General features: G+C 60.0%; 104 protein-coding genes and 1 pseudogene (1 of these 105 only partly in view). 60 read left to right on the top strand and 45 right to left on the bottom strand.

Translation table 11 applies throughout. From position 1 onward, the window contains the following. The first annotated feature begins 199 nt into the window (after positions 1-199). The 3 genes from chrA to LCH64_RS10165 all read left to right on the top strand — a co-directional run bounded on the left by chrA (position 200) and on the right by LCH64_RS10165 (position 4,871). A complete protein-coding gene (gene chrA / locus LCH64_RS10175; protein WP_226500150.1) occupies positions 200-1,543 on the top strand; it encodes a chromate efflux transporter in 1,344 nt (447 codons plus the stop codon). Positions 1,544-2,071: 528 nt separating this feature from the next. Continuing rightward, positions 2,072-3,436 (top strand): glutamine synthetase family protein, encoded by a 1,365-nt coding sequence (locus tag LCH64_RS10170; RefSeq protein WP_103486403.1) that lies wholly within the window; start codon positions 2,072-2,074, stop codon positions 3,434-3,436. 151 nt (positions 3,437-3,587) lie between these two features. Next, a complete protein-coding gene (locus LCH64_RS10165) occupies positions 3,588-4,871 on the top strand; it encodes an FAD-binding oxidoreductase (RefSeq protein ID WP_003226085.1) in 1,284 nt (427 codons plus the stop codon). 105 nt (positions 4,872-4,976) lie between these two features. Here LCH64_RS10165 and LCH64_RS10160 read toward each other — a convergent pair whose 3' ends face one another. After that, on the bottom strand, positions 4,977-5,762 hold the full coding sequence (locus tag LCH64_RS10160) for a DeoR/GlpR family DNA-binding transcription regulator (RefSeq protein ID WP_226500149.1): 786 nt from the start codon (positions 5,760-5,762) through the stop codon (positions 4,977-4,979). Between the two features lie 252 nt (positions 5,763-6,014). Next, the gene (locus tag LCH64_RS10155; protein ID WP_226500148.1) at positions 6,015-6,908 is read right to left on the bottom strand and encodes a LysR family transcriptional regulator; all 894 of its coding nucleotides are present in this window, start codon (positions 6,906-6,908) and stop codon (positions 6,015-6,017) included. An 84-nt stretch (positions 6,909-6,992) separates the two neighbouring features. Between LCH64_RS10155 and LCH64_RS10150 the strand changes: the two genes are divergently transcribed. Continuing rightward, positions 6,993-7,769 (top strand): NAD(P)H-dependent oxidoreductase, encoded by a 777-nt coding sequence (locus LCH64_RS10150; RefSeq protein WP_226500147.1) that lies wholly within the window; start codon positions 6,993-6,995, stop codon positions 7,767-7,769. Between the two features lie 57 nt (positions 7,770-7,826). Here the strand turns inward: LCH64_RS10150 and LCH64_RS10145 are convergent, their stop codons facing one another. The 5 genes from LCH64_RS10145 to LCH64_RS10125 form a co-directional block, all read right to left on the bottom strand. Continuing rightward, positions 7,827-8,846, bottom strand: coding sequence for an AbrB family transcriptional regulator (locus tag LCH64_RS10145; protein ID WP_226500146.1), 1,020 nt, complete (start codon positions 8,844-8,846; stop codon positions 7,827-7,829). A 143-nt stretch (positions 8,847-8,989) separates the two neighbouring features. Next, complete coding sequence (locus LCH64_RS10140; protein ID WP_003226088.1) at positions 8,990-9,412, bottom strand: HD domain-containing protein; 423 nt, start codon at positions 9,410-9,412, stop codon at positions 8,990-8,992. Between the two features lie 74 nt (positions 9,413-9,486). Continuing rightward, on the bottom strand, positions 9,487-9,807 hold the full coding sequence (locus LCH64_RS10135; RefSeq protein WP_226500145.1) for a hypothetical protein: 321 nt from the start codon (positions 9,805-9,807) through the stop codon (positions 9,487-9,489). A 202-nt stretch (positions 9,808-10,009) separates the two neighbouring features. Next, positions 10,010-10,423: an MSCRAMM family adhesin SdrC gene (locus LCH64_RS10130; RefSeq protein WP_226500144.1), complete on the bottom strand. Its 414-nt coding sequence runs from the start codon at positions 10,421-10,423 to the stop codon at positions 10,010-10,012. Positions 10,424-10,493: 70 nt separating this feature from the next. Continuing rightward, entirely contained in the window at positions 10,494-10,919 is a 426-nt protein-coding gene (locus LCH64_RS10125) for a hypothetical protein (RefSeq protein WP_003226094.1), read from the bottom strand. 605 nt (positions 10,920-11,524) lie between these two features. Between LCH64_RS10125 and LCH64_RS10120 the strand changes: the two genes are divergently transcribed. Then, positions 11,525-11,809, top strand: a complete 285-nt coding sequence (locus LCH64_RS10120) for a fructose-bisphosphate aldolase (RefSeq protein WP_226500143.1) — start codon at positions 11,525-11,527, stop codon at positions 11,807-11,809. Between the two features lie 70 nt (positions 11,810-11,879). On the opposite strand, the gene LCH64_RS10115 is transcribed toward LCH64_RS10120, so the two are convergent. From LCH64_RS10115 to LCH64_RS10085, 6 genes are all read right to left on the bottom strand, one after another. Further along, complete coding sequence (locus LCH64_RS10115) at positions 11,880-12,323, bottom strand: hypothetical protein (RefSeq protein WP_226500142.1); 444 nt, start codon at positions 12,321-12,323, stop codon at positions 11,880-11,882. 406 nt (positions 12,324-12,729) lie between these two features. Continuing rightward, positions 12,730-13,755 (bottom strand): hypothetical protein, encoded by a 1,026-nt coding sequence (locus LCH64_RS10110; RefSeq protein WP_226500141.1) that lies wholly within the window; start codon positions 13,753-13,755, stop codon positions 12,730-12,732. A gap of 148 nt (positions 13,756-13,903) precedes the next feature. Then, on the bottom strand, positions 13,904-14,452 hold the full coding sequence (locus tag LCH64_RS10105; protein ID WP_003226097.1) for a cupin domain-containing protein: 549 nt from the start codon (positions 14,450-14,452) through the stop codon (positions 13,904-13,906). A gap of 397 nt (positions 14,453-14,849) precedes the next feature. Further along, positions 14,850-16,133 (bottom strand): FAD-binding oxidoreductase, encoded by a 1,284-nt coding sequence (locus tag LCH64_RS10100; RefSeq protein ID WP_226500140.1) that lies wholly within the window; start codon positions 16,131-16,133, stop codon positions 14,850-14,852. A 51-nt stretch (positions 16,134-16,184) separates the two neighbouring features. Further along, positions 16,185-17,675 (bottom strand): aldehyde dehydrogenase, encoded by a 1,491-nt coding sequence (locus LCH64_RS10095; RefSeq protein WP_226500139.1) that lies wholly within the window; start codon positions 17,673-17,675, stop codon positions 16,185-16,187. A gap of 182 nt (positions 17,676-17,857) precedes the next feature. Beyond that, a complete protein-coding gene (locus tag LCH64_RS10085; protein WP_003226100.1) occupies positions 17,858-19,234 on the bottom strand; it encodes a glutamine synthetase family protein in 1,377 nt (458 codons plus the stop codon). Positions 19,235-19,516: 282 nt separating this feature from the next. On the opposite strand from LCH64_RS10085, the gene LCH64_RS10080 reads away from it, so the two are divergent. The 5 genes from LCH64_RS10080 to LCH64_RS10060 all read left to right on the top strand — a co-directional run bounded on the left by LCH64_RS10080 (position 19,517) and on the right by LCH64_RS10060 (position 24,838). Then, positions 19,517-20,278, top strand: coding sequence for a gamma-glutamyl-gamma-aminobutyrate hydrolase family protein (locus LCH64_RS10080; protein WP_226500138.1), 762 nt, complete (start codon positions 19,517-19,519; stop codon positions 20,276-20,278). A 369-nt stretch (positions 20,279-20,647) separates the two neighbouring features. After that, positions 20,648-21,790 carry a polyamine ABC transporter ATP-binding protein gene (potA, locus tag LCH64_RS10075; RefSeq protein ID WP_003226103.1) on the top strand — a complete coding sequence of 381 codons (1,143 nt, stop codon included), beginning with the start codon at positions 20,648-20,650 and terminating at the stop codon, positions 21,788-21,790. Further along, positions 21,787-22,701 carry an ABC transporter permease subunit gene (locus LCH64_RS10070; protein WP_003226104.1) on the top strand — a complete coding sequence of 305 codons (915 nt, stop codon included), beginning with the start codon at positions 21,787-21,789 and terminating at the stop codon, positions 22,699-22,701. The genes potA and LCH64_RS10070 overlap by 4 nt, the downstream gene beginning before the upstream one ends. After that, the gene (locus LCH64_RS10065; RefSeq protein WP_003226106.1) at positions 22,698-23,573 is read left to right on the top strand and encodes an ABC transporter permease subunit; all 876 of its coding nucleotides are present in this window, start codon (positions 22,698-22,700) and stop codon (positions 23,571-23,573) included. Before LCH64_RS10070 ends, LCH64_RS10065 begins: the two co-directional genes overlap by 4 nt. 167 nt (positions 23,574-23,740) lie before the next feature. After that, positions 23,741-24,838: a polyamine ABC transporter substrate-binding protein gene (locus LCH64_RS10060; protein ID WP_226500137.1), complete on the top strand. Its 1,098-nt coding sequence runs from the start codon at positions 23,741-23,743 to the stop codon at positions 24,836-24,838. Positions 24,839-25,081: 243 nt separating this feature from the next. On the opposite strand, the gene thpR is transcribed toward LCH64_RS10060, so the two are convergent. Then, positions 25,082-25,621, bottom strand: a complete 540-nt coding sequence (gene thpR, locus LCH64_RS10055; protein WP_003226111.1) for an RNA 2',3'-cyclic phosphodiesterase — start codon at positions 25,619-25,621, stop codon at positions 25,082-25,084. A 105-nt stretch (positions 25,622-25,726) separates the two neighbouring features. On the opposite strand from thpR, the gene LCH64_RS10050 reads away from it, so the two are divergent. Continuing rightward, a complete protein-coding gene (locus tag LCH64_RS10050; protein ID WP_226500136.1) occupies positions 25,727-25,921 on the top strand; it encodes a hypothetical protein in 195 nt (64 codons plus the stop codon). Positions 25,922-26,107: 186 nt separating this feature from the next. Here the strand turns inward: LCH64_RS10050 and LCH64_RS10045 are convergent, their stop codons facing one another. Together LCH64_RS10045 and LCH64_RS10040 are read right to left on the bottom strand one after the other, a co-directional pair. Then, on the bottom strand, positions 26,108-26,461 hold the full coding sequence (locus LCH64_RS10045) for a DUF1428 domain-containing protein (protein WP_226500135.1): 354 nt from the start codon (positions 26,459-26,461) through the stop codon (positions 26,108-26,110). Between the two features lie 2 nt (positions 26,462-26,463). Continuing rightward, on the bottom strand, positions 26,464-27,543 hold the full coding sequence (locus LCH64_RS10040) for a hypothetical protein (protein ID WP_226500134.1): 1,080 nt from the start codon (positions 27,541-27,543) through the stop codon (positions 26,464-26,466). 281 nt (positions 27,544-27,824) lie between these two features. Between LCH64_RS10040 and LCH64_RS10035 the strand changes: the two genes are divergently transcribed. After that, the gene (locus LCH64_RS10035; RefSeq protein WP_003226119.1) at positions 27,825-28,097 is read left to right on the top strand and encodes a hypothetical protein; all 273 of its coding nucleotides are present in this window, start codon (positions 27,825-27,827) and stop codon (positions 28,095-28,097) included. 96 nt (positions 28,098-28,193) lie between these two features. Here the strand turns inward: LCH64_RS10035 and LCH64_RS10030 are convergent, their stop codons facing one another. Further along, the gene (locus tag LCH64_RS10030; protein ID WP_226500133.1) at positions 28,194-29,258 is read right to left on the bottom strand and encodes a hypothetical protein; all 1,065 of its coding nucleotides are present in this window, start codon (positions 29,256-29,258) and stop codon (positions 28,194-28,196) included. 580 nt (positions 29,259-29,838) lie between these two features. Between LCH64_RS10030 and paoA the strand changes: the two genes are divergently transcribed. Genes paoA through paoC form a run of 3 tightly spaced genes read left to right on the top strand, consistent with a single transcriptional unit; the run spans position 29,839 to position 33,658 of the window. After that, positions 29,839-30,513: an aldehyde dehydrogenase iron-sulfur subunit PaoA gene (gene paoA, locus LCH64_RS10025; protein ID WP_260525037.1), complete on the top strand. Its 675-nt coding sequence runs from the start codon at positions 29,839-29,841 to the stop codon at positions 30,511-30,513. Next, positions 30,510-31,466, top strand: coding sequence for a xanthine dehydrogenase family protein subunit M (locus tag LCH64_RS10020; RefSeq protein ID WP_226500131.1), 957 nt, complete (start codon positions 30,510-30,512; stop codon positions 31,464-31,466). The genes paoA and LCH64_RS10020 overlap by 4 nt, the downstream gene beginning before the upstream one ends. After that, a complete protein-coding gene (paoC, locus tag LCH64_RS10015) occupies positions 31,463-33,658 on the top strand; it encodes an aldehyde oxidoreductase molybdenum-binding subunit PaoC (RefSeq protein ID WP_226500130.1) in 2,196 nt (731 codons plus the stop codon). The genes LCH64_RS10020 and paoC overlap by 4 nt, the downstream gene beginning before the upstream one ends. 105 nt (positions 33,659-33,763) lie before the next feature. On the opposite strand, the gene LCH64_RS10010 is transcribed toward paoC, so the two are convergent. After that, complete coding sequence (locus tag LCH64_RS10010; protein ID WP_226500129.1) at positions 33,764-34,195, bottom strand: cupin domain-containing protein; 432 nt, start codon at positions 34,193-34,195, stop codon at positions 33,764-33,766. A 147-nt stretch (positions 34,196-34,342) separates the two neighbouring features. On the opposite strand from LCH64_RS10010, the gene LCH64_RS10005 reads away from it, so the two are divergent. Then, positions 34,343-35,236, top strand: coding sequence for a LysR family transcriptional regulator (locus LCH64_RS10005; RefSeq protein ID WP_226500128.1), 894 nt, complete (start codon positions 34,343-34,345; stop codon positions 35,234-35,236). A gap of 4 nt (positions 35,237-35,240) precedes the next feature. Here LCH64_RS10005 and LCH64_RS10000 read toward each other — a convergent pair whose 3' ends face one another. Then, the gene (locus tag LCH64_RS10000) at positions 35,241-36,200 is read right to left on the bottom strand and encodes an aldo/keto reductase (RefSeq protein ID WP_226500127.1); all 960 of its coding nucleotides are present in this window, start codon (positions 36,198-36,200) and stop codon (positions 35,241-35,243) included. 112 nt (positions 36,201-36,312) lie between these two features. On the opposite strand from LCH64_RS10000, the gene LCH64_RS09995 reads away from it, so the two are divergent. After that, positions 36,313-37,086, top strand: coding sequence for an alpha/beta fold hydrolase (locus LCH64_RS09995; RefSeq protein ID WP_226500126.1), 774 nt, complete (start codon positions 36,313-36,315; stop codon positions 37,084-37,086). 150 nt (positions 37,087-37,236) lie between these two features. On the opposite strand, the pseudogene LCH64_RS09990 reads toward LCH64_RS09995, so the two are convergent. Next, positions 37,237-37,365: pseudogene (locus LCH64_RS09990) on the bottom strand (NUDIX hydrolase); the annotation flags it as partial. A 382-nt stretch (positions 37,366-37,747) separates the two neighbouring features. Here LCH64_RS09990 and LCH64_RS09985 point away from each other — a divergent pair. Continuing rightward, positions 37,748-38,179 (top strand): nuclear transport factor 2 family protein, encoded by a 432-nt coding sequence (locus LCH64_RS09985; RefSeq protein WP_103484849.1) that lies wholly within the window; start codon positions 37,748-37,750, stop codon positions 38,177-38,179. A gap of 82 nt (positions 38,180-38,261) precedes the next feature. Here LCH64_RS09985 and mqo read toward each other — a convergent pair whose 3' ends face one another. Continuing rightward, positions 38,262-39,908 carry a malate dehydrogenase (quinone) gene (mqo, locus tag LCH64_RS09980; RefSeq protein WP_226500125.1) on the bottom strand — a complete coding sequence of 549 codons (1,647 nt, stop codon included), beginning with the start codon at positions 39,906-39,908 and terminating at the stop codon, positions 38,262-38,264. Positions 39,909-40,470: 562 nt separating this feature from the next. On the opposite strand from mqo, the gene LCH64_RS09975 reads away from it, so the two are divergent. Both LCH64_RS09975 and LCH64_RS09970 read left to right on the top strand, forming a co-directional pair. Next, complete coding sequence (locus tag LCH64_RS09975) at positions 40,471-40,785, top strand: DUF2388 domain-containing protein (protein WP_003226153.1); 315 nt, start codon at positions 40,471-40,473, stop codon at positions 40,783-40,785. An 80-nt stretch (positions 40,786-40,865) separates the two neighbouring features. Beyond that, positions 40,866-41,267 carry a hypothetical protein gene (locus LCH64_RS09970; RefSeq protein ID WP_103520397.1) on the top strand — a complete coding sequence of 134 codons (402 nt, stop codon included), beginning with the start codon at positions 40,866-40,868 and terminating at the stop codon, positions 41,265-41,267. Here the strand turns inward: LCH64_RS09970 and ligD are convergent, their stop codons facing one another. From ligD to LCH64_RS09950, 4 genes are all read right to left on the bottom strand, one after another. After that, positions 41,268-43,886, bottom strand: a complete 2,619-nt coding sequence (gene ligD, locus LCH64_RS09965) for a DNA ligase D (protein WP_226500124.1) — start codon at positions 43,884-43,886, stop codon at positions 41,268-41,270. Positions 43,887-43,903: 17 nt separating this feature from the next. Then, positions 43,904-44,857 (bottom strand): class I SAM-dependent methyltransferase, encoded by a 954-nt coding sequence (locus LCH64_RS09960; RefSeq protein WP_226500123.1) that lies wholly within the window; start codon positions 44,855-44,857, stop codon positions 43,904-43,906. A gap of 10 nt (positions 44,858-44,867) precedes the next feature. Next, positions 44,868-46,247: an iron-containing redox enzyme family protein gene (locus tag LCH64_RS09955; RefSeq protein ID WP_226500122.1), complete on the bottom strand. Its 1,380-nt coding sequence runs from the start codon at positions 46,245-46,247 to the stop codon at positions 44,868-44,870. Positions 46,248-46,412: 165 nt separating this feature from the next. After that, on the bottom strand, positions 46,413-47,180 hold the full coding sequence (locus tag LCH64_RS09950; protein ID WP_226500121.1) for a tellurite resistance TerB family protein: 768 nt from the start codon (positions 47,178-47,180) through the stop codon (positions 46,413-46,415). Between the two features lie 259 nt (positions 47,181-47,439). Here LCH64_RS09950 and pcsA point away from each other — a divergent pair, with 259 nt between their 5' ends. Further along, positions 47,440-48,162: a phosphatidylcholine synthase gene (pcsA, locus tag LCH64_RS09945; RefSeq protein WP_003226166.1), complete on the top strand. Its 723-nt coding sequence runs from the start codon at positions 47,440-47,442 to the stop codon at positions 48,160-48,162. A gap of 133 nt (positions 48,163-48,295) precedes the next feature. Here the strand turns inward: pcsA and LCH64_RS09940 are convergent, their stop codons facing one another. Next, positions 48,296-49,108 carry a class I SAM-dependent methyltransferase gene (locus LCH64_RS09940; protein ID WP_201137221.1) on the bottom strand — a complete coding sequence of 271 codons (813 nt, stop codon included), beginning with the start codon at positions 49,106-49,108 and terminating at the stop codon, positions 48,296-48,298. A gap of 555 nt (positions 49,109-49,663) precedes the next feature. Here LCH64_RS09940 and LCH64_RS09935 point away from each other — a divergent pair. The 3 genes from LCH64_RS09935 (at position 49,664) to LCH64_RS09925 (ending at position 52,689) form a co-directional block, all read left to right on the top strand. After that, positions 49,664-50,710, top strand: coding sequence for a class I SAM-dependent methyltransferase (locus LCH64_RS09935; RefSeq protein WP_226500120.1), 1,047 nt, complete (start codon positions 49,664-49,666; stop codon positions 50,708-50,710). A gap of 201 nt (positions 50,711-50,911) precedes the next feature. Further along, positions 50,912-51,736, top strand: a complete 825-nt coding sequence (locus LCH64_RS09930) for a hypothetical protein (RefSeq protein ID WP_226500119.1) — start codon at positions 50,912-50,914, stop codon at positions 51,734-51,736. A gap of 110 nt (positions 51,737-51,846) precedes the next feature. Further along, positions 51,847-52,689: an NAD-dependent protein deacetylase gene (locus tag LCH64_RS09925; RefSeq protein WP_226500118.1), complete on the top strand. Its 843-nt coding sequence runs from the start codon at positions 51,847-51,849 to the stop codon at positions 52,687-52,689. A 107-nt stretch (positions 52,690-52,796) separates the two neighbouring features. Here LCH64_RS09925 and LCH64_RS09920 read toward each other — a convergent pair whose 3' ends face one another. After that, entirely contained in the window at positions 52,797-53,672 is an 876-nt protein-coding gene (locus LCH64_RS09920) for a LysR family transcriptional regulator (protein ID WP_045122537.1), read from the bottom strand. A 249-nt stretch (positions 53,673-53,921) separates the two neighbouring features. Here LCH64_RS09920 and LCH64_RS09915 point away from each other — a divergent pair, with 249 nt between their 5' ends. Genes LCH64_RS09915 through LCH64_RS09905 form a run of 3 tightly spaced genes read left to right on the top strand, consistent with a single transcriptional unit; the run spans position 53,922 to position 56,503 of the window. After that, complete coding sequence (locus tag LCH64_RS09915; RefSeq protein WP_003226174.1) at positions 53,922-54,620, top strand: CoA transferase subunit A; 699 nt, start codon at positions 53,922-53,924, stop codon at positions 54,618-54,620. 24 nt (positions 54,621-54,644) lie between these two features. Then, the gene (locus LCH64_RS09910; protein ID WP_125915925.1) at positions 54,645-55,310 is read left to right on the top strand and encodes a CoA transferase subunit B; all 666 of its coding nucleotides are present in this window, start codon (positions 54,645-54,647) and stop codon (positions 55,308-55,310) included. Positions 55,311-55,321: 11 nt separating this feature from the next. After that, positions 55,322-56,503, top strand: a complete 1,182-nt coding sequence (locus tag LCH64_RS09905; protein ID WP_226500117.1) for an acetyl-CoA C-acetyltransferase — start codon at positions 55,322-55,324, stop codon at positions 56,501-56,503. Positions 56,504-56,726: 223 nt separating this feature from the next. Here the strand turns inward: LCH64_RS09905 and LCH64_RS09900 are convergent, their stop codons facing one another. Then, positions 56,727-58,046 carry an Nramp family divalent metal transporter gene (locus tag LCH64_RS09900; protein WP_226500116.1) on the bottom strand — a complete coding sequence of 440 codons (1,320 nt, stop codon included), beginning with the start codon at positions 58,044-58,046 and terminating at the stop codon, positions 56,727-56,729. A gap of 144 nt (positions 58,047-58,190) precedes the next feature. Beyond that, positions 58,191-58,727 carry a chalcone isomerase family protein gene (locus LCH64_RS09895; RefSeq protein WP_226500115.1) on the bottom strand — a complete coding sequence of 179 codons (537 nt, stop codon included), beginning with the start codon at positions 58,725-58,727 and terminating at the stop codon, positions 58,191-58,193. A gap of 131 nt (positions 58,728-58,858) precedes the next feature. Here LCH64_RS09895 and LCH64_RS09890 point away from each other — a divergent pair, with 131 nt between their 5' ends. Beyond that, the gene (locus LCH64_RS09890; protein WP_226500114.1) at positions 58,859-59,653 is read left to right on the top strand and encodes a hypothetical protein; all 795 of its coding nucleotides are present in this window, start codon (positions 58,859-58,861) and stop codon (positions 59,651-59,653) included. Between the two features lie 75 nt (positions 59,654-59,728). Further along, a complete protein-coding gene (locus LCH64_RS09885) occupies positions 59,729-60,295 on the top strand; it encodes a hypothetical protein (protein WP_086792572.1) in 567 nt (188 codons plus the stop codon). Between the two features lie 3 nt (positions 60,296-60,298). Here the strand turns inward: LCH64_RS09885 and LCH64_RS09880 are convergent, their stop codons facing one another. From LCH64_RS09880 to LCH64_RS09865, 4 genes are all read right to left on the bottom strand, one after another. Further along, positions 60,299-61,015, bottom strand: coding sequence for a prolyl oligopeptidase family serine peptidase (locus LCH64_RS09880; protein ID WP_226500113.1), 717 nt, complete (start codon positions 61,013-61,015; stop codon positions 60,299-60,301). A gap of 170 nt (positions 61,016-61,185) precedes the next feature. After that, positions 61,186-62,298, bottom strand: coding sequence for a succinylglutamate desuccinylase/aspartoacylase family protein (locus LCH64_RS09875; RefSeq protein ID WP_226500112.1), 1,113 nt, complete (start codon positions 62,296-62,298; stop codon positions 61,186-61,188). A gap of 204 nt (positions 62,299-62,502) precedes the next feature. Beyond that, positions 62,503-63,282 carry an ABC transporter substrate-binding protein gene (locus LCH64_RS09870; protein WP_226500111.1) on the bottom strand — a complete coding sequence of 260 codons (780 nt, stop codon included), beginning with the start codon at positions 63,280-63,282 and terminating at the stop codon, positions 62,503-62,505. A 326-nt stretch (positions 63,283-63,608) separates the two neighbouring features. Next, positions 63,609-64,037, bottom strand: coding sequence for a rhodanese-like domain-containing protein (locus LCH64_RS09865; protein ID WP_226500110.1), 429 nt, complete (start codon positions 64,035-64,037; stop codon positions 63,609-63,611). A gap of 103 nt (positions 64,038-64,140) precedes the next feature. On the opposite strand from LCH64_RS09865, the gene ftrA reads away from it, so the two are divergent. Continuing rightward, complete coding sequence (gene ftrA / locus LCH64_RS09860; RefSeq protein WP_226500109.1) at positions 64,141-65,115, top strand: transcriptional regulator FtrA; 975 nt, start codon at positions 64,141-64,143, stop codon at positions 65,113-65,115. Positions 65,116-65,221: 106 nt separating this feature from the next. Here the strand turns inward: ftrA and cobF are convergent, their stop codons facing one another. Beyond that, positions 65,222-65,977: a precorrin-6A synthase (deacetylating) gene (gene cobF, locus LCH64_RS09855; protein ID WP_226500108.1), complete on the bottom strand. Its 756-nt coding sequence runs from the start codon at positions 65,975-65,977 to the stop codon at positions 65,222-65,224. After that, positions 65,977-66,567 carry a phosphoglycerate mutase family protein gene (locus tag LCH64_RS09850; RefSeq protein ID WP_226500280.1) on the bottom strand — a complete coding sequence of 197 codons (591 nt, stop codon included), beginning with the start codon at positions 66,565-66,567 and terminating at the stop codon, positions 65,977-65,979. Before LCH64_RS09850 ends, cobF begins: the two co-directional genes overlap by 1 nt. 314 nt (positions 66,568-66,881) lie before the next feature. Here LCH64_RS09850 and LCH64_RS09845 point away from each other — a divergent pair, with 314 nt between their 5' ends. The 12 genes from LCH64_RS09845 to LCH64_RS09790 all read left to right on the top strand — a co-directional run bounded on the left by LCH64_RS09845 (position 66,882) and on the right by LCH64_RS09790 (position 77,395). Beyond that, positions 66,882-67,736, top strand: coding sequence for a MurR/RpiR family transcriptional regulator (locus tag LCH64_RS09845; RefSeq protein ID WP_226500107.1), 855 nt, complete (start codon positions 66,882-66,884; stop codon positions 67,734-67,736). A gap of 2 nt (positions 67,737-67,738) precedes the next feature. Then, entirely contained in the window at positions 67,739-68,383 is a 645-nt protein-coding gene (locus LCH64_RS09840; RefSeq protein ID WP_226500106.1) for an isochorismatase family cysteine hydrolase, read from the top strand. Further along, positions 68,380-69,711, top strand: a complete 1,332-nt coding sequence (locus LCH64_RS09835) for a glutamine synthetase (RefSeq protein WP_103521477.1) — start codon at positions 68,380-68,382, stop codon at positions 69,709-69,711. The genes LCH64_RS09840 and LCH64_RS09835 overlap by 4 nt, the downstream gene beginning before the upstream one ends. Continuing rightward, positions 69,695-70,447, top strand: a complete 753-nt coding sequence (locus LCH64_RS09830; protein WP_003226206.1) for an N-formylglutamate amidohydrolase — start codon at positions 69,695-69,697, stop codon at positions 70,445-70,447. Before LCH64_RS09835 ends, LCH64_RS09830 begins: the two co-directional genes overlap by 17 nt. Positions 70,448-70,523: 76 nt before the next feature. Continuing rightward, positions 70,524-71,873, top strand: a complete 1,350-nt coding sequence (locus tag LCH64_RS09825) for an APC family permease (protein WP_003226208.1) — start codon at positions 70,524-70,526, stop codon at positions 71,871-71,873. A 119-nt stretch (positions 71,874-71,992) separates the two neighbouring features. Beyond that, positions 71,993-73,009 (top strand): arginine N-succinyltransferase, encoded by a 1,017-nt coding sequence (locus LCH64_RS09820; protein WP_226500105.1) that lies wholly within the window; start codon positions 71,993-71,995, stop codon positions 73,007-73,009. A gap of 61 nt (positions 73,010-73,070) precedes the next feature. After that, complete coding sequence (gene astA / locus LCH64_RS09815; protein ID WP_226500104.1) at positions 73,071-74,105, top strand: arginine N-succinyltransferase; 1,035 nt, start codon at positions 73,071-73,073, stop codon at positions 74,103-74,105. Between the two features lie 185 nt (positions 74,106-74,290). Further along, positions 74,291-75,160: an oxaloacetate decarboxylase gene (locus tag LCH64_RS09810; protein ID WP_003226214.1), complete on the top strand. Its 870-nt coding sequence runs from the start codon at positions 74,291-74,293 to the stop codon at positions 75,158-75,160. Between the two features lie 283 nt (positions 75,161-75,443). Continuing rightward, positions 75,444-75,623 carry a hypothetical protein gene (locus LCH64_RS09805; RefSeq protein ID WP_226500103.1) on the top strand — a complete coding sequence of 60 codons (180 nt, stop codon included), beginning with the start codon at positions 75,444-75,446 and terminating at the stop codon, positions 75,621-75,623. 148 nt (positions 75,624-75,771) lie between these two features. Continuing rightward, positions 75,772-76,545, top strand: coding sequence for a hypothetical protein (locus tag LCH64_RS09800; RefSeq protein ID WP_226500102.1), 774 nt, complete (start codon positions 75,772-75,774; stop codon positions 76,543-76,545). Beyond that, positions 76,542-77,222: a transposase gene (locus LCH64_RS09795; protein ID WP_226500101.1), complete on the top strand. Its 681-nt coding sequence runs from the start codon at positions 76,542-76,544 to the stop codon at positions 77,220-77,222. Before LCH64_RS09800 ends, LCH64_RS09795 begins: the two co-directional genes overlap by 4 nt. Then, positions 77,219-77,395 (top strand): hypothetical protein, encoded by a 177-nt coding sequence (locus tag LCH64_RS09790; RefSeq protein ID WP_003226222.1) that lies wholly within the window; start codon positions 77,219-77,221, stop codon positions 77,393-77,395. The genes LCH64_RS09795 and LCH64_RS09790 overlap by 4 nt, the downstream gene beginning before the upstream one ends. A gap of 167 nt (positions 77,396-77,562) precedes the next feature. On the opposite strand, the gene LCH64_RS09785 is transcribed toward LCH64_RS09790, so the two are convergent. Beyond that, on the bottom strand, positions 77,563-78,798 hold the full coding sequence (locus LCH64_RS09785) for a M20/M25/M40 family metallo-hydrolase (protein ID WP_226500100.1): 1,236 nt from the start codon (positions 78,796-78,798) through the stop codon (positions 77,563-77,565). A gap of 208 nt (positions 78,799-79,006) precedes the next feature. Then, positions 79,007-80,080 (bottom strand): diguanylate cyclase, encoded by a 1,074-nt coding sequence (locus tag LCH64_RS09780; RefSeq protein WP_226500099.1) that lies wholly within the window; start codon positions 80,078-80,080, stop codon positions 79,007-79,009. A gap of 169 nt (positions 80,081-80,249) precedes the next feature. Between LCH64_RS09780 and LCH64_RS09775 the strand changes: the two genes are divergently transcribed. From LCH64_RS09775 to LCH64_RS09750, 6 genes are all read left to right on the top strand, one after another. Further along, the gene (locus tag LCH64_RS09775) at positions 80,250-81,701 is read left to right on the top strand and encodes an NAD(P)/FAD-dependent oxidoreductase (RefSeq protein ID WP_226500098.1); all 1,452 of its coding nucleotides are present in this window, start codon (positions 80,250-80,252) and stop codon (positions 81,699-81,701) included. Positions 81,702-81,722: 21 nt separating this feature from the next. Then, complete coding sequence (locus LCH64_RS09770; protein WP_201137203.1) at positions 81,723-82,649, top strand: alpha/beta fold hydrolase; 927 nt, start codon at positions 81,723-81,725, stop codon at positions 82,647-82,649. Positions 82,650-82,833: 184 nt separating this feature from the next. Then, positions 82,834-84,333: a glycolate oxidase subunit GlcD gene (glcD, locus tag LCH64_RS09765; RefSeq protein WP_226500097.1), complete on the top strand. Its 1,500-nt coding sequence runs from the start codon at positions 82,834-82,836 to the stop codon at positions 84,331-84,333. Further along, the gene (gene glcE / locus LCH64_RS09760) at positions 84,333-85,382 is read left to right on the top strand and encodes a glycolate oxidase subunit GlcE (RefSeq protein WP_226500096.1); all 1,050 of its coding nucleotides are present in this window, start codon (positions 84,333-84,335) and stop codon (positions 85,380-85,382) included. The genes glcD and glcE overlap by 1 nt, the downstream gene beginning before the upstream one ends. 2 nt (positions 85,383-85,384) lie before the next feature. Further along, a complete protein-coding gene (gene glcF, locus LCH64_RS09755) occupies positions 85,385-86,605 on the top strand; it encodes a glycolate oxidase subunit GlcF (RefSeq protein ID WP_226500095.1) in 1,221 nt (406 codons plus the stop codon). A gap of 88 nt (positions 86,606-86,693) precedes the next feature. Next, positions 86,694-88,082: a VOC family protein gene (locus LCH64_RS09750; protein ID WP_226500094.1), complete on the top strand. Its 1,389-nt coding sequence runs from the start codon at positions 86,694-86,696 to the stop codon at positions 88,080-88,082. Between the two features lie 109 nt (positions 88,083-88,191). Here LCH64_RS09750 and LCH64_RS09745 read toward each other — a convergent pair whose 3' ends face one another. Continuing rightward, complete coding sequence (locus LCH64_RS09745; RefSeq protein ID WP_003226244.1) at positions 88,192-88,869, bottom strand: type 1 glutamine amidotransferase domain-containing protein; 678 nt, start codon at positions 88,867-88,869, stop codon at positions 88,192-88,194. A gap of 407 nt (positions 88,870-89,276) precedes the next feature. Between LCH64_RS09745 and LCH64_RS09740 the strand changes: the two genes are divergently transcribed. The 6 genes from LCH64_RS09740 to LCH64_RS09715 all read left to right on the top strand — a co-directional run bounded on the left by LCH64_RS09740 (position 89,277) and on the right by LCH64_RS09715 (position 99,381). Beyond that, a complete protein-coding gene (locus LCH64_RS09740) occupies positions 89,277-89,792 on the top strand; it encodes an Hcp family type VI secretion system effector (RefSeq protein ID WP_003226246.1) in 516 nt (171 codons plus the stop codon). 131 nt (positions 89,793-89,923) lie between these two features. Further along, entirely contained in the window at positions 89,924-91,966 is a 2,043-nt protein-coding gene (tssI, locus tag LCH64_RS09735; RefSeq protein ID WP_226500093.1) for a type VI secretion system tip protein TssI/VgrG, read from the top strand. Then, on the top strand, positions 91,956-92,699 hold the full coding sequence (locus LCH64_RS09730; RefSeq protein ID WP_226500092.1) for a DUF4123 domain-containing protein: 744 nt from the start codon (positions 91,956-91,958) through the stop codon (positions 92,697-92,699). The genes tssI and LCH64_RS09730 overlap by 11 nt, the downstream gene beginning before the upstream one ends. Next, positions 92,696-97,606, top strand: a complete 4,911-nt coding sequence (locus LCH64_RS09725) for an RHS repeat-associated core domain-containing protein (protein WP_226500091.1) — start codon at positions 92,696-92,698, stop codon at positions 97,604-97,606. Before LCH64_RS09730 ends, LCH64_RS09725 begins: the two co-directional genes overlap by 4 nt. Further along, positions 97,603-98,034, top strand: coding sequence for a HEAT repeat domain-containing protein (locus LCH64_RS09720; protein WP_226500090.1), 432 nt, complete (start codon positions 97,603-97,605; stop codon positions 98,032-98,034). The genes LCH64_RS09725 and LCH64_RS09720 overlap by 4 nt, the downstream gene beginning before the upstream one ends. 321 nt (positions 98,035-98,355) lie before the next feature. After that, positions 98,356-99,381: a hypothetical protein gene (locus tag LCH64_RS09715; protein WP_226500089.1), complete on the top strand. Its 1,026-nt coding sequence runs from the start codon at positions 98,356-98,358 to the stop codon at positions 99,379-99,381. Between the two features lie 50 nt (positions 99,382-99,431). On the opposite strand, the gene LCH64_RS09710 is transcribed toward LCH64_RS09715, so the two are convergent. Then, on the bottom strand, positions 99,432-100,406 hold the full coding sequence (locus tag LCH64_RS09710) for a tetratricopeptide repeat protein (protein WP_226500088.1): 975 nt from the start codon (positions 100,404-100,406) through the stop codon (positions 99,432-99,434). 469 nt (positions 100,407-100,875) lie between these two features. Here LCH64_RS09710 and LCH64_RS09705 point away from each other — a divergent pair, with 469 nt between their 5' ends. Next, positions 100,876-101,682: a glycosyltransferase gene (locus LCH64_RS09705; protein ID WP_103483572.1), complete on the top strand. Its 807-nt coding sequence runs from the start codon at positions 100,876-100,878 to the stop codon at positions 101,680-101,682. Between the two features lie 329 nt (positions 101,683-102,011). On the opposite strand, the gene LCH64_RS09700 is transcribed toward LCH64_RS09705, so the two are convergent. The 6 genes from LCH64_RS09700 to LCH64_RS09675 form a co-directional block, all read right to left on the bottom strand. Continuing rightward, entirely contained in the window at positions 102,012-102,596 is a 585-nt protein-coding gene (locus LCH64_RS09700) for a hypothetical protein (RefSeq protein ID WP_226500087.1), read from the bottom strand. Positions 102,597-102,712: 116 nt separating this feature from the next. After that, positions 102,713-102,958, bottom strand: a complete 246-nt coding sequence (locus LCH64_RS09695; protein ID WP_226500086.1) for a hypothetical protein — start codon at positions 102,956-102,958, stop codon at positions 102,713-102,715. A 149-nt stretch (positions 102,959-103,107) separates the two neighbouring features. Next, positions 103,108-104,178 (bottom strand): lipocalin-like domain-containing protein, encoded by a 1,071-nt coding sequence (locus LCH64_RS09690; protein ID WP_226500085.1) that lies wholly within the window; start codon positions 104,176-104,178, stop codon positions 103,108-103,110. Then, entirely contained in the window at positions 104,168-106,639 is a 2,472-nt protein-coding gene (locus LCH64_RS09685) for an ABC transporter permease (RefSeq protein WP_226500084.1), read from the bottom strand. Before LCH64_RS09685 ends, LCH64_RS09690 begins: the two co-directional genes overlap by 11 nt. Then, a complete protein-coding gene (locus tag LCH64_RS09680) occupies positions 106,636-107,289 on the bottom strand; it encodes an ABC transporter ATP-binding protein (protein WP_226500083.1) in 654 nt (217 codons plus the stop codon). The genes LCH64_RS09685 and LCH64_RS09680 overlap by 4 nt, the downstream gene beginning before the upstream one ends. A 195-nt stretch (positions 107,290-107,484) precedes the next feature. Beyond that, a complete protein-coding gene (locus LCH64_RS09675) occupies positions 107,485-109,182 on the bottom strand; it encodes a sulfatase-like hydrolase/transferase (protein ID WP_226500082.1) in 1,698 nt (565 codons plus the stop codon). Positions 109,183-109,571: 389 nt separating this feature from the next. Here LCH64_RS09675 and LCH64_RS09670 point away from each other — a divergent pair, with 389 nt between their 5' ends. The 5 genes in view from LCH64_RS09670 to LCH64_RS09650 are tightly spaced (at most 21 nt apart) and all read left to right on the top strand, a layout consistent with a single transcriptional unit that may run on beyond the window. Continuing rightward, positions 109,572-110,924: a UDP-glucose/GDP-mannose dehydrogenase family protein gene (locus LCH64_RS09670; RefSeq protein ID WP_003226282.1), complete on the top strand. Its 1,353-nt coding sequence runs from the start codon at positions 109,572-109,574 to the stop codon at positions 110,922-110,924. Then, complete coding sequence (locus LCH64_RS09665; RefSeq protein ID WP_003226284.1) at positions 110,921-111,958, top strand: NAD-dependent epimerase; 1,038 nt, start codon at positions 110,921-110,923, stop codon at positions 111,956-111,958. The genes LCH64_RS09670 and LCH64_RS09665 overlap by 4 nt, the downstream gene beginning before the upstream one ends. Positions 111,959-111,976: 18 nt before the next feature. Next, the gene (locus tag LCH64_RS09660) at positions 111,977-112,723 is read left to right on the top strand and encodes a sugar transferase (protein WP_201137187.1); all 747 of its coding nucleotides are present in this window, start codon (positions 111,977-111,979) and stop codon (positions 112,721-112,723) included. Next, positions 112,723-113,370 (top strand): CpsD/CapB family tyrosine-protein kinase, encoded by a 648-nt coding sequence (locus LCH64_RS09655; protein WP_003226287.1) that lies wholly within the window; start codon positions 112,723-112,725, stop codon positions 113,368-113,370. The genes LCH64_RS09660 and LCH64_RS09655 overlap by 1 nt, the downstream gene beginning before the upstream one ends. A gap of 21 nt (positions 113,371-113,391) precedes the next feature. Continuing rightward, positions 113,392-114,237 carry the 5' portion of a polysaccharide biosynthesis/export family protein gene (locus tag LCH64_RS09650; protein ID WP_226500081.1) on the top strand. It continues 180 nt past the right edge of the window, so 846 of the gene's 1,026 nt are visible here — the first part of the coding sequence; it begins with the start codon at positions 113,392-113,394; its stop codon lies beyond the right edge, outside the window.

The raw sequence follows: 114,237 nt of genomic DNA, 5'->3' as shown, positions 1-114,237 counted from the left end.
TGAATCAGACCCTGGCGAGGGAGCTTGGCGAATCGTCGCACCGTCCCGCTGGGGCGCTTAGCGGCCCCAAAAAAGCGGGACTGCTACGCAGCCCAGCGGGAGCAAGCTCCCTCGCCACAGGTTCAGCTTACCGATAGCACTTTTTCATAAAAGCCTGATTAGATAGCGGCTCCGCCAGCATCTATCTCAGGAGCCACGCTTGAGCATACCCGTTGAAGACCTGCCCAAACCCGCTCCCGTCACCCTGCGCCAGGCCTGGCGTTTCTGGCTCAAGCTCGGCTGCATCGGTTTCGGCGGCCCGGCCGGGCAGATCGCGATCATGCATCAGGAACTGGTCGAGCGCCGGCGCTGGATCTCCGAGCGACGGTTCCTGCATGCGCTCAACTACTGCATGTTGCTGCCCGGCCCTGAAGCCCAGCAACTGGCGACCTACATTGGCTGGCTGTTGCATCGCACCTGGGGCGGAGTGATTGCCGGGGCGCTGTTCGTATTGCCGTCGCTGTTCATCCTGATTGCGCTGTCGTGGCTGTACATCGCGTTCGGTGACGTGCCGGTGGTGGCCGGGATCTTTTACGGAATCAAACCGGCGGTGACTGCGATTGTGCTGCACGCGGCGCATCGCATCGGTTCGCGGGCGCTGAAAAACAGTTGGCTGTGGGCAATCGCCGGGGCGTCGTTCGTGGCGATCTTTGCCTTCAACCTGCCGTTCCCGCTGATCGTCCTCAGTGCGGCGTTGCTCGGCTATCTCGGCGGGCGACTGGCGCCACAACGGTTCGACAATGGCAGCCAGCGCGGCAGTGCCCAATCCTTCGGCCCGGCGTTGATCGATGACGACACGCCAACGCCCGAACATGCCCGATTCAGCCTGCCGAAGCTGTGGCGTCTGCTGTTGGTCGGCGCGGTGCTGTGGTGTTTGCCGATGGCGCTGCTGACCGCGCTGTTCGGCTGGGACGGCACCTTCACGCAAATGGGCTGGTTCTTTACCAAAGCCGCGCTGCTGACCTTTGGCGGCGCTTACGCGGTGTTGCCCTATGTCTATCAGGGCGCAGTCGGGCACTACGGCTGGCTGACGCCAACGCAGATGATCGACGGCCTCGCCCTTGGCGAAAGTACGCCCGGGCCACTGATCATGGTGGTGGCGTTTGTCGGCTTCATCGGCGGTTACGTGCAACCGGCGTTCGGCGCGGAACATGCGTTCGCCGCTGGCGCACTGGCGGCGACACTGGTGACCTGGTTCACCTTCCTGCCCTCGTTCCTGTTCATCCTCGCCGGCGGACCGCTGGTGGAATCGACCCACAATGAAGTGAAATTCACTGCACCGTTGACCGCTATCACCGCTGCGGTGGTCGGGGTGATTCTGAACCTGGCGTGTTTCTTCGCTTATCACGTGTTCTGGCCCAACGGTTTTGCCGGGCACACGGATCTGTTTTCCATCGGGCTGGCGTTGCTGGCCGCACTGGCGCTGTTCATTTTCAAGCGCGGTGTGATTGCAGTGTTGATCGTTTGCGCCCTCGCCGGGCTGGGCTTTCATCTGCTGAACTGAGCAGCGGCCAAAGAGGCAGGGGCACAATCATCGGTTTACAGGCCCGCGGATTGCCCCTTACTATCCGGGCACACCGGTCGGCGGGGCCATCCCGCCACCGACGTTTTCCGCCAACGGAAACACGCGTTATGAGTACGTCACCACAACAACCAGAAACGTTGAACGTCTCTCGCCTGCGCGCCCTCTCCCACTGGGGCGGCGTATGAATCGTATCGTCAATCTCCCCATGGCCCTGCGCCGTTCCAAGCTGCGTCACTCCGCACGCCCGCCGGATATCGCCTGCTGATTTCTGTCAGTCAGTAAGGATCCATTATGGCGAGGGAGCTTGCTCCCGCTGGACTGCGTAGCAGTCCCCTGCCTTTGAATCAAAAAGCGAGAGCCGCTTCGCGCCTCAGCGGGAGCAAGCTCCCTCGCCACAGGTTCTACGTCACGTCTGACTGATCTCCATTTGATATCCCTGCCGGGACGCCATAGCTGCGTCCGGCCCGATTCTGCGCGCCTGCCCGGCGCCATCGTGAGTGATTGACCATGAAATTCGCAGCCATCGAAGACGCACGCCTGTTCCTTGAACAGAACCCCGATATCGACATGATCGAGCTGTTCATCCTCGACGCCAACGGCGTACCGCGCGGCAAGTTGTTACACCGCGAGGAGTTGCTGGCGGTCTACGAAAGCGGTCGCCCGCTGCCCAGCACCATCCTCGGTTTGACCGTGCAGGGCGAAGACGTGGAAAACTCAGGTCTGGTGTGGGACGTCGGCGACATCGACTGCCGCGCCTACCCGCTCGAAGGCAGTCTGGTGCGCCTGCCATGGCGGCAGATTCCAACTGCGGCGGTGCAAGTCAGCATGCACCCGACCGAGGGCCTGCCGGCGAGCATCGCCGACCCGCGTCATCTACTGATCAAAGTGATCGACGGCCTCAAGGCCGAGGGTTTTCACCCGGTGATGGCGTGCGAGCTGGAGTTCTATCTGCTCGACGCCAAACGCGATCACAACGGTCGTCCGCAACCGGCGCTGGACGCCGACGGTGGCCGGCCGCGACACACCCAGGTCTACGGTTTGCGTGAACTGGAGCAGATCGAACCGTTCCTCGCCGACCTCTACAGCGCCTGCAAACTGCACGGCATTCCGGCGCGTACGGCGATCTCCGAATACGCCCCGGGCCAAGTGGAAATCACCCTCGAACATGGCGACGCCTTGCTCGCGATGGATCAGGCGGTGCGCTACAAACGCCTGGTCAAAGCGGTGGCGCACAAGCACGGCATGCGGGCGACGTTCATGGCCAAGCCGTTCGATGATCTGGCCGGTACTGGCATGCACATGCACGTCAGCCTCGCCGATGCCGAAGGGCGCAATCTGTTTGCTTCCGAGGACCCGGCCGGTACGCCACTGCTGCGCACCGCGATTGGCGGCATGCTCGCCTCGCTGCTCGATTCGCTGCTGCTGTTCTGCCCCAATGCCAACTCCTACCGGCGCTTCCAGGCCAACAGCTATGCGCCATTGGCGCCGACCTGGGGCGTCGACAACCGCACCGTCAGCCTGCGCGTGCCGGGCGGCCCGGCCAACACCCGGCACATCGAACACCGCATCTGCGGCGCCGACGCCAACCCGTATCTGGCGGCGGCCGCGATCCTCGCCGGGATCCATCGTGGCATTCGCGAAAGTCTTGATCCGGGGGCGCCGGTCGAGGGCAACGGCTATGCGCAAGCCAAGGAATTGCTGCCGACCGACTGGCTGACCTCGCTGCAAGCGCTGGAGAATTCCGCGTGGGCACGGGATGCCCTGGGCCAGGAATTTCTCGGGGTGTACCTGGCGGTGAAACGCGCCGAGTACCGGCAGTTCATGGCCGAGGTGGGTGAACAGGATTGGCGCTGGTACCTGACCGAAGCCTGAAGCACAGCATCAATCCCCCCTGTGGGAGCGGGCTTGCTCGCGAAGGCGTCGTCACATTCAATATTTCAGTGACTGACCCACCGCATTCGCGAGCAAGCCCGCTCCCACAGGGGATTGCACTCCGAATTCCGAATTTTGTGTGGACACTGACATGACCCAACGCTGCAATTCCTACTACACCGCCACCCTCAACCAGGACACCGACTACCCGACCCTGCAGGGCCGGCACCAGGTGGATGTGGTGATCATCGGCGGCGGTTTCACCGGCGTTGCCACCGCCGTCGAACTCGCCGAAAAAGGCCTGAAAGTCGCCATCGTCGAGAGCAATAAAATCGGCTGGGGCGCCACCGGACGCAATGGCGGGCAAGTCACCGGCAGCCTCTCCGGCGACGGTGCGATGCGTAAACAGATGCGCCCGAAACTCGGTGATGAAGTCGACGATTTCATCTGGCACCTGCGCTGGCGCGGGCATGAAATCATCCAGCAGCGCGTGGCGAAATATGGCATTCAGTGCGACCTCAAACACGGCCATTTACACGCTGCCTACAAGCCCAGTCACATGACTGATTTGCGCAACGACTACGAAGAAGCCGTGCGTCGCGGCCTGGGTGATCAAGTCAGCCTGCTCGACCGCAGCCAGGTGCGCGACCTGCTGCAAAGCGACCTCTACCACGGCGCGATCAAGAACACCCGCAACATGCATCTGCACCCGCTCAACCTGTGCATCGGCGAAGCGCGGGCGGCGGAGAGTCTTGGTGCATTGATCTTCGAGAACAGTGAAGTGTTGGAGATCATTCACGGCAAAACCCCAGGGGTGCGCACCGCCCATGGCCAGATCGACGCCAATCAGGTGATGCTCGCCGGTGACGTCTATCACAAGCTCGAACCGGGTCAGCTCAAGGGCAAGATTTTCCCGGCCATGGGCGGCATCGTCACCACCGCGCCGCTGGGTGATCTGGCGCGGCAGATCAACCCCGAAGACCTGGCGGTGTACGACTGCCGTTTCGTCCTCGACTACTACCGCCTCACGGCCGACGGGCGCCTGCTGTTCGGTGGCGGCGCCAATTACAGTGGCAAGGATTCACGGGACATCGCCGCCGAGCTGCGCCCGTGCATCGAGCAGACGTTCCCGGCGCTCAAAGGGGTGCAGATCGACTACCAGTGGAGCTGCGCGATGGGCATCGTAATCAACCGCATCCCGCAACTGGGCAAACTCTCGGACAATGTCTGGTATTGCCAGGGTTATTCCGGACACGGCATCGCGACGACGCACATCATGGGTGAAATCATGAGCCGCGCGATCACCGGGCAGATGGAACAGTTCGACACCTTTGCGCAGTGCCAGCACATTCGGGTGCCGATGGGGGATTTGCTGGGCAATCCGTTGCTGGCGGCGGGGATGTGGTATTACCAGATGCTTGAAAAACTGCGTTGATCGCACTGGCCCTTTCGCGAGCAGGCTCACTCCTACAAGGGGAACGCATTCCAACTGTAGGAGTGAGCCTGCTCGCGATGAGGCCATCAACCTCAGCACAAAATCTCAATCAGGCAACTGCTCCACCACAATCCCCAACCGCCGATAATCCTCGATACTCCCCGACGCCACATGCCGCTCGGTAATCAGCGTATGCAGGCGCGAACACGAAGCCACCACAAACGGCTCCACCGCGCCTAATTTATCCGCGGTGGTCACCGCAATCACCCGCGCCGCGCTGTCGAGCAGCGCCTGCTTCACCGGCACTTCATCAAAATGCAGCGAGGTGACGCCCACCTCCGGATGAATCGCGCAGACGCCGGTAAACGCCAGATCGGCCTTGATCCCGGCCAACAACCGCACCGCCTCATGCCCACCGGCCGACATCGTGCGCGGGTTCAGTTGCCCACCGGCCAGAATCACTTTCACGCCCTTGTATTCGGACAGCGCAATCGCCGTCATCGGCGCGGCGGTCACCGCGGTGATCTGGATATCCGCCCGCAGCGAGCGCGCCACCTGCAACGTGGTCGAGCCGGAATCGAACAGCACGATCTGCCCGTCCTCGACTTTCTGCGCCGCCCATTGCGCCAACCGCACTTTCACCTCGTCAGTCTCATCCAGTCGGGTGAAGAAATCCTTACCGGAGTCCTTGGGCCTTGGCAGCGCCCCGCCGTGCACGCGCTGCACTAGGCCGGCGTTGTCCAGTTCGGCGAGGTCACGGCGGATGGTGTCTTCGGACACGGCGAAGTGCTGGCTCAACTCGGACGCCATGACCTTGCCGTCGCGTTCGAGGATCAGGAGGATTTTCTGCCGGCGCAGGGACGGGAGTTCGGTGACCGAATGATCGTGCATGGTTATGCCTGTTTATGCTTGTAGTTGCAGGTTTTGCCGAGACTAGCGAAAGCCTCGGGCAAACACAAACCAGCCGCTATCAATTGTTTCGATCATTGGAATCAACATGCCGAATTTTTTCTTTGCCGTGCGTCTGTTCAGAATGGCCCCACTCGAAAAAGGCTCAGGATGAACAGCTGATGAATCTCAATTTTGCGTTTGCGTGCATGATCGTGGTGTCTTTTGCGATTGCCCTGGGCCACGCCTGACCCACTACACCGACGCCGCCAGGTGCTCTCGCAACCATTTGTGTGCCGGATCGCGGTGCGCGCGCTCGCCCCAGAACATCGCCATTTCGTAGCCCGGCACCTGCAGCGGTGCGTCGACAACTTGCAACGCCGGGTTGCCGCGCACCAGCCGTGACGGCAGCATCGCCACCAGATCGGTACTCGCCAGCACTGACATCACCATCAGAAAGTGCGGCACCGACAGCACCACTTTGCGCGCCAGACCGACCTCGGCCAGCGCCTTGTCGGTCACCCCGAAAAAGCCCCCGCCCTCACGCGACACCATTACGTGTTCCAGCGCGCAGAACTGTTCGCGGTTCGGTTTACGCGTCAACCCCGGATGCCCGACGCGACCGGCCAACACGTAATGCTCGGTGAACAGCACCCGCTGATGCAGATCCAGCGGCGCCTCTTCGGTGATGTGCAGCGCCAGGTCAAACACGCCCTGCTCCGCCTGCTTGACCAATTGCGCCGGCACCAGATCGAGCACCGCCAGCCGCGTGCCCGGCGCCTGAGTGCGCAAACCGCTGAGGGCCGGCAGCACCACCGTCGATTCGCCGTAATCGGTCGCCGCGACTGTCCAGATGTGGCGGGCCTGGGCCGGATCGAAGGCACTGGCCGGCGCCACCGCTCGCTCCAGTGCCTCCAGCGCTTCACGCAACGGCTCACGCAACTCATCGGCCCGCGCCGTCGGCCGCATCCCGCGTGGCCCGGGCAGCAACAGCGGGTCGCCGAAGATCTCGCGCAGCTTGGCCAGGTGCACGCTCACTGACGGCTGCGACAGGCTCAACCGCTCTGCGGCGCGGGTTACGTTGTGTTCTGCCAATAACACGTCTAGGGTCAACAGCAAGTTGATATCCAGACGTCGTAAATTATTCATGGCTATACCTGACATATCAGACATTCATTTCCAATATACCGATCAAGGATTGATCCTGCCTGCATTCAACCAAGGAGCTGCAACATGAATGTGCTACTGGTCTACGCCCACCCTGAACCCACCTCGCTCAATGGCTCGCTCAAGGACTTCACCGTCCAGCGCCTGCAAGCCGCCGGCCACACCGTGCAGGTCTCCGATCTCTACGCGATGAACTGGAAGACCACCCTCGACGCCGACGACGCCCCTGAACGCGACCGCAGCCGCCCGTTTGACGCCTCAGGCGATTCGAAACTGGCCTACGCCCAGGGCACCCAGGCCGCCGATATCGCCGCCGAGCAAGCAAAACTGCTCTGGGCCGACGCACTGATCCTGCAATTCCCACTGTGGTGGTTTTCCATGCCGGCGATTCTCAAGGGCTGGGTCGAGCGCGTGTACGCCTGCGGTTTTGCCTACGGCGTTGGCGAACACTCCGATTCGCGTTGGGGCGAGCGCTATGGCGAAGGGAAAATGAAAGGCAAGCGGGCGATGTTGATGGTCACCACCGGCGGCTGGGACTCGCACTACAGTCCGCGCGGGATCAACGGGCCGATTGATGACGTGCTGTTCCCGATCAATCACGGAATCCTCTACTACCCCGGTTTTGAGGTGGTGCCGCCGTTCGTGGCCTATCGAGTCGGTCGAATGGACGAGGCGACATTTGCCGCGACTTGCGAGGAACTGGGCACGCGGCTGGATGAATTGTGGAGCACGCGGCCGATTGCGTATCGACAGCAGAACGGCGGCGATTACGAGATTCCGGCGTTGACGCTGAAGGAAGGTATTGCACCAGGGCTTGAGGGCTTTGCCGCCCACATTCGGTAAAGATAACTGAACCTTTGTGGCGAGGGAGCTTGCTCCCTCCCCACAGGGGGGTGTGCTTCAGACTTCCTCCCGCGCCCGCCGCACCTGCACCAGCAACGCCGGCGCAAAGTGCAGCAGCACCATCCGCGCCAGGTGGTGCGTGAGGATAAACACCACATTCAACCCGCCGGCAAACGCGACAATCGCAATCGTCTCGATCGCCCCCGGCATGTACGCCAGCCACAGCGATAGCGGATCACTGCCCAGCCACCGCGCCGCCACTTCGGCGAAAAGCGCCGCCACCACGATCATCAGCCCCACCGACACCAACGCCGTCCGCCCGTGCCGCCCCAATTCCGCAAGGCCGAGCCCCTGAAAGCGCGAACCGATCCGCACGCCAAGAATCAGCGCCGCCAGATTCAGGCTCCAGTCCGGCATGTGGAAGCCGTGCAGCCATCCCGATTTCACAAACACCGCAGTGAGCAGAATCGCCGTCAACATGAACGGCGCCGGCACGCCGATCACCAACAGCAAGCGCCCGATGACGATGCTCAAGCCGATCAGCGCCAGCACCGTCAACGCCATGCCCGTGCTCAATGGAGCGCTTTCCATCACGGCCACCGAGGCCTGCCCGGGAATCAAGAAGCTCACCAACACCGTGATCAACAGCAAGCGCATCAGGTGGACGATGATGACTTTGCTCGAAGCCTTTTCCGATTCGAGCAAATCAAACACTGCCGCCAGTGCGCCGGGGTACACCGCCAACAGCGCATCGGTGCGATTCCATCCAGCGCCGCGGGTCAGCCACCATCCGGCGAGGGCAATCTGCACGGTCAGGCATATCAGCAGAACGCCGAGGCTCGGCAGCATCGCCGAAGCCGTCGCACTGTCCCACGCCTCGAACATCAGCCCGGTAGCGATGCCCAGCGTGACCTGGATGTAGCCCAAACCATAAGGCGTCGCGGGGGCAAACCCGAACCTGGTGGCGACCAATGCGGTGACAAGAATCGCCCCCAGCAACAAGCCATGAGGGACACCACTGACCTGCAACGCAGCGCCAACGGCAGCCGCGATCAACAAACACAGAATCGATTTCATATTTTCGCCTTCCTGGCTATTTCCCTGAGGTATTCCACTCCCCTGTAGGAGCTGCCGCAGGCTGCGATCTTTTGACTTTGATTTTTAGAAGCAAGATCAAAAGATCGCAGCCTTCGGCAGCTCCTACAGGGGGGTATCCCTTCTTACGCGCGCAACCGCCCAATCGCCCGCCGATACTTCTCGACCCGTTCCAGATCCTCCCAACTCGGCGAGGCGATCCGCGACAGGTCGCTGTTCTCTTCCAGATCCGCCAGTTTCACCACCCGGCCAATCGGGTTCTGCGCAGCACGCTCGACGAAATCCTCGTAGGATTCGCCGGGCACTTTGGTCACTGATTCAATCGCCGTCAGCACCTCTTCGCTGAAACCTTCCTTGCGCAAGTCATCGAGGCTGACGCCGCAATCCTCGACCACATCGTGCAACACGGCGACGATGCGTTCTTCCAGCGAGTTCATGCGCAACATGACTTTCAGCGGATGCAGAATGTACGGCGCACCGCCCTTGTCCACCTGCCCGGTGTGGGCGGTGGCGGCGATGGCGATAGCGCGTTCGAGGGTTTGAGTCATGCGAGTCTCCGTGGTTTAAACGCCGTAACGGCCGCCGACATGGATGTTGCGTTTGAGCCAGTTGCCGATAGTTTTCAAGCGCCCACTGGCTGGGAATGTTGTTCAAGAATCACGGAAACCAATATCGCCTGATCCGCCCCCGGATGCGCATCGATCACCTGCGCCACCCACGCACAATCGGCTTTCTGCAGATGCTCACGCCACTCGCCGGGCCACGCGTCCAGCTCATCCAGCGCCAGCCACCGCGCCCCGCCCTGATTGGCATGCCCGCCGCCAATCGATTGCTCGAAACAGAACGGCGTCGCCGGTCGGGACAAGTCGATGCTGAAGATGTAGATGTCTTGAGTGGGGTGCTGCGGCGTGGGGGCGTTGTTGCGGCTGCCGATTTCGATCATGCGCGGTTCCGTCCGTGGGTGAGGCGTTACAACTTGTTTCGCAGTCTACGACGTGGTGTCGATGGGGGGAACCTTTGGCGATGAACCGGGTTGTGACAAGTGAAAAGTTTGACTGGGCAGTCCGGGAATTGCGTTTCAGTCGCCCAGAAAAAAGGGACACCGTTGGGTGTCCCTTTTTTGCGTTTGGATTCAGGCCGACGGATCAGCGCTTCATGGCTTCGCACTGATTGCGCAGATCATGATCGCCGATTGACGAACAACTACTGCCTTTCTTCGCTTCACAAAAGGCACGTTGGTCATGATCACCAATGCTTGAACAAGAACTGCCTTTCTCCGCTTCGCAGGCCGAGCGCATGTCATGGTCGCCAATGGACGAACAACTACTACCCTTTTTGGCCTCGCAATAAGCACGCTGGTCATGATCGCCGATGCTTGAACACGAACTGCCTTTCTCCGCTTCGCAGGCCGAACGCATGTCGTGATCGCCGATGGAAGAACAGCTGCTGCCTTCCTGCCTGGCCTGGCAATAACTGCGTTTGTCGTGATCACTGATGCTGGAACAACTGGCGGAAACGTAGCCGCTGAACAGCAACAACATCGCAAGAATAAGTTTCATCTCACACTTCCCTGGATTGCCAGGAAACAGCCTGGCACTGCTTGATGCAATCACTGAGCGATTTATTGCTTCAACGTTTCATGGCTTCGCACCGGGTGCGCAGGTCATGGTCGCCAATATTTCCGCAACTGCCGCCGCCGGTCGTGGCATTGCAATAAGCTCGTTGATCATGGTCATCGATGTTCCCGCAAGAACTGCCGCCCTGCTCCGCGTTGCACCGCGCACGCAAGTCGTGATCATCGATATTGCCGCAACTGCTGCCGCTCTTTTTGGCGTTGCAGTAGGCGCGCTGGTCATGGTCGTCGATATTGCCGCAGGAACTGCCGCCCATCTCCGCGTTACACGCCGCCCGCATATCGTGATTGTCGATATTGCCGCAACTGCTGCCGCTCTCCCTGGCATTGCAATAGGCCCGCTGATCGTGGTCATCGATGTTGCCGCAACTGGCGAACGTGTAGCTGCTGAACATCAACAACATGGCGAGTAATAGTCTCATCACACACTTCCCTGGGTTGCCAGGAATCAGCCTGGCACTGCTTGATCCATTCTCAATGAGCGTCGCGACACGCCATCAAATTGACATCGGTTTTTAGGAAAGTTCAAACAGGCAAACAAGATCAGCGCAGATTTTTGAGTCTGAAAAATGGGTAGGAAAACACCACCTGTGGCGAGGGAGCTTGCTCCCGCTGGACTGCGAAGCAGACCCAAAACCGGCCAGTCCTTTTCTCCAGGTTCACCGCATGCGCCGGAATACGCCGACTGCGTCGCCGAGCGGGAGCAAGCTCCCTCGCCACAGGGTTGGGTTGGCGTCCTACAGGTCGGTTGTGGTGGCTGAAATGGATGACTAGAGTGGTGTTGTCGCTGACTTTTCAGAGACAGGGTTTCGCAGCCCCGACGATACGTGTAGTAACCTAGCGCCCCCAAAAAACGGTGGCGGTCGCATCAGCGTCCGAAAATCCGTTCAATGGTGGCTGTGTGTGGGAGACCTTCGGGTCTGCCGGGTTCCTCGTATCCTCGGTCTGCGAACCCGCACATAGCTACCACCCTTCGACTCGCAGCGAATGGCAGTAGCTTCTCTCCCGGATACGAGGAAGTTTACTTATGCCAAGTGATAAACCGCTTCACGACTACGCAAAAATGTCTCACCCCGCCACCGACCACCCCGTCCTATTCATAGACGCCAATGCCCCACTACGCGACCTCCACTCCTGCGTCGCCGAACGCCTCAACGCCGCCCTCAAATACCTCGACCTCATCGCTTGCGCACATTTTTCCGATCACGCCGAACAAGACATCAACACCGCGACCAATATCGCTAGGATTATGGTCCAGGATGTGAGCGATGTGTTTCGGGTGATTGAGCTGCGGGGGTTCGATAAAAGTTAAATTTTTGGTCAAGAAGGGGCTATCAGAAAACAGCCCCTTTTTACCGCCTACATTGAGCGACTCCCGACAACTACAACGAAGGCATTTTAGCCGCCAAATTCCCACCTACACTGACACCGTATTGCTCTTGTATCGACTTCAACACAATACCTACCTTCTTCCTCATAACTGCCAAATTCGCAGACATCTCGATTGGCGACGTCATTGCGGAAGTATTATTCATATAATCCCTACAAGCATCTCGAATCAATTTAATGCTGTCATAAAGCTTATCACCAACCGGGATCTTATCGAGTTTAGCTCCCAACTCAGCTCTTACTTCCTTTAAAGACTCAACGACGTACTTATGATCTTCAAACATAGCATGAACGTAAAAAACACCTTTTCCCTCCATAAAATCAACCATGCTTTGGGCAAGTTGAGCTTCGTCAGTATTTTTACGTGCAAACGCTAACGGAGATGCATTGGAACGCAACAATGCACGAATCATTTCTTCATGTTTCTTTTTCCACATCCGCAATTCGTCAGCGTGGAAATCGGCACCATTATTCTTATCTATCAAATCGCTACAGTTGGCACAAAGCCATAAGCCATTAGACTGGCTCTTTCGGTCATCAGGCGTCTGTTTATCATCATAACGAGGACCTCCCGGTGCAGCAGCGCAAATATGACAAGCGCGTCCTTTTTTTCAAAACCATATCTGGATTTTTTTCTGCAGGCCCAATAGTAATGCTATTGCATTCTGGATTACTGCACATATGACCTGCGCGCTCTGCTAACCTACGCGGCACCCCAGTGGAGAAGTTATCTCGGCCCACGATTAATCCTTTTCGAGTTTGAAAATCAACCCACCCAGTGAGTTGGAGTTATTAAGCGGCAAGTTGGAACTCACCCAGATTCACACTTCAGCTAAAAAATCATTACTTCTCGACAATTTTAATTTCACCTAGCAATCTTCTACTTCGACTGAACACCTCTAAAACCTTGGTAACCTCGAAGTCGGGATCATCATTGAACTGATTCAAAAACCAATTAATCGATCCACTATCCATTTGCTTATCCACTCGAAAATTCCAAAACCAGTTTTTATTAGCGGCATCCCTTCTTGCTAGCGCCATTCTTATTTGTTCATCAATGGACTTGAATTTTTCTAGAAAAACTCTAACTTTCCTCACTATTAGCTCGCAGGACTTATCATCAACACTACCCGCCAATATATACTCATAAACCAGACTAACCATATAACAGCTTATTGCCTGCCTACAAAAATAATAATCATTATGCAAAGAATTGAAGTCAATAGCGATCGAATTACCTAAATTATCAACACCTCCGATCAAGCCCGGCCACTGGCACATTTTTTTTATAAAATGATTATAGGACCGATAAATCTGCCGTCGAATGTCTACTAGATTTGTGATGTACGCTGCACTCCTAACTTCCGAAACCGAAATATGACCAAGCTCATCATTAATCTCACTAAAAAAGTCCTGGACAGAAATCAACCCCTCCACAAACTCCTGTTCTTTAAAATAAAAAGCCTGATTCAGCAAATCTGTTCGCATTGAATTTATCGATAGAAAAATCGCATTTGTAACAAGCTGGAACTCTGACATAACCTTACTTGCAAAATACTGATTCACCTCTGAAAAAATTGAATCAACAACTGCAACCATATTTACTGCTTCGAAACCCTCATGACTTTTAAATCCTGTTTCTCCTTTAATGATCGACGATATTTTTCCATTTTTGTACCTCATATAGCTTTCCGGAGAAATACCGAGCACAAGGATTTGCTCTCCAAACAACCCTTCCGTTTTGTCCAGTAGCTTTTGGTATAAATCAGAGTCCAGTTGAACTCCCTGCACCTCCGACACGCACTCGCTTCTGATCGGCGAAATAGAAATTCCAAAGTATTGGTTTATTTTTTCTAACATCTCAAACATGCTCCTTCACAAAAAACTGTAAAAATGATGGCACAAAGTCATCATTGAAGAGAGTACCTGAAAACGTTAAGGATCCAAATTTCAGATACAAAAAAACCGCAATCCTGCGGTTTTTAGGTCTGTTTGTAAGATCGGCCGAGGGGTTTCCTCAAAAATTCGCCGGCGTATTCGCACTAATAATCTCCGCCTCATCCGCCCCGATATTCCGAAACTTATGCGGCAGCGTCGTCGGAAAGTAATACCCATCCCCCGCATTCAACACGCTCACTTGCCCGTCCACGGTCAACTCCACCGTTCCACGCGTAACAAGCCCACACTCCTCGCCTTCCGCATGCACGATTGGCTCTTCGCCGGAGCTCGCGCCCGGGGCGTATTGCTCGCGCAGCAGGCGCATCTGGCGGCTTGGGACGGAGGCGCCGATCAGGAGCAGGCGCAGGCCGTGGCGGCCGAGGTCGGGTTGTTCGTTGGCGCGAAAGACGTATTGGTGTTCGCGCGGAGGCTGGTCGAAGGTGAAGAAGTCGGCCAGGGACATGGGGATGCCTTCGAGCAGCTTTTTCAGGGAGCTGACGGAGGGGCTGACGCGATTCTGTTCGATCAGGGAGATGGTGGCATTGGTCACGCCGCTACGCCGGGCCAGCTCGCGCTGGGAGAGTTTGTAGCTTTCGCGTACTAGTTTGAGTCGAGAACCCGTATCCATGACAGCCTTATGTGAGTAGTACTTAAGGGCAATGGGGGTGGGTGGCGGGTGCCGCGCAAGGCGCGCGGATCACGTTGCTCCCGTGTCCCGGAACCGTGAAAGGCGGCTATTAAATCACGTTTGCCGGTGTTGCTCAGCAGGTTCGATGGACGGTGGGATAAAAGTCCTTCTGGCCTTGGTAATACCGCCACTGTGGGAGCGGGCTTGCTCGCGAAAGCGCTGTGTCAGACGACATGTGCGTTGGCTGAACTGGCCCCTTCGCGAGCAAGCCCGCTCCCACAGTTGGATCTGTTTTGTGTCATTTGGCTTGTTAGCGGTTGTCAGGCCGCCATCGGCGGTGTTGCTACAGCATTAAAAAAACCGGCGGGGTCTTGGGGGCCGCCGCCGGGGAGGTAACTTAGATGCCGAAACGGTCGCGCAGCGAGTAGTAGACGGCGCCGAGGGCGGTCAACGGGGCGGAGAAGGTGCGGCCGCCGATCATGGGCATGTGCGGCAACGAGGCGAACGCGTCGAAGCGTTCGGCGTCGCCGCGGATCATCTCCGAGATCAGTTTGCCGGCCAGGTGCGAGCAAGTGACGCCGTGGCCGCTGTAGCCTTGCATGTAGTAGGCGTTTTTCTCGATGCGGCCGAATTGCGGCATGCGTGACATGGTCAGCAGGAAATTGCCGGTCCAGCGGTAATCGATTTTCACGTCCTTGAGCTGCGGGAAGGTCTTGAGGATCTTCGGGCGGATCAGCTGTTCGATGTCATCCGGTTCGCGCGCGCCGTAGACCACGCCGCCGCCGTACAGCAGACGGTTGTCGGCCGTGAGGCGGTAGTAATCCAGCAGGTAGTTGCAGTCTTCGACGCAGTAGTTGTTGGTGATCAGGCTGCGCGCCTGCTTCTCGGTCAGTGGCTCGGTGACGACGATCTGCGAGCCGCAGGGCATGCTTTTCGCGGTCACGCGGTTGTCCAGACCTTGCGGCAGGTAGGCGTTGCCGGCGATCAGCAGGTACTTGGCGCGCACCTGGCCTTTGGCGGTACGCACGACGTTCGGCTCGCCGTATTTGATCTCCACGGCAGCCGATTGCTCGTAGATCTTGCCGCCCAGGCGCACGATGGCCGCGGCTTCACCGAGGGCCAGGTTCAGCGGATGCACGTGACCGCCCTGCATGTCCAGCAGGCCGCCAACGTAGGCGTCGGAGCCGACTTCGCGACGGATGTCAGCGGCATCGAGCATCTGCAGATTCTTGTTGCCGTAACGTTCCCAACTGCGCTTCTGCTCGGCCAGACCGTTGAGTTGTTTTTTGTTCATCGCTGCAAAGATGCCGCCCGGGCGGTAGTCGCATTTGATGTCGTATTCCTTGATGCGCGAACGGATGATGTCGGCGCCTTCGAAGATCATGCTGCCGAGGATTTCCGCGGTCTTGTCGCCGTAGCGTTCTTCGATCACATCGACGTCGCGGCTGTAAGAGTTGACCAATTGCCCGCCGTTGCGACCGCTGGCGCCATAGCCGACTTTCGCCGCTTCCAGCACCGTCACTTTGTAGCCGGCCTCAGTGAGGAACAGCGCCGAGGACAGGCCGGTGTAGCCGGCGCCGATGATGCAGACATCGCACTCGACCGACTCTTCAAGGGTCGGGAAGTCGATGACTTCGTTGCGGGTGGCGGCGTAGTAGCTGTTGACGTGTTGTTGCTTCATTTTATTGTTCTCCGAGGGTCGCCCGTAGGAGCGACCACCGTTGTAAAAGAGTTAGAGCTTGATCCAGGTCGCTTTCAGCTCGGTGTACTTGTCGAACGCGTGCAGCGATTTGTCGCGACCGTTGCCCGACTGTTTGAAGCCACCGAACGGCGCAGTCATGTCGCCGCCGTCGTACTGATTGACCCAGACGCTGCCGGCGCGCAGGCCACGGGCGAAGGTATGCGCCTTGCTCAGGTTGCTGGTCCAGACACCAGCGGCGAGACCGAAGATGCTGTCGTTGGCGATCTGCAGCGCTTCTTCAACGGTGTCGAAGGTGATCAGCGACAGCACCGGGCCGAAGATTTCTTCGCGGGCGATGGTCATCGCATTGGTTACGCCATCGAAGATCGCCGGTTGCACATAGAGGCCACCGGTTTCTTCGAGGGTACGCTGGCCGCCGGCGATCAACTCGGCGCCCTGCTCGCGACCGATGCTGATGTAGCGCAGCACGTTGTCCAGTTGACGCTGATCAACCACCGCGCCGACGGTGGTCGCAGGATCCAGTGCGTGCCCCGGTTTCCACGCTTGCAGCGCTTCCACCAGCAGCGGAATGAATTGCTCGCGGATCGAACGTTCGACCAGCAGACGCGAACCGGCGGTGCACACTTCGCCCTGGTTGAAAGCGATGGCGCCAGCCGCAGCCTGGGCTGCCGCGCGCAAGTCCGGGGCGTCGGCGAACACCACGTTTGGGCTCTTGCCACCGGCTTCGAGCCAGACGCGTTTCATGTTGCTCTGGCCGGCATAAATCATCAGTTGCTTGGCAATCGCCGTGGAGCCGGTGAAGGCCAGCACGTCGACGTCCATGTGCAGCGCCAGCGCCTTGCCGACGGTGTGGCCGAAGCCCGGCAGGACGTTGAACACGCCTTTCGGGATGCCCGCCTCCAGCGCAAGTTGCGCGATGCGGATTGCGGTCAGTGGCGATTTTTCCGAAGGCTTGAGGATGAACGAGTTGCCGGCGGCCAGGGCCGGGGCGAATTTCCAGCTGGCCATGATCAGCGGGAAGTTCCACGGCACGATGGCGGCGACGACGCCGGACGGCTCGCGTGTCACCAGGCCAAGTTGATCGTGCGGCGTGGCGGCAACTTCATCGTAGATCTTGTCGATCGCTTCGGCGCTCCAGCGGATCGCGTTGGCGGTCGCCGGGATGTCGATGCTCATCGAGTCGCTGATCGGTTTGCCCATGTCGAGGGTTTCCAGCAGCGCCAGTTCTTCCTGGTGTTGCAGGATCAGATCGGCGAAGCGGATCAGGATGCGTTTGCGCTCGGCCGGAGCTTTGTTGGCCCACACGCCGGAGTTGAAAGATTGGCGCGCGACTTCGACGGCGAGGTTGGCGTCGGCTTCATCGGTGCTGGCCACGGAGGCGAGAAAACGGCCGTCGACGGGGCTCAGGCATTCGAAGGTGGCGCCGCTGATCGCCGGGCGATATTCACCGTTGATGAACGCGCGGGATTCGATGGTCAGGGACTGGAAGCGTTGTTCCCAGTCGTTGCGTGTGGTGGTCATGGTTGTGGCTCGACAAGGGGGTGGATGACGGGCGAACACCCGTCAATCGAATTGGGTAACCGAATCCCCTGTGGGAGCGGGCTTGCTCGCGAAGGCGTCGTTACATCCAGCGTCTTCATTGCGAGGCACACCGCTTTCGCGAGCAAGCCCGCTCCCACATTGGGTCGGTGTTGGTCTGCAAATCAGACCGTATGCAGATACCAGTTGTACTCAAGGTCAGAGATCGAGTTCTCGAACTCGGCCAGCTCGCTTTCCTTGCACGCGACGAACACGTCGATGTACATCGGGTCGATGTAGCGGGCCATGACTTCGCTGTCGTCCAGCTCGCGCAACGCGTCGCGCAGGTTGTTCGGCAGGCTCTGTTCGTTCTGCTCGTAGCTGTTGCCTTCAACGGGCGCGCCTGGCTCGATCTGGTTGGTCAGGCCGTGGTGAATACCGGCCAGCACCGAAGCCATCAGCAGGTACGGGTTGGCGTCGGCGCCGGCAACACGATGCTCGATGCGCACGGCGTCGGCCGAACCGGTTGGCACACGGACTGCTACGGTGCGGTTGTCGATGCCCCAGCTCGGCGAGTTCGGCACGTAGAACTGCGCACCAAAACGGCGGTACGAGTTGACGTTCGGGCAGAGGAAAGCCATTTGCGCAGGCAGGGTCTCCAGCACACCGCCGATCGCGTGTCGCAGTGCGGCGTTCTGCTCGGGATCCTCGCTGGCGAAGATGTTGTTGCCTTCTTTGTCCAGGATCGAAATGTGCACGTGCAGACCGTTGCCCGCCTGACCCGGATACGGCTTGGCCATGAAGGTGGTGTCCATCTCGTGGTCGTAGGCGATGTTCTTCACCAGACGCTTGAGCAGAACAGCGTAGTCGCAGGCCTTGATCGGGTCGGAGACGTGATGCAGGTTGACTTCGAATTGCGCCGGGGCGCTTTCCTTGACGATGGCGTCAGCCGGAATGCCCTGCTCTTTCGCGCCTTCGAGGATGTCTTGCAGGCAGTCGACGTATTCGTCGAGATCGTCGATCAGATACACCTGAGTCGACACCGGACGCTTGCCGGAGACCGGCGAACGTGGCGACTGCGGACGGCCGTTCACGTTGTCCTGGTCGATCAGGTAGAACTCCAATTCGAACGCGGCGCAAATGGTCAGGCCCAGTTCATCGAACTTGCGCACGACGTTGGCCAGCACTTCACGCGGATCGGCGAAGAACGGCTCGCCTTCGATCTCGTGCATGGTCATCAGCAGTTGTGCGGTTGGACGCTTCTGCCACGGCTCGATGCTCAGGGTGCCCGGGATCGGGTAGCAGATGCGGTCGGCGTCGCCGATGTCCAGACCCAGGCCGGTGCTTTCCACCGTGGAGCCATTGATATCCAGAGCAAAAAGAGAGGCCGGCAGGTTGATGCCTTTCTCGTAAACCTTATGGAGGCTGGTGCGTTCGATGCGCTTGCCGCGCACCACACCGTTCATATCCGCAATCAGAAGGTCGACGTACAAAACCTCAGGATATTTCTTAAGGAATGCGTTTGCTTCGTTGAGTTGAACGGTACGCAGAGGGACCGACATGATGCACCTATTTAGCTGTTAATTATTATGTTCACTGCTGTTTCGCCGAGCCAGTCAATCCGAAAGGCAAAGTGAAGTCAATAGCGAACAACTGGCCGCTCAGCGTTTATTTTTCGGGCTTTTTTTAACACCCACGTGCCAATGCAGGCGCCACAAGGCCGGGAATCATGAAGATTTGATGAACGGCGTTTAGAATTTTTTACATGGCAGTTGTTAATTAAAATCAACGAGGCTAAGCTCCGGAAAAGCTCGTTCAAGTGTCAAACTTCGAGGTGAATAAAAATGGCATTCAAGCCATTGATCGGCGTTACTGCGTGCGTCAAACAGATTGGCCTGCACCCCTATCACATCAGCGGCGACAAATACGTTCGCGCTGTCAGCGTTGCGGCGCTGGGGCTGCCGGTGGTCATTCCTTCCCTTGGCAAAATGACTGAAATCGAAGACCTGCTCGGTCAACTCGACGGTCTGTTGCTGACCGGCTCGCCCTCGAACGTGGAACCCTTCCACTATCAAGGCCCGGCCAGCGAACCCGGCACGGATCACGATCCGGCGCGGGACGCCACCACCCTTCCTCTATTGCGTGCAGCCATTGCGGCGGGCGTTCCGGTACTCGGCATCTGCCGTGGCTTCCAGGAAATGAACGTGGCCTTCGGCGGCAGCCTGCACCAGAAAGTGCATGAGCTGCCGGGCATGCTCGATCACCGCGAAGCCGACAGCCCGGACGTGGCCGTGCAGTACGCACCGGCGCATGCTGTGAGCGTGCTCGCTGGCGGTGTGTTCGAGGCGCTGGAGTTGCCGCGCGAGTTTCAGGTCAACTCGATTCACAGTCAGGGCATCGACCGCCTCGCGCCCGGCCTGCGTGCCGAAGCGGTGGCGCCGGATGGCCTGATCGAGGCGATCTCGGTCGAGCACAGCCCGACCTTCGCCCTCGGCGTGCAGTGGCACCCGGAATGGCAGGTGCTGGACAACCCGAACTACCTGCGGATTTTCCAGGCGTTCGGCGAGGCTTGCCGGCAACGGGCGGCGCGACGCAACCAGCGCTGACTCAACCCAGGATTTCAAAACTGTTTACTGCCCCCACGGGGTCGGCGGTTGCGCGTGTGCGCATCCGTCATCCGTGAAAACAACAAACCGTAATAACAACAAGTACGACCCAGGCAGCCAGGACGGCGGCGCCGACCAAGCCGGATCGTAGGAGCAGTGCCCGTCAGGACAACGCAAAACCCTGTGGGAGCGGGCTTGCTCGCGAAAGTGGTGTGTCAGGCACTAACGATGTCGACTGATACGACGCCTTCGCGAGCAAGCCCGCTCCCACAGGGGAATGTGATCCGACAGGAAATGCGCTTACAGGCTTGCAATCCACTTAAGCCCGGCCACGTTGGCCGAGCGAACGAAACCTGTTGGGAGTTTCACATGGCAAACGCCTCCAGCACTTACCGGAAGGCACTTGAAGGCCACCAGCAACCGAAAAAGGTTCTGGTGAAAGTCGATCGTGTCACCAAGAAGTTCGACGAAACCACGGCAGTGGACGATGTGTCCCTGGAGATCCATCAGGGCGAAATCTTTGCCCTGCTCGGTGGCTCCGGTTCGGGCAAATCGACCCTGCTGCGCATGCTCGCCGGTTTCGAGCGCCCAACCGAAGGGCGGATTCTGCTCGACGGTGTGGATATCACCGACATGCCGCCGTACGAGCGGCCGATCAACATGATGTTCCAGTCCTACGCGCTGTTTCCGCACATGACTGTGGCGCAGAACATCGCCTTCGGCCTCAAGCAGGACCGTTTGCCGGCCAGCGAAATCGATGCCCGTGTCGAAGAGATGCTGCGCCTGGTGCACATGACCCAATACGCCAAACGCAAACCCCATCAGCTGTCCGGCGGCCAGCGCCAGCGCGTTGCCCTCGCCCGCTCGTTGGCCAAGCGTCCGAAGCTGTTGCTGCTCGACGAGCCGATGGGTGCACTGGATAAAAAACTGCGTTCGCAGATGCAGCTGGAGCTGGTGCAAATCATCGAGCGCGTCGGCGTGACCTGCGTGATGGTGACCCACGACCAGGAAGAGGCCATGACCATGGCCGAGCGCATCGCGATCATGCACCTCGGCTGGATCGCCCAGATCGGCAGCCCGGTGGACATCTATGAAGCGCCGGTGAGCCGCATGGTCTGCGAATTCATCGGCAACGTGAACGCCTTCGACGGCACCGTGGTGGAGGACCTTGAAGGTCACGCGATCATCCACAGCCCGGACCTGCAACAGAAGATCTACGTCGGCCACGGCGTCAGCACGTCGGTGCAGGACAAGTCGATCACCTACGCGATCCGTCCGGAAAAAATGCTCGTCAGCACCATCAAACCCGAAGTCCGCTACAACTGGTCCGAAGGCAAGGTGCATGACATCGCCTACCTCGGCGGCCACTCGGTGTTCTACGTCGAGCTGCCGGGCGGCAAGATCGTCCAGTCGTTCATGGCCAACGCCGAACGCCGTGGCGCGCGTCCGACCTGGGACGACAAGGTCTACGTGTGGTGGGAAGACGACAGCGGCGTGGTATTGCGCTCATGAGAACCTTCAATCAGCAATTCCTGCGCCTGGTGCCCAGCGGGCGAAAGTTCGTCATCGGCATCCCGTTCATCTGGCTGTTCCTGTTCTTCATGTTGCCGTTTTTCCTGGTGATGAAGATCAGCTTCTCGGAAGCCGCGCTGTCGATCCCGCCGTACTCGGAGATCTACACCTACGCCGAACAGAAATTCCAGCTGATGCTGAACATCGGCAACTACACCATGCTCGGCGAAGACGAGCTGTACCTGTCGGCCTACCTCGGTTCGCTGAAAGTCGCGGCGCTGAGCACGATGATGTGCCTGGTGATCGGTTTCCCGATGGCCTATGCGATCACCAAGGCGAGCAAGGAAGCGCAAAACGTCCTGCTGCTGTTGATCATGATGCCGACCTGGACCGCGATCCTGATCCGTGTTTACGCGTGGATGGGCATCCTCAGCAACAACGGTCTGCTCAACGCGTTTCTGATGTGGACTGGGCTCACCGATCACCCGATCGAGATCCTCAACACCAACACCGCCGTGTATATCGGCGTGGTGTATGCGTACCTGCCATTCATGGTGCTGCCGCTGTACGCCAACCTGGTGAAGCACGATGGCAGTCTGTTGGAAGCCGCGTCGGATCTGGGTTCGAGCAACTTCAACAACTTCTGGAAAATCACCGTGCCGCTGGCCAAGAACGGGATTATTGCCGGCTGCATGCTGGTGTTCATTCCAGTGGTCGGCGAGTTCGTGATCCCGGAACTGCTGGGTGGCCCGGAGACGCTGATGATCGGTCGCGTGCTGTGGCAAGAGTTCTTCAATAACCGCGACTGGCCGGTGGCGTCTGCGCTGGCGGTGGTGATGCTGTTGATCCTGATTGTGCCGATTCTGCTGTTCAACCGCAGCCAGGCCAAAGAGATGGAGGCACGGGGATGAAACGCTTCGGTTTTTCCAAGTTCATGTTGATCTTCGGCCTGATGTTCATTTATCTGCCGATGCTGATTCTGGTGATCTACTCGTTCAACGCCTCGAAACTGGTGACGGTGTGGGGCGGCTGGTCGGTGAAGTGGTACGTCGGCCTGCTCGACAACACGCAGCTGATGGGCTCGGTGGTGCGCTCGCTGGAAATCGCCTGCTACACCGCCATCGCTGCAGTGGCGCTGGGCACCCTCGCCGCCTTCGTGCTGACGCGAGTGACGCGCTTCAAGGGTCGCACGCTGTTTGGCGGTCTGGTCACCGCGCCACTGGTGATGCCTGAGGTAATCACCGGTCTGTCGCTGTTGCTGCTGTTCGTGGCGATGGCGCAGTTGATCGGCTGGCCGCAGGAGCGTGGCATCGTCACGATCTGGATCGCTCACACCACGTTTTGTGCCGCCTATGTGGCGGTGGTAGTCTCCGCCCGCCTGCGTGAACTGGATCTGTCGATCGAAGAAGCCGCGATGGATCTGGGGGCCAAGCCGTTCAAGGTGTTTTTCCTGATCACCATTCCAATGATCGCGCCGTCGCTGGCAGCGGGCGGGATGATGTCGTTCGCCCTGTCGCTGGATGACCTGGTGCTGGCGAGCTTCGTCTCCGGCCCGGGCTCGACCACGCTGCCGATGGAAGTGTTCTCGGCGGTGCGCCTGGGCGTGAAGCCTGAGATCAACGCGGTGGCTAGCCTGATTCTGCTGGCGGTGTCGCTGGTGACCTTCCTGGTCTGGTACTTCGGCCGCAAGGCAGAAGCCAACCGCAAGAAGGCGATTCAGGAAGCGATGGATCAGACAGCGAATGAGTCGTGGCAGCAGCCGCAACGCGCCGCGACTGCCTAAGCAGCACCGATGAACAACTGTGGCGAGGGAGCTTGCTCCCGCTTGAGTGCGTAGCGCTCACAAGATTTTTGGGGCTGCTTCGCAGCCCAGCGGGAGCAAGCTCCCTCGCCACAGGCTTTATGTACACCCGATGTGTGTTTTTGAATAAAAAGAATGGAGTTGTACCGATGAAAATGTTTGGCAGGACTCTGCTGACACTGTCCTTAATGGGCGCAATCGCCACGGGCGTCCAGGCCAACGACAAGGTGCTGCGTGTTTACAACTGGTCCGATTACATCGCGCCGGACACCGTCAAGAAGTTCGAAGACGAGACCGGTATCCAGGTGACCTACGACGTGTTCGACAGCAACGAAACCCTTGAGGCGCGTTTGCTGGCGGGCAAATCCGGCTACGACATCGTCGTGCCGTCCAACAGTTTCCTGGCCAAGCAGATCAAGGCCGGGGTCTATCAGCCGCTCGACAAAACCAAGTTGTCGAACTGGAAAAATCTCAACCCGGTGCTGCTGAAAAACGCTGCCGCCAGTGATCCGGACAACGCCCACGCGTTCCCGTACATGTGGGGCTCTATCGGCATCGGTTTCAACCCGGCCAAGGTCAAGGAAGTGCTCGGCGCCAATGCCCCGACCAACTCCTGGGACTTGCTGTTCAAACCGGAAAATGCAGAGAAACTGAAGGCGTGCGGCATCAGCTTCCTCGACTCGCCGACCGAGATGATCCCGGCCGCCCTGCACTACCTGGGCTACCCGGTGAACGACAAGGACAAGGCGCACATCCTCGAAGCCGAAGCACTGTTCATGAAGATCCGCCCGTACATGGCGTACTTCCATTCTTCGAAGTACATCTCGGACCTGGCCAACGGCAACATCTGCGTGGCGGTCGGTTACTCCGGTGACGTGCTGCAGGCCAAGGCCCGTGCGGTGGAAGCCGGCAACAAGGTGCAGATCGACTACAGCATTCCGAAGGAAGGCGCCGGCAGTTTCTACGACATGGTCGCTATCCCGCGCGATGCAGCGAACGTCGACAATGCCTACCTGTTCATGAACTTCCTGATGCGCCCGGACATCATCGCCGAGATCACCAACAGCAACGGCTACAGCAACGCCAACTCGGCCGCCACGCCGCTGGTGGACGAAGCGATCCGCAACGACCCGGGTTCGTATCCGTCGCAGGCAGTGATGGCGACGTTGTATGCGGTGCCGGATCAGCCGATTGCCACCCAGCGAATCATGACTCGCGGCTGGACCCGGGTGAAGCTCGGTAAATAACCGAATAACCCTGTAGGAGTGAGCCTGCTCGCGATGGCGGTATGTCAGCCAGCAATGATGCTGAATGTGCCGACGTCATCGCGAGCAGGCTCACTCCTACAGTGGGTCTGTGTTGTGACACAAAGAACTGATGGTTTTCCGTTCCCGCAGCGCCTTACCACCGCTGCACTCGCATGAACGGCCTCACCTGGCTCCCTCGGCTCAGGTGAATTTCAGGCGCCCTCGGGCGCCTTTTTTTGTGGATCAGATCAGCGGCCAATCCTGCAGAATCCGGTAGCGGCCCTTGTGCGATTCGAACAGGGCAAATCGCTCGGCACGCAGGAAAAACTCGGGCGGCGTTGGGGATTCCGGCGCTGGCGCGCGAAAATCCCGAGCCAATGTCAGGTGGGGCCTATACTCGCGATTCGCCTCTTCAAAGCCGAACGGCAACATGGCCTGCTCCAGCGCATAGACCAACCGCAACAACGCTTGCGGAGCCTGTTCAGGCGCCAGCGACAACACCCCCGCCTTGTGCCAGACCTGCAGCCGATCCAGCGCAATCCGCAGCGCTTCGCCTGGAGTACGCACTTTGTCTGCGGCCTCACACACCTCACCTATCTGCGCCAACGGCACCGCCCCGAGAAACAGCAGCGTCAGGTGGAAGTTGTCCGCAGGCACCGCTTTGCCGGTGCGCAACCCCAGATCGGCGCGCCACTGAGCGATGGCCTTGCGTTGTGGCGGCGGGCAGTCGAGGGCGAAAAACAGTCGCTTGAACGGTTCATCCCTGCGCGCATCATCGGTCATGGCCCTGCTCCTTCGCTCGTCGATCGGCCGATTCTACACAGCCTTCTCTGACGACTGGCGACACCCGGCTATAGTTCAAGGATTGCCATCGAACCGGAGGTCGCCATGCGCGAGATCCTCAGCAAAGAACCGTGGTGGGCCAGGCCACCCTCCCCCGGGCAGGATGAAACCGAGCTGGAATGGGGCTGGCTGGTGCATTACAGCGAGGGTGAACCGCGTTTCGAATTCGTCCGCGAACGGCCAACGGAAGAGCAAATCCGCAACCGCAAAAGCTGCCGGATCACCCCCTCCCCAGAGTGATCACCCTCCTATGTGGGAGCGAGCCTTCTCCCACACTGGATTTGTGGCGTGCCCATGATCGTAGCCATCCGCAAAACCCTGTGGGAGCGTGGCTTGCCCGCGAAGAGGCCGGCACATTTTGCAAACCCGCTGACTGACACACCGCCATCGCGAGCAGGCTCACTCCTGCACGGAATCTGGTGAGTTTCAGGATTCAAGAATGTTCTTGAAGCCACCAAAGATCATGCGCTGGCCATCAAATCCCATCGGGTTGACGTCCGGTTGCATGCGCGGGTCTTCCATCATTTTTGCCATGCCGGCATCGCGGGTGGCCTTGTTGGGCCAGATCAGCCAGCCGGACGACACCGTCTCGCCCTCCTTGAGTTTTACCGCCATCGGGAATGACGTGACCTTGCCCTCCGGCACGTCATCGCCCCAGCACTGAACCACCTCCTTCGCTCCGTATTCCTTGAACAGTTTCGCGGCGATCTCACAGTGTTTTTTGTACTGTTCGCGATTGGCAGTCGGCACGGGTGCTACAAAAATATCGATGTAAGCCATGATCACTCTCCTCGCACGTCGGGTTCGATCTGCTGGGTAGTCGATTCCGGCGGCCGCCATTCGACACGGTTGACGCCCAGTCCGACCGACGGTTGCTCTGCCCCGCCGAGGCTGCCTTCGACCTGCCCGGCGATATGCAGCGTACCGGCCATGACCCCGGTGGTCGGGTTCTGCAGCAGTTTCAGCCAGGCCTTGTCGAATGTGCTGCCCAGGCTGCTGCGAATCAGCGCTTCGCTGTCGGGCCGGTCACTCGCCTGGATGATCGCGCGGATGCCCGCCACACCGATCGAGATCACCCCGCCGACCAACTTGCCCGCCGCAGCCGCCACGGCACTGGCCGCCCCGCGCGGGGCCATCTCCGCTTCCATCCGCTGGCTGGCGCGCTTGGCAACTGGCGCCATGCCGGCGTCGGTTCCAGCGATGCCCTTGCTGCCGCCCTCGGTGTGAATCTTGTCGATCAGTGCGGCATACGCCGGCAGCGTGTTCAGCGGTTCGGTGCTGACGATCTGATACAGCGAAGCATCCCGTGCGGGCGGCGGCCCCAGGGCGATGGCCGGGACTTTCTGCAGGTGCCCGTAGAGCTGGGCCACCGGCACACCGTAGCGCTGGGCGATGAGTGGCATTTGCTTGGCCATCAACTGCGCATAAAACGCCGTGGCCTGACCGAGGATCGCGTCCGGATCGATCTCTACCGCCACCGGCGCCAGCACTCTTTTCTGATATTGCTCAAGCAGATAGGTCGCCAGGCGCTTGGTCGACGCATCCTGTTCGCCGCTGGCGCTGATGGTGTACCAACTGACTTTCATCGACAGCCATTCCTGGGTCCAGTAGCTGCTGAACCACGGAATGAAATTTTCTTCAGTTTGCTCATAGACGCGAATACGCCAATGTTCCATCGAACCTTGGGCAAACACCCTGACCTGCTCGGTGGACTGCTGCGAGGCGCTGACGATGTCGCGGTCGATCTGTTGCCAGGTGGCGGGTGAAACCACCACGGCAGGCGGCGTCAACGGGGCCCGCGCCGAGGAGGCACAGCCTGCCAGCAGCAACAGTGCGGCGACGCTCAGCGCACGCAGGTTCACGGTGGTGGAGTCCTTGAATGGAGGAAAACAGATTTGAGTATAGGTGCGGGTATTGGGCCATTTGTCGGTTGTGGCCAGGCTGGCCCCAGCGAGCAGGCTCGCTCCCACTTTGAAATGCGCTCCCATGTGGGAGCGAGCCTGCTCGCGATGAGGCCATCAGTCCCGCTGAAAGAACCTGACCATCAACGCCATCGATATTCACCATCGCCACGATTGCCTTCCGCCCGCCGCCCGGCGAAGGCACGATTCACCCATCCGAGACGCAACGAGGAGTAACCATCATGATTCGCACCATCACCCTCTCCGTGAGCTTCCCGGTGTTCGGCAGCAACTACTACGACCAGCAGGTCGTCTCGCGCAAGACCCAGGCGCTGCTGTTCAACGAAGATTTCGACGATGTGCTGATGCCCGCCGCAAGCAATCACTTCAGCAATGAAGTGGTCGGCATCAACGATCAGTTCCGCTTTCTGAGCGACATACTCGCCACCCATTTGCTGGATCTCGAGGCCACCGCGCCTGCGCATTCCAGCGTCCGGGCGAGCGCTCATTTTTAATCGCTGCACCACACCGCGCCGTAGACCGCGACTGCGGACATGAAAAAGCCCACTGGCCATTACGGCGCAGTGGGCTTTTTTGCTCAAGGTCCCAGGTCAGTGTTTCCAGCACTTGGCGAAGCGCGAGCAGACGTCGTACTGCGCATCCATCTCGGCCATGCGCGCAAAGTGCTGATCGACGGCCTCGGCCAGCACTTCCTTCTTCGTCTGGAAAAAGAACGGGATCATCGCCTGCTCACGCTCGATCAGCACCGCAGTGCTGCGCTTGTCCGAGGCACCGTCGGTGCCGGCCCACGCTTGCAACTGCTTGTCGTCGACGCTGCGCAGGCGCTGGCGGTATTCGTCAGTAGCACGTTGCAACGCGCGCGCCGTGTGGCTGCCGACCGCTTGATCGAACGTGACCAGGTTCTGCCGATACAGCGCCCAGTAGTCGTCCGGCATGGCGAAGCCGAATTTGGCCTTGCGCTCGCTGATCAGCGAATCAAGCTTTTCCGGAGGGAAGATCACCGGGTTGTCGTTGATGGTTTTGGCCGTCATCAAGACAATCAGGCTGCGACTGACGATGCGCTCGATCAGCGCCGTGCGCTCGGGTGTGTCCGCGAGCGCCACCGGCGGTTGCGGGAATATCGGGTTACGCCCGTAACACGCCGGCAGACCGTCCGGCTTGATCAGCAGCGGGGTTCGCACGTCCTGGCCGTCGACCCGTTGCAGGCGCTGCAGCAAAATCGAGCACTGGCGCCCGACGAGACTGAAGCTCACCTCGTATTCGGCACCGCGTTCCGGCTTCAAGTTGAAGCCCGAGCCGCAAGTGGCGTAACCGGTCTGAGTATGGATCCGCAGGTGCACGTCCTGGTCGGGTGGCAATTTAATTTCGAGGTAGTCGCGCGCCTTGTCCGGCGCCGCGACACTCATGCCCACCCGGCGCTGGCTGCTGGCGATAAACAGATTGTTCAACACGCCGGTGGTCAGGCCGTCGCAATGCTCGGCGTCGAAGTAATCGACCGTGGCGTTGTCGGTGCTGGCGACGAAACGCAACTTGGCGGCGTCCGGCGCACTGGAATCCTGATAAGTGCCCCTCTGGGAGCAACCGACGAGCAGGATAGCGCTCAACACAACGCTGAGCAGCGCGGGCAAACAGCGCAGAAATGAAGCGGCAGGCATGATCATCCTTGAAGGAAGAGACGAAAGGGCGCCGATGCTACTGAATTGCCATCACTGCGTCCATCCCGCCCCGCCTGTCGGATCCGGCTTCAGCCGGACAACATTAGGTCAGTCGTCGTCGCGGTCGCGGCGGTGATAGCGGCGGCCGTCATCACCATCGTCCCAGCGGCTGTCACGCCGGTCGTGCTGGCCATCCTGGTGGGTGGCTGGTGACATTGCAGGCGTATGTGGCGCCCCTTACGCATAGGGTGGTTGGCGGGCATTGATGTCGTTTGTGAGGGCCTCTTCGCGAGCAAGCCCGCTCCCACAGGGAAATGCATTCCAGATGTGGAGGGGGTTTACTCCCACAGAAGTGCATTTCAATGTGGGAGCGGGCTTGCTCGCGAAAGCGGTCTGTCATTCAAGCAGTGGGCTGGCTGACACGCCCCCATCGCTGGCAAGCCAACAGTCACAAGGTTGACTGCCGCCCAGCTCATTGATGAATCCTGCGCATAACTCTATAGCGAAAATCCGCAAAAACCTTTTCCCCTCCGCGCAGGTCATTCCAAGAACGAGACCGGCAAGCATGCCGGCGCGCCACATGGGCCCTTCAATCCCTGCCGTCCTGATTAAGCCAGAGAGGAATCGAAGCATGACGATTTCCCGACGAAGATTCCTGATCCTCGGCGCGGTGACCGCCACCGCGTTTGCAATGCCCCCCTTCATTAGCCTCAAGGCCTACGCGGCCAGTCTGGAGCAACCCGCCATGGCCAAACTGACGATCAACGTCAATGGTAAATCCCAAGCCCTTGAGGTCGACAACCGCACCACCCTGCTCGACGCACTGCGCGAGCACCTGCATTTGACCGGCAGCAAAAAAGGCTGCGATCACGGCCAGTGTGGCGCCTGCACGGTGATCGCCGATGGGCGCCGAATCAATGCCTGCCTGACCCTGGCGGTGATGCAAGACGGCAGCGAGATCACCACCATCGAAGGCCTCGGCATGCCCGACGCACTGCACCCGATGCAGGCCGCGTTCATCAAGCACGACGGTTACCAGTGCGGCTATTGCACGCCGGGGCAGATCTGTTCGGCGGTGGCAGTGCTCAAGGAAATTCGCGATGGCATTCCCAGCCACGTCAGCCCGAGCCTGACCGAAGCTCCACAACTGATCGCCAGCGAATTCCAGGAGCGCATGAGCGGCAACATCTGCCGTTGCGGCGCCTACTCGAACATCATCGAAGCGATCACTGAAGTCGCGGAGGTGCCGGCATGAGAGCGTTCAATTACAGCCGCGCCGACTCCCCCGCCGCAGCCGCTGCACTGGCGGCACAGGTCGAAGGCGCGAGGTTCATCGCCGGCGGCACCAACCTGCTGGACCTGATGAAACTCGACATCGAAACTCCGCCGCACCTGATCGACATCAACCACTTGGGCCTCGACCAGATCGAAGCCACCGCCGAGGGCGGCTTGCGCATCGGCGCGCTGGTGCGCAACACCGATCTGGCCGCCGACACCCGCGTGCGCAAGGACTACGCCCTGCTCTCTCGCGCCTTGCTCGCCGGGGCCTCGGGCCAGTTACGCAACATGGCGAGCACCGCCGGCAACCTGCTGCAACGCACCCGTTGCCCGTACTTTTATGACGTCAATCAGGCCTGCAACAAACGCCAGCCCGGCAGTGGTTGCGCGGCGATTGGTGGGGTCAGTCGGCAACTGGGGCTGATCGGCGTCAGCGACGCCTGCATCGCCACCCACCCGAGCGACATGGCGATTGCGATGCGCGCTCTCGATGCACAGATTGAAACGGTCAAACCTGACGGCAGCACGCGCAGCATCGCCATCGCCGATTTTCATCAGTTGCCGGGCAACACGCCGAACATCGAAACCAGCCTCACGCCTGGCGAGTTCATCACTTCGGTAACCCTGCCCGCCCCGGTTGGCGGCACGCACATTTATCACAAGGTGCGTGATCGCTCCTCCTATGCCTTCGCGCTGGTGTCGGTCGGTCTGATCCTGCACAAGGACGGCAGCGGCCGTGTGGCGGTGGGTGGCATCGCGCCGAAACCGTGGCGGGTAGAGGCTGCCGAAGCCCTGCTGCCGCAAGGCGCAAAAGCCGTCAGCGAACGCCTGCTCGACGGCGCTACGCCGACCCACGACAACCAATTCAAACTGACCCTGGTCGAGCGCACGCTCGGTTCGGTGTTGGCGCAAGCGAGGGATCAAGCATGAAGTTCGACACGCCCGCCACTACCAACCCGATCGACCAGTTGAAGGTGATCGGCAAACCTACCGACCGCGTCGAAGGCCCGCTGAAGACCAGCGGCCAGGCACCTTATGCCTATGAGCAGCACGAGGCCGTGGCGAATCAAGCTTACGGTTTCATGGTCGGCTCGGCCATCGCCAAGGGCCGCATCAGCCATATCGACCTCGACGCTGCCGAAGCCGCGCCCGGCGTGCTGGCTATCGTCACCGCCGCCAATGCCGGCAAGCTCGGCAAAGGCCAATACAACTCGGCGCCGCTGCTCGCCGATTCCGAGGTGCAGCACTATCACCAGGCTGTGGCACTGGTGGTCGCCGAGACCTTCGAACAGGCCCGCGCCGCGGCGCAGTTGGTCAAGGTCGACTATGTCACGGCCAAAGGCGAATTCGAGCTGGCCAACGTGCGCGACCAAGGTGTCGAAGACGACGAGTTGCCCGACGTCACCCACGGCGATTTCGACTCGGCTTTCGCCGCTGCGCCGGTGCAGTTCGACCAGACCTACACCACACCCGACCAGTCCCACGCGATGATGGAACCGCACGCGACCCTTGCCGCGTGGAAAGGTGATCGTCTGACCTTGTGGACGTCCAACCAGATGATCGCCTGGAGCGTCGGCGACGTCGCCACCACCCTCGGCCTGCCCAAGGAAAACGTGCGCCTGATCTCGCCGTACATTGGCGGTGGCTTCGGCGGCAAACTGTTCATTCGTGCGGACGCGATTCTCGCCGCCCTCGGTGCGCGCCTGGCTAATCGCCCGGTGAAAGTTGCCCTCGCTCGCCCGCAAATGGCCAACAACACCACCCACCGCCCGGCCACGATCCAGCGCATTCGCCTGGGCGCGACGGCGGACGGCAAACTCAGGGCCATCGCCCACGAAGGCTGGTCGGGCAACCTCAAGGACGGCAAGGTTGAAGTCGCCGCGCAACCGAGCCAGTTACTTTATGCCGGAGAAAATCGCCGAGTGACCATGCGCCGGGCGCCACTGGATCTGCCCGAGGGCAATTCCATGCGCGCGCCGGGTGAAGCACCGGGGCTGATGGCGCTGGAAATCGCCATGGACGAGATGGCCGAGCAGCTCAAGCTCGACCCGATCCAGTTCCGCATCCTCAACGACACGCAGGTCGATCCAGTGAAAACCGAGCGCCCATTCTCCCAGCGGCGACTGATCGAATGCCTGCAGACCGGCGCGGAAAAATTCGGCTGGAACCAGCGCAACGCGACACCCGGCAGCCGTCGCGAAGGTCGCTGGCTGATCGGCATGGGCGTCGCGGCGGCAATCCGCAACAACCTGCTGCTCAAGTCCGGCGCGCGGGTGCGGCTGGAGCACGATGGCAAGGTCTCGGTGGAAACCGACATGACCGATATCGGCACCGGCAGCTACACCATCATCGCCCAGACGGTCGCCGAGATGATGGGCGTGCCTCTGGCGGATGTGACCGTGCGTCTGGGCGATTCAACCTTCCCGGTGTCGTCCGGCTCCGGCGGCCAGTTCGGCGCCAATTGCTCGACCGCCGGGGTCTATGCCGCGTGCATGAAACTGCGCGAAGCGGTGGCGACGAAGCTGGGCATGACCGGGGGTGACGTCGAGTTCGCCGACGGTCAGGTACGCGCCGCCGGCAAGACCCTGCCGCTGCGTGACGCCGCAAAAAATGGCGCCGTCGAGGCTGAGGACAGCATCGAGTTCGCCGACCTTGCCAAGCAGTATCAACAGTCGACTTTTGGTGCGCATTTCGTCGAAGTGGCGGTGGATGCTGCTACCGGTGAAGTCCGCGTGCGACGCATGCTTGCGGTTTGCGCGGCGGGACGGATTCTCAACCCGAAAGCCGCGCGCAGCCAGGTGATCGGCGCGATGACCATGGGCGTCGGCGCGGCGTTGATGGAAGAGCTGGCGGTGGACAAGCGCCTGGGCTTTTTCGTCAATCACGATCTGGCCGGATACGAGGTGCCGGTGCATGCCGACATCCCGCATCAAGAGGTGATTTTCCTCGACGAGACCGACCCGATCTCTTCACCGATGAAAGCCAAGGGCGTGGGGGAACTGGGGATTTGTGGTGTGAGCGCGGCGGTGGCGAATGCGATCTACAACGCCACCGGGGCGCGGGTGCGCGAGTATCCGATTACGCTGGACAAGATCCTCGATTCGTTACCGCCGATGACCTAATTGTCCAACCCCCCCCTGTAGGAGCTGCCGCAGGCTGCGATCTTTTGATCTTGATCTTCAACAACCAAGTCAAAAGATCGCAGCCTGCGGCAGCCCCTACAGAAATCAGTGTGGATATTGTGCAGCACTCACCTGCTCCATCCACTCCACCACTTCACCCTCCAGCACCTCGGCAATCGCGATGTGCGTCATCGCCGTGATCGGCGCGGCGCCATGCCAGTGCTTCACATTCGGCGCAATCCACACGGTATCGCCGGGACGGATCTCGCGAACCGGTTGCCCCCACTCCTGCACAAAACCTGAACCGGCGGTGACGATCAGCGTCTGACCCAACGGATGGCTGTGCCACGCGGTGCGTGCACCCGGCTCGAACGTCACCGTGGCGCCGCTGACGCGCGCGGCATCGCTGCCCTTGAATGGCGCGTCGACACGCACCGTGCCGGTGAACCAGTCTGCCGGGCCTTGGACGGATGGTTGCGAACCGTTAGGGGTAACGGTGACGCCTGAGATCTGCGCATTGGCAGCGACTGAATTCATCACAAGACTCCAAATATGTAAGAGACCTCCCTGTAGGAGCTGCCCCAGCCTGCGGCAGCTCCTACAGGGAACTTGCGTCACTTTACCGAGCCAGACTCTTCAGATAATCGACTAGAATTCGAAAAAACTTATGCAGGACACTCATCAATGCTTCGAGAAAACGCCAGTGACCTGCTCGCCTTCCTCGCCGTGGCCCGCGAGCGCAGTTTCACCAAAGCCGCGGCCAGACTCGGCGTCTCGCAATCGGCGCTCAGCCATACCATCCGCACCCTCGAAGCGCGCCTGGGCCTGCGCCTGCTGACCCGCACCACGCGCAGCGTCTCCCCGACCGAGGCCGGCGAACATCTGCTGCAGACCATCGGTCCGCGCTTCGAAGAGATCGAACTGGAACTGGCCGCCCTGAGCAACCTGCGCGAAACCCCGGCAGGCCGGATCCGTATCAGCGCCACCGACCATTCGCTGAACTGGTTGCTGCGTCCGGTGCTCAAGGAATTTCTGCCCAAGTACCCGGACATCTCCGTCGAGGTGTGCTGCGACTATGGCTTTGTCGACATCGCCGGGCAAGGCTTTGACGCCGGCGTGCGCCTGGGCGAAGACGTGGCACAAGGCATGATCGCCACCCGCATCGGCCCCGACATGCGCATGGCGGTGGTCGGCTCGCCGGCCTATTTCGCCAACCGTACACGCCCGCAAACGCCAAGAGATTTGACTGACCACGCCTGCAACAACCTGCGCCTGCCCACCAACGGCGGGCTGTACCCCTGGGAGTTCGAGAAGGGCGGCGAAAGCCTCAAGGTGCGTGTCTCCGGGCAAGTCACCCTCAACGGCGTCTACCCGCTGCTCGACGCCGCACTCGATGGCTTCGGTCTGAGCTACATCCCGGAAAACATTGTCGCGCCGTATCTGGCCGACGGCAGCCTGCTGCAAGTGCTGGAAGACTGGTGCCCGACCTTCGCCGGTCATCACCTGTACTACCCGAGCCGGCGTCAGGCGGCGCCGGCGTTTGCGTTATTGGTTGAAGCGTTGCGGTATCGCGGCTGATTGCCTACCCCAGCAACGCTATCAACTGATACCGCTGCGCATCGGTCAACATCGGCCCGAACCCGGCGCCGGCGTTGTCGGCCATGTAGCGCGGATTGCCGGTGCCGGGGATCACGCAAGTCACCGCCGGATGCGAAAGCAGATATTTCAGCGCCAGTTGCGGCCAACTGTTGACCTGCACATCCGATACCCAGCCCGGCAGCGGCTTGCCCTTGAGCCGTGTCAGCAAGCCGCCGCCACCGAACGGCCGGTTACAGATCACCGCCACCCCGCGCTCGCGGCACAACGGCAGAATGCGTTTCTCCACACCACGGTCGTCGAGGGCGTAGTTGATTTGCAGGAAATCCAGTTGTTCGGCCCCGAGCACTGCCTCGACTTCTTCATAGGCCGACGGCGTGTAATGAGTGATACCGATGTAGCGGATGCGCCCCTCGGCTTTCCACTCGCGCAGGATCGGCAGATGGCTTTGCCAGTCCAGCAGGTTGTGGATCTGCATCAGGTCGATGCGTTCGGTGCGCAACAGGCTGAAGGATTGCTCCATCTGCGCGATGCCCTCCTTGCGCCCGCGGGTCCACACCTTGGTCGCCAGAAATGCCGGCGAGCGCGGTTCGTGGATCGACAACAGCTCGCCAGTGATTTGCTCGGCGCGGCCATACATCGGCGAGCTGTCGATCAGCGTGCCGCCCTTTTTGAACAGTTCATCGAGCACCGCCGGCAGTTGTTTATAGGCGGGGTCGCCGGGCGCAACATCGAAGCCGCGGTACGTGCCCAGGCCCACCATTGGCAACAGCTCGGAGCTTGAAGGGATGGCGCGGGTCTGCATGGTCTGGTCTCCTGCCGTGCTGGGCGAAGTGGCCGGTGGCGGCGTGGCGGTGGCCAACGCCCGGTCAAAGGTGAAGACCGCCGAAACCCCGGCAGCCAGTGTGAGCAACCGGCGACGGGAGCAACCCTCAGTGTGGCTCATGCTGGTTCCCCTGCTGCGTGAAGCTGTTGCACGTTGTGTGCGACGGCTGGCCGTCTGCTGCGCTGGACTACACTGCGACAGCGAACACCCGCGCCCGGTTAAAGTTAGTCGAATGTCCAGAAAACTGATGTCACTCGTCGCCTTGCTCATCGCCCTCTACCTGCTGCTGTGCGGGGCGCTGTTCGTATTTCAGCGCTCGCTGATCTATTTCCCCCAGCCTGACAGCGCCGTCGCCACGACGGATTCGCGGTTGAAACTGACGATGCCGGATGCCGATGTGTGGGTAGCCACGCGCGCACACGTCGGGCCAAAGGCACTGATCTACTTTGGCGGCAATGCCGAGGACGTGTCGCGCAATCTGCCGTCGTTCAGCGAGGCCTTTCCCGACTACGCGCTGTTTTTGCTGAACTATCGGGGTTTCGGTGGCAGCGGCGGCTCGCCCTCGGAGGAAGCGATCGCCGAAGATGCGTTGGCACTGTTCGATCAGGTGTACGCCAGCCATCCGCAGATTGCCGTGATCGGCCGCAGCCTGGGTTCGGGGGTAGCGGTGCGCCTGGCGAGTCAGCGCCCGGCGAAACAACTGATTCTGGTGACGCCGTACAACAGCCTTGAAGACATCGCCGTCCGCCAATATCCGTGGATGCCGGTGAAGTGGCTGCTGAAGGATCGCTTCGAGTCGGGCCGCTATGCCGCGCACATTCGCGTACCGACCTTGCTGTTGGCGGCCAGCGATGACGAGGTGATACCACGGGACAGCACGCAGCGACTGCTACAGAGTTTCCCCAAAGGCGTGGCGACGCTGCGGGAGGTGCCGGATACGGGGCACAACTCGATTTCCGAGCGAGCGCAGTATCTGCAGTGGATGGAGGATGTGCTTGATCGCTGATAGCCGGTTATTGCGTTGTCTGGACAGGCGCCTTCGCGAGCAAGCCCGCTCCCACATTTTGTCCGGTTAACGCTGAGCCACTGTGGGAGCGGGCTTGCTCGCGAAGAGGCCAGCAGAGACGACATCGATTATTTGGGACGGCGCACTCAATGCACTGGTATCGCCGAATTCGATACCACCGCCAACAGGCCGAAAACAGATTGGCTGGCTGACCGGGTCACGAAATTGGTTAACCAGAATTTTGCCGTTATGGTGAAAAACACAGATTGCGCGCTGCACATCTGTGGACGTCTATTGCAACAGGCCACCTCAGACCGGAGAAATCGTCGCAAGCATTCCGATCAGAATGGTCAACGTCAGAAACCCACCCAGGAAAATCGCCATCTTGTTCATGCTGCTCTCCTCAATACTGAGCTGGCGGTGCACCGGGCGCTTCGGGATGAAGGACTGCCGCGAGTGACCGAACTGCCGGGCTATTCTGAGCGCCTGACTGAACCGGTTACAGAGGCAGATCCAACAGAAAAATGCGGATCAGATACCCATCTGATCCGGTCCGGCCATGGTCTGGTATTCAGATCGACGCACAACGGTCCGTGATCCGCCGCTTTGAACTAGAGTGAGTGCCGTCGCGCGAGAACAACAACAATCCCAGGAGTGGTCAATGTCCGAACTGAACCTGCACCCCAACGCCGCTGAATCCCTGAAGCACTGGCACGAGATGATCCGCACCGGCAACCTCAAGGCCTTGCCCGAACTGCTCGATGCCAATGCCGTGTTCCGTTCGCCCATGGCCCACTCGCCCTACCCCGGCGCGCCAGTGGTGACGATGATCCTCAACACCGTGTTCAACGTCTTTGAAGATTTCAAATACCACCGCGAACTGGCGACTGCCGATGGTTTGAATGTGGTTTTGGAGTTCAGCGCCAAAGTGGGGGCGAAAGAGCTGAAGGGCATCGACATGATTCGCTTTGATGAGAGCGGGAAGATTGTCGAGTTCGAGGTGATGGTGCGGCCGTTGAGCGGGTTGCAGGCGCTGGGGGAAGAAATGGGGCGGCGGCTTGGCGCCTATCTGGCAAAAGCGAAACCTGTGTAGGAGCTGCCGCAGGAGGTTTGTGGCATAAAAAAGCCCACTGACCGTTAACGGTTCAGTGGGCTTTTGCGTATCTGGCGTCTAGTTACAGAGCCATGTCACGTGCAGCATTTTCCTTCGGCGCCGCAGCTTTTTCAGCGGCAGGTGCAACTGGAGCAGCAGCCTGACCAATCACCGGAGGGGTTGGCAGTTCGAGGATTTTGGCGGTGTACGCCCACTCTTGTGCCACTTTGGCCGGATCGCTGTTCAGCTGGGTGCCGTAGCTTGGCACGATCTGGTGCAGCTTCGCTTGCCACTCAGGGGTGGCGACTTTGTCTTTGAAGACTTTCTGCAGCACGCTCAGCATGATCGGTGCAGCGGTCGACGCGCCTGGCGATGCGCCCAGCAGGCCGGCGATGGAGCCGTCTTGTGCAGCAACGATTTCGGTGCCCAGTTTCAGCACGCCGCCAGCGGCTTCATCACGCTTGATGATTTGCACGCGTTGGCCGGCCTGCCACAGGCGCCAGTCTTCGGCTTTGGCGTTCGGGAAGTATTCCTTCAGCGCGTTCATGCGGTCTTCATCCGACAGCATCAGTTGACCGGCCAGGTACTCGACCAGCGGGTATTCCTTGATGCCGACCTTGGTCATAGGCCAGATGTTGTGGGTGGTGGTGCTGGTCAGCAGGTCCAGGTACGAGCCTTCTTTGAGGAACTTGGTGCTGAAGGTCGCGAATGGGCCAAACAGGATGACGCGCTTGCCGTCCAAAACACGGGTGTCCAGGTGCGGAACCGACATCGGCGGTGCGCCAACCGAAGCTTTACCGTAGGCCTTGGCCAGGTGCTGCTCGGCGATGGCCGGGTTATCGGTCACCAGGAACGAGCCGCCGACCGGGAAGCCAGCGTATTCCTTGGCTTCAGGAATGCCCGACTTCTGCAGCAGATGCAGAGCGCCGCCACCGGCGCCGATGAACACGAACTTGGCGTCGGTTTCGGTCTTGGTGCCGTCTTTCAGGTTTTTGTAGCTGACGCGCCAGGTGCCGTCGGCGTTCTTGGTGATGTCTTCGACTTCACTCGACAGCTTCAGATCGAAGTTAGGCTTGGTCTGCAGGTAACCGGCGAACTGGCGGGTGATTTCGCCGAAGTTCATGTCGGTACCCAGCGGGCTCCAGGTGGCCGCGATTTTCTGGTTCGGGTCACGCCCTTCCATCATCAGCGGGACCCACTTCTTGATCACAGCCGGGTCTTCGGAGTACTGCATGCCGGCGAACAGCGGGCTCGCTTGCAGGGCTTCGTAGCGCTTTTTCAGGAACTTGATGTTGTCATCGCCCCACACGAAGCTCATGTGCGGAGTGGTGTTGATGAACGAGCGAGGGTTCTTCAGAACGCCTTGCTGAACCTGCCAGGCCCAGAACTGACGGGACACCTGGAACGCTTCGTTGATCTCGACGGCTTTCGGGATCGTCACGTTGCCTTTGTCGTCTTCCGGGGTGTAGTTCAGCTCAGCCAGGGCGGAGTGACCGGTACCGGCGTTGTTCCAGCCGTTGGAGCTTTCCAGGGCGACGCCATCCAGGCGCTCGACCATTTCCATCGACCAGCTTGGCTCCAGCTCATTGATCCACACACCCAGGGTGGTGCTCATGATGCCGCCGCCGATCAGCAGTACATCTACTTTCTTCGCTTCTGCAGCATTGGCGGAAGACATCCCCATCGCCAAAGCCAGCCCCAGCAAGGCCGTGTTCACTTTCTTAAACATCTGTTGCACCTATGATAAAACGCCTTCCGCCCGCCGCTGTTGTACGTGTGGGAGCCTTTTTCGCGACACTCAGGCCAGGGTCGCGAGCACCTTCACACTGCAATTTTGACGGGTGGGCACACAAGGCCGACGGACTGCATCGACCTCAGTTAATGTCCCTTCTGAACTGACTTCTTATCATTATTGGCTTCAGCTACTTGAGCGACAGGGATTCCGTCAGCCCGCCCCAAGGGCAGGCAGACTGAATTAGGTCAAACCAAGTTGGCGCGAAGAATATCACGTCAGGGCAAACCCGCGCGTCTGTTCCCGACTTGAGAGTCTTTTTCCGCTCTGGGCTTTATCGGCCGGCCTGGGCGGAACATGACCCTGCGGCCGCTCTGGCTGAAGTCTTTCAGCGATTCGCGCAGGGCTGGCAGGCAAATCGGGTCTACAGTTAATAGCAGGTGCCCTGCTCACCAGGCGCTCACTGAGTCCTGTGCTTCGATGGAACTCCCTCCTTTCGCACACCTCTCACGCTATGTAGTACTTCCCTTTTGCTTCGCGCTTGTGGAGGAATACCGTCATGCGCAAGTTATTGCTCGTTTCGTCGTTAATCTTATGCCTGCCATTCGGCTCGGCCATGGCCCGTGTGGATGCCAAGGACGTCGCCACCTCGGCCGGGGTATCCGCTTCGCTTTATTCAACCTTCAAGGACCACAAGATGGTCATCCCCGCCCGTGACGACCTGACGGCATTTGTCGCCAGCGACGGTGCGATCCGAGGGGTCTATCTGGAGTCTGTATTGCAACAGGTGCGGCAGGACAATCCCGGCATCAACGCCAGTGATGAAGAACTGGCCAACGCGATACTGGCGCATTACGAAGGCCTGAATCAGTAACAGCCCCGTACAGTACCGCCGATGGATGGGAACTGAGCGACCATGGGCAAACTGGCCGAACGGCCTCTATGATGGAGGCCATGACGACTCCTTTGCCCATTCGCTCGCCTTGCCCACCCGGCGCCTGCATTTGCGGGCGCGATCCGTTGCTGGAAACGCCCGGCGCGGATGTGCGCATCTTGCTGCTGACCCGGCAGGAAGAAAAGCGCCTGCTCGAACGTCTGGAAAACCTGCAGAGTCTGGCCGATCTCGAACGCCTGCAGCGCAAGATGTTCGAGCAGTTGGGCATTCGCGTGGACGTCGCACCGGGCTTCAATGAGGTGCGCACCATGCGCGGCATTGCAATCGTCATCGACGAACTGCCCGGCCTGTGCCGCAAAACCCGGCAAGCAATCCCGGCGGCGATCCGCCGAGGTCTGGAAAATCGACCGGAAATTGCTTTCGAGCTACTCAACGCTCATGACTTGCTGCGCGACGCCTGATTACTTTTTCAGGCCCAGCCGTTTGCGCATGTCTGCGGTGATGCTCTGGCGGGTTTTCTTCAGGTCTGCCCACGGCTCGTCACCGACCTCCGCCAGGCGCTGGTGGACGTTGCTCACGTTCCACTGATCGGCCCCCTTCAGCTCGGCCACCTCTTCGCGATAAATCGGCACCGATACCGGCAAGCCTTCACGGGTGCGCGCGGCGTAAGCGCAGATCGTCGTCGCGCCAAGACCGTTACGCAGATAGTCGATGAAGATCCGTCCAACCCGATTCTTCGGCCCCGAAACCGCAGAAAACCGTTCCGGCAACAGCTTGGCCATATGGCTGACGATCGCGTGGCTGAAATCCTTGACCTCATCCCAGCCAAGTTTGCGCGTCAACGGCACCACCAAGTGGATGCCCTTGCCGCCGCTGGTCTTGAGGAACGCCTTGAGTCCCAGTTCATCGAGTACGGTCAGGGTCAGTGCCGTGGCTTCCACCATGCTTTTCCATGGCAATGCCGGGTCGGGGTCGAGATCGAGGACAAACCGGTCAGGCTTGTCCAGATCGACCGTGGTGGCGTTCCAGGTGTGCAACTCGACCGTGCTCATCTGCACCGCGCCGATCAACGCTTCGGCGTTGTTGATCAGCATCACCGGCTGACCAGTGACGTCCTTGTCCAGCGTGGTGATGCCGGGAATCGCCAGATGCTCGGCGTTTTTCTGGAAGAACAGCTCGCCGGCGATGCCGTCCGGCGCCCGTACCAGCGCAACCGGGCGATCCTTGAGCTGCGGCAGAATCCACTCGGCGACGCTGGCGTAATACTCGGCCAGTTGCATCTTGGTGGTGCCGCTGACCGCATCGATCACCCGATCCGGGTGAGTGATACGCACCTTGCCGCTGGCCAGCCCCAGCTGTGACGGCGCCGGTTCGGCTTTCTTTGACTCAGCCGCTTTATTTGATTCGGCAGCTTTCTTCGACGCGGCCGCTTTTTTCGCAGGGGTGGCTTTCGCTGAAGTTTTCACGGGTTTCGCTCGCTCCTCGGTAATCGCCTTGGCCGGTTTGTCATTGCGCAGACCATGGAACACGGCGTGGCGTACCGAGCCGTCCTTGGTCATTTCAGCGAACGCCACTTCTGCCAACAGATTCGGTTTGAGCCAATGCACGCCTTTGGCTTCGAAGCCGCTCGGCGGATTGACCACCGCCGCCTTCTTCACCTGCAACGGCTTGAGCTGGGCGAGGATGCTTTTCAGTGTGGTTTCGTTGAACCCGGTGCCGACCTTGCCGGCATAGCGCAACTCGCCGCTGTCGCGATCATGCAGGCCCAGCAGCAACGCGCCGAACGCACTGCGCGAGCCTTTCGGATCGGTATAGCCGACGACCACGAATTCCTGCCGATGCTTGCACTTGAGCTTGATCCAGTCGCTACTGCGCCGCGACACGTAAGGCGAGCCGAGGCGTTTGCCGATCAACCCTTCCATCTGCATCTGGCAGGCGCTGTTGAGCAGTGCATCCGCCGTTTCGTCGAAGGCTTCGGAGAAGCGCAGCAACGGCTGCTCATGCCCACCGAGCACCGTGGACAACGCCGCGCGGCGCTCCTCGACCGGCACTTCGCGCAGGTCGACACCGTTGAGGTACGGCATGTCGAACAGGTAGTACATGATGCTGGCGCTGCGCCCGGCTTCGAAGGCGTTTTGCAGCGCCTGAAAGTCCGGTACACCGCGCTCGTTGGTGACCACCACTTCGCCGTCCAGCCACGCCGATTCAAGGCCCAGCTCAGCGAGGGCTTGCGCCTGTTGCGGCAGTTTGTGCGTCCAGTCGTGACCGTTGCGGGTGAAGAGTTGTACCTGATCGTGATCGATGCGCGCCATGATCCGATAGCCATCGAACTTGATCTCGTAGCTCCACTGCCCTTCGGGTGCGCTGTCGACCAGGGTCGCCAGTTCCGGCTTGAGTTGCGCCGGCAGTTTGGCCTTGCGTGCTCCGGTGAGTGTTCCGGACGCCGCTTTGCGAGGTTTGGCCGCAGACTTTTTCACAGGTTTGGCTTGCTCGGCGGCGAGCCTCGGTTTGCTGATCAGGGTGCGTTCGCTGAGCACGCTGTCCGGCTCTGCGCTCAGCACGTCGTAGTCGTCTTGTGGGCGGGCGGCGCTGTCCTGATGTTTGATCAGAAACCAGTTTTCCTTCTTGCCCGGCATGTGCGTGCGCACCAGATTCCAGATGCCGGAGAGCTTTTCGCCTTGCAGCTCGAACTTGAGTTTGCCTTTGGCGTAAGCCTTGGCCGGATCCTCCAGCGGAATCCACACGCCGCGATCCCAGACGATCACATCGCCCGCGCCATAATGGCCTTCGGGAATGCTGCCCTCGAACGTGGCGTAATCCAGCGGATGGTCTTCGACGTGCACCGCCAGGCGCTTGACCTTTGGATCGAGCGACGGCCCCTTCGGCACCGCCCAGCTCTTCAGCGTGCCATCGAGCTCCAGGCGGAAGTCGTAATGCAGGTGCGAAGCGTCGTGCTTCTGAATGCAGAACTGCAGCGCATGGTCACTGGCCTTGCTGCGGCCACGGCGTTTGACGGCGGCGGGCTCAGACGTCGCCGAAAAATCGCGCATGCGGTTGTAGTCGTCGAGGTTCCTGGTCATGGCGCACCTGCCTTGTGTCAGCCAATGCGGGTCACGGTCAGCGCGACCACGGCGATCCGGTCCACTCGCTGGTAACCGGGGCTCAACAACTCTTCACCGAACACGTCCGGGTCCAGTTCGCGATAGGTCCAGGCGAATCGCGTCGAATCCAGACGCGGCACCACGGTGTCGAAAAACGGATCGCGGCCATCGACCATCGCCACGCCGGTGTACAGCAGCAACGAACCACCGGGGGCCAGCCGATTGAGCGCCTGCTCGACGATACGCAGCGACAATCCGGCGCCGAGCGAGCCACCGCCATGCCGATAGGCACGCCCGGCCGGATCGGCCATGTACGGCGGGTTGGCGACAATCAGGTCGAAGCTGCCTTCGGTGCCCTGCAACACATCGCTGGCCTGCACCTCGACATTGGCGACCTCGGCCAGTGCCGCGTTGATCGCGGTCAGGCGCAGCGCGGCGGGGTTGATGTCCACCGCCAGCACTTGCGCTTCACGCCGGGCGCGGGCGATCAGAATCGCCCCGACACCGGCACCGCAGCCGATGTCCACGGCACGCTGGATCGGCGCAAAGCTCTGCTGCAGATGCGCGTGAATCAATTGCGCAAAACGGTAGGTGTCGGGGCCGAAAAACACCGAGTCGGCGGCGTCGGTGGGAAAGCCCGAATGCACGAACAGCAAGTCATCCAGACTCGACCAGCGCACCCGGCTCTTCAAGCGGCCGTCGTAGACGTCAATCACTTGCGCATCCTGCAATTGCCGTTGTTCGTCGGCAGACAACAGCCCCGGCTCGAACGGGCGCGACCAGCCGAAGACGTCGCGCAGGGTGTCGGCGACCTGCCCTTCGTCACGCTGGTTGACGCGCTGATGAGTCAAGGGCGTCGGCGTGACGAAACGGTAGCCGTCAGCCTGCAAGCGCCGGCCGAGTTGCAGCAGTGTCAGGTCGTTGGCGGACAGTTGTTCTTCCTGATTCATGGAGATTTCCTTAGCGCAGACTGGATTTGAGTTCGATGAAGCGACGTGTCGCCAGCAGACCCGCCGGGTGCGCGTGCCGGGCCGGTGACAACCATGGGATCAGCGTCGCCATTTGCGCGTGTCCGTCCTGACCTTGCAGCGCGGCCGTCAGGCGCTGCACATCGGGATCGTGCTCGGGCACGGCGGCGTCCGGGGTGGCGACCTGACGAGTGCGTCTTGGCGCCTGGGCTTTCTCGGACGGCGTCCAGTCGCCGGCAATCCAGTCGTGCAGCAGCTGCTTTTCATAAGGGCTGAACACGCCGAACATCGCCGCACCGTCACCATCGATCAACTGCCAGAAACGGCTGGCCTGCGGATCTTGATTGCGTTTGATCCAGCCTTTGTCCTGCATCGCCTGCAGGAAACCCGGTAGTTGCTCGGGGGTGGCCAGCCACTGATTGACAGTTTTGCCTTCAAAGCGGCAGTAGTCGGAATGCATGTGCTGACCGAACGGACGCTTGCGTTCGAGCATCGCCAGCACTTCCTGCTCCAGGTCAAAACCCTCGATGATCGCGCGACTGCCCAGCCCCAGGTCGTTGAGTCGATAGCCCAGCGACACCCGGCGCAGGAATTCGCCGCGATCAGCCTCCAGCGGCAGCAGATCGAGCACCGACTGCACGGCTTTTTGCGCATGACCGGTGCTGGCGTTGTCGATGGTCACATGCAGGGTGAAGTAGTACGGATCGATGCCCAGCTCGCTGAGTTCATAGGCGCTGATCAACAAGTGCAGCGGCAGTTGTTCGTAGCCGAGGTTGTAGCCGATCACCTCGGGCAGAAAGCTTTCGCCACAGGCACCGAGTGCCAGTTGCAGCGCGCCTTGCAGGTAGCGTTCGTCGTCGATGGCGCTGGCGTCCTGCAAGCCGTGCTCAGCGAGCAGTTTGCGATAGATCACCACATGGTTTTGCGCAGGATTGCCGTCGCCGAGTTCTTCCAGATAGGTACACAACAACCCGTCGAAACGCGGGTCGCGCCATTGCGGCAACAAACCATACAACCACGCACCATCCACCAGTTTGGTCGGCGCCACGGCTTGCAGAAAATACAGCGCATGGGACTTGTTGCTGAAGAACTGGCGCGGCCCACCGGCCTTGCGTTGTTGCAGGTAGTCGGCGTATTGCCGGGCAACGTCGGTGCAATGTCCGGCGACCCAGTCCTGCCAGGCAGACGGATCCTGCGGTAGCGCTTCGGGTAACAGCGCGGCACGTTGCAACTGCTCGGCGAGAAAATCCTGCGCAAGATTTCCAGGCTGATCCTCGAGCAGCAGTGCCTCATAAATACGCCGCAATTCACCGTTGGCAGTGATGGGCTGGTGCTGCGCACTCGGCGCATGCAGAGGGGTCAGGGCAGTCATGTCAGTGTTCTCGCTCGGTTGGCCGGTCAGGGCGTTGTTTCACGCCTCTACAGCAGCAGAGCAACCGCTACGGAGAAAAATTCAATCAACATGAAAATCGCCCTGACGGACGGAGCATCGCGGCCCCGGCACGGGCTGCCCGAGACCGCGATTTTTGACGGTATTTCAGACCTGACCTTTGGCCTGAGCCTCCAGATGCACCTGCAATTGCGGATCGATCTGCAGCGCCGCAGCCAGTTCATCCAGGTAGTTGCGTTCGGCGTCTTGCTGATCGTCCACCAGGATCACGCTGACCAGGTACATTTCGGCGGCCGTCGCCGGGTCGCCGTTGGCGGCCCCAGCTACTTCGTTCGCATCCAGCGGTTTGGCAACTTCAGCGTTAAACCATTGCTGCAATTCTGGATCGTCGGTGTGTTTGCCAATCTCTTCATCGATCATTTGCCGTTCCCGGTCATCGATCTCACCGTCAGCCTTGGCTGCCGCGATCAGCGCCCGCAGTACAGCATGCCCGTGTTCCTCGACTTCGGGCCCAGCCAGCAGATTTGCGGTTGGCGGAATCTGCTGTGGCGCCGCCGACGCCTGGCTGCGTTGCCAGGCCTGATACGCCTGGAACGCCATCATCCCCAGCGAGGCCAGTGCCGCATAATTGGTGCCGCCGGAACGACTTTGTGTACCGCCGCCACCGAGTGCCCCGCCCAACGCGCCGCCCAATCCACCGCCGCCACCGCCGCCAAGCAAACCCCCCAGCAATCCACCCAAACCGCCCAGCCCACCGGACTGCGCGCCACTGGCGCCTGTACTCGCGCCGCCGCCCAACAGGCCACCGAGCAAGCCGCCCAGTCCGCCCAGACCTGCGCCGGCCGAGGCGCCACTTGGTTGTCCCGCCGAGGCCTGGCCTCGCAGCAGTTGTTCGAGCAAATCGCTGGTGTTCATGATCTCGTCCTCAGGCATTGGCAATAACTGCGTCAGGCAACGATAGACCGCCGACGCCGGCGCGCCAGCACCGTTTGGCTGACACCGGCTGCCGTCGGCGGATTTCGCCGAGGTATTTTTTGTGCGGCCAGCTAAGATTCAAAGGTGATGAACCTTATCCCGGCCTGACCGGTCGATAGCTGCAACCCGACCCGGTTTGCCGGCGCCCTTTGCCAAAGGGTGATAACCGGCTTGCTTCATTTATCTGGAGAACGCCCCCGTGATATCGACCGTACACATCGCCAGGCTCAAAGCATGGGGCGCCCATGGTTTTACCGCGACCGGCGTGGTCACTGCATTTCTGGCGACCCTCGCCCTGCTGGAGAACCAGCCGACCCATTGCCTGATGTGGCTCGGCGTGGCATTGATCGTCGACGGCCTCGACGGGGCGCTCGCACGCAAGGTCAACGTGCAATCGGTGCTGCCGAGTTTCGACGGTTCGATCCTCGATCTCGTCATCGACTACCTGACCTACGTGTTCATCCCGGCGCTGTTTATCTACCGCTACATTCCCCTGCCCGACTACACCCTGCTGCTGAGCGTGTCGCTGATTCTGGTGTCGTCGCTGTTCTGTTTCTGCAACGTCAACATGAAGAGCAAGGACAACTATTTCGTCGGCTTCCCCGCCGCGTGGAACGTGGTTGCCCTGTGCCTTTACATCATCAATCCGGGGCCGTGGATCACCTTTTTGACCATCATCGGTCTGGCGCTGTTGACCGTCACCCGCATGAAATTCCTCCACCCGTTCCGCGTGCGCCGGTTCATGCCGATCAACATCGCGGTCACGGCGATCTGGCTGCTGTGCAGCCTGTCGCTGGTGCTCAATCACCCGGTGATCAATCCGCTGGTGATGGGTTTGTGGCTGCTGGCGTCGGCGTACTTCCTGGGGATCTGCATCTGGCGTACGGCGCTGGAGTGGGTGGATGGGGCGCATTTGAAATAGCGCCATACCTGTCAAACACCATTCCCCTGTAGGAGTGAGCCTGCTCGCGATGGCGGTGTGTCAGTCGGATATTTTTCTACTGACATACCGCCATCGCGAGCAGGCTCACTCCTACAAAGGTTTCATTGATCTTTCAGCGCTTGGTGATGACCACCTCAAGGTACTCGCTCGGCACCACCAGCGATCGCTCTCCCACCCGGTTCGAGCGGTTGAGCAGGTCCGCCAGATCACTCTCCAGCGCCTGCCCGCTTTCCGGCGGCAGTGCCGCAAAGGCCTTGTGCACCGGCCCGTACCAGTGGCGGAAAATGTCGATGAAATGCGCCGCCGAGCGATAGCGGAAGTTGAACGTGCGCCGCGTGACCTGCAGCAGGAACTGGCGCTCATCGAAGTGGCTGTGCAACCACGCTTCGGTGCCCCAGTTCGACGGCGGCTGGGCCACGGCGGGCGGCGGCACGTGGCGGCCGAGGACTTTGAACATCTGGCCGACGAAGCCCTCCGGCGTCCAATTCGCCAGGCCGATCCGCCCGCCCCGTCGGCAGACCCGCGCCAATTCCGCAGCCGCGGTGGCCTGATCCGGGGCGAACATCACGCCGAACGTCGAGAGCACCGCGTCGTAACTCTCGTCGGCGAACGGCAATGCTTCGGCATCGGCGACCTGAAAAATCACATCAAGATGCTCGGCCCGCGCCCGATCCTGTCCACGCTCCAGCAGCGCCGCGACATAATCGGTCGAGGTCACCTGACAACCGCGTCGCGCCGCCGCCAGAGTCGCATTGCCATTGCCGGCGGCGACATCCAGCACCTCCTCATCGCAGCGCAAGTCGCAGGCCTCGGCGAGGTTTTCGCCGACGATCTGCAAGGTGGTGCCGATCACCGCATAATCGCCGCTGGCCCAGGCGACTTTCTGGCGCTCTTTCAGGCCCGTCAGATCAATGGGGGTACTCATCAATCGTGCTCCGCTGCAGGTTGGGGGGACTGGCCCACTCACCCCACTATCGCGCCGAGGGTCAGCGGCGTCCCAGTCAATCGTCCGAAGAGCCGCTAAAACAGTGGCCGGGCCGATGAGTGGCGGGATTTTGTAAAGCCCTCGAAACACTGGCGGGATTGCCACGACCGTGCTGGAGCGCTTTCAGGCCTGGGACAACGATCAATGGCTGATGGTGCGCGACCTGTGAACGGGCGGCGACTGGAGCTAAACGGCGAATGGAGCATCACAAATCCCCTGTGGGAGCGGGCTTGCTCGCGAAAGCGGTGTGTCAGCTAGCCGATTAGTTGACTGATACAACGCCTTCGCGAGCAAGCCCGCTCCCACAGAGGGATTGTGTGAGCCACAAACGCTGCATCTTGCTCCAGCCCGGCTAGACTGATTCATTACCCGGTCGAGGGGGAATGCAGGACGGAGTCAGCTGTGCCCTGCCCACTTCTGTGACCACTGCCCTGCGGCCCATGCCTCGACATCGTTTTGCCACCGGACGGTGATCCTGTATCAGGAGCACTCGTGATGGACGAATCAAGGCTCAATGCATTCATGGGCAAACTGGTCAACGACATGGGCGGCGCCGCAATGCTGGCGAACGTGATCGTTGGCGAAGAACTCGGGCTGTACCGGGCAATGGCCGACAGTCAGCCGATTACCCCGCAAGCCCTCGCCGAAAAAACCACCTGCAACCCGCGCCTGGTGCGCGAATGGCTCAGCGCCCACGCCGCGTCCGGCTATATGGAACACCACGATGGCCAGTTCCGTCTGCCGGAAGAGCAGGCGCTGGCCCTGGCTGTCGAAGACTCGCCGGTGTATGTCGCCGGCGGACTCGGTGTGGTGGCGTCGTTCTTCCACGACAAGGACAAACTGGTCAAAGCCATGCGCGGCAACGGCGCCCTGCCCTGGGGCGATCATCACCCCTGTATGTTCAGCGGCACCGAACGCTTCTTTCGCCCCGGCTACAAAGGTCACTTGATCGCGGAATGGCTGCCGGCGCTGGAGGGCGTGATCGCCAAACTTGAAGACGGCGCCAAAGTCGCCGACATCGGCTGCGGCCACGGCGCCTCGACGGTGATCATGGCGCAGGCGTTTCCCAACTCGCAATTCGTCGGTTTCGACTATCACGCGCCGTCGATCACCGTCGCCACCCAGCGCGCCGAAGAAGGTGGCGTCAGCAGCCGGGCGAAATTCCTCCAGAGCACTGCCAAAAGTTACCCCGGCAGCGACTACGACCTGATCTGCTACTTCGACTGCCTGCACGACATGGGCGACCCGGTCGGCGCTGCGCGGCATGCGTTTAAATCGTTGAAGGATGACGGCACGGTGCTGCTGGTCGAGCCGTTTGCCAACGATGCGCTGGACGACAACATCAACCCGGTTGGGCGACTGTTTTACGCGGCCTCGACCTTTATCTGCACGCCGAATTCGCTGTCGCAGGAAGTCGGCCTGGGGCTGGGTGCGCAGGCCGGTGAAATGCGTTTGCGCAAGGTGTTTGCCGAGGCCGGGTTCAAGCATTTCCGCCGCGCGACGCAGACGCCGTTCAATCTGATTCTGGAAGCGCGCAAATGAGCACTGACCGGGCCTGAATCTGTGGCGAGGGTGCGTGCTCTCGCCACGGTGTCAGTACTTCCGGCGCAAGCCATTCTGGCTAAAAACGAATAAGAATAGCGCTCCTTATACCTGTCATAAATGACAGTATCGCGACCTGTAGCGACCTCCTAGAATGGATTTTCGCCACCGGAACCCCCTCATCCGACAGGAAGCACGCTCATGGACACGCTCACGCAGGCTGCCGAAGGAACAATGACAGCAAACATCAAGAATCAACCAACGTTCACTGCCAACCCGCCTATTGATGTTCGGCGCACTGAGCAGCACTGGCGAATAGAAGCGCATCATAAACCTGGAACCGGCAATCGAAGCCTGTACTTTCTGGTTCCATTGAGCCTGCCTGACAACGGTGACGAGCGAGTCTATGCACTTAGCACCAGCGATAATCCGGATCACGCGTTGGTCTACTACTTTGGCCAGGACTACTTCATTCCTTCGAGCAGCGGAACTTTGTCGATTCGGTACAACGCGGACAGTCAGCAAATGCTTGCCACGTTTGATTTCAAGGGACAATTTTTAGGGTTTGAACTGGACGTGAGTGACGGACAATTTGACCTGAAAGACATTGACCCAACGGTCGTCAACACTGCCCAGTTGTTCACTGCCGACCTCGCTGGAGTGGCGCCCTCGAAATTTCTTGCCGACACGGTAAACGTGACCAAAAACGAAGACCACATTGTAATGGACGCCGATCAAATCGCCTGGGAAATCGATCCTCCCCGACTTCAGCAGGTCAGGCTGTCCATCGGTCATGGAATCAGCAAGGGCAAGCATCATTTCGGCAAATCCGACGATCCTGTACGAGCCTCCTACACCACCAGTGGCGGAACTGACCCCGGCATTTATCATGCAACTGCAGGGACGCTCACACTGACCGAGAATCCGTCTACCGATCGCTTGCTCGGAGAGCTGACATTTGAAGGTGAGTACGGTGACAAGGTGGTTACTCTGACCGAGGGAATTATCGACTACACCAAGGCATAGCGACTTGAATCACCGCTGGCCGGGCAAGCGCCTGTTGTCGGGGCGCTGGCTCTCTCGCCACCGAGTCGGTGCTAACCTGCAAGGCACTCATCTGCCACGGAGCGCTGACCATGCTCGACAGCCCGACCAGCGAACACCTCGATACCTTGCACCAGGCCATGGCCGATGGCGATTTCCTGGTGCTGACCGGCGCCGGTATCAGCACGCCGTCGGGCATCCCGGATTACCGCGACAGCGAAGGAGTGCGTCGTGGCCGGCAGCCGATGATGTATCAGGAATTTCTCGCCGCCCCGGAATCACGTCGTCGCTACTGGGCGCGGGCCATGCTTGGCTGGCCGCGGGTGCGTCAGGCGCGACCGAATGCGGCGCATGCAGCACTGGCCGAGTTGCAGCGCCAGGGACTGATCAGCGCCTTGATCACGCAGAACGTCGATACCCTGCATGATCAGGCCGGCAGTCAGGACGTGATCGAACTCCACGGCAGTCTGCACCGGGTGTTGTGCCTGGATTGCGGCCAGCGCAGCGCGCGTGACGACATTCAGCAGCGGATGGTCGAGCAGAATCCGTATCTGGCCGGGGTCGACGCGGTGCAGGCGCCGGACGGCGATACCCTGCTCGACCCGGCCTTCGAAGCACGCTTTCAGACTCCGCAGTGCCCGTATTGCGCCGGTGAACGGATGAAGCCGGACGTGGTGTTTTTCGGCGAGAACGTGGCGCAACCGACAGCGGCGCGAGCCATGGCGGCGGCAGAGAATGCTGCGGGATTGCTGGTGGTGGGTTCGTCGCTGATGGCGTATTCGGCGTTTCGTCTGTGCCGGGTGATTGCTGATCGGGGCAAGCCGTTGCTGGCGATCAATCTGGGCAAGACCCGCGCCGATGATCTGCTGGATCTGAAGATCGAGGCGTCATGCGAGCAACTGCTGCCGATGCTGGTGCAACGCTTGACTTCCTGAACCGATGATTCCCCTGTGGGAGCGAGCCTGCTCGCGATAGCATCCTTTCAGCCAAGACTGTCCTCGACTGATACCCCGCCTTCGCGAGCAAGCCCGCTCCCACAGGATCAATGTTCGGCTTTGAGGATGTCGAACAGTGCCTGCGCCGCTGCCGACAGTTCATTGCCCGGCTCAGTCAGCACGCCAATCGCCCGCTCCACCGAATCATTCAGGGTCAGGCAACACGCACCCAGTTCCTGCATCTGCTCGGCACACAACGCCGGTACCGCACTGACTCCCAGCCCGCTGGCGACCATGCGCCCGACCGTTGCCAGTTGATGGCTTTCGAATTCCACCGGCAGTTTCAGGCCCCGGGCCTGCAAGTGTTCTTCGAGCATCACCCGTACCGTCGACGGCCGTTGCAGGGTGATGAACGGTTCCTGCAGCAAGGTCTGCCAGTCGATTTCGCCAAGCCCGGCCAGCGCTGAATCCTGTGGCACCACGGCGACAAAGCGGTCCATGTACAGCGGGGTAAATGTCAGCGAGGTGTTCTGCATCGGCTCGAATGCCACGCCCAACTCCACCTGCCGGTCGCGGACCATTTCCAGCACTTGCTCGTTGATCACGTCGTTGACCGTGACGTTGACGTTCGGATAGCGCGCGCGGAACGTCTTGAGGATCGGCGGCAGCAGGTTGCCGGCAAACGATGGCATCGCCGCCAGCGTCACCCGCCCGCGTTGCAGGCTGAAGCGCTGGCGCATTTCGTCTTCGGCGTTGTCCCAGTCAGCGATCAGGCGCCGGGCCAGCGGCAGCAGCGATTCGCCCTCGGCAGTCAGCGCCACGTTGCGCGTGTTGCGACTGAACAACCGCCCGCCCAGCCCCTCTTCCAGCGCCTTGATGGTCAGGCTCAGTGCCGATTGCGACAGGTGCAGGCGCTCACAGGCCACAGCGAAGCTCAGGCTCTGGGCCACAGCGAGGAAGGCGCGGATCTGTTTGATGGTCATACTGGATACCTTACCGTTTCAACGTCGTACCTACTGTAGGAGCTGCCGAAGGCTGCGATCTTTTGATCTTGATCTTAAAAAACAAAATCAAAAGATCGCAGCCTGCGGCAGCTCCTACAGGGATAGCGTCAACTATTGAGCTTTATCAATCAATCAACCTTAAAAATCAACTTAACAAATATATCGCTCAGCGAGACACTCCAGTCATTCGGCTAGCCAGCCGCCCGACAAACAATAAAAGAGGTGCATATGGCAGGTTTCGACAAGCGCGTGAGTTCCTACGAGGAAGCTCTGGCGGGTCTTGAAGACGGCATGACCGTGATCGCCGGCGGCTTCGGCCTGTGCGGCATCCCGGAAAACCTGATCGCCGAGATCAAGCGCAAGGGCACCCGCGACCTCACCGTGGTTTCCAACAACTGCGGCGTCGATGGTTTCGGCCTCGGTGTGCTGCTGACCGACCGCCAGATCAGCAAGGTGATCGCCTCCTACGTCGGCGAAAACAAACTGTTCGAAGAGCAACTGCTCAAGGGCGACATCGAAGTCATCCTGACCCCGCAAGGCACCCTCGCCGAGAAAATGCGCGCAGGCGGCGCCGGCATCCCGGCCTTCTTCACCGCCACCGGCGTCGGCACCCCGGTCGCCGAAGGCAAGGAAGTGCGCGAGTTCAACGGGCGCAAGTACCTGATGGAAGAGTCCATCACCGGCGACTTCGCCATCGTCAAAGGCTGGAAAGCCGACCATTTCGGTAACGTCATCTACCGCCACACTGCGCAGAACTTCAACCCGCTGGCCGCCACCGCCGGCAAGATCACCGTGGTCGAAGTCGAAGAAATCGTCGAGCCCGGCGAGCTGGATCCGTCGCAGATCCACACCCCCGGCATCTACGTCGACCGGGTCATTTGCGGCACGTTCGAAAAGCGCATCGAACAGCGCACCATCCGCAAATAATTCAGGCTGACGGAGAATAACAACATGGCACTTACCCGCGAACAAATGGCTCAGCGCGTCGCCCGCGAAATGCAGGACGGCTACTACGTCAACCTCGGCATCGGCATTCCGACCCTGGTCGCCAATTACATTCCCGAAGGCATGGAAGTCATGCTGCAATCGGAAAACGGCCTGCTCGGCATGGGGCCTTTTCCGACTGAAGAAACCATCGATGCCGACATGATCAACGCCGGCAAACAGACCGTGACCGCGCGCATCGGCGCATCGATCTTCAACTCCGCCGAATCCTTCGCGATGATCCGTGGTGGGCATGTCGACCTGACCGTACTCGGTGCGTTCGAAGTCGACGTCGAAGGCAACATCGCTTCGTGGATGATTCCCGGCAAACTGGTCAAGGGCATGGGCGGCGCGATGGATCTGGTGGCCGGGGCCGACAACATCATCGTGATCATGACCCACGCTTCCAAGGACGGTGAGTCCAAACTGTTGGCCAGGTGCAGCCTGCCGCTGACCGGTGCCGGCTGCATCAAGCGCGTACTGACCGACCTCGCCTATCTGGAAATCGAAAATGGCGCTTTTGTCCTCAAGGAACGCGCACCTGGCGTCAGCGTCGAGGAAATCGTCGCCAAAACCGCTGGTAAACTGATCGTCCCGGATCACGTACCGGAAATGCAGTTCGCTGCCCAGTGAGGAATTCGAAAATGCAAGACGTCGTAATTGTTGCCGCCACCCGCACCGCGATCGGCAGTTTCCAGGGTTCTCTGGCCAGCGTGTCCGCGGTGGATCTGGGCGCTGCGGTGATTCGCCAGTTGCTCGAACAGACCGGTCTGGACGGTGCGCAGGTCGATGAAGTGATCATGGGCCAAGTGCTGACGGCCGGCGCCGGCCAGAACCCGGCGCGTCAGGCGGCGATCAAGGCCGGTCTGCCCCACGCCGTGCCGGCCATGACCCTGAACAAGGTCTGCGGCTCGGGCCTGAAAGCCCTGCACCTGGGCGCGCAGGCGATCCGTTGCGGCGATGCCGAGGTGATCATCGCTGGCGGTCAGGAGAATATGAGCCTGTCCAACTACGTGATGCCGGGCGCACGCACCGGTCTGCGCATGGGGCATGCGCAAATCGTCGACACCATGATCAGCGATGGCCTGTGGGATGCGTTCAACGATTACCACATGGGCATCACTGCCGAGAATCTGGTCGATAAATATGAGATCAGCCGCGAGCAGCAGGACGCCTTCGCCGCCGCTTCGCAGCGCAAAGCGGCGGCGGCCATCGAGGCCGGGCGCTTTGTCGATGAGATCACGCCGATCCTGATCCCACAGCGCAAAGGTGACCCGGTAGCGTTCAAGATCGACGAACAACCACGCGGCGACACCACCGCCGAATCGCTGGCGAAACTGCGTCCGGCGTTCAAGAAGGACGGCAGTGTCACCGCCGGCAACGCTTCGTCGCTGAACGACGGCGCCGCTGCGGTGATCCTGATGAGCGCCGAGAAAGCCAAGGCCCTGGGCCTGCCGGTGCTGGCAAAAATCGCCGCGTACGCCAACGCCGGCGTTGACCCGGCGATCATGGGCATCGGCCCGGTCTCGGCCACCCGCCGCTGCCTGGACAAGGCGGGCTGGAACATCGGCCAACTCGACCTGATCGAAGCCAACGAAGCTTTCGCTGCGCAATCGCTGGCAGTGGCCAAGGATCTGCAATGGGATCTGGACAAGGTCAACGTCAACGGCGGCGCCATCGCCCTCGGTCACCCGATCGGTGCGTCGGGTTGCCGGGTGCTGGTGACACTGCTGCACGAAATGATCAAGCGTGATGCGAAGAAAGGTCTGGCGACCCTGTGCATCGGCGGCGGTCAGGGTGTGGCGCTGGCGCTGGAACGCGCTTAACCCAAGAGTTCACAGCGCGCGGTGGATCCACGACATCCGCTGCTCGCTGGCAACAAAAACCCGGTGCGACTTGCGTTGCACCGGGTGTTTTTTTGTCCTTTGAAATTTGCAGTGAATGTTCCTCCCTCTTCGCGAGCAAGCCCGCTCCCACAGGGGAATGCATTCCAAGGTGGGAGCGGGCTTGCTCGCAAAGGGGCCAGCTCAGGCTACAGAAAAACCAGGCTCACACCGCCATCTGCAAAATCAACCAGGCATTCGCCCCACTGATCACCGCAAACAAGCCCCACGCCAGCACCCGGGTCGGCAGTCTATTCACAAACGGCCCCATCAGCTGTTTGTCGCTGGTCATGCGAATCAGCGGGTACAGCGCAAATGGCAGTTGCAGGCTGAGCACCACCTGACTCAACACCAGCAACTTGCCCACCGCGTTATCCCCCATCAGCCACACGCCGAGGAACGCCGGGATCAGTGCCAGTCCGCGAGTGATCAAACGCCGCTGCCAGCAGGGAATCCGCAGGTTCAGATAACCCTCCATGATCACCTGTCCGGCGATGGTCCCGGTGAACGTCGAGCTCTGTCCCGACGCCAGCAATGCGACGCCGAACAGCACACTGGCCAGCGCGCCGCCGACCAGCGGGTCGAGCAGGTGGTAGGCTTCCTGAATGTCGACCACGTCGGTATGCCCGGACTGGTGAAACGCAGCCGCCGCCAGTATCAGAATCGCCGCGTTGACCAGCAACGCCAGCGCCAGTGAACCGATGGTGTCGATGCGTGCCAGGTTCACCGCGTCCTGCTTGCTCGCCAGGTCCTGGCCGATCATCCGCGTCTGCACGATCGAGGTGTGCAGGTAGAGGTTGTGCGGCATCACCGTGGCGCCGAGGATGCCGATTGCCAGATACAGCGGCGCGGCATCGCTGATCGCCGAAAGCGACGGTTTGAAGCCAGCGAACACGTCTGGCCAGTAGGGTTTGATCAGTACCAGTTCAACGAAGAAACACACGCCGATGGTCGCCACCAGCACCAGCATGATCGCCTCCAGCCGACGGAAGCCACGGTTCTGCAGGGCCAGTACCAGCAGCGTGTCGAAGGCCGTCAGGGCGATGCCGAAGGTCAGCGAACAGCCGAGCAACAAGTGGAATGCCAGGGCGCAACCGAGCACTTCGGCCAGATCGGTGGCGATGATCGAGATTTCCGCCAGCACCCATTGCAGGCGTGCGGCCGGCGTGCTGTAGCGCTCGCGGGACAGCTGCGCCAGATCGCGACCGGTGGCAATCCCCAGGCGCGAACACAAGCACTGCACGACCATCCCCGCCAGACTCGCCAGCAGCACCACAAACAGCAAACTGTAACCAAAACGCGAACCGGCCTCGATGGCCGTCGCCCAGTTGCCCGGGTCCATGTAGCCGATCGACACCAGCAATCCGGGACCGGCAAAACGCAGCGCACGTTTGAAAAACGAGGCGCGGGGATCGACTTCCACACTGCCGGCCACTTCCGGCGGGCAGAACGGCGCAGTGGCAATTTTGGGTAAGCTGAATTTCACGCACACATCCAGAAACAAGTCGGAAAGTCGCAGCTTAGACGTTTCAGTTGAACCCTTGAAGAGCAAAAGATCGCAGCCTTCGGCAGCTCCTACATTGGAATGCGTTGCACTGTAGGAGCTGCCGAAGGCTGCGATCTTTTGATCTTAACGACTCACACCCAATAACTGCTGACGCAACTCGGGGTTACGGGTACGCGGATCAAGCCAAATGTTGAAAAACGCCCGGGCAAACTGCGGATCATCGATTTCATGCTGCAACTGCTGACCGACAAAAAACCGTGCGCCCTGCCCTGGCAGATACACGCCTGTAATCCGCGTGCCAGCCTGCACATCGACGAACGATTGCTGCATTTGCCCTTGCCACGCGGCCAGTTGTGCCGGACTGACTCCCGAGCCGGCCAGCCGTTTGATTTCATCGACGCTGGCCTGTACCAGATCATCGCGCGAGATCTTGCGCCGGTAGATCAGCTCCAGGGCGAAGGGTTGTTCGGTCGACAACGGGCGTGCCGCGCTCCACAACCGAGCGTTGTAGACGTCGAAACCGAACACACTGAAATCCCCGGTGCCGATGATTTGCGCGCCGGGCACGGCGTCCTGCCAATTGGCCCAGGTCGGCGTGAGTAACAACGCCCACAAGCCGATGCCACAGCACCCACGCAGCAACTTTGATGGTTTGCTCATCGCGGTATCGACTCCGGTAAACCCTGATCTTCAGAGCATAGCGGATATCACCCGCAGACTTTGTATACAAAAACTGTCGATCAATGCGCCAATCGGTTACCTTGGCCACTTCCTTCCCCGAGGCCTCCCGCGTGCTGATTCTCAAATTACTGCTGATCCCCGGATTTCTGCTGCTGATTTCCCTCGCCGGCAAGCGCTGGGGGCCGAGCGTGGCCGGTTGGCTGTCGGGGTTGCCGGTGGTGGTCGGGCCGATTCTGTTCTTCCTCGCCATCGAACAGGGGCCGCAGTTTGCTGCGCAATCAGCGGTCGCAGCGCTGTCAGCGATGTTCGCCATGATCGCGTTCTGCATCACCTACGCGCAGGTGGCGCAGCGGGCGAACTGGCCGTGGGCGCTGACGGTTTCGCTGTCGGTGTGGGCGGGACTGGCGCTGGTTTTGTCGCTGATTCCGCCGTCGCTGCCGTTCTCGATCGCTGCGGCGGCGATTGCCCTGTTGGCGGCGCCGCACCTTTTTCCCGACGTGCAACCGGTGTTGAATGGCCCGGCGCCGAAGTCGGACAAACTGCTCTGGCGCATGATTGCCGGCGCGGCGCTGACGCTGCTGGTGACGATGCTCGCGAGTACCGTGGGTGAGCGCTGGAGCGGCCTGCTCGCGGTGTTCCCGGTGCTCGGCAGTGTGATGGCGGTGTTCTCGCAGCAGACCCGCGGCCCGGCATTTACTGCGGCATTGCTGCGGGCGACGGCGATCGGCATGTACTCGTTTTCGGCGTTTTGCCTGGTGTCGGCGCTGACCCTGCCAAGCCTGGGCCTCAGCGGATTCATCGCCGGTGTCGCGGTGTCGGTGGCCATGCTCGGCGTCACTCGCAAGTTGCTGGCTCGACAGGTCCCGGCAAAGGCCAACCACCCCAAGGCTGACGCAAACGCCTGACAAACCGCGCTGGAATGCCAGGCATGCTCCGTGGGATCATCGCGGCCCTGGCGCGACCATCCCTCGGAGATTCACATGTCATTGCTCAGCAAGAAAGCCGTCGTCCTGTTGCTGGCGGCGGTCGCCGGTCTCGGCGCCCTCAACGCCCAGGCAGCCAAGCCCAAGGAAAAGGCCTCGACCAACAACGTGTCGATGCTCGACGGCAAGTTCACCTTCGTCCTGCCCAAAGGCTTCACCGCCGACCCGCTGCCGGCCGGGCCAACCGGTGCCAAGGGCACGATGTACACCAATCAGGCGACCAAGACTGTGGTCATCGCCGCCGAAAACCAGATCGCCGGTGGCGCCAGCGTCAAGGACAACGACAACGAATTTCTCGATGGCAGCCTGGCGAGTTTCATTGATGATCAACGCAAGGCTCTGCCGGATTTCAATAAGCTCAGTGAAAAAAGCCTGACCCAGAAAAGCAGCGGCCTCGGTGTGCGTCAGGTCGACAGCACCGCCACTCAGGGCGGCGGCCAGACACTCAACACCACCCTGCTCGCCGCCTCCGGCAAGCGCATGGCGCTGGTCCAGGTGATTTCCCGGGCCAGCGACAAGAGCGGTCACGATGCGCTGGTGAAAACCATCCTCAAGGACAAGTGATCGTCACGGATTGAGCTGCTGCAGCCAGGCATTCAAGTCGCGCAGCTCGGCCGCGCTGATGCTGTGGCCGACGCCGGGATAGGCGTGAAACTCGGGTGTGTAGGCGAGTTTTTGCAGCAGCGCATTGGCCGCGGTGCCGTCGCGGTACGGCACCCGATCATCGGCGGTGCCGTGGCCGATGAAGATCTTCAGCGGCAACGGTTGTTGCTGCGCCTTGAGCTCGGTTTTCAATACCGGCAACAGCCGTCCGCTCAACGCCGCGATACCACCGACCGCCACGGGCGGACGCAAGCCCACTTCGTAGGTCATCATCGCGCCCTGGCTGAAACCGATCAGGTACACCTTGTCCGGGCTGGCGTGATATTTCTGCGCCGCCTGCGCGATAAAATCCCGCAACTTCTCGCCGCTGGCCTTCAGGTCATCGGTCTCGCCGTTGTAGGCACCTTCGCCTTTCTTGCGAAACCACTGGAAACGCCCTTCGCCCAACGCCAACGGCGCCTGCACCGACAGGTAGTTGTACTGCGCCGGCAGCTGAAACTTCATACCGATCAGATCGGCTTCGTTACTGCCGTAGCCGTGCAGAAAAATAACCAGTGGCCGAGTGTCAGCGTCCGGGTGAACCTGTTCGATGTACTTCAGTGGCAAGTCGCTTTGCAGCGTGGTTTGCGCATGGACGGCGCTGGACGCCAGGAGGGTTAACAGGGCAAACGCCTTCAACATAAAGCCTTCCTTCACAGAGTGACGGGTTCGTCGGTGAGCCTAACACTCTCTGAAGATTGTGGTGCTGACGAGACCGCTATCGCGAGCAGGCTCACTCCTACAGGGACAACGCATTCCAAATGCAGGAGTGAGCCTGCTCGCGATGAGACCGGAAAATCCAAGGAAATCTGTCAGTCGTTGATCAGCTTGCCCGCCCGAATCGGCTCGCGCCCCGCCACCTTGGCCTGCCAGATCCCCGGCTGGGTGTAACGCCCGCGATCAATCGCAAACAGCACGCCGCTGGTGCCGGCGCGCACGGTAGTCAGCCGGTCATTCAACGGATCCACCACCTCGAACAGCGCGTCGCCCTTCTCGACCCATTCCCCGGCATTGCGCAGGAAGCTGACCACGCCATGGTGCGGCGCGAACAGGTATTCGGTGCCTTCGAACGGCATGCCTTCACAGCAATCTTTCGGTGCCGCCGGCCATTCGCCGCTGATGAAGCCCTGCTCGGCGAGAAAGCCGAGAATCGCTTCGCAATTGGCCTGGGCCTGATCGACCCGCGTGTCGCCCATGCTGCCCAGTTCCAGAGTGGTGGCGAGGTTCGCCGGGGGAATCGCCGCGTTCGGGAACGCCCGCGCCAGGCGCAGCCACGGCGACGAGCACGATTCGTCGAACGAACTGCCACCGGAGTCTTCACACAACAGCGCCACGCCAGCCTTCAGTCGCGCTGCCAGCGATTGCCAGCGCGGCCAGTGCTGCGGCAGTGCGTAAATGTGAATCGCCGCTTCAAAATCGCAATGCAGATCAAGGGTAATGTCGGCGTCGCAGGCATGGCGCAGCAGCAAGCGGTGCAGCGCTTCCAGTTGCGAAGCCGGGGCTGGCAACTCATCGAGCACCTGGCCCATGGTCTGGCGGATCAAGGCGATGTTGGCCTCGGCATCGCTGCCCAGTTGCTCGCCGATTTGCGCCGCCACCGGCGCACTGAGTTCAACAAACGAGCGGTTGAAATTCTTCCCGCTGCCCAGCTCGAAGCGGCCCATGTGGCTGCCCTGCAGGTGCTGGTCGAGGCCGATCGGATTGGCCACCGGCACCAGCTCGATCACGCCTTGCAGACGACCCTGCTGTTCCAGCTCGTTGAGGCGTTGCTTGAGTTCCCATGCGGTGCGCATGCCCGGCAGTTCGTCGGCGTGCAGACTGGCCTGGATGTACACCTTGCGAGTGCCTGCGCCGTAACGGAAGACGCTGAGGGAACGTTCGCTGCCCAAATGGCTCCAGGGCAGAACATGGTCGATGCGTTGCATGAGAAAACTCCTGAAAATTGAATCGGCGAAAATCCCCTGTGGGAGCGGGCTTGCTCGCGAAGGCGGTGTATCAATCAATGATTATGTTGAATGTTATACCGCCTTCGCGAGCAAGCCCGCTCCCACAGGGGGTCTTTGTCTTCAGGGAAAGAGCACAAAAAAAGTGGCCACCGCATTCACGGGGCCACTTTTTTCTACAGCGTATTAATGACCGTACACGTCAAAGTCGAAGTACTTGTCCTGGACTTTCTTGTACTCGCCATTGGCGCGGATTTCGGTGATGGCCTTGTTGAATTTCTCGGCCAGTTCGGTATCGCCCTTGCGTACGGCAATCCCGGCACCGCCGCCGAAGTACTTGGCGTCTTCGTAGGTCGGGCCGACGAATTCGAAGCCTTTACCGGCGTCGGTCTTCAGGAAACCGTCGCTGAGGTTGACCGAGTCTGCCAGCATCGCGTCGAGACGGCCGGATTGCATGTCCAGGTTGGCTTCCTGTTGCGAGCCATAGCGCACCACTTCAAACCCGGCTTCCTTGGCCATGTCGGTGGCATAGCGGTCGTGGGTACTGGCGCGCAGCACGCCGACTTTCTTACCCTTGAGCTCGGTCAGCGGGTCTTTGACACCGGAGCCTTCCTTCATCACGAAGCGCGCCGGGGTGTGGTAGTACTTGATGGTGAAATCGACGTTTTTCTTGCGGTCGTCAGTGATGGTCATCGAGGACAGGATCGCGTCGATCTTCTTCACTTTGAGTGCCGGGATCAGGCCATCGAACTCCTGCTCGACCCACACGCATTTGACGTCCATCTGTTTGCACAGGGCATCACCGATATCGACGTCGAACCCGGTGAGTTTGCCATCAGCGGTTTTCATCGAAAATGGCGGGTAAGCGGCTTCGATCCCCAGACGAATCGGTTTGGCGTCTTCGGCCACAGCGGTCAGGGACAACATCGACAGTGCCAGGGCACCGAACATCACTAGCTTCTTCATTTATTACTCCTGTGTGCGGAGGCTTTTATTGGCAGCTTTCGATTGAACGTTCGGTCATGGCTTTTTGAAAGCAAAAACCGAAGTGGCCGGCAGTCTATGGCGACGCGCACAGGGCAAATTGTGTTTAAGCGACAAATACTTACAGAAAATCGGCGCCACCGTTGACCGGGATCAACGGTGCGCCGACATGGTGCAAAGGCTGTAGGACAAACCCTCGAAAAGGGTACCTATTGCTCATGTAGGAGCTGCCGAAGGCTGCGATCTTTTGCTCTTGTTCTTAAAAAAAGTCAAAAGATCGCAGCCTGCGGCAGCTCCTACAAAAGCATTCAGCATTCGCAGGCGATGGGGGTTTTGGCGGGTTGTTCGACGCTCAGCGAAAAGCCTTCATCCAGCCATCCGGTCACGCCGCCGATCATCTCCTTGACCGGGTAACCCAACGCCGCCAGTTTCACCGCTGCCTTATTGGCGCCGTTGCAGTGCGGGCCGGCGCAATAGACCACGAACAGCGTGTTCCTCGAATACTCCGCCAGACCTTCGCTCGTCAGCAAACGTGTCGGGATATTGATGGCGCCCGGCACATGACCGCGCTCGAACGCCAGCGGCCCGCGCACATCGACCAGCACAAAATCGACTTCGCCGGCCTCCTGGCTGCTGAAGACGTCGGAACAATCGGTCTCGAAGGTCAGACGGTTGCTGAAATGCATCAGGGCAATCGCTGACGGTGCGGCAGGAATTTCGCGAACCAGGCTGGTCATGCTGTTTAGCTCCTACATCTGTTGGGGGTGTAAACAGACTTTATCGGGCCAGCACTTGGCGCTACAGTGGCGGGCAAGACACTCACCGGGAATTTTCCGCCAAATGCCAAATTCACCTGGATTGGTCGCGATTCTGGCCTACGACGGCCTCTGTACGTTCGAGTTCGGCATCGCCGTGGAGATTTTCGGCCTGGCCCGGCCTGAGTTCGATTTCCCGTGGTACGAGCATCGCATCGTCGCCGTCGACCAAGGGCCGATGCGCGCCATGGGCGGGATTCAGGTACTGGCCGACGGCGGCCTGGAACTACTGGCACAGGCGCGCACCATTATTATTCCCGGTTGGCGTGACCGTGATGCCGAGGTGCCGCCGGCCCTGATCGACGCCTTGCGACAGGCCTACACCCAAGGTGCGCGGCTGCTGTCGATCTGCTCCGGGGTGTTTGTGCTGGCCGCCAGTGGCTTGCTCGACGGTCATGGCGCAACTACGCACTGGCGCTACACCGATGAACTGGCGCGGCGCTTCCCGGCGATTGCGGTGGATCCGGATGTACTCTACGTCGACTCCGGCCAGTTGATTACCTCGGCGGGCAGCGCCGCCGGGATCGATGCGTGCCTGCATCTGGTGACACGGGATTTCGGTACCCAGGTCGCCAACGCGGTGGCCCGGCGTCTGGTGATGTCGCCACAACGCACTGGCGGTCAGGCACAGTTCATCCCCACGCCGGTCAGCCCGACACCACGCAACGACTTGTCGCGGGTGATGCAGTGGGCCCGCGAGCGCCTGCACCAACCACTGGAAGTTCGCGATCTGGCCAGCGAAGCGGCGATGAGCGAGCGCACATTTCTGCGGCGTTTCACCGAGGCCAGCGGGCAATCGCCCAAGGCGTGGCTGCAACACGAGCGACTGGCCCGGGCGCGAGAGTTGCTGGAAAGCACCGTGCACAACACCGAACAGATCGCCCAGCGCTGCGGTTATCGCTCGGTGGAAAGTTTTCGCGTGGCGTTTCGCAGCGTGGTCGGGGTGCCGCCGTCGGTGTATCGGGAGCGGTTTGGGCGTGGGGTCAAAGCGATCTCCTGAGTTGGCTGTGATGACCCCTTCGCGAGCAGGCTCGCTCCCACATTTGCAATGCGCTCCCTGTGGGAGCGAGCCTGCTCGCGAAGGGGCCAGCCCTGACAGACATAATCTAGGGCTTGCGCAACAGATAGGTATCCATGATCCACCCATGCTCAGCCCGGGCAGCCTTGCGCACCCGCTCGATCTCGGCCGCCACATCCTTGAGCTTGCCACTGATCAGGATTTCATCCGGTGTGCCCAGGTAGGCCCCCCAATAAATTTCTGTCTGCTGATCCGCCACATCGCGGTAGGAGTCTTCCGCATCAAGCATCACCACCAGACTGTCGGTGTCGCTGACCTGCCCCGCGGCCAGCCGCCGGCCAGTGGTGATTTCAATTGACCGGCCAATGCTGTTCAACGGCACCTTATGCTGCGCGGCCAGCGCCTGAACACTGGTAATCCCGGGGATCACTTCAAACTCGAAAGCACAGCGGCCCGACGCGAGAATCGCCTGCAGGATACGAACGGTGCTGTCGTACAGCGCCGGGTCGCCCCACACGAGGAATCCGCCGCACTGCTCGTCAGCCAATTCTTCATTGATCAGTTGTTCGAAGGTTTCTTGCTTGGCGCGATTCAGATCATCGACCGCGCGGGTGTAGTCCACGTCGCCGCGCGCGCGCTCGGGGCTGTGGGATTCGACGAAGCGATACGCAGGATCGGTGATGTAACGCGCACAGATATCCCGACGCAGATCGATCAGTTTGTCCTTGCTCTGGCCTTTATCCATCAGAAAGAACACGTCCACCTGATTCAGCGCCTTCACCGCCTGCATCGTGATGTAGTCGGGATTGCCGGCGCCGATGCCGATGACCAGCAGTCGTTTCATCAAAGTGCTCCCGCAAGATCGATACCCGGCAAGCGTAGCCGCCAGATGCCGTTGAAGCGCAGCTCAACCACTGACAGCGGTTCAACATCAACGGCGTTGAACGCGGCGCCCTGCATGACCTGCATCAATGCAGCGCGCACCACGAACGGATGGGTGATGGCGACGATGTGCCCCGGCATTCCTTGCAGGCTGGTCAGCCACCGCGCCACGCGTTCGCCCAATTGCATTACCGACTCACCACCATGGGGTGCCGCCTGTGGATCACTGATCCACGCCTGCAAGGCGTCAGCCTCGTGCACTTGCAGATCCTTGATCGCTTGCCCGTGCCAGCGCCCCCAATCGCAATCACGCAGCGCTTCGTCCACTTGCGGCGCCGCACCGAACCACTCGGCCGTCTGCCGGGTGCGCAACTCCGGCCCGCACAACAAAAGGCTGGGATTAGCGAATTGTGTCGCCAGCGCACCGAGCTTCAAAGGCTGATTTTCAACAGGTTCGTTCGTAGGAAAACGCGCCAATTTCTGTGCGACGGTTCGAGCATGGCAAATCAAAGTCAAACGGGTGGATAGCACAACACTGCACTCGATGAACATCAGGTAAATCGGCGGCGAGCGGCCGGTCTTGCGGCAATTGTGCCGCAAACCGGGCCGTTCAGGGGGCCTTGCAAGCTTGCCGTCCAACACACCTAAAGAGAAAAAACGGCAATGTCTGACACACCAATGGGCAATGGACTACAAGGGCCGTCGTCATCCGTGTAGGCCTTGTGACACAGGGGTCTGACGTTATTTAAACGCTGAATCGCTACCGTTAAAAATTCACTAGACATGTAACCTGAGTTACATAAATACTGTTTTAACGGATTGTGAAACGAATTCAACACCCCCCCCTTCATCCAGCAGGAGCCCGGATGCCCCCTCTCAGAGACTTGATCACCGATCCCGGGCTGGAGCTGACGCCGTCTGAGCGCAAAGTGATTCGCGCCCTGCTCGACCAGTATCCACGCAACGGCCTGGGTCCGATGGCGCGTCTGGCCGAGCACGCCGGCGTCAGCGATCCGACCATCGTGCGGCTGGTGAAGAAGCTCGGATTCGGCGGTTACGCCGAGTTTCAGGACGCCCTGCTCAGCGACATGGATCACCGTCTGCGTTCGCCGCGCACCCTGTTGCAGCCGCGTTCGCACCTGAACAAAGACGATGCCTGGAGCCATTATCTGGCCGACAGCCAGCGTCTGCTGGTGGAAACCCAGGCCCTGACGCAACCCGAAGACGTGCGCATCCTGCTCGACTGGCTGCTCGACACCCGGCACCAGATCTACTGCTTCGGCGGGCGCTTCAGCAGCCTGATGGCCAACTATCTGCTCAACCACTTGCGGCTGCTTCGACCCGGCTGTTTTGCCCTGGAAGACAACGCACAACTGCCCGACCGCCTGTTCGATCTGCAACGCCAGGACGTGGTGCTGCTGTTTGATTACCGGCGCTATCAGTCCCAGGCCCTGCGGGTGGCCTCGGCGGCGAAGAACAACAACGCGCGGGTGGTGCTGTTCACCGACATCTATGCCTCGCCGCTGCGTGAACTGGCTGACCTGATCATCAGCGCCCCGGTGGAATCGGCCTCACCGTTCGACACCATGGTGCCGGCGCTGGCCCAGGTCGAGGCGCTGATTGCCTGCCTGACCCTGCGAACCCCCGATCTGGCCGATCGCCTGGAAGGCATCGACGCCCTGCGCAACGACTTCAACACCCACCTGCTGGAGGATAAATAAGGATGTTCAGCCTTCCCCACCGCTCGCCGCGGGACTTGCCGTTTGTCACCGACCACACCGCGTTGCTGCTGGTGGACATGCAGCGTGCCTGGCTCGAACCGCAGTACGACCCGCACCTGAACGGCCCGGAAGCCGAATATTTCCTGACCCGCGCGCACATGCAGGTGGTGCCCAACCAGCGCCGTTTGCTCAGCGCCTTTCGCGAAGCGCGGCAGAACGTGCTGCACACGATTATCGAGAGCCTGACCGCCGACGGTCGCGACCGCTCGCTGGATCACAAGCTGTCAGACATGCACCTGCCCAAGGGCAGCACCCAGGCGCGGATCATCGACGACCTGACGCCAGTGGAAAACGAGATCGTGTTGCCGAAAACCTCCTCCGGGGTGTTCAACTCGACCAACATCGATTACGTCCTGCGCAACCTCGAAACCCGCCACCTGATCATCGCCGGCATCGTCACTGACCAGTGCGTCGACATGGCTGTACGCGATGCCGCCGACCGCGGTTATCTGGTGACACTGGTCGAAGACGCCTGCGCCACCTACACCCCGGCGCGGCATGACGCCTGCCTCAACGCGATCAAGGGTTACTGCTGGATCACCGACACACAAACCGTGCTCGGCCGCTTGCAGGAGATGCAGCCATGAGCGAGCGCCTGACGCCGTTGCCGATGACCACCATCGTCACCACCGACCTGATCGGCATCACCCGTGGCCGCTCGTTTCCCACCGATCAACTGGAGCATTATCACGCCGCCGGTTGCGGCTGGGTGCCGGCCAACAGTGCACTGACGCCCCAGGACATCATCGCCTCGACCAACCCATGGGGCGCCTATGGTGATTTGCGGTTGATTCCGGATCTGAGCAGCCGCGTCACCGTCGGCAACGGCCCGGACGCCGCGGCACCAGCGCTGGACTTCATCCACGGCGACATTCGCGAGACCGATGGCCGCCCGTGGAGCGCTTGCCCGCGCACGTTGTTGCGCGATGAAATCGAGCGCTATCGCGACAACCTCGGCTTGCAGGTCAACGCCGCGTTCGAACACGAATTCAACCTGCATGCCGGTTTTGCCGAGCATCTGGCGTTTTCCCTTGAAGCCCAGCGTCAGGGCGCCGAATTCGGCGGCTGGCTGCTCAGCGCCCTGCGCGCCGGTGGCGTCGAGCCAGAGATGTTCCTGCCCGAATACGGCAAGCACCAATACGAAATCACCTGCCGCCCGACGCTCGGTGTGGCAGCGGCGGATCGTGCGGTGAACGTGCGCGAGATCACTCGCGAGATCGCCCGGCAAATGGGCGTCGACGTCAGTTTCGCGCCGAAAACCAAGGCCGACGCGGTGTGCAACGGTGTGCACCTGCACGTCAGCCTGCTCGACCTGCAAGGTCTGCCGCTGCTTTACGACGCCGGCACCAGCAACGGTCTGTCGACCCTCGGCCAGCATTGGGCCGCGGGCATCCTGCATTACCTGCCAGCGCTGTGTGCGTTCACCGCGCCGACGCCGGTATCGTATGAACGCCTGCAGCCGCATCACTGGAGCGCGTCCTATGCGTGTCTGGGGCAGCAGAACCGTGAAGCGGCGTTGCGCATTTGTCCGACCGTGAGCCTGGGCGGCAAATCCGTGGCCGCGCAGTACAACCTGGAATTCCGCGCCATGGACGCTACCGCCTCGCCGCATCTGGCGATGGCCGCGCTGCTGATTGCCGGACGCCTGGGCATCGAACAGCGCCTGGCGCTGAACGCGATCACCGACGACATTCCCGATTCACTCAACGACGAGCAACGCAAGGCCCGGGGCATCGTTGCCCTGCCCGCCTCGCTGGCGCAGGCGCTGGATTGCCTGCGTGACAGTGCCGCCTTCAATCAATGGCTGCCCAAGCCGTTGCTCGACACTTACCACGCCCTTAAAACCGAGGAACTGGCGCTGACGGAACAGCTCTCGCCCGCTGACCTGTGTGAGCACTATGCACGCCTGTACTGAATCCGCCGAGCAGGGGTTGTACACCCGCCCGGTCTACAACCTGAGCCGCGAAGATTCATCGTATCCGTTGATCCTGGTGTGTGAGCATGCCAGCCGCTACATCCCCGAGGCCCTGAACAATCTGGGCCTGGACGATGCAGCCGCGCGCGAGCACATCGCCTGGGACATCGGCGCACTGCAACTGGCTGAAAAGCTCTCGGAGAGACTCGGCGCGACGCTGTTGAGCGCCAACTATTCACGGCTGCTGATCGACCTCAATCGGCCCCGGCATGCCCCCGACAGCATTCCGGCGCAGAGCGAGATTTATCAGGTGCCCGGCAACCGCGACCTGGACGAAGCCACTCGCGAGTACCGGCGCCAGAGCTTGTTCAAACCGTTTCACGCTCGACTGCAGACCCTGATCGACCAACGCGTCGCACAAGGCCAAGCGGTACGGGTGGTAGGGATTCACAGTTTTACCCCGGTGTATTACGGCCAGCCGCGGCCGCTTGAAGTTGGCGTGCTGTTCGGTCAGGCCAAAACGTACGCCCAGCGGGTGATCGATGGCCTCGGCCAGCACCCGCTGAAAGTCGCGGGCAACCAGCCGTACCGGATTGATCCGCTGGGTGACATGACCGTGCCGGTGCATGGCGATGCACGAGGACTGGAATCGGTGTTGATCGAGGTGCGCAACGATCTGCTGCGCACCCCAGAGGCGGTATCGCTGTGGGCCGAACGCCTGGCACCGCTGCTGTAAAGACTGCTGATGCTGTAAACGATGGACCGATATAACAACTAAAAACGTTCGATAGGCTGACAAGGAGTTGCGCTTCATGGAAATAGAACAGTTCGGCTACAAACAGGAGTTGAAACGTAGCCTGACACTGACCGACCTGGTGGTGTACGGGATGATCTTCATGATCCCCATCGCCCCCTTCGGCGTGTATGGCTACGTCAATGCCGAGGCACCCGGGATGGTGCCGCTGGCTTATATCATCGGCATGGTCGCGATGCTGTTCACTGCGCTGAGCTACGGCAGCATGGCCAAGGCGTTTCCGATCGCCGGTTCGGTATATTCCTACGCGCAACGCGGCCTCAATCAACACGTCGGGTTCATCGCCGGCTGGCTGATGCTGCTCGACTACCTGCTGATTCCGCCGCTGCTGTACGTCTATGCGGCAATGGCCCTCAACCATCTGTACCCGGACATTCCGAAGGTCGGTTTCATTCTGGCGTTCCTGGTCAGCGCGACATTCGTCAACCTGCGCGGCATCACCTTCACCGCACGGATGAACATCATTTTCCTGCTGGCGCAGCTGGTGGTGCTGGGGATCTTCCTGTTCTACGCCTGGAATGCCCTGCACAACGGCGGCGGCAACGGCGAGCTGACCCTGGCGCCGCTGTATCACCCGGAAACGTTCAACTTCGCCCTGCTGATGCAGGCCGTGTCGATTGCCGTACTGTCGTTCCTCGGCTTCGATGCAATCTCGACCCTTGCCGAAGAAATCAAGGGTGACCCGGGCAAAAGCGTCGGCCGGGCAGCGCTGATCACCCTGGTGGTGATGGGCGTGATTTTCGTCGTTCAGACCTGGATCGCCACCGATCTGGCCGCCGGCATGGGCTTCAAATCCGCCGACACCGCGTTCTATGAAATTGCCGAAATCGCGGCGGGCAGCTGGCTGGCAACCCTGACCGGTGTCGCCACGGCGCTGGCCTGGGGCGTTGCGGTGGCGATCACCTCGCAAGCCGCGGTTTCGCGCCTGCTGTTCGGCATGGCCCGCGATGGCAAGTTGCCGAAAGTGCTGGCCAAGGTGCACCCGAAGCACAACACCCCGTACCTGAGCATTTATCTGGTGGCGGTGCTGTCGCTGGTGATCTGCTACCTGTTCATCAACTCGGTGGACACCCTGACCTCGTTGGTCAACTTCGGAGCCCTCAGCGGTTTCATGCTGCTGCACCTGACAGTGATCAACTACTACTGGCGTCGGCAGAAGTCCGGTCAGGTGGTGCGCCACCTGATCTGCCCGGTGATCGGCTTCATCATCGTCGCCGCCATCATGTACAACATGGGCGTCGATGCGCAGAAACTCGGCCTGATCTGGATCGCTCTGGGTCTGGTGTACCTGTTCTTCCTGAACAAACTCGGCGCCAGCACCGCGCTGCCTGACCCGAGCAATGGCTGACAAGAAAAAGAGCGGCGTCTGACAAAAAATCAGGCGACCGCCGCTTTAAAGCGTGGCAACCGACAGTGATAGTCAGGTTCGGTGGGGATCACCGAACCCTTTGATACAGGAGTGCATCCATGCTGGTCTTACGCCCAGTCGAGCCAACCGACCTGCCGCAATTGCAGCAACTGGCCCGCGACAGTCTGGTCGGCGTTACGTCGCTGCCGGACGACAGCGAACGCCTGCGCGAAAAAATCGCCGGTTCCTGCGCCTCGTTCGACGGTGACATTCAAGCGCAAGGCCCGGAGAACTACTTCTTCGTACTGGAAGACCTCGACACTCGGCGGCTGGTCGGCTGCTCGGAGATCCTTGCCACTGCCGGTTTCAACGAACCGTTCTACAGCCTGCGCAACCGCCACTTCACCAGTGCCTCGCGGGAGCTGAACATCGAGCACGGGGTGCCGGCGTTGTCGCTGTGTCACGACCTCAACGACCACACCCTGCTGCGCGGTTTTCACATCGACAACGCGCTGGTGCGCAGCGCCTTTTCCGAATTGCTGTCGCGGGCGCGGCTGCTGTTCATCGCCGCTCACGCACAACGTTTCGCCGATGCGGTGATCACCGAAATCGTCGGCTACAGCGACGAGAACGGTCATTCGCCGTTCTGGGATGCACTGGGCAAGCACTTCTTCGACCTGCCCTACGTCGAGGCCGAGCGCCTGTGCGGTCTGCAAAGTCGCACGTTTCTCGCCGAACTGATGCCGCAGTACCCGATTTATGTGCCGATGCTGCCCCTGGCGGCGCAGGAATGCATCGGCCGGATTCACCCGGATGGCCAGGAAGCGTTCGACATCCTCGAACGTGAAGGCTTTGAAACCAACAGCTACATCGATCTGTTTGATGCGGGTCCAACCCTGTATGCGCGTACCGCGAACATCCGTTCGATCGCCCACAGCCAGACCGCCACCGTGCGCCAGCAAGCGCCGATCGACACGCGTGGCCGTTATCTGTTGAGCAACGACGCACTGCACGGCTTCCGGGCCATCGTCGCCGAACTGGATTACCAGCCTGAGCAACCGCTGTCGCTGACGCCGGATCTGTGTGCCGCACTGAAGGTCACCGATGGCAGCACGATCAGGCTGATAGCCCTGTGAACCGCCCCCGGCTGCTCACCCAACGACAGTGCCCGAACAGGCGCGTACAAGGAGTTACCGCATGATCGTCCGTCCGGTCAAAGTCAGCGACCTGCCAGCGCTGATGACCCTGGTGCAACAGGCCGGCCCGGGGTTCACCACCCTGCCGGCCAATGAGGATCGCCTCGCCCACCGGGTGCGCTGGGCCCAGCGCGCGTTCGCCGAACAGGTAGAACGCGCCGATGCCGATTATCTGTTCGTGCTCGAAGACGACGACCTGCGTGTGGTCGGCGTCAGCGCCCTGACCGGCGCGGTCGGCCTGCGCGAGCCGTGGTACAACTACCGGGTCGGCCTGACCGTGAGTTCGGCACCGGATCTGGGCATTTCGCGGCAGATCCCTACACTGTTTCTCAACAATGAGCTGACGGGCCAGTCGGAACTGTGTTCGCTGTTCCTGCACCCTGAACACCGCCAAGGCAGCAACGGTCGATTGCTGTCGTTGGGGCGCCTGCTGTTCGTCGCCGAATTCCCGCAGCTGTTTGGCGAGAAGATGATCGCCGAACTGCGCGGCAGTGCCGATGAACTCGGTTGCTCGCCGTTCTGGGACAGCCTCGGCCGGCACTTTTTCAAGATGGATTTCAGCCACGCCGACCACTTGTCGGGCCTGGGCAACAAGTCGTTCATCGCCGAACTGATGCCGCGCCAGCCGTTGTACACCTGCATGCTCACCGAGCAGGCGCAAGCGGTCATCGGTCAACCGCACCCCAACACCGAACCGGCGCTGAAGATCCTGCGCGCAGAAGGTTTCACGCATAAGGGCTACATCGACATCTTCGACGGCGGCCCGGTGATCGAAGCGCCGATCGGCGGCATTCGTACCGTGCGCGACAGCCTGGCGCTGACTCTGAGCCTTGGCACGCCGGACGAACAGGCCCCCTTATGGCTGATCCACAACCGTCGCATGGAGAACTGCCGCATCACCGTGGCCGCCGGTCGTCAGGTCGGCAATACCCTGGTGGTCGACCGCCTCACCGCCAAACGCCTCCAGTTGCAACCGGGCAATTCGGTGCGCGCAGTGCTGCTGCCCAGGCAACAGCAACAGGCGGTAGCGGCCTGAACTCGGGCCCTGCCACTGGAAATCCGCTGATTGCAGATGAAACCTTTCAGCCGCTGGAACCATCATCAACGCCTCACTCGCAAATTCGTCATGAACCTTGACCCATTCGCGTGATAGCCTTTTCATTCTTCGGCGTTGACACCTTTGCTCAAGCCGTTCCATTCCTTTGTATTGGTGGAACTCGTATGACCAGGCTTTCCCATCAAGATTTGCGCCGTAACTTCCGTCAATTGCTGGCTTCGGACACCTGCTACCACACCGCCTCGGTGTTCGATCCGATGTCCGCGCGCATTGCCGCAGACCTGGGTTTTGAAGTGGGGATCCTCGGCGGCTCCGTGGCCTCGTTGCAGGTGCTGGGCGCCCCCGACTTTGCCCTGATCACCCTCAGCGAGTTCGCCGAACAGGCCACCCGCATCGGCCGCGTCGCCCAACTGCCGGTGATCGCCGACGCCGACCACGGCTACGGCAACGCCCTTAACGTGATGCGCACCATCGTCGAACTGGAACGCGCCGGCGTCGCCGCCCTGACCATCGAAGACACCCTGCTGCCGGCGCAATTCGGCCGCAAATCCACCGACCTGATCTCGGTCGCCGAAGGCGTCGGCAAGATCCGCGCGGCGCTGGAAGCCCGGGTCGATTCGGAAATGGCGATCATCGCCCGCACCAACGCCGGGATCCTGCCAAATCAGGAAATCATCAGCCGTACCAAGCAATACCAGGCTGCCGGTGCCGATGGCATCTGCATGGTCGGCGTGCAGGACTTCGATCAGCTTGAGCAAATTGCCGAGCACCTGAGCGTCCCGCTGATGCTGGTCACTTACGGCAACCCGGCGCTGCGCGACGACAAGCGCCTGGCTGAACTCGGCGTACGCGTGACTATCGACGGCCATGGCGCCTATTTCGCGGCGATCAAGGCAACGTACGACAGCCTGCGCGAACAGCGGCAGATCTTCACCCAGGCCTCCGACCTGAGCGCCACGGAACTCACGCACACCTACACCCAGCCTGAGGATTACATTCTCTGGGCGAAGGAATACATGAGCGTGAAGGAATGATTGCCCTCTGATCCGAAGAGCCTCGGGCAACTCTAAAGATGGCCGGTAGACGCAATGTCACCGGCCAGTTGCGAGGACAGGCGAATTAATTGCCGTCAACTTCTACCCAGCGATACACACCCATAAACAAACAACAACATTTAACAACAACTACTGAGTTGATATTAACTATCGCCTCCTTATAATCGCAAACCGTTAAACAGCAAAAAGTTTAACACCCGAATATCAAACTTAAATTTATATACCGAGAAATATTCCGCTCAACTCACGACAAGGATTCGTCATGAAAACCGTTACTGCCAATTGGCAAACAACGCCTCTGCTGCGCGCAGAAACCAAAGTCATCAACATGCCAACCAAGTCCGCCCACGCGGCCAACTGCCCGGGCTGGGACGGCCTGCGATTTAACGTCGGCAACCTTCACGAGATCAAGAAACTCCGTATGCTGCCCCCTCAGGCTTAACCCCCGGGGCTGTCCCGCAGATGTCAGCGTTCAGGCAACTTCAGCGCTGACATCTGCTGACCAAAACAAAACAACAAACCCTGATTATTGCGCCTGATCAAATATTCGCAAACGTACATTTGACAGCACAAAAACAAAGCGACTTCCCATGATAAAAAACCTGCTCAACCCAGACTTGACGCCTGACCAGCTTATTACCTGCATCAAGACAACAAACATGGGGAACGAAGTAAAGCGTCTGGCCGACCAGTTATCCGAGCCTGCAACAGATACCGAGAATTTATCCCGTCACGCCGCGATCATGAAAGCGACGAACATCCACACTGGAACGTTGACGTTATATTGCAACAAAGATGGAAACATCAGCCTCAAGGCACCTGATAACACACCCGCGCCTGAGCAATTCTATTCCGTACCCGGAAACAGCGTTCTGTTCGCCATCAACGGGCAATCGTATTCCATTCAGCTTTATCGGCTGGACGGTGAATATCTGACTCGCGCAGAGCAGGTGATCGTGGATGCCGAAAATCCGTTGTTCATCGACGGCAGCAAAACGCTTTACGACAGCAATCCCGAAGGAAACGGGCACCCGGCGTTTATCGGCAGCATCAATCTGCCCGATAGAACCGCAGACATCAGTGTGTTCGACCCTCGCTCATTGCGCAAAATCGGCTGGTTCCCCCATGACGACAGCGCCGCGCGCTTTCTGGTGAGTCTTGAATTGCTTGAAGCGGCACAGGACCCCGGAGCCTGCAAAGTGGCCCAGGAGTTGATTTATCACTATCACCCCGCTGTCGCCTGGAAGGCCTTTCAGATGATCAGCAGAACGGATCGACAGACCGCACTGAATTGCGCCCCGCTGTTGAGAAACCTGCAAGACAGTCGCCTGAACCATTTACTCGACCAGTGTGAGGCGGCATGAAACTGCAGACATTTATCGAGCGTATGGCGACTTACGACCTGCAGACGGACAGTTCAAGGATCGTGGAAGATCTGCGTCAACTGGCAACTAACCGCACGTTGTTGAGCGAACACCTCTACAACACGATTCAACAGGACGGTTTCAGTACCAAAAACAGGCTTTACGGGGCCTATGCATTTGTCCTGCACTCCAACGATCTGTTTACCGTTCGCCTGGGTTTCTGGTCGCCGGTCACGTCACGGGATGAAAGGGAAACCTTTATCTACGACCTCAACCACAGCCATGACTTCGAACTCTATTGCGTGGGTTACAGCGGTGACGGCTACACCACCGTTTCGCGAGAGATTCTGAATCAGGCGCCGCTGCAGGCTGGCAGAAGGCCCGAGTTCGGCGAAGAACGAATCCTTAAACTTATTCCGGGTGAGGTGCTGCACATGCTTCCACTAAAGGAAGTACACAAACAGCTCCCCCCTGAAACGATGTCCGCCTCGCTGAGTTTGCTTATTCATCCTCCGCAGGCAGCCAAAACCGAAGAAGCCTGGTGCTTCGACGACAATCTGGTGCCGACTTATCCCGGCATCGCCCGCCAGGAGACAGCGCTCTATGACAGCCTGCTGTCCCGGCTACAACGTGAGCAGACTTCACTGCTCACTCAATCAGAAAGGAAATCTGCATGAACAAGCAACTCGATAACTGGAACCACACCCCACTGCTGCACGCTGGCGCAAACGTCATCAACACACCGGTTGCAACCGCTGCGGCATCGCCATGTGCAGGCATCATTCCACGTTACAACGTGGGCAACATTCACGAAATCAAGCAGTTCTGGAACATGCCGCAATCCGCTTGATTCTTGCTGGCCCGGCGCACTATCAAGAAGTAGTGTGTCGGCCGGCGTGACGCCATCGCGAGCAGGCTCACTCCTACAGTGGATCTGTGTCGAACACCAATGCTGTGTTCACTGAAGATCCTCTGTGGGAGTGGGCTTGCTCGCGAAAGCGTCAGTTGCAGCACCAGTCAGCGCTTGGCCAGCTCCATGATCATCCGCGACAACAGATAAATCCGTGGCGTCACGCTCGCCACTTCGGCGTATTCCTCCGGCGTATGAATATTGCCGCCGACAATCCCGAAACCATCCAGCGTCGGCGTGCCCACGCCGGCTGACAGGCTGGCATCCGCCGCCCCACCACTGCCCTCCTCGGTCAACTTGCGGCCGATCTCGCCGTAAATCCCCTGGGCCATGGCCATCAAGCGATCCGACTCCGCCGTCTGCGGCATCGGTGGCAACCCGCGCTTGAGGCTGGTGGTCACTTCAGTTTCCGGGATCAGCTTGTCCTGCGACACCCGCGCCAGGTCTTTCTCGATCCGGTCGAATTCTTCCGGCACGGCTGCGCGCACGTCAGCCTTGGCGGTCGCGTGATCCGGGATCACATTGGTGCGATCTCCGGCCTGGAGCACAGTGAAGTTGATCGTGGTTTTCTTCGCCTCGTCGCCGAGTTTGCCCAACTGCAGAATCTGGTGCGCGGCTTCCATCGCCGCGTTACGCCCCAGTTCCGGTGCGACCCCGGCATGCGCCGCTTTGCCCTTGACCTCGACCAGCGCCGTCGCGCTGCCCTTGCGCCACACCACCAGACCATCGGCCGGCCGCCCCGGTTCGAGGTTGAGGGTCACGTCGTGAGCCTTGGCGGTTTTCTTGATCAGGTCGGTGGCGACGTCGGAGCCGGTTTCTTCGCTGGCATCGAGCAGGAAGGTGATTTGCGCGTAGTCCTTGAAGTCGAGATTCTTCAGAATCTTCAACGCGTAGATCCCGGCGACGATGCCGCCCTTGTCGTCCATCACCCCCGGCCCGTAGGCACGCCCGTCCTTGATGTGGAACGGGCGCTCGGCGGCGGAACCTTCCTTGAACACCGTGTCCATGTGCGCCATCAGGAGGATTTTCGCTTTGCCGGTACCTTTGAAAGTGGCCAGCACATGATTGGATTTTTCCGGGGCATTGGGCACCAGCTCGATGGTGGCGCCGAGTTTTTTCAACTCCTCGATGGCGATCTCGCTGACTTGCTTGAGCCCAGGCTCATAACCGGAACCGGAGTCGATATTGACCAGCCGTTCCAGCAGTTTCAGGGCTTCGGGTTGATACTGTTCGGCGTCGGCCAGCACTTGTTTGTGCGGTTCGGCGAAGGCGCCGGCAGCACTGAAGGCGAGGGACAGGCCGAGGCTGGCGGCCAGCAGGGAGCGGGGGAATGCGAACGTCATGAATCGATCCTTGTTTCGCGTCGGGGGGACTCAAACCGTACCTGACATCGACGCAAGGCTCTATACCGGATGCGACATCTCTGCGGCCGACACCGAACACCTTTAGGCCTTCACCTGCTCGCGATAGCGGAGTGTCAGCCGACATCAATGCCGCTGACAGAACGCCTTCGCGAGCAAGCCCGCTCCCACAGGGGACGGCGGTGATAGATCAGACCGAATCGAGCAGCTCCTGCTTCGGCAGATCGTCACTGTTGCAGATCACCCGATTGCGCCCGGTCGCCTTGGCCTCGTACAGCGCCTGATCGGCCTCATTGAGCCAACGGGTCGCGTCGCCATGCGCCGGATCGTAGGCCGCCAGACCAATACTCAGACTGACCTTGAGCGCCGGGTTCTGCTCGTAACCGAGTGTGGCGAAACGCTCGCGCAAGGCTTCCATGGCCTGCGCAGCATTGAACAGCGGCAGGTCGGGCAGGATCACGCAGAACTCGTCGCCGCCATAGCGCCCGGCGACATCCGCCGCACGCAGGTTCTGTTTGAGCATTTTGCTCAACTGGCGCAACACGATGTCACCTGCGACGTGGCCATAGGTGTCGTTGATCGCCTTGAAATGGTCGATGTCGATCAACGCAATCGCCGCGCCTTGCTTCTGTCGGCGGCAACGCTGAAATTCGACTTCCAGTTGATCCTTCCAGGCGCCGTGATTGAGCAGTCCGGTTAGGCTGTCAGTGCGACTCAAAGCCAGCAGCTCACGCTTGTGCAGGCCCAACGTGGAGGCCTGGCGAAAGCAGATCCAGCCCAGCGCCAACGGGTACAGCATCAGCAACGGCAGGCACGCATACAGCTGCAAGGGTGAGGTTTGCGGGATAAACGCCGGGGCGAAAACCACCAGGCCGACGCCGATCCCGAGGATCTGCGCCGCCAGGCCCGCCGCGAGAAAACGCAAACCGCCGATGGCGACGTTATTCATCGCCATCATCGAAACGGTGGTGGCACTGGGCAGCGGATTGAACTGCATGGCGGCGACCCAGAAGCCGCCCATAAAGGCGTCAACCAACAGATTGCGGTGTTCCGCATGGTAAGGAACGCTGGCACGACGGGCCCATTGAAACGCCAGGTGCGGCCAGAGCAGGCCATTGAACAGCATCAACGCCCAGACCCACAGCGGCGGGTCGAGCGGGTACATCGCCGCGCTCACGCACAACAGCCCCAGCACCAGCCCGAGGGTTCGCGATGTATAAAGCCTCCTGGCCAATGAAAGTCCCTTTCCCCCCTTGTTTCGCATAAGGGCCTCGAGCACTCAACGGAACCTGCGAACACCGTCAGACGGATGTGCTGGAAGTCTAACAGGCAGCCGTTAAATAGCCATCGCCGGCCAGCCCGCTCCCACAATGCAAATTTTTAGCTATACCTGAAAGGACGAAAACGGAAAAACGACTATAAGAAGGAAGCTCATGCGGACCTACCGAGTGTTGATCATCGGCAGCGGATTTGGCGGCCAATGTGCGGCGGTCAACTTGCTCAAGGCCGGGATCGACGATTTTCGCCTGCTGGAACGTCGGGATTTCTTCGGCGGCACCTGGTGCCAGAACACCTACCCCGGCGCGGCGGTGGATGTGCCATCGCCGCTCTACTCATTGTCGTTTGCACCATTTCCCTGGACGCAGATGTTCGCAGCCCAGGCCGAATTGCATCGCTACACCGAACACGTCATCGAGCGCTTCGGTCTGCGCGAACGCGTGGAGCTGCAAACCAACGTCGAACGCATCGAATGGAACGACGCCGAAAAGCGCTGGGCGGTGCACACCAGCCAAGGGATTTTCTACGCGCAGTTCGTGATCAACGCCTCCGGGCCGCTGAGCCAACCGGTGATCCCACCCTTCCCTGGCCTGGATCGCTTTCAGGGCAAGACGTTTCATACAAACAATTGGGATCACAACTACGACTACAAGGGTAAACGCGTGGCCATCGTCGGCAGCGGCGCCAGTGCCGCGCAGGTCATTCCGGCGATAGCCCTTGAGGTCGAGCAACTGCATGTGTTCCAGCGCACGCCACATTGGGTGCTGCCGCGCGCCGATCGCCGCTTCGGCCGTTTCCAGCGCTGGCTGCTGGGGGTGAAACCGGCCTACAAGCTGCTGCGCTGGCTGCTCTACTGGCAATTCGAAACCCGGGTCATCGCCTTCAAATACTCAAAACCGGCGATTCATTTGGTCCAGCGCCAGGCCCTGCGTTTTCTCAAGCAACAGGTGCCGGACCCGGTATTGCGCGCAAAACTCACCCCGGACTTCACCATCGGTTGCAAGCGCATCCTGCTCTCCAGCACCTATTATCCGGCGCTGACCCGGCCCAACGTCACACTGCACAGCCGCGAGCAAGGCATCGCCGCGCTCGACGAAACCGGCATCCTCACCCAGGACGGTCAACACATCGACGTCGACCTGATTGTCTGGTCGACCGGATACGACGCCACCGACGGCGTGGTCTCCTATCCGGTGACCGGCAGGCACGGCGTGCAACTCAAGGATGTCTGGGCGCAGTACCCGCGCGCCTACCTGGGCACCAGCCTGCCGGACTTTCCCAACCTGTTTATCGTCACCGGGCCCAACACCGGCATCGGGCATACCTCGGCGCTGTTCATCATCGAAGCGCAGATGAACTACATCCTCGACTGCATCCACACCTTGCAGTCAAAAGGCCTGCACAGCATCGAGGTGCGCCCCGAGGCGGAACGTACCTACACTGCAATGATCCACCGTGAGATGGAGCGCACGGTATGGAAGTCCGGTGGCTGTCACAGTTGGTATCAGAGCAAGAGCGGTCATGTGATCGCGATATTTCCGGGCTTCAGTTTCAGCTACTACCGGTTGACCCGGGCGCTGAAACCGGCTGACCACATTCTGTCCTGAACACGTAAAAGGAAGACGTCGATGCTTGTGCTGTTTGTCGCTCTCGCGGTTTTCGTGGCCTGGAGCTGGTTGAGTTACCCGGCGGTCGGGCATTGGCTGTATGACCTGAGCACGGCGCTCGAGGCCAAGTTGTACAAGTTGCACAAAATCGAGGTGCCGATCGCCGAAATGACGGTATCGACCTGGCAAGGTGGCCCCTATGAAGCGGCCAGCGCGATCCTGATGCTGCACGGCTACAGCGCCGAGAAAAATCTGTGGCTGCGCTTCGCCAGGCACTTTGTCCGCCAGTACCGGGTGATCATCCCGGACCTCGCCGGCCACGGTGAAACCGGGTTCAAGGCCGGTGGCGGCTACGACATTCCGCTGCAGGCCAAGCGCATGATTCAGCTGCTCGACGTCTGCGGCGTGGAGAAGGTCCACGTGATCGGCAACTCGATGGGCGGCTACATTGCAGCCTGGCTGGCGGCGACCTACCCGGAGCGGATTGCCTCGGTGGCGCTGATCGACCCGGCCGGCGTCACGGCACCGGAAGCCAGCGACATGGAGCGCCATCTGGCTCGTGGGCATAACCCGTTCCTGATCAATTCGAGGGAAGAGTTCCGGCAGTTTTATGCCATGACCATGGCCTCGCCGCCATGGGTGCCCGGGCTGGTACTGGACGCCATCGCTCAGCGATACGAACGTCAGCGTGATGAACTGGAAGAGATCTTCCGCGACTTTCGTGCCAGCCCGCCGATGGAGCCGAAACTGGCCGAGATCAAATGCCCGGCGCTGCTGTTGTGGGGCCGCAAGGATCGCTTGATCGACGTCAGCAGCGTGCCGGTGTGGAGCAAGGGTATCGCCAATCTGCGGGTCGAAGTGTGGGACGGCGTCGGGCACATGCCGATGGTCGAACAGCCGGGGAATACCGCGCGGTTGTATCGGGAGTTTCTGGGCAATCAGCGATGACAGCCACCACAGTCCTTGTGGCGAGGGCGCTTGCTCCCGCTGGGGCGCGAAGCGGCCCTGATCCAGCGAAAGCGACTTGCCTGCCTCGACACGGCACCAATCTCAGGTCTGCTGCGCAGCCCAGCGGGAGCAAGCTCCCTCGCCACAAAAAACCGTACCGGCGACAAAGATTCGGAAGGTCGGAATGAACATTCTCTACGACGAACGCCTCGATGGCCCGCTACCGGAGGTGAACAAGGCTGAACTGCTGAAAACCCTGCAGCACGCCGTTCCGGATCTCGACCTGCTCTGGCGCGAAGACGAACTCAAGCCTTACGAATGCGACGGCCTCTCGGCCTACCGCACCACGCCAATGCTGGTGGCCCTGCCCCGGCGACTCGATCAAGTGCAGGCCCTGCTCAAGCTCTGTCATCAACACAACGTGCCGGTGGTTGCCCGTGGTGCCGGCACCGGGTTGTCGGGCGGCGCGCTGCCGCTGGAAAAAGGCCTGCTGCTGGTGATGGCGCGGTTCAACAACATCCTGCACATCGACCCGGCGGCCCGTACCGCGCGGGTTCAACCCGGGGTGCGCAATCTGGCGATCTCCCAGGCAGCCACGCCGTTCGGCCTGTATTACGCGCCGGACCCGTCTTCGCAGATTGCCTGCTCGATCGGCGGCAACGTCGCGGAAAACGCCGGTGGCGTGCACTGCCTCAAATACGGCCTGACCGTGCACAACCTGCTGAAAATCGAAGTGCTGACCATCGAAGGCGAACGCCTGACGCTGGGCAGCGACGCCCTCGATTCGCCGGGTTTCGATTTGCTGGCGCTGTTCACCGGATCCGAGGGCTTGCTGGGGATCATCACTGAAGTAACGGTCAAACTGCTGCCCAGACCGCAGGTCGCCAAAGTGCTGCTGGCCAGTTTCGACTCAGTGGAAAAGGCTGGCCGCGCCGTGGCTGACATCATCGCCGCGGGGATCATTCCCGGTGGCCTGGAGATGATGGACAACCTCGCCATCCGCGCCGCCGAAGACTTCATCCACGCCGGTTACCCGGTCGATGCCGAGGCCATCCTGTTGTGCGAACTAGATGGCGTCGAAGCCGATGTCCACGACGATTGCCTGCGGGTTCGCGAGGTCATGACCCGGGCCGGTGCCAGCGAAGTGCGTCAGGCCCGCGATGAAGCCGAGCGCGTGCGTTTCTGGGCCGGGCGCAAAAACGCTTTTCCGGCGATCGGTCGCTTGTCGCCGGACTACTACTGCATGGACGGCACCATCCCGCGCCGCGAGTTGCCCGGCGTGCTGCAAGGCATCGCCCGCCTCGGCGCCGAATACGGCTTGCGCGTGGCCAACGTGTTCCATGCCGGCGACGGCAACATGCACCCATTGATCCTGTTCGACGCCAACCAACCGGGCGAACTGCATCGCGCTGAAGCGTTAGGCGGGAAGATTCTCGAACTGTGCGTGCAGGTCGGCGGCAGCATCACCGGCGAACACGGGGTCGGCCGCGAAAAAATCAATCAGATGTGCGCGCAATTCAACAGCGCTGAACTGACGCTGTTCCACGCGGTAAAAGCCGCGTTCGACCCGCAAGGCCTGCTCAACCCCGGCAAGAACATCCCGACCCTGCATCGCTGCGCGGAATTCGGCGCGATGCACATTCATGCCGGGCAACTGCCATTCCCCGAACTGGAGCGCTTCTGATGGCTGATTTCGACGCCAGCGGCGCGCTGCTCGATCAGGTCAACCAGGCCCGGGCCAACGCCACGCCGTTGAAGATTCAGGGCGGCAACAGCAAGGCGTTTCTCGGCCGCGAAGTGGCCGGTGAAGTGCTCGACGTCCGCGCGCATCGCGGCATCGTGCGTTATGAACCGACGGAGCTGGTGGTCAGCGTGCGCGCCGGTACGCCATTGCGCGAGTTGCTGGCGGCGCTCGACGCGGCCGGGCAGATGTTGCCGTGCGAGCCGCCAGCCTTCGGCGACAGCGCCACGGTGGGCGGGATGATCGCCAGCGGTTTGTCCGGGCCACGGCGGCCCTGGTCAGGTTCGGTGCGCGATTTTGTTCTCGGCACTCGGGTCATCACCGGGCTCGGCCAACACCTGCGCTTCGGTGGCGAGGTGATGAAAAACGTCGCCGGCTACGACCTCTCGCGCCTGTTGACCGGCAGTTTCGGCTGCCTTGGCGTGCTCACCGAAGTGTCGCTGAAAGTCCTGCCGAAACCGCGTCAATGCCTGAGCATCCGCCTCGACCTCGATTGCGCCCGGGCGCTGGCGCGGCTTGCCGAGTGGGGCCAGCAACCGTTGCCGATCAGCGGCGCCTGTCATGACGGGCAAAGCCTGTATCTGCGCCTTGAAGGCGGCGAAGGTTCGGTCACAGCCGCCCATAAACGCCTCGGCGGTGAACCGCAGGACTCGGCTTTCTGGCGCGACTTGAACGAGCAACGCCTGGGCTTTTTCGACGAGGGCCTGCCGCTGTGGCGCCTGTCGCTGCCGAACAATCTCGGGCCGCAGGACTTGCCCGGCCAGCAGTTGATCGACTGGGCCGGTGCGCAACGCTGGCTGAAATCCGATCACGAGCACATCCAGATCCTCGCCCAGGAACTCGGCGGGCACGCCACCTGCTTCACTCATGGCGCCAGCGACACACCGTTCCAGCCGTTGCCACGCACGCTGATGCGTTATCACCAGCAACTCAAGGCGCAACTCGACCCGCAAGGGCTGTTCAACCCCGGCCGGATGTACGCGGAGTTCTAGCCATGCAAACCACCCTCAGCGAACAGTCCCGACGCTTGCCGCGTGCCGCCGAGGCGGAAAAGATCCTCCGCACCTGCGTGCATTGCGGGTTTTGCAACGCCACCTGTCCGACCTACCAGTTGCTCGGCGATGAACTCGACGGGCCGCGCGGACGCATCTATCTGATCAAGCAAGTGCTCGAAGGCGCCGCGGCCACCGCGCAGACTCAACTGCATCTGGATCGCTGCCTGTCCTGCCGCAATTGCGAAACCACCTGCCCTTCCGGCGTCGATTATCACAACCTGCTCGACATCGGTCGGGCAGTGGTCGATCAGGCCGTGCCGCGCCCCGCTGCCCAGCGTCTGTTGCGCGAGGGCTTGCGCGCACTGGCGCCGAATTCCGGCGTGTTCAAGGGCTTGCTGCGGGTCGGCACGACGTTCCGGCCTTTGCTGCCGCGCCTGTTCGAAAGCAAATTGCCGCAGTGCTCGTCAGCATCCGGCTCACGCCCTGCTCCGCGCCATGCGCGGCGGGTGTTGCTGCTCGAAGGTTGCGTGCAACCGGGCCTGTCGCCAAACACCAACGATGCGACAGCGCGGGTGCTCGATCGACTGGGGATCAGCGTCACTCCAGTGGCCGAGGCCGGTTGCTGTGGCGCACTGGACTATCACCTCGACGCCCAGGCCAAAGGCCTCGACCGCGCGCGGCAGAACATCGACGCGTGGTGGCCGCACCTGGAAAACGGCGCCGAAGCCATCGTGCAGACAGCCAGCGGTTGCGGCGCTTTCATCAAGGATTACGGGCATTTGCTGGCGCAGGATCCGCGCTACGCCGACAAGGCGCGGCAGATCAGCGAACGGACACTGGATCTGGTGCAGATGCTCGCGCAGGAACCTCTGGAGAAAGTGTGCGCCGCCAGCCAACGCCGGATCGCCGTGCATTGCCCCTGCACTCTGCAACATGCGCTGAAACTCGGCGGCGCGGTGGAGGCACTGTTGACCCGGCTGGGTTTCAACCTCACGGCGGTGCCGGACGGGCATTTGTGCTGCGGTTCGGCCGGCACCTATTCGCTGACGCAACCGGCCCTTGCCCGGCAACTGCGCGACAACCGCCTCAACGCCTTGGAGAGCGATCGCCCGGACCTGATCGTCACCTCCAACATCGGTTGCCAGAATCATCTGGCCGGCGCCGGGCGCACGCAGGTTTTGCACTGGATCGAACTGGTGAATCAGTCGTTGGCAGAATGAAGTTCGTAGGATTCTTCGTTTGCCGCCGTCGGCGAAGGCTGCGATCTTTTCCTCCATCCATTACGTGACCGTGGCAGGAATTTTTTTCATGACCGTGCAGCCTTTCGTCAGCCCCGACCTGATCCGTCAACGCTTCTCCAAAGCGATGTCCGACATGTACCGCGAAGAAGTGCCGTTGTACGGCGCGCTGATGGAACTGGTGGAACAGACCAATCGCGAAGTGCTGGCGGCTCAGCCGGACATCGCACGGCAGCTCGACAGTACCGGTGAAATCGAACGACTGGATATGGAGCGCCACGGCGCCATCCGCGTCGGCACGGCTACAGAGCTGGCGACCCTCGCCCGCCTGTTCGCGGTGATGGGCATGCAACCGGTGGGTTATTACGACCTGACCCCGGCGGGTGTGCCGGTGCACTCCACGGCGTTTCGCGCGGTGCATGAGGCTGCATTGCAGATCAGTCCGTTTAGGGTGTTCACCTCGTTGCTGCGCCTGGAACTGATCGAGGATCCCGAGCTGCGCGCGTTTGCTGAATCGGTGCTGAACCGGCGTTCGATCTTTACCCCTACGGCATTGCGTCTGATCGAGCAGGCTGAGTCAGCTGGTGGGCTGAATGAGGATGATGCGGCGCAATTCGTCCTACAGGCACTGGAGACCTTTCGCTGGCATCACAGCGCAACCGTCACCGCCGCGCAGTACCAGACCCTCAGCGCCCAGCACCGTTTGATCGCCGATGTGGTGGCGTTCAAAGGCCCGCACATCAATCACCTGACCCCGCGCACCCTGGACATCGACATCGTCCAGGCGCAGATGCCGCTACATGGCATCACCCCGAAAGCAGTGATCGAAGGCCCGCCGCGCCGGCACTGCCCGATCCTCCTGCGCCAAACCAGTTTCAAGGCGCTCGACGAGCCGATTGCCTTCACCGACCAGAGTGACACCCACGGCAGCCACAGCGCGCGCTTCGGCGAAATCGAACAACGCGGTGCGGCGCTGACTCCCAAGGGGCGAGCGCTGTATGACCGTTTGCTGAATGCCGCCCGCGATGAACTCGGTGACTTCCCCAACGAAGGCAACGCCGCACGTTACAACGCGCTGATGACTCAGCACTTTGGCGAATTTCCTGACAGCGTCGATGGCATGCGTGAACAGGGACTGGCGTACTTTCGCTACTTCCCTACGGAAAAAGGCTTGGCAGCGGGTAGCCTCATGTCGGCATCGCTGGAGGATTTGCTCCGTGAGGGCCATGTGAAAGCTGAACCGTTGGTGTACGAAGATTTCCTGCCGGTGAGTGCGGCGGGGATTTTTCAGTCGAATCTTGGGGATGCCGCGCAGACGCACTATGGCGAACACTCGAACCGCCAGGCGTTTGAACATGCGCTTGGGCGTGCGACGATTGATGAGCTGGGGTTGTACGCTGAGACGCAGCGACGGTCGATTGAGGAGTGCGCCCAGGTTTTGGGCCTGAAACTGTTCTGACTGTGGCGAGGGAGCTTGCTCCCGCTGGGCTGCGAAGCGGCCCTCGTTTTGGCAGCGCTGCGCACTCCAGCGGGAGCAAGCTCCCTCGCCACAGAATCAAATGTTGCTTCTAGCGCAACCGCGACAACAACGCGAACGCCGTCTCCTCGGACGACGCCGGATTCTGCCCCGTCAGCAACAACCCGTCTTCACGGGTATAGCTCGACCAATCGGCGCCCTTGGAGAAAATCCCGCCCTTGGCCTTGAGCTCATCCTCCACCAGAAACGGCACCACGTTGGTCAGCCCAACCGCCTCCTCTTCGCTGTTGGTGAAACCGGTCACCTGCTTGCCTTTGACCAGCGGCTGACCGTCCGCACCTTTGACATGGCGCAGCACACCAGGCGCATGACACACCGCTGCAACTGGTTTGCCACTGTTGTAAAACGCTTCGATCAACGCAATCGAATGGCGGTCTTCAGCCAGATCCCACAGCGGGCCGTGGCCGCCGGGATAGAACACGGCATCGAAATCCGCAGCCTTCACCGTGTCCAGTTTGACCGTGGAGGACAGTGCCGACTGGGCGGCGGAGTCCTTGCGAAAGCGCTCGGTCGCGGCGGTCTGCGCGTCCGGTTCGTCACTCTTCGGGTCCAGCGGTGGCTGGCCACCCTTGGGCGAGGCCAGCGTCAGTTGCGCGCCGGCATCCTTGAATACGTAATACGGCGCGGCGAATTCTTCCAGCCAGAAACCGGTTTTCTTGCCGGTATCACCCAATTGATCGTGGGACGTTAAAACCATCAGGATTTTCATATCGTTCTCACTCGCTGTGGGGAAGGTGCGGACGCCGTTGGCGCGGTCGTGAGTGATTGACCGTCGCGCAGGGCGAATCGTTTCAAGCGCTCGACGCTGGCACTTGGCCTTACTGCGCAACTTCTTGCGCACTCGCTCGGCGAAAAAGACTGATCATCGCGCTGTAGGCCTTGACTGGCTTGGCTTACAGCCGAGTGCGCAACTTCTTGCGCAGTACTGCGCAAGAAGTTGCGCACTTTCCTCCTCGATACAGCAAAAAACATCGGTCATAACGCAGGCTGGAGCTGCTTCACCCCCGGCTGCCGGGACCTTCGATAAACCTGGCACGCTCCTTGATAACAGTCAGGCACCCACCGGGCGATTTCGCCTCCCGGGCACCCTAAATTTATCCGCAAGGAGAGCACCCCATGGCAACACCAGCGTACATGTCGGTTACCGGCGAAAAACAAGGCCTGATCACTGCCGGCGCCTTCACCGCCGACTCCGTTGGCAACACCTACCAGGAAGGCCACGAAGACCAGGTCATGGTTCAGGCTTTCAGCCACGACGTGATCATCCCGCGTGACCCACAGTCCGGTCAGCCAACCGGTCAGCGCGTTCACAAGCCAGTGATTATCACCAAGGTCTACGACAAGGCTTCGCCTCTGCTGCAAGCTGCTCTGACCTCCGGCGAGCGCATGAGCGAAATCGTTATCCAGTGGTACCGTACTTCTGCTCAAGGTACTCAAGAGCACTACTACACCACCAAACTGGAAGACGCGATCATCGTCGCCATCAACAACAAAATGCACAACTGCCAGGATCCAGGCAACTCGCACTTCACCCACCTGGAAGAAGTGCAGTTCACCTACCGTAAAATCACCTGGACCCACGAAGTATCCGGTACTTCGGGTTCCGATGACTGGCGTGCTCCAGTCGTTTAATTACGGCTGATCGTTACAAGCATCGACCAGCCCTGCTGGTCGATGTTGTTTACGCCCCTCCAGAATTTCGCGTGCGTTGAACCGCCTTGCGGTTGTCGACGAACGCCGCTGTACAGCACGAGGAACAAGGGATGTTCGCGCCGGCCAATGAAACCCACTTTGCCCTGACCATCGAAGGGCTCTCCGCCGATTTTCAGGTATTCACCCTGACCGGCCGGGAAGCCATCAGCCAGCCTTTTGTGTTCGAGGTGGAGCTGGTCAGTGAGCAGCCGTCGCTGGATCTCGAAACCCTGCTGCACAAACCGGCCTTTCTGCAGCTGTCGCCCGACGGCAGCGGCATCCACGGCCAGATCTACCGCGCCGCCCAGGGCGATTCCGGCAAGCGCCTGACGCGCTATTCGGTGACCCTGCGCCCGCAATTGTCGTACCTGGCGCACCGCGTCAACCAACAGATCTTCCAGAACCTCACGGTGCCGAAAATCATCGGCATGGTTCTCGAAGAGCACGGCATTCAGAGCAACGCCTACGAATTCAAGACCGGTTCGATCTATCCCGAGCGCATCTACTGCGTGCAATACGATGAATCGGACCTGCATTTCATCCAGCGTCTGTGCGAGGAAGAAGGTATTCACTACCACTTCCAGCACAGCGCTACAGCGCACAAGCTCGTCTTCGGCGATGACCAGACGGTGTTCCCGAAACTCAAGCCTGTGGCCTACCAGCAAGACTCCGGCATGGTCGCCAGCAACCCGGTGATCAAGCGTTTCGACCTGCGCCTGGAAACCCGCACCAGCCGCACCACGCGCCGCGACTACGATTTCGAAAAACCGCGCCTGACCCTGGAAAGCGAAAACCGCGGCGACGCCCTGCCCGATCTCGAAGACTACGACTACCCGGGCCGCTTCATCGACCGCGAGCGCGGCAAACACCTGGCCAAACGCGCCCTCGAACGTCACCGCAGCGACTTCCAGCTCGCCGAAGGCAAGAGCGATCAGCCGCTGCTGGTCAGCGGCCATTTCCTCGCCCTGACCGAACACCCGAAAGCCAAATGGAATGACCTGTGGCTGCTGACCGAAGTCCTGCACGAAGGCAAACAGCCGCAAGTGCTGGAAGAGTCGGTGACCAGCGACACCACCGCACTGAAAGACGATTTCCATCAGGGCTATCGCAACCGCTTTCAGGCCACCCCTTGGGACGTGCCAAACCGTCCACCGCTGCGCCACCCGAAACCGCGCATCCTCGGCAGCCAGAGCGCCGTGGTCACCGGCCCGAAAGGCGAAGAGATCCATTGCGACCAGTACGGTCGGGTCAAAGTGCAATTCCACTGGGACCGCGAAGGCCAGGCCGACGACAAGACCAGTTGCTGGCTGCGCGTCTCCAGCGCCTGGGCCGGCGCCCAGTACGGCGGCATCGCCATCCCGCGTATCGGCATGGAAGTACTGGTCACCTTCCTTGAAGGCGACCCCGATCAACCACTGATCAGCGGCTGCCTGTACCACAAGGAAAACACCGTCCCCTACGCACTGCCGGCGAACAAGACCCGCAGCACCTTCAAGACCCTGAGCTCGATGGGCGGCGGTGGCTACAACGAACTGCGCATCGAAGACAAGAAAGGTCAGGAGCAGATCTACCTGCACGCCCAGCGCGACTGGGACGAAAACATCGAGCACGACCAGAAAATCCGCGTCGGCAACGAACGCCACGACACCGTCGAGCAAAACAGCTACACCGAATTCAAGGCCGAAGAACACCACACCGTCTACGAAGACCGCAAAGTCGAAGCCCGCGCCAACGACCACCTGACCGTGGGCGTGAACCAGCACATCAAGATCGGCACCGGCCAGTTCATCGACGCCGGCCAGGAAATCCACCTGAGCAGCGGCATGAAAGTCGTACTCGAAGCCGGGGCCGAGCTGACCCTGGTCGGCGGCGGCAGCTTCATCAAGATCGACGCCGGCGGCGTGACCATGAGCGGCCCGACGATCAACATCAACTCCGGCGGCAGCCCCGGCAGCGGCACCGGCGCCGCCCCGCTGATGCCCGGCGTGCTGAAACAAGCCGACGCCGACAAGGCCGGCCAGGTCCTGACCCCGGCCCAGATCAACACCCTCAAACGCAACGCGCCGTTCTGCGAAGAATGCGAAAAATGCAAGGCAGGTGCCTGTGCCATCTGATCGACTGACACCCAAGGACTGGCTGGCACAACAGCCGCTGCAAACCGGCGAGCGCCTGTACCTGATCATCAGCGCAGCGAGCGATGCCGACGCGCTGAAAACCCTGTACCTGACCGAACCCACCGCCCAGCTCCTGCCAATCTGGGGCGGCACGCCCTACTCCACCTGGCAACCGGTGATGCCCTACGTCACCGAACTCAAACCCAACTCGGCATTCCTGCCCTGGATCGCCGAAACCGACGCCCTCGACTGGGGCTGGCTGGCCGTCTCACGCGCCGAACCGAACGACGTGTTCGAGCACCTGCGCAGCCTGACCCAGGTGAAGATGCCGGACGGGACTGAGGTGTTTTTCCGCTTCTGGGATGGGCGGCATATTTACCCGATTCTGAAGGGGCTTGGGGAGAAGGCTGGGGAAGTAATGCCGGTGTTTGAGCGGTATTTGATTAATGGGCAGACGCTGGAGGTTGGGACGCGGGTGTTGCCGAAGGTGAAGGATTGGCCGTGGTGGGAGGTGCCGAAGGATTTGCTGGATGGTCTGATGGCCGAGAATCCATCGACGATTATTGGCAACATGATGCAGTGGTTGCTGGATGAACATGCCGATCTGTACTTCTCGTTCCCCGAATCGAACCTGAAACAAAAAGTGGCACGCTTTGTAAAACGCACGCCGCTCACGGAAGAAAATTTTGCCGGGCTGCTGAAAGCCCATCTGGAAAGTGAGGTGGTTGTATGAGCGTTTTGATGGGTGGGATCGTTGGCGGCCTCACAGCAAAGCAACCTGATGCTCAGGCGATCATCGCCGACTTCAAGAAGTGCCTGAAGGATTACCGCGAACACGCCGAAGCCTGGTATGGCGGCATTCTGGATGCCGAGCAGCAGTTCAAGGTCGGGGACGAAGTCGGCACGGCAGACAAGGACAGCAAAAAGGAAAATACCCTTTATGCCAACTGCCCGGCGAACGGCAAACTTGTGCTGGTGCATAGCTTCGAATCCGCACGCTTTGTCCCTATCGGTAATACGCCGGTACGCCTGACGCCAGTGGTAGATGGCCGCTTCATTGGCAAGAACGAAGTCGGTCCGACCATCAACAAAACCATCGACTCGACGGGGATTCTGGAAGTCTCCGGACTTACTCCGAATCAGCAGTACAAGATCACATTCTTTCCAAATCCCACGCCTGCCCAGATCGACAGCCTGTTCAACTCCTATCAGGGAGTGATTGGTGAATTGGGCGGATGGCTGCAAACCGAGTGGAGCACCAGTTTCCTGCCGCTGTGGCAAGCGCATACCGATGCGTCACTGGGCGGCCGCGCCCTGCAAGAACTGGAAGCAGCGTGGGAAGGTTTTCTCAAAGCGATCATGGGTTTGTGGGGCGATATCAAAAGCCTCTATGACCTCGTTGCACACCCGCGCGAAAACTACGAAAAGCTGAAAAATTTCTTCACTGAAGAACAGATCAAGAAGATTTATGACGCCTCGTCAGAGGCCATCCACACGGCCCTGCTGATCGCCAGCGATGAACCACTGATGTGGATCTACGTCGCTGCCATCGTGGCGTGGATAAAAATGCTGCCACCACAGACCTGCACAGAAGTGCTGGCGCAGATGAGCACAGAATTCTTGCTGAACATTCTGGTCGGTGTGGTTCTAACGGGTGGTCTGGGGCTGGCCGTGCGTATCGGTACGAAAGCAATCAAGGGTGTGCAAAGCAGCGGTAAGGTCATAAAACTCATTGAAGACTTTACCGGCATGCTGATGAAGGTCAGCAAGTCCAAAGCGACGCCGCATACCGAGGCTTCGAAGCCGTTATTGCTTAATGGTGATTCGAAGTTCAATCCGGCACGCAAGGCAGATGTTCAGATTGCGTCGCCTAAACCTGCCGAAACCGCCACAGCGCCGAAGAACAAGCCACCGGTGAGCGGTGGGAAGGTGGAATCTGATGCGCAGGTTCAGGCCCGTAAAAAAGATGAGCCGGCTTCGCGTGTCGAACAGGTAGAACCCGTCGACAACGCGCCAAAACAGTCGAAAAACCCGGCTGACGAACCCGCGCAATGTGTCGACAAAACCTGCTCCAACGGCGAACCCGTGTCGATGGTGACCGGTGAAGAATTGCTCACGCTGACTGATGGCGAACTGGGTGGTCTGCTGCCGTTCGAGTGGACTCGCCTTTATCGCAGCAGTGCGGTGGAAATCGACAGCCGCCTCGGCCATGGCTGGAGCCATTCGCTTTCTCATCGCCTGCTGGTAGACGAAGAAGGCGTGCTCTGGACCGACAATGAGAACCGTCAGACCCGCTTTCCGATGCCGACCGAGCAACGTCCGGCCATCACTAACAGCCTTGCCCAGGCAGCGATCTTCCTGGGGGATGCTCCCGGTGAATTGATCCTCACACAGGCCGGCCCCAAAACACACTTCTATCATTTCCGCGCTGGCCGCCTGACCACCATCAGCGACGCTTACGAAAATCGATTGCACATCAGTTATGACTTTGTTGACCGCATCCAGCGCATCGATAACGGTGCAGGCCGTGCCCTGCTTCTGCGTTACGACGACCGACACATTGCGGCCGTCGATCAACAGCAACAACGTCCGGAATACAACGAGCGTGGTGAGCGCCAGGATCCATGGCTGACGATTCAGACGCTCGTCACCTACCGGTACAACGCACGCAATCAACTTGTTTCTTCCACAAATGCAGCCGGTGAAACCGAGCACTACCGGTACAACGATCAGCACGTCATCCTCGAACGGCAAATGGCCGGCGGCGCCAGCTTCTTCTGGGAATGGGAACGTGAAGGCAAACATTCCCGTTGCGTCCGCCACTGGGCCAATTACGCGCAAATGGAAGCGCGGTACGAGTGGGACGACAAAGGCTCGGTGACCGTCTACAACGCCGATGGCAGTGAGCTGGTCTATGTGCATGACGAAAATGCACGCCTGGTCTCCGAAACTGCGCCTGATGGCGGTGAAACGCAAAACGCCTATGACGATGAGGGCCGTCTGGCCGCAGTAAAAGATCCGATGGGCGCGATTACCGAGTATCAGTACAGTGAAGCTGGCCGCTTGATCGCGGTGATCCCGCCAGAAGGTGTTCCGACCCGTTACAACTATTTCAACGGTCAACTTATCGACGTACAGCGCGGCAAGGCCCGCTGGAAATATGAGCGCAACCGTCAGGGCGATATCACCCAACAAACCGATCCAGACGGCAACGAGACCCACTACAGCTATGACCGTCAGGGCCGACTGCTGGAAATCCGTCACCCCGATGGCAGCCGCCATCAACTGGGCTGGAACAACCTCGGCCAATTGCTGGAAGAACGCCTGCCGGACGGCGGTCAACGCAAGTACCGTTACGATGCTCTTGGCCGACAAATCACTCGTCAGGACGAATTTGGCGCGATTACTCAATATCAATGGGACGCCGTCGATCGCCTGACCCAAGTCACCCTGCCCGGCGGTGCCACTCGCGCTTTCACCTATAACCCGTATGGCCGGGTCACTGCTGAACGCGACGAACTCGGGCGTATCACCCGCTACGAATACGCCGACAACCTGCACCTGGTCAGCCGCCGCATCAATCCGGACGGCAGCCAACTGCGCTACCGCTACGACAACTCGCAACTCAACCTCACCGAGATCGAGAACGAGCGCGGTGAACGCTATCAGCTCGATTACTACTCGAACGGCCTGATCCAACAGGAAACTGGCTTCGATGGCCGTCGTACCGCCTACGAATACGACCTCAACGGTCAATTGCTGAAGAAAACAGAGTTCGGCGATGACGGCAGCGAGCTGATTACCGAATATCAGCGCGATGCTGCCGGCCGGCTGCTGGTGAAAACCCTAGCCGACGGCGAAGAGATTCATTACAGCTACGACGCTTTGGGTCGTCTGGTGAATGTCGACGACGGCCACTGGCCGCTCGCCTATGAATACGATGTGCAAGATCGCCTGATCACTGAACACCAAGGCTGGGGCACCACACGTTACGAATATGACAGCGTCGGCCAACTGAACCACTGCCGCCTGCCCGATGGCAGCAAACTTGACTACCGTCACCTGCCCGGCGGACGTCTGAGCAGCATCGACCTCAACGGCTCACGCCTGACCAGCCACCAGTTCAGTGCCGGTCGCGAACAGCAACGCCAACAAGGTCTGCTGCTCAGCCAATACCAGTACGACGAACAGGGCCGCCTGCAAGCCCATACAGTCGGCCAGCGAGACAAGAACCTGTTCCAGCGTCGCTACAACTACGACGCCAACGGCAACCTCGCCGGTATCGATGACAGCCGCAAAGGCAATCGCAGCTATCACTACGACCCGCTCGACCGACTCATCAGCGTGCGCGGCGCCACGCCGGAAAGCTTCGCCCACGACCCGGCGGGTAACCTGCTCGGTCAGAACAATGAAGGCACAGCGAACCTGGCCAACGTCAAAGGCAACCGCCTGCTGATGCAGGGCGACCGCCATTACGACTACGATGCCTACGGCAACCTGATCCGCGAACGCCGTGGTACCGGCCAGAAACTCGTCACCGAATACCGCTACGACTGCCAGCATCGCCTAATCGGCGTAAGCCTGCCGGGTGGGAGCACCGCGTCCTACAAATACGACGCCTTCGGTCGCCGCATCGAGAAGACCGTCGACGGCCAGACCACCGAGTTCTTGTGGCAAGGCGAACGACTGATTGCGGAAAGCGCCGAAAACCGCTACCGCAGCTACATTTACGAACCCGGTAGCTTCCGCCCACTGGCGATGCTCGATGGCGAAGGCCCACGTAAGGCCACGCCGTTTTACTACCAACTCGACCACCTCGGCACACCACAGGAACTCACTGATTACAGCGGCGAGATCATGTGGTCGGCCAAGTACCGCGCCTACGGTAACCTCGCTGCGCTGGATGTCAGCGAGATCGATAACCCGCTGCGTTTCCAAGGACAGTATTTCGATGCCGAGACGGGGTTACATTACAACCGGCACCGCTACTACAATCCTGGGACGGGACGGTTTTTGACGCCGGATCCGATCAAGCTTGCTGGGGGGTTGAATAACTACCAGTACGTGCCTAACCCTACGGGGTGGGTGGATCCGCTGGGGTTGAATGGGTGTCCCGGTGCGGGAGACAAAGAGCAATCCGCGAATAACGCGCAGAAACCTGAAGAAAAAGCCAAAGTTGATGAAGGCAGTCCCGAAGCTCCATATACAGGACCGATCCCCAAAACGATGCAGGAAAAAATCCTGTATGGCACTCGGAGCCCTGGACATAACAAGCCTGTCGGTGGTCACTCCCCTCAGGTAATGAATTCACCAAACTATCAATACGATGTAGTCAGCACTAATAAAGATGGGACTACCAGTGTGAAAAACTTCAAGATGATTTTGGAGCGAAAAGATGGAACCACTGGCTGGTCCGCTGCAAAATCTCCAAATAGACATACTTTCGCACCTAAAAGCTGGAGTGACGCAAAAATACTAAAAGCTACGGATGAGGTGGCATCAGAGCCAGGCAGAGTATTGCGCAATGAACCCGGATCATTAGTTACCGAACACACTAAAATTGTTGACGGTGTTGAGTGGCAAGTAATTAAAGAGAATGGTGTAGTGACCTCATCCTACCCAACAGGAGCAACCCCATGACATTTCACCACGCAGACGACGTTTACGAAAAGCTATGCTCATGGATTGGAGACTCCGAAGAATCAAACTGGACCGAGTACAGCACGGAGCTTGTTGCTAAAACAGTGCTTATAGACTTCAAAGACCAGCATTGGAGCCGTTTGGAGCAAGAAATACTTGAAAAGCCGGAGTATTGGCAGCAGCGTTGCGCTGTTTCATTAGGCGAAGACAGAACAGAGCACGCCATCAAAATATTAAAGCTACTGCTTTCCAACTCTGAGTACAAGGACGTAAAAATAATCGCCATATACGAGCTCGATTGGGCAGAAGTACCTATGGAAAAAAAATACTCATCACATATAAAAAAAATCATAGACTCCACGCCAGCAACTGAAGTCGAAACAGAAATCTATAGCTTGTTGAAAAAATCTGAAGCAGCCCCACAATGAAAACTCAGAATTTACTTCACCAACCCATCTTCCGATGAAGCATCAACGCAGACAACAATCTAACTCATCACCAAGAACTAACGCACACCTAAAAGCTCATCAAAAATATATCTATAAAAATCTATCACCAACTACAACCCCCCTTATAACCAAAAACACTTCTTTAATTGATATAAAATTTCGAAACCTGCTATAACACATTGAAAACTTTCCTACCAAAGAAGTTTTTTTCCGTCTAACTAGCTGTGGTGATTTCCTGAACATTCTCAATCACTCACCGCCATTACAGCAATCGGATCACACACTCAAAGGACTGTCCCCTTGAAATACTTGACTCGCCCTCTAACCCTTCTTCTCGCCCTAACCTTCTCACTCAGCGCCACCGCATTATCCCTTCGCTCCGAACAACGCCCAGACGGAACGACGGCCCTGCTACTCACCAATGACCCCGCCCCGGACAGAGCGCCAAAGCTCAACAAGGATCCAGCCATTCGTTCGGCGCTAGTTGATTTTTTTGGCTACCAAACGGGTAGCTACACCAACGACAAAACAATGATCGTGCAACAAGTTCTGGAAGCGCTCGATTCGGAAATGTCGATGTTTGAACAGGGTGTGCCTGCCGGCAGAAAAATGATCACCGCCATGGATGATGGCAACAACGGGTTCGACCGTGGGGCTTTGTTACTGGATGACAAGGGTCAACTGATCGCTGTCGGCTTGGTGAATGGTCATTGCACGGTGAAGTCTCGTGACGAGGCTTTGACCTGTAATGATGCGCCGGACACGGTGCTGACGATCTTCCAGCCGCAAGGCGCGAAAAAAGCTGACGCAGAACCCTTGATTGGCTGGAGCAAGCAGTTGCCGCCGCTGTTGGCCATGTGGGCGGAGAGCGATAATCCAGAGCGACGGGCGGCGGCGCAGAAAATTGCGACCATTGAATACGCTGCCACTAATCCGAATCAGGGTTCCTGGACGGCGGCTCAGTTGCCCTCCGATTTCCCTAAAGCAATGCTGGCGATGCTGCCGCAACGGGCGCATCTGATCGGTGCGGGTGCTCACGGCGTATTCACCACGCCGGGGATGGAGGGTTCTCCGATTGAGGGTGATTGGGACAAGATTGCCGGACGTCCTCAACATGAGTTTGAGGTCATTCTTCGCACCTTTACCGAATATGCAGATGTCATCGATTTCTATCAGCAGCATGCGAAGGACGCCGAAATCAGCGGTAACCAACGAAAAGCGCTGGTCGAGGGATACGTCGGTGGTGGTACTTACAAAATCGAAATAAGTAATAGGGAAGACGAGGGAACGGTCATCACGCTCTCGGCGTGGAATCAAGAAGTCTGATTCATTCAGTCAGAAAGAGGCGACTTCAATCGCCTCTTTCTGGTTGTATCTCAGAGCTTTTCCAATTCTTCCTTTGCTCCAGGCGCATAGCGACCCACTGCCTTGAGCATCCAGAACTCTGCTTTGGATCGGCTCTTGGGCAGTCCGCCCCGCCCTTGTGCATACATCTTGCCTAATGCCAACTGAGCGTTGCCAAAGTCTGCGTCCGCTGACTGACGGTAAAGTTTCGCAGCTTCGCGCTCGTTGCGTTCAGTTCCACGCCCCTGCTCCAGCATCTGTGCCAATTCATATTGCGAGTACTTGTTACCTTGCAAAGCCGATTTGCGATACCACGCGACAGCGAGCTTTTCATCCTTTTCCACACCGCGCCCGGTGGCCAGCATTTCAGCAAAATTATTTTGACCAGAAGCGTCGCCTGCCTCAGCAGCCTTACGAAACCAATTTGCTGCGGTTACATCGCTCTGTGGAACTCCGTCACCCTCTTCGTAGATGTGAGCCAGTAACATATAGGCCATGACATAACCGCCCTCGGCCGACTGGTTGTAGTACGCCAACGCTTTGTCCATATCCTTGAGATTTTTGATTGATCGGCCGCCGCGATGGTAGATCTGCGCCAGACTGAACTGTGCTTTGGCGTTACCCTGCTCCGCCGCTTTCAGATCCCAATAAACACCTGCATCTTCACCCTCAACACTTCGATCCCAACTTAGTTCCTCAGCAAGTCCGACTTGCGCCTCGGCATTTCCTTGCTCTGCTGCCTTGCGAAACCACTCTTCCGGCATGCCAGGCGACCACTGCTCTACCACCCCGCAAAGGTTCTCCTGAATGGCTTTGCCAAACTGCGTCTGCGCTTCGAGATCACCTGCAACCGCTTGCTCATGCAGATGTTCCGAATTCTCTGCGCACTTCCCTGCCTTCATCCCGTCGTAGAGCTCACGTGGTTCTTGTGCCCATGTATTACATGCGATGAACATAGAAAAGAGGGCAGTACCCACTGCACCGATAGTTTTGAAACTGTTGCTCATTTGATACTTCCTTGTGGCTTAAAAAATCCAGGCAAAAAAATGGCAGTAATCACCATGTCGCTTCAAACGCTTGATCAGCAACCTCATACCAACCACCACCCGATTCCGAACTCGCCCCTCGTCCGGGAATGGATCGAAGCCACGGTTGGAATGTTCAACAACTACCAGCGCTAAGTGGATTGTCATCGGATCAGATTGCTCAGTTCGCAGATTCCGCTGCCGATACCGCGTCGTGCGTCACCGGGAGCGATGATGACGCCATTGATATGGTGGCGAAGCCAAAGCGCCGCCTATTCGTTAAAGACGCGCAGTTTAACGTGTGGACCGGATTACGTGCGCGAGATGCCGTGTCTCGACACACTTCGAATTGCTTGCTGAACGCCGAATTAAGCTTCAACTAAGCTTGCGTCGCTAGCATCCCGGCCCGAGAGACACCTGTCGCCGATCAACCGCGGATGAGCTTCCCGAAATGAACCAGTTTGATTTACCAGCCGTTACGCAGCCGAATTTCAGTCTTGTATTGGTAAATTACAAAACCCCGGACATCACCCGGATGTGCCTGGAGTTGTTGCGTCAGCACGTTCAGGCGCAGCGCATTCCGGTTTGGGTGGTGGACAATGATTCGGCGGATGCCAGTCTGGATTATTTGCGTTCGCTGGACTGGATCAACCTGATCGAACGTCCCTCCCCCGGCAAAGAAGCGGGACATATTGCGCATGGCAAGGCGCTGGATCTGGCGCTGGAAAAAGTTGAAACCGACTATCTGTTTCTGCTGCACACCGACACCTTTGTCTACGACAAGGAAGTCTTTGCAATGATGCTGCGTGAGTGCACGAAGACTGCGGGTATCGCCGCAGTCGGGTGTGTCGAGCAAATCAATCGTGGGATTGTGAGAGACACCTGGCGGTTAACTTCGCGATTTTGCAAACACTATATTCGCCGGGCGAAAACTGCGTTGGGTTTGCGCAGTAAAGAGCCGAAACCTTATCGGGAAACTCACTTGAAGAGTTTCTGCACTTTGTGGAACGCCAAGTTGATGAAGTCTCGCGGACTGCACTTTTGCATGGATGACCGGGTGCCCGGTTATACCCTGCAGGATCGAATGACAGCGTTGGGCTACGGCATCAAGCTGTTGGCGCCGCGCAAGATTTTCCGCTATCTGGATCACATCCAGGCAGGAACCGTCGCAGCCGCTGGAACCTACGGCAAAAACCACCGCCGCACCAAGATGTATGAAGCCACCCTCAAACGCTTTGAGGGGCAGGCATCGGCATAATCGCGAACACAAAAAAGGGCGACTTGAAAGTCGCCCTTTTTTTATCTGAAATTGTATACATCCGCTCCGAAGAGGTGTTCGCCCAGTGTAATGGCCTGGCAATCCATGCACCGGTAAAGAGCCCTGACACTGGGCGAACGGGAAGGATTTTAATAGAAGTTGGCGGATATGTCGTCATACATAAAGGTAAATTTTATGTACGAAAAAGTTAATAGATATTTATCGACGAAATCCTTTCGCGAAACTTTCAAAGCACGGCTCAACTCCTTTCAGATGATTGCTCTCATACAATAATCTGTACAAGAACAACCATCTTGTAGAGTTAATACTCAGCTTTCATGCTGACTGGTCACTTTTAATACATCGGTATAAGTGACAACTACGCTCTGCCCGACTTTCAGATCTTTCAGCTTGGCTTGAATTTCAGGCTTTTTAACGTCGAGAGTTTTCGACTGTCCCGCCGGGTTTTCCAGGGTCACCTGATTTTGCTTCAAATCAATTTTGGTGATTTTCAATTGCACCTGAATCTGCCGGTAGGCTTCGCCGCCCGGGTTTTCAGTGCCGGGAGCGTTGCGCAGTTCGCCGCTACGCTCGACCGTGCCAGGCAGACCTTTATCCACCTCAGTATCGAGGTAGGCCGCTACGGAACGCTGCACTTCGACTTTGACCAGGTCACCGACCTTGAGGTTGGCGAGGTTTTCCGCCTTGTCGCTGAGCTGAACATGGACTTGACGACCTTCGGCGCCTTCCAGCACGACCTGGTGGTTGGCCGCATCGACGGCCAGCACTTTGGTCGTGACTTGATCGGCCTCGACAGTGGCAGACAGCGGAATATCGGCCGCCATTGCGCCGAAGCTGGTGGCGGACAGAACGGTTGCGAGGGTGATGGCCTTGGCCAGAGCGTGGAGCTTCATAAGCGGTACTTTCCCTGTAATGAATGGCAGCACCCGGCGCCGACAAGTGGTTGACGGCGGATGTGCCACTGAGCATAGACGCTGTTCAGGGCTTGGCTGTTGTTTGTGACGGTTCGTCAGGCTTCGGGGTCATCCAGTTCATTGGCGACGTTCACGGCTGGCGAATTCTTATGCAGGTCATCGGCCTTGGCGCGCAGGATCTGCCACTGCTCCAGATCGATCGCGCCCTTGGCGAGCAGGTCGTCGGCGATGTGTTGCAGGTCGAGGTAGTGAGCGTCGGGGGATTGCTGCCAGTAGGTCTGATCGTCGAACAGGCGCTGCCACGTGGTGAGGTCGGGGGGGGGGGGCAGGTCGTCGCTCATGGGGGGAGTCCTCGGCGGGGCTTCGAAATGGGCCGGGATTGATCGGTAGAGGATGGTAGACGGGGCGGAGTTCCGGGCAATTGCTCTGTGGGTGACTGTACCGGGGGCTTCGCGAGCAAGCCCGCTCCCACAGGGGTTTTGTACGAAATTCAGTACCCGGTCATCTCCAGATAGCCGCGCCCGCCATGACTGCCGTTGATCCGCACCGGCCCTTCCCAGTAAGGGATGCGCAGGTTCATCCAGGCATTGGGATTGAGTGCGTCGAGGCTGATGTCGAGGTGTTTGTCGGGAATGCTGATCGACCAGCGCACCGGCATCTGGCGTCCGGCGACTTTGGCGGTGTCCTGGGCGGTCAGTTTGATCTGCTCGCCGTGCAGGGTTTCGGTCTGCCCGTCGGCGCTGATCCAGGTGCCGGTCAGATACGGCGCGCCATCGGTTTGCCGGGTGCGAAACAGCATCAGCGATTCACCGCTGTCCAGGTGCAGGGAAAACCAGTCCCAGCCGGTCTGATTGGCTGCCAGCGGCTGACTGCTCCACTCCCGATCCAGCCACGCCGGGCCGCTGACGGTGTAGGTCTGGCCGTCGATTTGCAGGGTGCCGCTGGCCTGAAAAAACGGCTGACTGTAGTAGTACGAGGCCTGGCCCTGTTCGGATTTGCGGCTGAAACCGTTGTCACCTTGCAACACCAGCGGACGACTGGAGGTGAGGTGCAGTTGATAGCTGAAATCTTTATCTCGGGCACTGAGTTGCAGATCCGTCAGCGGATCCTGCACCTGACTGGCGAAGCGCCAATCATCGATCCACGCCTCGAACGGCGCGACGTTCACCCCGGCCTGCCCCACTCCGCCTCGAGCATAGCGCTCGGCGGCATGATGCGCGGTGGCTGAAGTCACTGCGGCGTGCCCGAGCCAGATCGTCTGGTTGGCCCAGCCCGATTGTTGCGCCACCGGTTTCAAGGCGCTGCGAAACAGCGTCCATTGCACGCCGAAATCGTGGCCCTGCTGATCCTTGAGATTGGCGGTGACGTACCACCATTCGATGCGAAAACCATCGTGCGCGCCGTGATCCGCCGGGAAGCTGAATACCCGCCCCGGCACCACCGGTGTGAACTGCGCAGCCTGATCGCCGAGCCCGGCAAAACCCTTCTGCTCAGGCGCAGGCTGATCGCAACCGCCCAATAGCAACAGCGCGAACAGCAGCGCAACCAGGTTAATCCTCATGGGCAAACGTCCTCAACAGATCCGCCGGTTGCGTGCGGTACAACGAATACAGCGGCCACGCCGAGGCCAATAGCGTCGCCAGCAACGCCAGCCCGAGCAACTGCAGCAGTTGCAGCGGAAAGATCCGCAACGGCAAGCGCCAGCCGAACGCCTGCACGTTGATCACCGCATCCAGACACCACGCCAACGCGATCCCCAACGGCAACGCCAGCACCAGCGTCAGCACCGCCAGCAGCCAGGTCTGGCCGAGGTTAAGCAGCATCAACTGACGGCGCGTCACACCCAGCGCCCACAGCGGCGCCAGTTGCCCGAGGCGGCTCTGGCTCTGGGTCAGCAGGCTGATGAACAGTGCCACACCCGCCACCGCCAGGGTCAGGCTATTCAGTGCGGCGGTGGCGGCGAAAGTGCGCTCGAATACTTGCACCGACCAACCCTTGAGCCGCGCCTGATCGACGATGCGGCTGTCATCGAGTTGAAAGCGCGTTTGCAGTGCGCGCAAAAACAGCGGGATGTCGGGCGGCGCGATGCGCAAGTTGAAACGGTTCGGCGTCAGTGACGGCCATAGCCGCAGCAAATGATTGTTGTTGACCAGCAGATGGCCCTTGGGATTGCCGTAGTCGGCGTAGATCCCGACGATTCGCGGTGACCACGCACCGCCCGGCGTCGGCAAACTCAGATGATCCCCTGCGCGAACCTTCAGGCGTCGCGCCAGTTGTTCGCTGAGCATCACCGCGTCATCAGTTGCCAGATGCGCCCACGGATCACCGGCAATCGCCTCGAGCAACGGCCAGTGTTGGCGATAATAGGGATGATCGATCACCCCGAAGACATCCGCCGGCCACCCCTGCAGGGTCACCGCCACTTGCCAGTTGGGCAGCACCGCGCTGACGCTCGGCTGTTGTTTGAGCCAGGCGTACATTTCGCGGGACTGCGCCGGATTGACCGGGTTGAGGTACAGCTCGGCACTGAGACGTTGTTCGAGCCAGTCGTCGAAGGTCTGGCGAAAACCGGTGGTCATGCTGCCAGCACCGATGTTCGCCGACAGCGCCAGCAGCAACGCCATCAGCGCCAGACTGAGTGCCGGCAGTTGCTGGCGGCAGTCGGCGAGAAACCACTGGCCGAGTACCGAGCGACTGCGCCCGAGCAAGGGATTGAGCACCGCGCTGAGCACCACCGGCAACGCCAGCGCGGCGCCGAGCAGCAACCCGGCCATCAACACAAACCCGCTACCGAGGCTTTCACCGAACAGCAATGCCAACAGCGCGATCAGGCCCAGCAGCGCCGCCAGCCAACCCTGACGTCGCAACCAGCGCGCATGTTGCAGATGCCAGGCCTGCGGATCCGCCACCGCCAACAGCGGCAGTCGTGCCGCACGCAACAGACTGTTGGCGCCGGCCAGCAACGCGCCGAACAGGCTCAAACCGATACCGCTGAACCACCACCACGGACTCAGGCGCAACTGCCCCGCCACTTCTGCGCCGTACAGACCGCGCAGACTGGCGGCGACATCCGGCAGCAACGCGCTCGCCAGCCAGTAACCGCTGATGACCCCGAACACCCCGCCAACCAGCGCCAGCACACCGAGTTCGACGATCAGACAGCCGATCAACATCCGCGCACTGACCCCGCAGGCGCGCAACGTGCGCAGCAGACCACGACGCTGTTCCAGCGCCAGACCGATGGCCGCGTGCACGATAAACAGCCCGACCAGAAACGAGAGAAAGCCCAAGGCATCGAGGTTGAGGTGAAAGCTCTCGGTCAGGCGCGAAAGATTGTTTTCCTCGGCGCTGCTTTTAAGCTGCAACCGACCATTGAACGCCGGCGGTAGCTCAGCATGAAAATCCTTCGGCAGTAACAGCCGTGACAGTTGTCCGGGCTGTTCGAGCAGGGTTTGCGCGACACCGATGTCCACCAGCAACACGCCCGGTGCCATGTCCTTTTGTGCGCACAGCGGTGGCAGGGTCTGACCGTTGGCGGTTTGCGGCGTGGCGCCTTCGCTGAGGTTCAAGGCCTGCAACGTTTCCGGGGAAATCCACGTGCTGCCCGGCGGTGAGAAGAACTCGACGATGCGCTCGATCGGCATCGCCTGCCCGGCCACCGCAGCGTCCGTCGGCAGCGACACCGGTTCGATGCCCATCAATTGCAGCCGCTGGTCCTGGTGATCCTTGAGCATCAGCCGGCCTTGCAGCAGCGGCGAGACTGGCCAGCCCGCGCGGCGTAGATCAATGAACCACTGCTGGGTAAACGTCGCCCCACTGGGCGCAACAAGACTGGCCTGCGGTTCGCCTCCAATCATCTGACTGGCTCGGGCGTAACTGTCGCGGGCTTGACTGTTCAGCGCTTCGACCCCGGTCAACAGACTTGTAGCCAGCCACAACCCGGTCAGCACACTGAAAAACTGCACCGGGTGCCGCCGCCAATGACTGAGCAGCGCGCGCAGGGTTTGCCAGAAAACGTTCACGTCAGATGGCCGCTGGACAACACCACGCGCCGCGCCAGGCGTGCCGCCACGCGCGGGCTGTGCGTGACCATCAGCAGGGTGGTCGGCGTGTCATCAAGCAGCTCCAGCAACAGACGCAGCACTTCATCACTGGTGGCTTCGTCGAGGCTGCCGGTGGGTTCGTCGGCGAGCAACAATTTTGGCCGTGACGCCAAGGCCCGGGCCAGCGCAACCCGCTGCTGCTGGCCGCCCGACAACTGCTCGGGATAACGCGTGAGCAAATCGCCCAGGCCCAGACGCTGCACCAGATGCGCCTGCCAGCGCGGCTCATGCCGTCCGGCCAGACGCGCCTGAAACGCCAGATTGTCCTCGACCCGCAGACTGCCGATCAGGTTGAACTGCTGGAACACCAGACCAATTTCAGTGCGGCGCCAGTCGGCCAGTTGCGCTTCGTTCATCTGCTCCAGCCGATGCTCGCCGCTGTGAATGCTGCCGCGATCAACCTTGTCGAGGCCGGCGATCAGGTGCAGCAAGGTGCTTTTGCCGCTGCCGGATTCGCCCATCAGCGCCAGACTGCTGCCGGGTTCGAGCGTCAGGTCGACGCCTTGCAGCACCGGGAGCGGGCCTTGGGGGGTGAGGTAACTTTTGAACACGCCTTGAACCTGAAGCATGCCGCCATCCGTTGGGTCAGTGTGGGGCAAGGATAGCGGATTGCGGCCTCAGCAGATCAGCGTTGAAACCAATGGCCCCATCGCTTGCAGGCAAGCTCCTACAGGGGTTGAGGTTGTCCACAAATACCGGGTTCACCCTGAAACACTGTGGGAGCTGGCTTGCCAGCGATGAGGCCAGTGAAACCGGCACAAATCTCACTCCCCGGTTGCCACACTGGTCGCAGCCTCCCCCGGCGTGACAATCGTCTTCAGATCAATGTGCTTCCACTCAGGCTTGGCCCCCAACCGCGCATTGAAGCGATAGTTGAAGGTGAAATCGTCCGCCGTCGGCAGCGTCAGCGGTTTGCCATACACCGCTTCGATACCCGCCAGGTCGTAACCCATCAACTGCAACAGCGTCGGGAAGATGTTGTAGTGGCTGGAGCGATTCTTGTTCTGCGCCAATGCCTGCGCCCAGTCCGGGCCGTGCACCTGATCGCCCTGAATCACCACCAGCGGCACCAGCCCTTCTTCCTCGACCGGATCGCCGCCGCAGTGAGTGTTGAGCCCGGGATTGCCGCGCTCATGCAGGTCCTGGCCGTGATCGGAGGTGTAGATCAGCAGCGCATTGTGCAAATTGGCCTGGGCAAAGACCCGGGCGAAAAACTCGCCGACGTTCCACAGCACGGTGTTCTTGTAGGCGTTGCGGTACAGCACCCAGTCATCCGGCTGGCCGTTGAAACCGTCGCGTTTAGCGGTGTCGGCCACTTCGGTGAACTGCCCACGCGGCAAGGTCGGACGATACGCCATGAAGGCGTCGGGGTATTTGTCGTGCACCGGGAAATGCGCGCCGACCTTGTTGATCACCACCAACTCCGGCTGATCATCGTTGAGCAGTTCGATCAGTTTCGCGGCGGCGGCCATGTCGCGATCACGCACGCTGGTCTGGTCAAACTGGACGAATTCGTCGATGTCCTTTTTTTCGGTGTCGGTCATCAGGTTCTGCAAATTGCCGCCGGTGCGCTGGGCGTCGATGTACACCGTGCGCAACCCGGCTTTTTTCGCGTACTGCCAGATCGACGGCAGCGTGCTGTTGATCCGCGTGTAATCGGCGCGAGTGCCGCCGTAGCGCAGGGTGACGTTGGTATCGGCGCTGCAATTGGCAATGGACGCGGCGTAGCCGTAGTTGAAGATGTCGACGCCGGGGTGCGCCTGCTTGAGGTTGCTGTGCACCCCGAACGGCGCGTTGATGTCCAGGTAATTGCCGGAAATGCTTTCGTCGATGATCAGCACGATGTCGTGATTGATCGCCACGGTGTTGCGCGCCAACTTCACCGGCTCACGCGGGCCGACTGTGTTGTGCAGCGCTTCATAGGCGAACAGGTTCAGATAGGCCAGGGGCGTGTACATGATCGGCAAACCGCGCGCGCCCTCGCCCGCCCGCAGGAACAACACGACGCTCAACAGCAATACGCCACACAACGGCGCCACCACGCGTAATCCGTTGGGTACCGCCAGCGAGTGCCGCGGCTTGAGACCGATACCGAACAGCAACAGCAGCCCGCTGAGCGCGCCATGAATGATCGCGTCGCGATACTGGTAGGCGGCTTCCTGGATGAAGCCGCCAGAGTACACCAGCGACACAAAGCTGCTGTAGCTCAGGTAATCCGCGGTGACCCGGGTATAGACATCAAAAAACACCGCTGAGACAAACAGTGTTATTGCGAACAAGTGGCGAATGAGAGCCTGACGAATATAAGCCGTTAGATATAACGCTAAAGTAAGCGCCAAAAACATCGCGCCAAAAAGAAGTACAGCAAAACCGACACCGATAGCATTTAACCGCTCAATGTAATATTCGGAATAAAGCAGCAAATAAACAATCAAAAGTAATTCTTTGGCATATCTGAACATGGCGATACCGCTCGTGCAAAACGGCAGAGAGTCAAAGGTTTGTCGGTCAGAACCTGACACTAGCACCCAGCCATCAAAGCGCAAGAATTGACTGTTTTCTTTAGAAAGCGTCAAAAAACCGGTGACTCAAATCTGACACACGCAAAACGCTAGAAGCCTTTAAATTAAAGACTTACAACCGTTTATCGCTTATTTTAAATCTGAACAAATCTGCAGAAAAACAACAAATCCAATCGCAGCAATGACTTGATGGCCAATCGCCAAAAAGCGCTCAAGTGTTATACAGGTGCAACATGTCATTTTGCTGACACGCTTTCCAAACCCTGCGCTATACCCCTTTTACAGTCTTCTTCCGAACTTCTTCTTTTCGCTCTATCGAGGGTGCGCAGATGGACGTGAGCGTATTTGGCACCGGCTACGTCGGATTAATTCAAGCCGCCGCACTTGCAGATGTAGGGCATCGGGTTTTATGCGTTGATATTGACCCCAACAAGATTAAACAACTGCAACAAGCCGTGCCGCCTATTAGTGAGCCGGGGTTATCCGCTGCGCTGGAAGAAAACATCAAGGCCGGGCGTCTGCTGTTCAGTACCCAGGCCAGCGACGCGGTAGAACATGCCGAACTGATTTTCATCGCCGTGGGCACGCCGGCCGATGAGGACGGTTCCGCCGACCTCAGCCATGTGCTGAACGTGGCCCGGCAGATCGCCTCGCACATGGAGGCTGATCGCACCCTGATCATCAAGTCCACGGTGCCGGTCGGCACGGCGGACCAGGTTGCCGCCAAGGCCAACGAAGAGCTGCAACGTCGTGGCCGCAGCAGCCTGAAGGTACGGGTGGTGTCCAACCCCGAATTCCTCAAGGAAGGCAGCGCCCTCGCCGATTGCATGCGTCCGGACCGGATCATCGTCGGCACCCGCGATGACGCAGCCCGCGAGCAGATGAGCGAGCTGTACGCGCCGTTCTGCCGCAACCACGAAAAACTGATGTTCATGGACAACCGCAGCGCCGAGCTGACCAAGTACGCGGCCAATGCAATGCTCGCCACGCGTATCAGCTTCATGAACGAACTGGCCAACCTCACCGAACTGCTGGGCGCCGACATCGAAGCGGTGCGCAAAGGCATCGGCTCCGACCCGCGCATCGGCTACCACTTCATCTACCCCGGTTGCGGCTTCGGCGGTTCGTGCTTCCCCAAGGATCTGCGTGCCCTGCTGCACACCGCCGAACACAACGGCATGCCGCTGAAACTGCTGCGCAGCGTCACCGACGTTAATGACAGTCAGCGGCACATTCTGTTCAGCAAACTCAAGGCGCAGTTTCCGCAGGGTCTGGCCGGCAAGTCGATCGCGATCTGGGGCCTGGCGTTCAAACCCAATACCGATGACATGCGCGAAGCGCCCAGCCGCTACTTGATGGACGCGTTGTGGGCCGAAGGCGCCAGCGTGCAGGCCTATGATCCGGAAGCCATGTCCGAATGCCGGCGCCTCTACGGCTATCGCAACGACCTGCATCTGTGCGCCACTCGCGACGACACCCTGGAAGATGCCGATGCGCTGGTGATCTGCACCGAATGGAAAAATTTTCGCGTGGTGGATTTCGAGCTGCTGGCGAGCAAGCTGCGTTCGAAGGTGATCGTCGACGGTCGCAATCTCTACAACCCGGAACACGTAGCGGCGGCCGGCCTGCATTACAGCGGTATCGGCCTGCGCCACATTACGCCGGAAGGATTGCGCCCATGAAAATCCTGGTCACCGGCGCAGCCGGCTTCATTGGCGCCCATTGCGTGTTGCGGCTGATGCGCGACGGGCATGCGGTGGTCGGCCTGGATAACTTCAACGGCTACTACGACCCGCAGCTGAAACACGATCGGGTGCAATGGATACGTAATCAGGTCGGGCATTTCCCGATCGCGCGGATTGATCTGGCCGATGCCGCGGCGATTGAAGCGCTGTTTGTCCGCGAGCAACCGCAAGTGGTGATCCACCTCGCGGCGCAGGCCGGCGTACGCTACTCGCTGGAAAACCCAAAGGCCTACCTCGACAGCAACCTCAGCGGTTTCCTGAATATTCTCGAAGGCTGCCGGCACCATCCGGTGGAGCACCTGATCTATGCCTCGTCGAGCTCGGTCTACGGCGCCAACCAGCACACGCCTTATTCGGTGCATGACGGTGTGAATCACCCACTGTCGCTGTACGCCGCGACCAAAAAAGCCAACGAGCTGATGGCTCACAGCTACAGCCATCTGTTCGGCATCCCGAGCACCGGGCTGCGCTTTTTCACCGTGTACGGGCCATGGGGTCGGCCAGACATGTCGCCGATTCAGTTCGCCCGGGCGATCACCGATGGCACCCCGCTGAAACTGTTCAACTACGGCGAGCACCAGCGCGATTTCACCTACATCGACGACATCGTCGAAAGCATCGCCCGGCTCACCGACCATCCGCCGCACAACCACCCGGAGTGGGATCGCGAACATCCCGACGCCGGCAGCAGCATGGCCCCGTGGTGCCTGTTCAACATCGGCGGCCACCACCCGGTGGAACTGAAAACCTACCTGGCGTTGATGGAAAAACACCTCGGCCAGAAAGCCATTGTCGAGCTCTTGCCCCTGCAACCGGGCGATGTGCTCAACACCTGTGCCGAAACCGATGATCTGGCCCAGGCCACCGGGTTCCAGCCCCGGATCGAGCTGGATGAAGGCCTGGGGCGTTTCATCGCCTGGTTTCGCGACTACTACCCCACTGCCTGTCGCCCACGCGCCGCTCGCGGCTGAACTTCAGCGGAGGTTCTCATGACTGGACATGAACAAGGTGTACCGATCAATCAGATGCGTCGTGACAAGCGCATGGATCCCGAACACCGAATGCGCCTGGATACCGCCATCCACATGCAGGGTCGTGGCTGGTTGACCGGTCGCGACGGTGGCCGGCCATGGACGCTGTCACGCACCAACCGGGTGCTGGCCTGCTTCGGTGCGCTGATGATCCTGGTGGTGTTTTCGCCGCTGCTGCTGGGCCTGGCACTGACCATCAAATTCACCAGCCCGGGACCGGTGATGTTCGTGCAAAAACGCACCGGCTATCGCGGCCGCACGTTCGGCATGTACAAGTTCCGCACCATGGTCTGCAACGCCGAAGAACTGAAGGAATCGCTGCGCCACCTCAACAAGCACGGGGTCGACGCCATCGATTTCAAGATCGACAAGGACCCGCGCATCACCGGGATCGGCGGTTTCCTGCGGCGCACCAGCCTCGACGAACTGCCCAATCTGTTCAATGTGGTGAGCGGTGACATGCGCCTGGTCGGCCCGCGTCCGACCTCGTTCAACGCCTACCGCTACAAGGACAGCCATCTCGCGCGCCTGAGCATCTACCCCGGCATGACCGGCCTGTGGCAGATCTCCGGGCGCAGCAACATCGACTTCGACCAGCGCGTTGAGTTGGACCTCAGCTACATCGCCGAGCAAAGCCTTTTGCTTGATCTGAAGATCCTGTTGAAAACCCCCTTCAAAGTATTCAGCGGCCACGGAGCAAGCTAATGGACGGTTCAACCAACAAAAGCCTGAGCATTGCCAACCCCAGCGAATCGAACCTGATTTCGACCGTGCTGGATCTGGATCTGCGGATCCTGTTCCTGACCGCCGCCAACCCTGGTGCCGGCACCACCACCAGTGCGCTGGCGCTGGCCAGCCAACTGGCGCAGATGAGCAGCGGCCAGGTGCTGCTGGTCGACGCCAGCCAGTCGGCGAGCAACCTCACCCAACAGTTGAACCTGAGCAAGGAGCGCGGCCTGCGCGATCTGCTGTTCAACCCGGACAACCCGCCGCTGTTGCAGGACTGCGTGGTGCAGGTGTCGAGCCTGCCGTTCCATGTCCTGCCCAACGGTCGGCCGATCCGCACGCTGGAGCACCTGACTGCCGAGCGCCTGAGCCCGTTGCTCGATCAACTGGGCAGCCAGTACCGCTTTGTGGTGATCGACGGTGACGCGGTGTACTCCGCCGCCGACACGCTGGTACTCGCCACTCAGGTCGATGGCGTGGTGTTCGTGGTACGCGCCGAGGACACGCGCTGGGAAGTCGCCCAGGCCGCCGTGCAACGCCTGACGCAGGCCGGGGCAAAAGTGGTCGGCAGCGTCTTCAACCGGCGCAAGTACTACATGCCCAAATGGCTTTACAAAAACCTGTAAGCAAATGCGAAGGATGACGCCATGAACGCCAAGATACTTGTTCTGCTGATGCTGCCGCTTGCAGGCTGCTCCAGCACTTCCGAAACCCAGAACATGCCGGTGAACATTCTCACCGCCACCCCGGCCAACGCCCAGGCCACCGATATGCCGAAGATCGAGCAGACGTTGCGCCCGCAAGATGTGCTGGACGTGATCTTCCACATCAGCACCAGCGGTTCGGACGCCTACCGCGTGCAATCGGGTGACCAGATCGGCCTGAACTTCACCGCGGCCAGCCAGCTCAACGGCAATCAGTTGGTGCTGCCTGACGGCACCATCAACCTGCCTGGCGCCAACACCTCGGTGAAAATCGCCGGGCTGACCGGCGACGAAGCGCGCGAGGAAATCCAGCGTGCCTACCAGCGCAAACAACTGTTCCAGCCCAACCGCAATCAGCTGACGGTGCAGGTCATCAGTCCGCTGACCAATGAGCAGAACCTCAAAAGTGCCCTCAACCATCCCGCCACCGGTATGAGCCGTGAGATCACCGTGGGCAACGACGGTTACGCGAGTTTTCCGGAAATCGGCGCGGTGCCACTGCAAGGCATGACCATCAACCAGCTGGAAACCTTCCTCAACCAGAAGTACGCACAACTGCCAGGTCGGATGAGCGTCGATGTGATGCTCAAATCCACCGCCGGCAACGAGATCTATGTGCTGGGTGAAGTCGGCCAACCGGGTTCCTACCCGATCCGTCGCCCGGTCTCGGTGCTTGAAGCGCTGACCCTGGCCCGTGGCACCAACGTCAAGGCGCGTCTGGACTCGGTGGTGATCATGCGCCGCAACGGTAACCAGGTGCAGGCCGTGCACTACGACGTGGAAAAAGCC

The organism is Pseudomonas sp. MWU16-30322 (assembly GCF_020515535.1).
Classification (GTDB): Bacteria; Pseudomonadota; Gammaproteobacteria; order Pseudomonadales; family Pseudomonadaceae; genus Aquipseudomonas; species Aquipseudomonas fluorescens_H.
The sequence above is the reverse complement of the archived record's forward strand: the minus strand, read 5'-3'. Positions and strand labels throughout refer to the sequence as shown.

Coding starts and splice junctions, on each gene's coding strand:
- LCH64_RS09865 (WP_226500110.1), bottom strand. CDS start 64,037: ATGACCAGCCTGGTTCGCGAAATTCCTGCCGCACCGTCAGCGATTGCC.
- LCH64_RS09720 (WP_226500090.1), top strand. CDS start 97,603: ATGACATTTCACCACGCAGACGACGTTTACGAAAAGCTATGCTCATGG.
- LCH64_RS09970 (WP_103520397.1), top strand. CDS start 40,866: ATGACGACTCCTTTGCCCATTCGCTCGCCTTGCCCACCCGGCGCCTGC.
- LCH64_RS09810 (WP_003226214.1), top strand. CDS start 74,291: ATGACCAGGCTTTCCCATCAAGATTTGCGCCGTAACTTCCGTCAATTG.
- LCH64_RS09875 (WP_226500112.1), bottom strand. CDS start 62,298: ATGCAACGCATCGACCATGTTCTGCCCTGGAGCCATTTGGGCAGCGAA.
- LCH64_RS09725 (WP_226500091.1), top strand. CDS start 92,696: ATGAGCGTTTTGATGGGTGGGATCGTTGGCGGCCTCACAGCAAAGCAA.
- LCH64_RS09950 (WP_226500121.1), bottom strand. CDS start 47,180: ATGAACACCAGCGATTTGCTCGAACAACTGCTGCGAGGCCAGGCCTCG.
- astA (WP_226500104.1), top strand. CDS start 73,071: ATGATCGTCCGTCCGGTCAAAGTCAGCGACCTGCCAGCGCTGATGACC.
- LCH64_RS09915 (WP_003226174.1), top strand. CDS start 53,922: ATGGCAGGTTTCGACAAGCGCGTGAGTTCCTACGAGGAAGCTCTGGCG.
- LCH64_RS09925 (WP_226500118.1), top strand. CDS start 51,847: ATGCTCGACAGCCCGACCAGCGAACACCTCGATACCTTGCACCAGGCC.
- LCH64_RS10005 (WP_226500128.1), top strand. CDS start 34,343: ATGCTTCGAGAAAACGCCAGTGACCTGCTCGCCTTCCTCGCCGTGGCC.
- LCH64_RS09690 (WP_226500085.1), bottom strand. CDS start 104,178: ATGAGGATTAACCTGGTTGCGCTGCTGTTCGCGCTGTTGCTATTGGGC.
- glcD (WP_226500097.1), top strand. CDS start 82,834: ATGAACATTCTCTACGACGAACGCCTCGATGGCCCGCTACCGGAGGTG.
- LCH64_RS09835 (WP_103521477.1), top strand. CDS start 68,380: ATGAGCGAGCGCCTGACGCCGTTGCCGATGACCACCATCGTCACCACC.
- thpR (WP_003226111.1), bottom strand. CDS start 25,621: ATGACCGATGATGCGCGCAGGGATGAACCGTTCAAGCGACTGTTTTTC.
- LCH64_RS09675 (WP_226500082.1), bottom strand. CDS start 109,182: ATGTTCAGATATGCCAAAGAATTACTTTTGATTGTTTATTTGCTGCTT.
- LCH64_RS09930 (WP_226500119.1), top strand. CDS start 50,912: ATGGACACGCTCACGCAGGCTGCCGAAGGAACAATGACAGCAAACATC.
- LCH64_RS10000 (WP_226500127.1), bottom strand. CDS start 36,200: ATGAGCCACACTGAGGGTTGCTCCCGTCGCCGGTTGCTCACACTGGCT.
- LCH64_RS10065 (WP_003226106.1), top strand. CDS start 22,698: ATGAAACGCTTCGGTTTTTCCAAGTTCATGTTGATCTTCGGCCTGATG.
- LCH64_RS09750 (WP_226500094.1), top strand. CDS start 86,694: ATGACCGTGCAGCCTTTCGTCAGCCCCGACCTGATCCGTCAACGCTTC.
- LCH64_RS10135 (WP_226500145.1), bottom strand. CDS start 9,807: ATGATCGAAATCGGCAGCCGCAACAACGCCCCCACGCCGCAGCACCCC.
- LCH64_RS09920 (WP_045122537.1), bottom strand. CDS start 53,672: ATGACCATCAAACAGATCCGCGCCTTCCTCGCTGTGGCCCAGAGCCTG.
- LCH64_RS10060 (WP_226500137.1), top strand. CDS start 23,741: ATGAAAATGTTTGGCAGGACTCTGCTGACACTGTCCTTAATGGGCGCA.
- LCH64_RS09660 (WP_201137187.1), top strand. CDS start 111,977: ATGACTGGACATGAACAAGGTGTACCGATCAATCAGATGCGTCGTGAC.
- LCH64_RS09790 (WP_003226222.1), top strand. CDS start 77,219: ATGAACAAGCAACTCGATAACTGGAACCACACCCCACTGCTGCACGCT.
- LCH64_RS09775 (WP_226500098.1), top strand. CDS start 80,250: ATGCGGACCTACCGAGTGTTGATCATCGGCAGCGGATTTGGCGGCCAA.
- LCH64_RS10030 (WP_226500133.1), bottom strand. CDS start 29,258: ATGCCTGCCGCTTCATTTCTGCGCTGTTTGCCCGCGCTGCTCAGCGTT.
- LCH64_RS09845 (WP_226500107.1), top strand. CDS start 66,882: ATGCCCCCTCTCAGAGACTTGATCACCGATCCCGGGCTGGAGCTGACG.
- LCH64_RS09850 (WP_226500280.1), bottom strand. CDS start 66,567: ATGTTCATCGAGTGCAGTGTTGTGCTATCCACCCGTTTGACTTTGATT.
- LCH64_RS10050 (WP_226500136.1), top strand. CDS start 25,727: ATGCGCGAGATCCTCAGCAAAGAACCGTGGTGGGCCAGGCCACCCTCC.
- LCH64_RS09870 (WP_226500111.1), bottom strand. CDS start 63,282: ATGAAGAAGCTAGTGATGTTCGGTGCCCTGGCACTGTCGATGTTGTCC.
- LCH64_RS10110 (WP_226500141.1), bottom strand. CDS start 13,755: ATGTTTGAGATGTTAGAAAAAATAAACCAATACTTTGGAATTTCTATT.
- LCH64_RS09805 (WP_226500103.1), top strand. CDS start 75,444: ATGAAAACCGTTACTGCCAATTGGCAAACAACGCCTCTGCTGCGCGCA.
- LCH64_RS09705 (WP_103483572.1), top strand. CDS start 100,876: ATGAACCAGTTTGATTTACCAGCCGTTACGCAGCCGAATTTCAGTCTT.
- glcE (WP_226500096.1), top strand. CDS start 84,333: ATGGCTGATTTCGACGCCAGCGGCGCGCTGCTCGATCAGGTCAACCAG.
- glcF (WP_226500095.1), top strand. CDS start 85,385: ATGCAAACCACCCTCAGCGAACAGTCCCGACGCTTGCCGCGTGCCGCC.
- LCH64_RS09935 (WP_226500120.1), top strand. CDS start 49,664: ATGGACGAATCAAGGCTCAATGCATTCATGGGCAAACTGGTCAACGAC.
- LCH64_RS10120 (WP_226500143.1), top strand. CDS start 11,525: ATGCCAAGTGATAAACCGCTTCACGACTACGCAAAAATGTCTCACCCC.
- LCH64_RS09785 (WP_226500100.1), bottom strand. CDS start 78,798: ATGACGTTCGCATTCCCCCGCTCCCTGCTGGCCGCCAGCCTCGGCCTG.
- LCH64_RS09955 (WP_226500122.1), bottom strand. CDS start 46,247: ATGACTGCCCTGACCCCTCTGCATGCGCCGAGTGCGCAGCACCAGCCC.
- LCH64_RS10140 (WP_003226088.1), bottom strand. CDS start 9,412: ATGACTCAAACCCTCGAACGCGCTATCGCCATCGCCGCCACCGCCCAC.
- LCH64_RS10130 (WP_226500144.1), bottom strand. CDS start 10,423: ATGAAACTTATTCTTGCGATGTTGTTGCTGTTCAGCGGCTACGTTTCC.
- LCH64_RS09895 (WP_226500115.1), bottom strand. CDS start 58,727: ATGAGCAAACCATCAAAGTTGCTGCGTGGGTGCTGTGGCATCGGCTTG.
- cobF (WP_226500108.1), bottom strand. CDS start 65,977: ATGAAACGACTGCTGGTCATCGGCATCGGCGCCGGCAATCCCGACTAC.
- LCH64_RS10165 (WP_003226085.1), top strand. CDS start 3,588: ATGACCCAACGCTGCAATTCCTACTACACCGCCACCCTCAACCAGGAC.
- paoA (WP_260525037.1), top strand. CDS start 29,839: ATGGGCCCTTCAATCCCTGCCGTCCTGATTAAGCCAGAGAGGAATCGA.
- LCH64_RS09795 (WP_226500101.1), top strand. CDS start 76,542: ATGAAACTGCAGACATTTATCGAGCGTATGGCGACTTACGACCTGCAG.
- LCH64_RS09985 (WP_103484849.1), top strand. CDS start 37,748: ATGTCCGAACTGAACCTGCACCCCAACGCCGCTGAATCCCTGAAGCAC.
- LCH64_RS09695 (WP_226500086.1), bottom strand. CDS start 102,958: ATGAGCGACGACCTGCCCCCCCCCCCCGACCTCACCACGTGGCAGCGC.
- LCH64_RS10080 (WP_226500138.1), top strand. CDS start 19,517: ATGGCATTCAAGCCATTGATCGGCGTTACTGCGTGCGTCAAACAGATT.
- LCH64_RS10105 (WP_003226097.1), bottom strand. CDS start 14,452: ATGGATACGGGTTCTCGACTCAAACTAGTACGCGAAAGCTACAAACTC.
- LCH64_RS10045 (WP_226500135.1), bottom strand. CDS start 26,461: ATGGCTTACATCGATATTTTTGTAGCACCCGTGCCGACTGCCAATCGC.
- LCH64_RS10145 (WP_226500146.1), bottom strand. CDS start 8,846: ATGAAATCGATTCTGTGTTTGTTGATCGCGGCTGCCGTTGGCGCTGCG.
- LCH64_RS09825 (WP_003226208.1), top strand. CDS start 70,524: ATGGAAATAGAACAGTTCGGCTACAAACAGGAGTTGAAACGTAGCCTG.
- LCH64_RS09770 (WP_201137203.1), top strand. CDS start 81,723: ATGCTTGTGCTGTTTGTCGCTCTCGCGGTTTTCGTGGCCTGGAGCTGG.
- LCH64_RS09680 (WP_226500083.1), bottom strand. CDS start 107,289: ATGCTTCAGGTTCAAGGCGTGTTCAAAAGTTACCTCACCCCCCAAGGC.
- LCH64_RS09885 (WP_086792572.1), top strand. CDS start 59,729: ATGTCATTGCTCAGCAAGAAAGCCGTCGTCCTGTTGCTGGCGGCGGTC.
- LCH64_RS10085 (WP_003226100.1), bottom strand. CDS start 19,234: ATGTCGGTCCCTCTGCGTACCGTTCAACTCAACGAAGCAAACGCATTC.
- ftrA (WP_226500109.1), top strand. CDS start 64,141: ATGCCAAATTCACCTGGATTGGTCGCGATTCTGGCCTACGACGGCCTC.
- LCH64_RS10125 (WP_003226094.1), bottom strand. CDS start 10,919: ATGAGACTATTACTCGCCATGTTGTTGATGTTCAGCAGCTACACGTTC.
- LCH64_RS10020 (WP_226500131.1), top strand. CDS start 30,510: ATGAGAGCGTTCAATTACAGCCGCGCCGACTCCCCCGCCGCAGCCGCT.
- LCH64_RS09975 (WP_003226153.1), top strand. CDS start 40,471: ATGCGCAAGTTATTGCTCGTTTCGTCGTTAATCTTATGCCTGCCATTC.
- potA (WP_003226103.1), top strand. CDS start 20,648: ATGGCAAACGCCTCCAGCACTTACCGGAAGGCACTTGAAGGCCACCAG.
- LCH64_RS09905 (WP_226500117.1), top strand. CDS start 55,322: ATGCAAGACGTCGTAATTGTTGCCGCCACCCGCACCGCGATCGGCAGT.
- LCH64_RS09710 (WP_226500088.1), bottom strand. CDS start 100,406: ATGAGCAACAGTTTCAAAACTATCGGTGCAGTGGGTACTGCCCTCTTT.
- LCH64_RS09960 (WP_226500123.1), bottom strand. CDS start 44,857: ATGAATCAGGAAGAACAACTGTCCGCCAACGACCTGACACTGCTGCAA.
- LCH64_RS10160 (WP_226500149.1), bottom strand. CDS start 5,762: ATGCACGATCATTCGGTCACCGAACTCCCGTCCCTGCGCCGGCAGAAA.
- LCH64_RS09740 (WP_003226246.1), top strand. CDS start 89,277: ATGGCAACACCAGCGTACATGTCGGTTACCGGCGAAAAACAAGGCCTG.
- LCH64_RS09700 (WP_226500087.1), bottom strand. CDS start 102,596: ATGAAGCTCCACGCTCTGGCCAAGGCCATCACCCTCGCAACCGTTCTG.
- paoC (WP_226500130.1), top strand. CDS start 31,463: ATGAAGTTCGACACGCCCGCCACTACCAACCCGATCGACCAGTTGAAG.
- LCH64_RS09910 (WP_125915925.1), top strand. CDS start 54,645: ATGGCACTTACCCGCGAACAAATGGCTCAGCGCGTCGCCCGCGAAATG.
- LCH64_RS10035 (WP_003226119.1), top strand. CDS start 27,825: ATGATTCGCACCATCACCCTCTCCGTGAGCTTCCCGGTGTTCGGCAGC.
- LCH64_RS09880 (WP_226500113.1), bottom strand. CDS start 61,015: ATGTTGAAGGCGTTTGCCCTGTTAACCCTCCTGGCGTCCAGCGCCGTC.
- LCH64_RS09940 (WP_201137221.1), bottom strand. CDS start 49,108: ATGAGTACCCCCATTGATCTGACGGGCCTGAAAGAGCGCCAGAAAGTC.
- LCH64_RS10155 (WP_226500148.1), bottom strand. CDS start 6,908: ATGAATAATTTACGACGTCTGGATATCAACTTGCTGTTGACCCTAGAC.
- tssI (WP_226500093.1), top strand. CDS start 89,924: ATGTTCGCGCCGGCCAATGAAACCCACTTTGCCCTGACCATCGAAGGG.
- LCH64_RS09655 (WP_003226287.1), top strand. CDS start 112,723: ATGGACGGTTCAACCAACAAAAGCCTGAGCATTGCCAACCCCAGCGAA.
- LCH64_RS09745 (WP_003226244.1), bottom strand. CDS start 88,869: ATGAAAATCCTGATGGTTTTAACGTCCCACGATCAATTGGGTGATACC.
- LCH64_RS10100 (WP_226500140.1), bottom strand. CDS start 16,133: ATGAAGCAACAACACGTCAACAGCTACTACGCCGCCACCCGCAACGAA.
- LCH64_RS10095 (WP_226500139.1), bottom strand. CDS start 17,675: ATGACCACCACACGCAACGACTGGGAACAACGCTTCCAGTCCCTGACC.
- LCH64_RS10010 (WP_226500129.1), bottom strand. CDS start 34,195: ATGAATTCAGTCGCTGCCAATGCGCAGATCTCAGGCGTCACCGTTACC.
- LCH64_RS09830 (WP_003226206.1), top strand. CDS start 69,695: ATGCACGCCTGTACTGAATCCGCCGAGCAGGGGTTGTACACCCGCCCG.
- ligD (WP_226500124.1), bottom strand. CDS start 43,886: ATGACCAGGAACCTCGACGACTACAACCGCATGCGCGATTTTTCGGCG.
- LCH64_RS10115 (WP_226500142.1), bottom strand. CDS start 12,323: ATGTGGAAAAAGAAACATGAAGAAATGATTCGTGCATTGTTGCGTTCC.
- LCH64_RS09665 (WP_003226284.1), top strand. CDS start 110,921: ATGAAAATCCTGGTCACCGGCGCAGCCGGCTTCATTGGCGCCCATTGC.
- LCH64_RS09780 (WP_226500099.1), bottom strand. CDS start 80,080: ATGCGAAACAAGGGGGGAAAGGGACTTTCATTGGCCAGGAGGCTTTAT.
- LCH64_RS10170 (WP_103486403.1), top strand. CDS start 2,072: ATGAAATTCGCAGCCATCGAAGACGCACGCCTGTTCCTTGAACAGAAC.
- LCH64_RS09820 (WP_226500105.1), top strand. CDS start 71,993: ATGCTGGTCTTACGCCCAGTCGAGCCAACCGACCTGCCGCAATTGCAG.
- mqo (WP_226500125.1), bottom strand. CDS start 39,908: ATGTTTAAGAAAGTGAACACGGCCTTGCTGGGGCTGGCTTTGGCGATG.
- LCH64_RS09670 (WP_003226282.1), top strand. CDS start 109,572: ATGGACGTGAGCGTATTTGGCACCGGCTACGTCGGATTAATTCAAGCC.
- LCH64_RS09995 (WP_226500126.1), top strand. CDS start 36,313: ATGTCCAGAAAACTGATGTCACTCGTCGCCTTGCTCATCGCCCTCTAC.
- LCH64_RS10070 (WP_003226104.1), top strand. CDS start 21,787: ATGAGAACCTTCAATCAGCAATTCCTGCGCCTGGTGCCCAGCGGGCGA.
- LCH64_RS09840 (WP_226500106.1), top strand. CDS start 67,739: ATGTTCAGCCTTCCCCACCGCTCGCCGCGGGACTTGCCGTTTGTCACC.
- LCH64_RS09800 (WP_226500102.1), top strand. CDS start 75,772: ATGATAAAAAACCTGCTCAACCCAGACTTGACGCCTGACCAGCTTATT.
- LCH64_RS10150 (WP_226500147.1), top strand. CDS start 6,993: ATGAATGTGCTACTGGTCTACGCCCACCCTGAACCCACCTCGCTCAAT.